Annotated in this window: 103 protein-coding genes, 1 tRNA gene and 1 pseudogene (2 of these 105 cut by a window edge); 40 read left to right on the top strand and 65 right to left on the bottom strand. The window is 61.5% G+C overall.

The features are described 5' to 3' along the window. From HS122_02285 to rfaD, 3 genes are all read left to right on the top strand, one after another. On the top strand, positions 1-900 hold the 3' portion of the coding sequence (locus tag HS122_02285; protein ID MBE7537227.1) for a response regulator. It extends 228 nt beyond the left edge of the window; only the last 900 of its 1,128 coding nucleotides appear in the window; the start codon falls outside the window, past its left edge; its stop codon occupies positions 898-900. Positions 901-945: 45 nt separating this feature from the next. Continuing rightward, a complete protein-coding gene (locus tag HS122_02290) occupies positions 946-1,752 on the top strand; it encodes a pyrroline-5-carboxylate reductase (protein ID MBE7537228.1) in 807 nt (268 codons plus the stop codon). A gap of 73 nt (positions 1,753-1,825) precedes the next feature. Further along, complete coding sequence (gene rfaD / locus HS122_02295) at positions 1,826-2,830, top strand: ADP-glyceromanno-heptose 6-epimerase (GenBank protein MBE7537229.1); 1,005 nt, start codon at positions 1,826-1,828, stop codon at positions 2,828-2,830. 74 nt (positions 2,831-2,904) lie between these two features. Here the strand turns inward: rfaD and HS122_02300 are convergent, their stop codons facing one another. The 16 genes from HS122_02300 to HS122_02375 all read right to left on the bottom strand — a co-directional run bounded on the left by HS122_02300 (position 2,905) and on the right by HS122_02375 (position 21,888). After that, complete coding sequence (locus tag HS122_02300) at positions 2,905-3,582, bottom strand: cytochrome c (GenBank protein MBE7537230.1); 678 nt, start codon at positions 3,580-3,582, stop codon at positions 2,905-2,907. Then, a complete protein-coding gene (locus HS122_02305) occupies positions 3,579-4,259 on the bottom strand; it encodes a cbb3-type cytochrome c oxidase subunit II (GenBank protein MBE7537231.1) in 681 nt (226 codons plus the stop codon). Before HS122_02305 ends, HS122_02300 begins: the two co-directional genes overlap by 4 nt. Continuing rightward, positions 4,256-5,734: a cbb3-type cytochrome c oxidase subunit I gene (locus HS122_02310; protein MBE7537232.1), complete on the bottom strand. Its 1,479-nt coding sequence runs from the start codon at positions 5,732-5,734 to the stop codon at positions 4,256-4,258. The genes HS122_02305 and HS122_02310 overlap by 4 nt, the downstream gene beginning before the upstream one ends. A 15-nt stretch (positions 5,735-5,749) precedes the next feature. Then, the gene (locus tag HS122_02315; protein MBE7537233.1) at positions 5,750-6,085 is read right to left on the bottom strand and encodes a hypothetical protein; all 336 of its coding nucleotides are present in this window, start codon (positions 6,083-6,085) and stop codon (positions 5,750-5,752) included. Further along, positions 6,066-7,373: a hypothetical protein gene (locus HS122_02320; protein ID MBE7537234.1), complete on the bottom strand. Its 1,308-nt coding sequence runs from the start codon at positions 7,371-7,373 to the stop codon at positions 6,066-6,068. Before HS122_02320 ends, HS122_02315 begins: the two co-directional genes overlap by 20 nt. Further along, a complete protein-coding gene (locus tag HS122_02325) occupies positions 7,370-7,990 on the bottom strand; it encodes a cytochrome c (protein MBE7537235.1) in 621 nt (206 codons plus the stop codon). The genes HS122_02320 and HS122_02325 overlap by 4 nt, the downstream gene beginning before the upstream one ends. 2 nt (positions 7,991-7,992) lie before the next feature. Then, complete coding sequence (locus tag HS122_02330) at positions 7,993-8,526, bottom strand: DUF3341 domain-containing protein (protein ID MBE7537236.1); 534 nt, start codon at positions 8,524-8,526, stop codon at positions 7,993-7,995. Positions 8,527-8,565: 39 nt separating this feature from the next. Then, complete coding sequence (gene nrfD / locus HS122_02335; GenBank protein ID MBE7537237.1) at positions 8,566-10,023, bottom strand: polysulfide reductase NrfD; 1,458 nt, start codon at positions 10,021-10,023, stop codon at positions 8,566-8,568. After that, positions 10,023-13,412 carry a TAT-variant-translocated molybdopterin oxidoreductase gene (locus tag HS122_02340; protein MBE7537238.1) on the bottom strand — a complete coding sequence of 1,130 codons (3,390 nt, stop codon included), beginning with the start codon at positions 13,410-13,412 and terminating at the stop codon, positions 10,023-10,025. The genes nrfD and HS122_02340 overlap by 1 nt, the downstream gene beginning before the upstream one ends. Beyond that, complete coding sequence (locus HS122_02345; GenBank protein MBE7537239.1) at positions 13,409-14,065, bottom strand: cytochrome c3 family protein; 657 nt, start codon at positions 14,063-14,065, stop codon at positions 13,409-13,411. The genes HS122_02340 and HS122_02345 overlap by 4 nt, the downstream gene beginning before the upstream one ends. Before the next feature lie 415 nt (positions 14,066-14,480). Beyond that, complete coding sequence (locus HS122_02350; GenBank protein ID MBE7537240.1) at positions 14,481-15,176, bottom strand: ABC transporter ATP-binding protein; 696 nt, start codon at positions 15,174-15,176, stop codon at positions 14,481-14,483. Positions 15,177-15,191: 15 nt separating this feature from the next. Further along, positions 15,192-16,442 (bottom strand): ABC transporter permease, encoded by a 1,251-nt coding sequence (locus tag HS122_02355; GenBank protein ID MBE7537241.1) that lies wholly within the window; start codon positions 16,440-16,442, stop codon positions 15,192-15,194. Between the two features lie 46 nt (positions 16,443-16,488). Continuing rightward, positions 16,489-17,631: an efflux RND transporter periplasmic adaptor subunit gene (locus HS122_02360; GenBank protein MBE7537242.1), complete on the bottom strand. Its 1,143-nt coding sequence runs from the start codon at positions 17,629-17,631 to the stop codon at positions 16,489-16,491. Further along, positions 17,628-19,025 (bottom strand): TolC family protein, encoded by a 1,398-nt coding sequence (locus tag HS122_02365; GenBank protein MBE7537243.1) that lies wholly within the window; start codon positions 19,023-19,025, stop codon positions 17,628-17,630. The genes HS122_02360 and HS122_02365 overlap by 4 nt, the downstream gene beginning before the upstream one ends. Positions 19,026-19,182: 157 nt before the next feature. Further along, positions 19,183-19,848: a DUF1080 domain-containing protein gene (locus HS122_02370; protein MBE7537244.1), complete on the bottom strand. Its 666-nt coding sequence runs from the start codon at positions 19,846-19,848 to the stop codon at positions 19,183-19,185. A 63-nt stretch (positions 19,849-19,911) separates the two neighbouring features. Continuing rightward, positions 19,912-21,888, bottom strand: a complete 1,977-nt coding sequence (locus HS122_02375) for a carbon starvation protein A (GenBank protein MBE7537245.1) — start codon at positions 21,886-21,888, stop codon at positions 19,912-19,914. A gap of 338 nt (positions 21,889-22,226) precedes the next feature. Here HS122_02375 and HS122_02380 point away from each other — a divergent pair, with 338 nt between their 5' ends. The 3 genes from HS122_02380 (at position 22,227) to HS122_02390 (ending at position 25,602) form a co-directional block, all read left to right on the top strand. Beyond that, a complete protein-coding gene (locus HS122_02380) occupies positions 22,227-23,882 on the top strand; it encodes a hypothetical protein (protein ID MBE7537246.1) in 1,656 nt (551 codons plus the stop codon). 320 nt (positions 23,883-24,202) lie between these two features. Beyond that, positions 24,203-24,874 carry an energy transducer TonB gene (locus HS122_02385; protein MBE7537247.1) on the top strand — a complete coding sequence of 224 codons (672 nt, stop codon included), beginning with the start codon at positions 24,203-24,205 and terminating at the stop codon, positions 24,872-24,874. Positions 24,875-25,266: 392 nt separating this feature from the next. Beyond that, complete coding sequence (locus HS122_02390) at positions 25,267-25,602, top strand: hypothetical protein (GenBank protein ID MBE7537248.1); 336 nt, start codon at positions 25,267-25,269, stop codon at positions 25,600-25,602. 92 nt (positions 25,603-25,694) lie between these two features. Here the strand turns inward: HS122_02390 and psd are convergent, their stop codons facing one another. The 5 genes from psd to HS122_02415 form a co-directional block, all read right to left on the bottom strand. Then, on the bottom strand, positions 25,695-26,600 hold the full coding sequence (gene psd, locus HS122_02395; GenBank protein MBE7537249.1) for a phosphatidylserine decarboxylase: 906 nt from the start codon (positions 26,598-26,600) through the stop codon (positions 25,695-25,697). Between the two features lie 6 nt (positions 26,601-26,606). Next, positions 26,607-27,746 carry a molecular chaperone DnaJ gene (dnaJ, locus tag HS122_02400; protein ID MBE7537250.1) on the bottom strand — a complete coding sequence of 380 codons (1,140 nt, stop codon included), beginning with the start codon at positions 27,744-27,746 and terminating at the stop codon, positions 26,607-26,609. A gap of 75 nt (positions 27,747-27,821) precedes the next feature. Further along, on the bottom strand, positions 27,822-28,424 hold the full coding sequence (locus HS122_02405) for a nucleotide exchange factor GrpE (protein ID MBE7537251.1): 603 nt from the start codon (positions 28,422-28,424) through the stop codon (positions 27,822-27,824). Positions 28,425-28,442: 18 nt separating this feature from the next. Next, positions 28,443-29,249, bottom strand: a complete 807-nt coding sequence (locus HS122_02410) for a hypothetical protein (protein ID MBE7537252.1) — start codon at positions 29,247-29,249, stop codon at positions 28,443-28,445. Between the two features lie 21 nt (positions 29,250-29,270). Then, positions 29,271-30,218, bottom strand: coding sequence for a class I mannose-6-phosphate isomerase (locus HS122_02415; protein ID MBE7537253.1), 948 nt, complete (start codon positions 30,216-30,218; stop codon positions 29,271-29,273). 113 nt (positions 30,219-30,331) lie between these two features. Here HS122_02415 and HS122_02420 point away from each other — a divergent pair, with 113 nt between their 5' ends. Then, positions 30,332-32,914, top strand: a complete 2,583-nt coding sequence (locus HS122_02420) for a DNA translocase FtsK (GenBank protein MBE7537254.1) — start codon at positions 30,332-30,334, stop codon at positions 32,912-32,914. Positions 32,915-33,029: 115 nt separating this feature from the next. After that, positions 33,030-33,860 carry a helix-turn-helix domain-containing protein gene (locus HS122_02425; GenBank protein ID MBE7537255.1) on the top strand — a complete coding sequence of 277 codons (831 nt, stop codon included), beginning with the start codon at positions 33,030-33,032 and terminating at the stop codon, positions 33,858-33,860. Between the two features lie 166 nt (positions 33,861-34,026). Here the strand turns inward: HS122_02425 and HS122_02430 are convergent, their stop codons facing one another. The 4 genes from HS122_02430 to HS122_02445 are packed head-to-tail and all read right to left on the bottom strand — an operon-like array spanning position 34,027 to position 37,726. Continuing rightward, positions 34,027-34,686, bottom strand: coding sequence for a hypothetical protein (locus tag HS122_02430; protein ID MBE7537256.1), 660 nt, complete (start codon positions 34,684-34,686; stop codon positions 34,027-34,029). Between the two features lie 38 nt (positions 34,687-34,724). Further along, a complete protein-coding gene (gene floA, locus HS122_02435) occupies positions 34,725-35,738 on the bottom strand; it encodes a flotillin-like protein FloA (GenBank protein ID MBE7537257.1) in 1,014 nt (337 codons plus the stop codon). A 9-nt stretch (positions 35,739-35,747) separates the two neighbouring features. Continuing rightward, a complete protein-coding gene (locus HS122_02440) occupies positions 35,748-36,209 on the bottom strand; it encodes a serine protease (protein MBE7537258.1) in 462 nt (153 codons plus the stop codon). Further along, positions 36,206-37,726 carry a hypothetical protein gene (locus HS122_02445; GenBank protein ID MBE7537259.1) on the bottom strand — a complete coding sequence of 507 codons (1,521 nt, stop codon included), beginning with the start codon at positions 37,724-37,726 and terminating at the stop codon, positions 36,206-36,208. The genes HS122_02440 and HS122_02445 overlap by 4 nt, the downstream gene beginning before the upstream one ends. 118 nt (positions 37,727-37,844) lie before the next feature. Here HS122_02445 and HS122_02450 point away from each other — a divergent pair, with 118 nt between their 5' ends. Further along, positions 37,845-38,768, top strand: coding sequence for an aldose epimerase (locus HS122_02450; protein MBE7537260.1), 924 nt, complete (start codon positions 37,845-37,847; stop codon positions 38,766-38,768). 109 nt (positions 38,769-38,877) lie between these two features. Here HS122_02450 and HS122_02455 read toward each other — a convergent pair whose 3' ends face one another. The 6 genes from HS122_02455 to HS122_02480 form a co-directional block, all read right to left on the bottom strand. After that, a complete protein-coding gene (locus HS122_02455) occupies positions 38,878-41,304 on the bottom strand; it encodes an alginate lyase family protein (protein ID MBE7537261.1) in 2,427 nt (808 codons plus the stop codon). Positions 41,305-41,592: 288 nt separating this feature from the next. Next, positions 41,593-42,027: a PIN domain-containing protein gene (locus tag HS122_02460; protein ID MBE7537262.1), complete on the bottom strand. Its 435-nt coding sequence runs from the start codon at positions 42,025-42,027 to the stop codon at positions 41,593-41,595. Further along, positions 42,024-42,269, bottom strand: coding sequence for an AbrB/MazE/SpoVT family DNA-binding domain-containing protein (locus HS122_02465; protein MBE7537263.1), 246 nt, complete (start codon positions 42,267-42,269; stop codon positions 42,024-42,026). Before HS122_02465 ends, HS122_02460 begins: the two co-directional genes overlap by 4 nt. Before the next feature lie 144 nt (positions 42,270-42,413). Further along, the gene (locus HS122_02470) at positions 42,414-42,569 is read right to left on the bottom strand and encodes a hypothetical protein (GenBank protein ID MBE7537264.1); all 156 of its coding nucleotides are present in this window, start codon (positions 42,567-42,569) and stop codon (positions 42,414-42,416) included. A gap of 280 nt (positions 42,570-42,849) precedes the next feature. Next, positions 42,850-42,937 (bottom strand) — tRNA-Ser (locus HS122_02475). 117 nt (positions 42,938-43,054) lie between these two features. After that, positions 43,055-43,882 carry a prohibitin family protein gene (locus HS122_02480; GenBank protein MBE7537265.1) on the bottom strand — a complete coding sequence of 276 codons (828 nt, stop codon included), beginning with the start codon at positions 43,880-43,882 and terminating at the stop codon, positions 43,055-43,057. A gap of 185 nt (positions 43,883-44,067) precedes the next feature. Here HS122_02480 and HS122_02485 point away from each other — a divergent pair, with 185 nt between their 5' ends. The 3 genes from HS122_02485 (at position 44,068) to HS122_02495 (ending at position 47,253) form a co-directional block, all read left to right on the top strand. Next, on the top strand, positions 44,068-45,312 hold the full coding sequence (locus HS122_02485) for a DUF2851 family protein (protein ID MBE7537266.1): 1,245 nt from the start codon (positions 44,068-44,070) through the stop codon (positions 45,310-45,312). Between the two features lie 182 nt (positions 45,313-45,494). Continuing rightward, entirely contained in the window at positions 45,495-46,376 is an 882-nt protein-coding gene (locus tag HS122_02490; protein MBE7537267.1) for an MBL fold metallo-hydrolase, read from the top strand. Then, positions 46,369-47,253: an NAD(P)-dependent oxidoreductase gene (locus HS122_02495; protein ID MBE7537268.1), complete on the top strand. Its 885-nt coding sequence runs from the start codon at positions 46,369-46,371 to the stop codon at positions 47,251-47,253. The genes HS122_02490 and HS122_02495 overlap by 8 nt, the downstream gene beginning before the upstream one ends. A gap of 66 nt (positions 47,254-47,319) precedes the next feature. Here HS122_02495 and HS122_02500 read toward each other — a convergent pair whose 3' ends face one another. The 8 genes from HS122_02500 to leuC form a co-directional block, all read right to left on the bottom strand. After that, positions 47,320-48,171 (bottom strand): RluA family pseudouridine synthase, encoded by an 852-nt coding sequence (locus HS122_02500; protein ID MBE7537269.1) that lies wholly within the window; start codon positions 48,169-48,171, stop codon positions 47,320-47,322. Beyond that, positions 48,102-49,256: a hypothetical protein gene (locus tag HS122_02505; GenBank protein ID MBE7537270.1), complete on the bottom strand. Its 1,155-nt coding sequence runs from the start codon at positions 49,254-49,256 to the stop codon at positions 48,102-48,104. The genes HS122_02500 and HS122_02505 overlap by 70 nt, the downstream gene beginning before the upstream one ends. 15 nt (positions 49,257-49,271) lie before the next feature. Further along, positions 49,272-49,853, bottom strand: a complete 582-nt coding sequence (gene maf / locus HS122_02510) for a septum formation protein Maf (GenBank protein ID MBE7537271.1) — start codon at positions 49,851-49,853, stop codon at positions 49,272-49,274. Between the two features lie 8 nt (positions 49,854-49,861). After that, entirely contained in the window at positions 49,862-50,554 is a 693-nt protein-coding gene (locus HS122_02515; protein MBE7537272.1) for an SDR family oxidoreductase, read from the bottom strand. A gap of 4 nt (positions 50,555-50,558) precedes the next feature. Continuing rightward, complete coding sequence (locus tag HS122_02520; protein ID MBE7537273.1) at positions 50,559-50,960, bottom strand: biopolymer transporter ExbD; 402 nt, start codon at positions 50,958-50,960, stop codon at positions 50,559-50,561. Further along, positions 50,957-51,574, bottom strand: coding sequence for a MotA/TolQ/ExbB proton channel family protein (locus tag HS122_02525; GenBank protein ID MBE7537274.1), 618 nt, complete (start codon positions 51,572-51,574; stop codon positions 50,957-50,959). The genes HS122_02520 and HS122_02525 overlap by 4 nt, the downstream gene beginning before the upstream one ends. A 224-nt stretch (positions 51,575-51,798) precedes the next feature. After that, positions 51,799-52,401, bottom strand: a complete 603-nt coding sequence (gene leuD / locus HS122_02530) for a 3-isopropylmalate dehydratase small subunit (GenBank protein MBE7537275.1) — start codon at positions 52,399-52,401, stop codon at positions 51,799-51,801. A gap of 10 nt (positions 52,402-52,411) precedes the next feature. Continuing rightward, positions 52,412-53,827, bottom strand: a complete 1,416-nt coding sequence (leuC, locus tag HS122_02535) for a 3-isopropylmalate dehydratase large subunit (protein MBE7537276.1) — start codon at positions 53,825-53,827, stop codon at positions 52,412-52,414. Positions 53,828-53,930: 103 nt separating this feature from the next. On the opposite strand from leuC, the gene HS122_02540 reads away from it, so the two are divergent. Beyond that, positions 53,931-54,926, top strand: coding sequence for a LysR family transcriptional regulator (locus HS122_02540; protein ID MBE7537277.1), 996 nt, complete (start codon positions 53,931-53,933; stop codon positions 54,924-54,926). Here HS122_02540 and pcp read toward each other — a convergent pair. The 4 genes from pcp to pxpB all read right to left on the bottom strand — a co-directional run bounded on the left by pcp (position 54,898) and on the right by pxpB (position 57,982). Then, complete coding sequence (gene pcp, locus HS122_02545; protein MBE7537278.1) at positions 54,898-55,560, bottom strand: pyroglutamyl-peptidase I; 663 nt, start codon at positions 55,558-55,560, stop codon at positions 54,898-54,900. The two genes, HS122_02540 and pcp, sit on opposite strands and share 29 nt — an antisense overlap. 67 nt (positions 55,561-55,627) lie before the next feature. Beyond that, complete coding sequence (locus HS122_02550) at positions 55,628-56,398, bottom strand: LamB/YcsF family protein (protein ID MBE7537279.1); 771 nt, start codon at positions 56,396-56,398, stop codon at positions 55,628-55,630. Next, positions 56,385-57,344, bottom strand: coding sequence for a biotin-dependent carboxyltransferase (locus HS122_02555; GenBank protein ID MBE7537280.1), 960 nt, complete (start codon positions 57,342-57,344; stop codon positions 56,385-56,387). The genes HS122_02550 and HS122_02555 overlap by 14 nt, the downstream gene beginning before the upstream one ends. Continuing rightward, positions 57,341-57,982: a 5-oxoprolinase subunit PxpB gene (gene pxpB, locus HS122_02560; GenBank protein ID MBE7537281.1), complete on the bottom strand. Its 642-nt coding sequence runs from the start codon at positions 57,980-57,982 to the stop codon at positions 57,341-57,343. The genes HS122_02555 and pxpB overlap by 4 nt, the downstream gene beginning before the upstream one ends. Positions 57,983-58,219: 237 nt before the next feature. On the opposite strand from pxpB, the gene HS122_02565 reads away from it, so the two are divergent. The 5 genes from HS122_02565 (at position 58,220) to HS122_02585 (ending at position 62,914) form a co-directional block, all read left to right on the top strand. Continuing rightward, positions 58,220-58,861 (top strand): hypothetical protein, encoded by a 642-nt coding sequence (locus HS122_02565; protein ID MBE7537282.1) that lies wholly within the window; start codon positions 58,220-58,222, stop codon positions 58,859-58,861. Continuing rightward, entirely contained in the window at positions 58,858-60,072 is a 1,215-nt protein-coding gene (locus HS122_02570; protein ID MBE7537283.1) for a cytochrome c biogenesis protein ResB, read from the top strand. Before HS122_02565 ends, HS122_02570 begins: the two co-directional genes overlap by 4 nt. Position 60,073: 1 nt before the next feature. After that, positions 60,074-62,080 carry a cytochrome c biogenesis protein CcsA gene (ccsA, locus tag HS122_02575; protein MBE7537284.1) on the top strand — a complete coding sequence of 669 codons (2,007 nt, stop codon included), beginning with the start codon at positions 60,074-60,076 and terminating at the stop codon, positions 62,078-62,080. A gap of 241 nt (positions 62,081-62,321) precedes the next feature. Then, entirely contained in the window at positions 62,322-62,522 is a 201-nt protein-coding gene (locus HS122_02580) for a type II toxin-antitoxin system VapB family antitoxin (protein MBE7537285.1), read from the top strand. 5 nt (positions 62,523-62,527) lie between these two features. After that, positions 62,528-62,914: a type II toxin-antitoxin system VapC family toxin gene (locus tag HS122_02585; protein ID MBE7537286.1), complete on the top strand. Its 387-nt coding sequence runs from the start codon at positions 62,528-62,530 to the stop codon at positions 62,912-62,914. A 78-nt stretch (positions 62,915-62,992) separates the two neighbouring features. Here HS122_02585 and HS122_02590 read toward each other — a convergent pair whose 3' ends face one another. The 3 genes from HS122_02590 to HS122_02600 all read right to left on the bottom strand — a co-directional run bounded on the left by HS122_02590 (position 62,993) and on the right by HS122_02600 (position 69,979). Then, positions 62,993-66,178, bottom strand: a complete 3,186-nt coding sequence (locus HS122_02590) for a UvrD-helicase domain-containing protein (protein MBE7537287.1) — start codon at positions 66,176-66,178, stop codon at positions 62,993-62,995. Then, positions 66,175-69,099, bottom strand: coding sequence for a PD-(D/E)XK nuclease family protein (locus tag HS122_02595; GenBank protein MBE7537288.1), 2,925 nt, complete (start codon positions 69,097-69,099; stop codon positions 66,175-66,177). Before HS122_02595 ends, HS122_02590 begins: the two co-directional genes overlap by 4 nt. Before the next feature lie 67 nt (positions 69,100-69,166). Beyond that, positions 69,167-69,979, bottom strand: a complete 813-nt coding sequence (locus HS122_02600) for a sugar phosphate isomerase/epimerase (GenBank protein ID MBE7537289.1) — start codon at positions 69,977-69,979, stop codon at positions 69,167-69,169. A gap of 158 nt (positions 69,980-70,137) precedes the next feature. On the opposite strand from HS122_02600, the gene HS122_02605 reads away from it, so the two are divergent. The 3 genes from HS122_02605 to HS122_02615 are packed head-to-tail and all read left to right on the top strand — an operon-like array spanning position 70,138 to position 73,470. After that, a complete protein-coding gene (locus tag HS122_02605) occupies positions 70,138-71,181 on the top strand; it encodes a sugar phosphate isomerase/epimerase (GenBank protein ID MBE7537290.1) in 1,044 nt (347 codons plus the stop codon). A 10-nt stretch (positions 71,182-71,191) separates the two neighbouring features. Next, on the top strand, positions 71,192-72,277 hold the full coding sequence (locus tag HS122_02610; protein MBE7537291.1) for a Gfo/Idh/MocA family oxidoreductase: 1,086 nt from the start codon (positions 71,192-71,194) through the stop codon (positions 72,275-72,277). A 26-nt stretch (positions 72,278-72,303) separates the two neighbouring features. Then, the gene (locus HS122_02615) at positions 72,304-73,470 is read left to right on the top strand and encodes a Gfo/Idh/MocA family oxidoreductase (GenBank protein ID MBE7537292.1); all 1,167 of its coding nucleotides are present in this window, start codon (positions 72,304-72,306) and stop codon (positions 73,468-73,470) included. 94 nt (positions 73,471-73,564) lie between these two features. Here HS122_02615 and msrB read toward each other — a convergent pair whose 3' ends face one another. Further along, positions 73,565-74,005 carry a peptide-methionine (R)-S-oxide reductase MsrB gene (gene msrB / locus HS122_02620; protein ID MBE7537293.1) on the bottom strand — a complete coding sequence of 147 codons (441 nt, stop codon included), beginning with the start codon at positions 74,003-74,005 and terminating at the stop codon, positions 73,565-73,567. A 355-nt stretch (positions 74,006-74,360) separates the two neighbouring features. On the opposite strand from msrB, the gene HS122_02625 reads away from it, so the two are divergent. Next, on the top strand, positions 74,361-75,341 hold the full coding sequence (locus tag HS122_02625; GenBank protein ID MBE7537294.1) for a sugar phosphate isomerase/epimerase: 981 nt from the start codon (positions 74,361-74,363) through the stop codon (positions 75,339-75,341). 43 nt (positions 75,342-75,384) lie between these two features. Here HS122_02625 and HS122_02630 read toward each other — a convergent pair whose 3' ends face one another. Together HS122_02630 and HS122_02635 are read right to left on the bottom strand one after the other, a co-directional pair. Then, positions 75,385-78,228 carry a PQQ-dependent sugar dehydrogenase gene (locus tag HS122_02630; GenBank protein MBE7537295.1) on the bottom strand — a complete coding sequence of 948 codons (2,844 nt, stop codon included), beginning with the start codon at positions 78,226-78,228 and terminating at the stop codon, positions 75,385-75,387. A 60-nt stretch (positions 78,229-78,288) separates the two neighbouring features. Further along, a complete protein-coding gene (locus HS122_02635) occupies positions 78,289-78,603 on the bottom strand; it encodes a transposase (GenBank protein ID MBE7537296.1) in 315 nt (104 codons plus the stop codon). Between the two features lie 1,176 nt (positions 78,604-79,779). On the opposite strand from HS122_02635, the gene HS122_02640 reads away from it, so the two are divergent. The 4 genes from HS122_02640 to HS122_02655 are packed head-to-tail and all read left to right on the top strand — an operon-like array spanning position 79,780 to position 81,947. Next, positions 79,780-80,412: an RNA polymerase sigma factor gene (locus tag HS122_02640; GenBank protein ID MBE7537297.1), complete on the top strand. Its 633-nt coding sequence runs from the start codon at positions 79,780-79,782 to the stop codon at positions 80,410-80,412. Next, positions 80,409-80,720 carry a hypothetical protein gene (locus HS122_02645; protein ID MBE7537298.1) on the top strand — a complete coding sequence of 104 codons (312 nt, stop codon included), beginning with the start codon at positions 80,409-80,411 and terminating at the stop codon, positions 80,718-80,720. The genes HS122_02640 and HS122_02645 overlap by 4 nt, the downstream gene beginning before the upstream one ends. Beyond that, a complete protein-coding gene (locus HS122_02650) occupies positions 80,717-81,139 on the top strand; it encodes a hypothetical protein (GenBank protein MBE7537299.1) in 423 nt (140 codons plus the stop codon). The genes HS122_02645 and HS122_02650 overlap by 4 nt, the downstream gene beginning before the upstream one ends. Positions 81,140-81,173: 34 nt before the next feature. Next, positions 81,174-81,947, top strand: a complete 774-nt coding sequence (locus tag HS122_02655; GenBank protein MBE7537300.1) for an SDR family oxidoreductase — start codon at positions 81,174-81,176, stop codon at positions 81,945-81,947. A gap of 40 nt (positions 81,948-81,987) precedes the next feature. On the opposite strand, the gene HS122_02660 is transcribed toward HS122_02655, so the two are convergent. Then, complete coding sequence (locus HS122_02660) at positions 81,988-83,133, bottom strand: LLM class flavin-dependent oxidoreductase (GenBank protein ID MBE7537301.1); 1,146 nt, start codon at positions 83,131-83,133, stop codon at positions 81,988-81,990. Between the two features lie 137 nt (positions 83,134-83,270). Here HS122_02660 and HS122_02665 point away from each other — a divergent pair, with 137 nt between their 5' ends. After that, positions 83,271-83,441, top strand: coding sequence for a PLDc N-terminal domain-containing protein (locus HS122_02665; GenBank protein ID MBE7537302.1), 171 nt, complete (start codon positions 83,271-83,273; stop codon positions 83,439-83,441). Between the two features lie 48 nt (positions 83,442-83,489). On the opposite strand, the gene HS122_02670 is transcribed toward HS122_02665, so the two are convergent. From HS122_02670 to HS122_02700, 7 genes are all read right to left on the bottom strand, one after another. Then, positions 83,490-84,953 carry an efflux transporter outer membrane subunit gene (locus HS122_02670; GenBank protein ID MBE7537303.1) on the bottom strand — a complete coding sequence of 488 codons (1,464 nt, stop codon included), beginning with the start codon at positions 84,951-84,953 and terminating at the stop codon, positions 83,490-83,492. A gap of 84 nt (positions 84,954-85,037) precedes the next feature. Further along, a complete protein-coding gene (locus HS122_02675) occupies positions 85,038-85,613 on the bottom strand; it encodes a cytochrome b (protein MBE7537304.1) in 576 nt (191 codons plus the stop codon). A gap of 66 nt (positions 85,614-85,679) precedes the next feature. Beyond that, positions 85,680-86,390, bottom strand: coding sequence for an ABC transporter ATP-binding protein (locus tag HS122_02680; protein MBE7537305.1), 711 nt, complete (start codon positions 86,388-86,390; stop codon positions 85,680-85,682). Positions 86,391-86,392: 2 nt separating this feature from the next. Continuing rightward, positions 86,393-87,595, bottom strand: coding sequence for an ABC transporter permease (locus HS122_02685; protein MBE7537306.1), 1,203 nt, complete (start codon positions 87,593-87,595; stop codon positions 86,393-86,395). Beyond that, positions 87,592-88,746, bottom strand: coding sequence for an efflux RND transporter periplasmic adaptor subunit (locus tag HS122_02690; protein ID MBE7537307.1), 1,155 nt, complete (start codon positions 88,744-88,746; stop codon positions 87,592-87,594). The genes HS122_02685 and HS122_02690 overlap by 4 nt, the downstream gene beginning before the upstream one ends. Then, the gene (locus HS122_02695) at positions 88,743-89,366 is read right to left on the bottom strand and encodes a TetR/AcrR family transcriptional regulator (protein ID MBE7537308.1); all 624 of its coding nucleotides are present in this window, start codon (positions 89,364-89,366) and stop codon (positions 88,743-88,745) included. Before HS122_02695 ends, HS122_02690 begins: the two co-directional genes overlap by 4 nt. Positions 89,367-89,647: 281 nt before the next feature. Next, positions 89,648-89,758, bottom strand: coding sequence for a VPDSG-CTERM sorting domain-containing protein (locus tag HS122_02700; protein MBE7537309.1), 111 nt, complete (start codon positions 89,756-89,758; stop codon positions 89,648-89,650). Positions 89,759-90,022: 264 nt separating this feature from the next. Here HS122_02700 and HS122_02705 point away from each other — a divergent pair, with 264 nt between their 5' ends. After that, a complete protein-coding gene (locus HS122_02705) occupies positions 90,023-91,213 on the top strand; it encodes a transposase (GenBank protein ID MBE7537310.1) in 1,191 nt (396 codons plus the stop codon). Here HS122_02705 and HS122_02710 read toward each other — a convergent pair. Next, positions 91,210-91,863 carry a hypothetical protein gene (locus tag HS122_02710; protein ID MBE7537311.1) on the bottom strand — a complete coding sequence of 218 codons (654 nt, stop codon included), beginning with the start codon at positions 91,861-91,863 and terminating at the stop codon, positions 91,210-91,212. The two genes, HS122_02705 and HS122_02710, sit on opposite strands and share 4 nt — an antisense overlap. 459 nt (positions 91,864-92,322) lie before the next feature. Next, complete coding sequence (locus HS122_02715) at positions 92,323-94,515, bottom strand: hypothetical protein (GenBank protein MBE7537312.1); 2,193 nt, start codon at positions 94,513-94,515, stop codon at positions 92,323-92,325. A gap of 248 nt (positions 94,516-94,763) precedes the next feature. Between HS122_02715 and HS122_02720 the strand changes: the two genes are divergently transcribed. After that, the gene (locus HS122_02720) at positions 94,764-95,852 is read left to right on the top strand and encodes a hypothetical protein (GenBank protein MBE7537313.1); all 1,089 of its coding nucleotides are present in this window, start codon (positions 94,764-94,766) and stop codon (positions 95,850-95,852) included. A 160-nt stretch (positions 95,853-96,012) separates the two neighbouring features. After that, positions 96,013-97,524, top strand: a complete 1,512-nt coding sequence (locus HS122_02725; GenBank protein MBE7537314.1) for a sulfatase — start codon at positions 96,013-96,015, stop codon at positions 97,522-97,524. Between the two features lie 40 nt (positions 97,525-97,564). Here HS122_02725 and HS122_02730 read toward each other — a convergent pair whose 3' ends face one another. The 5 genes from HS122_02730 to HS122_02750 all read right to left on the bottom strand — a co-directional run bounded on the left by HS122_02730 (position 97,565) and on the right by HS122_02750 (position 104,769). Then, positions 97,565-98,962 (bottom strand): FAD-dependent oxidoreductase, encoded by a 1,398-nt coding sequence (locus HS122_02730; GenBank protein MBE7537315.1) that lies wholly within the window; start codon positions 98,960-98,962, stop codon positions 97,565-97,567. A 24-nt stretch (positions 98,963-98,986) separates the two neighbouring features. Then, positions 98,987-100,315, bottom strand: a complete 1,329-nt coding sequence (locus tag HS122_02735; protein ID MBE7537316.1) for an alkaline phosphatase family protein — start codon at positions 100,313-100,315, stop codon at positions 98,987-98,989. A gap of 32 nt (positions 100,316-100,347) precedes the next feature. After that, positions 100,348-101,595, bottom strand: a complete 1,248-nt coding sequence (locus HS122_02740) for an MFS transporter (protein ID MBE7537317.1) — start codon at positions 101,593-101,595, stop codon at positions 100,348-100,350. A gap of 199 nt (positions 101,596-101,794) precedes the next feature. After that, complete coding sequence (locus HS122_02745; GenBank protein ID MBE7537318.1) at positions 101,795-103,141, bottom strand: MFS transporter; 1,347 nt, start codon at positions 103,139-103,141, stop codon at positions 101,795-101,797. Between the two features lie 152 nt (positions 103,142-103,293). Continuing rightward, on the bottom strand, positions 103,294-104,769 hold the full coding sequence (locus HS122_02750) for a sulfatase (GenBank protein MBE7537319.1): 1,476 nt from the start codon (positions 104,767-104,769) through the stop codon (positions 103,294-103,296). Positions 104,770-105,669: 900 nt separating this feature from the next. Between HS122_02750 and HS122_02755 the strand changes: the two genes are divergently transcribed. Beyond that, positions 105,670-106,005, top strand: a complete 336-nt coding sequence (locus HS122_02755) for a hypothetical protein (GenBank protein MBE7537320.1) — start codon at positions 105,670-105,672, stop codon at positions 106,003-106,005. A gap of 27 nt (positions 106,006-106,032) precedes the next feature. Then, positions 106,033-106,332: a hypothetical protein gene (locus HS122_02760; protein MBE7537321.1), complete on the top strand. Its 300-nt coding sequence runs from the start codon at positions 106,033-106,035 to the stop codon at positions 106,330-106,332. Between the two features lie 286 nt (positions 106,333-106,618). Here HS122_02760 and HS122_02765 read toward each other — a convergent pair whose 3' ends face one another. After that, the gene (locus tag HS122_02765) at positions 106,619-107,446 is read right to left on the bottom strand and encodes a helix-turn-helix domain-containing protein (GenBank protein MBE7537322.1); all 828 of its coding nucleotides are present in this window, start codon (positions 107,444-107,446) and stop codon (positions 106,619-106,621) included. A gap of 75 nt (positions 107,447-107,521) precedes the next feature. Here HS122_02765 and HS122_02770 point away from each other — a divergent pair, with 75 nt between their 5' ends. The 8 genes and pseudogenes from HS122_02770 to HS122_02805 all read left to right on the top strand — a co-directional run. Beyond that, positions 107,522-108,337 carry an SIS domain-containing protein gene (locus HS122_02770; GenBank protein ID MBE7537323.1) on the top strand — a complete coding sequence of 272 codons (816 nt, stop codon included), beginning with the start codon at positions 107,522-107,524 and terminating at the stop codon, positions 108,335-108,337. 14 nt (positions 108,338-108,351) lie between these two features. Continuing rightward, complete coding sequence (locus HS122_02775) at positions 108,352-109,677, top strand: FAD-dependent oxidoreductase (protein MBE7537324.1); 1,326 nt, start codon at positions 108,352-108,354, stop codon at positions 109,675-109,677. Then, positions 109,674-110,639, top strand: a complete 966-nt coding sequence (locus tag HS122_02780) for an ROK family protein (GenBank protein ID MBE7537325.1) — start codon at positions 109,674-109,676, stop codon at positions 110,637-110,639. The genes HS122_02775 and HS122_02780 overlap by 4 nt, the downstream gene beginning before the upstream one ends. Then, entirely contained in the window at positions 110,636-111,598 is a 963-nt protein-coding gene (locus HS122_02785; protein ID MBE7537326.1) for a hypothetical protein, read from the top strand. The genes HS122_02780 and HS122_02785 overlap by 4 nt, the downstream gene beginning before the upstream one ends. 38 nt (positions 111,599-111,636) lie before the next feature. After that, positions 111,637-111,819: pseudogene (locus HS122_02790) on the top strand (Na+/galactose cotransporter). Between the two features lie 73 nt (positions 111,820-111,892). Then, entirely contained in the window at positions 111,893-112,111 is a 219-nt protein-coding gene (locus tag HS122_02795; protein MBE7537327.1) for a hypothetical protein, read from the top strand. A gap of 117 nt (positions 112,112-112,228) precedes the next feature. After that, the gene (locus tag HS122_02800) at positions 112,229-113,818 is read left to right on the top strand and encodes a sulfatase (GenBank protein MBE7537328.1); all 1,590 of its coding nucleotides are present in this window, start codon (positions 112,229-112,231) and stop codon (positions 113,816-113,818) included. A 73-nt stretch (positions 113,819-113,891) separates the two neighbouring features. Further along, positions 113,892-115,343: the 5' portion of an arylsulfatase gene (locus HS122_02805; protein ID MBE7537329.1), read on the top strand. It continues 21 nt past the right edge of the window; the window shows 1,452 of its 1,473 coding nt (coding positions 1-1,452); the start codon lies at positions 113,892-113,894; its stop codon lies off the right edge, out of view.

A 115,343-nucleotide genomic window follows, 5' to 3' on the forward strand; every position in this document is an offset into this window, starting at 1 on the left:
TCGATTCCAGTTATTTTCATCACCGCACGCGCCTCCAAGGAGGCGAAACTTGAGGGTCTCGGGGTTGGGGCGGTCGACTACATCACCAAACCCATCGATCTCGACGAGACGTTCGCACGGATCCAGACGCAGCTTCGATTTGTGGCCGTCAACCGCGAGATGGCGGAACTGCAGCATCGACTTCTGGAGTCGCGCAGGACTGCGACCATTGGAGCGGTCACACAGGGCATTGCGCACAACTTGAACAATCTCCTGGGTATTGTCCTCGGTTATCTGGACCTCATCAAGGCGCATCCCGATCGTCCGGAAAGTGTCAAACGCAATGCGGGCCAGGTGGAGAACGCCGTCCATCGCATAGTCGCCATCATCAAGCAGCTCAGCACACTGATGGTGAAGTCGCGTTTCCCGACCGTGAAGCGCCCGGTCAGTCAACTGATCGCAGGCGCGACCGAGCGGTATCAGATCGAGTACAGGATCACGGAGCGTGTATTCGTCGACAATCCCCTGGGCGACCAGGCCATCGATACGCATGTGGAGGTGTTTGAGGATCTGCTCTCCAAGCTCCTCATCAACGCCTGGGAATCCTACGGATCGGCGGCGCCGTTGGACAACCGCCCGATCTGGCTGCGCACCGAACTGGTGGAGCGCCCTGGCGGGGCCAGTGTGCTTTTCCGGATTGAGGATCAGGGGAACGGAATCGACGACGGAATTCGCGATCACATGTATGAGCCGTTTGTGAGTTCCAAACAAACGGTCGGTGTCGGCATGGGACTGACGATAGCGCGCCATGCCATGCGCAGCCTCGGCGGCGAAGTGATCCTGGTGGATCGACCCGGCGGGGGGACAATCGCACAGATTCAGCATCCCGTGGAGCAAAAGATGCCGCGTTCGGGCACCTGATCGGTTTACATGCGGGCCCGATGTGTCTAGGCATCCGGGGTTCCTATGCCAAAACTCGCTTTCATCGGCGCCGGCCGCATGGCCTCAGCCATGGTCGATGGCCTGCTCTCCCAGGGAGCATACAGGGCGGCCGATATCTCCTGCTTCACTGCTTCGGGGAAATCAGCCGCCACTCTCGCCCAGCGAACGGGCATTCGGCACTGCGAATCGCCCGATGCCTGTCTCGACGGCGCGGACATCGTCGTCATCGCCTTCAAACCCCAGCACCTCGCGTCCGCCGATCCCGGCCTGGCTGCGCTTACTGCCGGCAAGATGGTGCTCTCGGTGCTGGCCGCCAAGCCCCTGGCCCGACTCCGGAGTGTGTTCCCCCACGCACGCGCAATCGTCCGTTCAATGCCCAACACACCCGCCGCGATTGGCGCCGGCATCACCGGCTGGTGCGCCGACTCGACTCTGACGCCCGCTGACCGCACCCGCCTCGTCGGCCTCCTGCGCGCGATCGGCACGGAAATGGAGGTTGCGGAGTCGAAGATCGACGCATTGATGGCGATCAGCGGCTGCGGTCCCGCCTTTGTCTTCGAATTCACCGCTGCACTGCGCGAAGCCGGTGTTGCCGCCGGACTGCCCCGCGAGCAGGCGCAGCGGCTGGCGGTCGAAACGGTGCTTGGCTCAGGCCGGTTGATGGCCCGCACACAGAGCGAACCCGAGGCGCTGCGCAATCAGGTGACCTCCCCCGGCGGAACAACATTTGCCGGACTCCAGGTCATGGCTGCCCGCGACTTTCGAGGCATGATGCTCGAGACCGTCATGGCCGCAAAAGCCCGCTCCGAGGAGTTGAGCCGGGACAATTGAAGCACAGTCGACGCACCGCCAGCAATCGTTTCAACAACCGGATGGCCTCAACAATCAAGTCTGGGAGAACACTGTGAGCACGCTTCAGGGACGCATTCTGGTGACAGGTGGGGCCGGCTTCATCGGCAGCGCACTCGTCTGGGCGCTCAACAAGCGCGGAATCACGAACATAGTCATCTCCGATGTTCTCGGCTCCGACGAGAAGTGGAGGAATCTGGTTGCCCTCCGGTTTGCCGACTATGTCGAAGCGGACGTCTTTCGTCGCAAACTGAACGAAAGCCGCGATGCCTTTGGGCAGTTCAGCACGGTCTTTCATCTTGGAGCGTGTTCAGCCACCACCGAAAGAAATGCGTCCTACCTGGCTGACAATAATTTCGGCTACACGAAGGAGCTCGCAATGTGGTCGATCGACCGCGGCATGCGGTTCATCTACGCATCCTCTGCAGCCACCTACGGCGACGGTTCCCAGGGCATGGACGACAGGGATCTCAATCTCCAGCGCCTTCGCCCGCTCAACATGTACGGGTATTCCAAGCACCTTTTCGACCGCTGGGCACAGTCGCACGGCTGTCTCGACAGGCTGGTCGGACTGAAATATTTCAACGTCTTCGGTCCGAACGAGGACCACAAGGGAGACATGCGCTCACTGGTCAACAAGGCGTTCCAGCAGATTCAGGCCTCGGGAAAGGTGCAGCTTTTCAGGAGCTACAAGCCTGAGTTCAAGGACGGCGAACAGATGCGGGATTTCCTATACGTCAAGGACGCCGTGGAAATGACCCTGCATTTCGCCGAAAAATCCCCGGCCGCGGGCGGGCTCTACAATCTCGGATCGGGTGAATCCAACACCTGGATCACACTCGCAACCGCAATTTTTTCAGCACTGCATCTCAAGCCGGTGATCGAGTTCATCGACATGCCTGAAGCGCTGCGCGGCAAATACCAGTATCATACACGCGCAGACATCAGCAAACTCCGTGGACAAGGCTATGACCGGCCGGTCACGGCGCTGGCTGATTCCGTTCGCGACTACGTCGGAAATTATCTGGTGCCCAATAGGAAACTGGGAGAGCAGGAGTAATTGCGCGGGTGGTCGGCACAGTCGAATAGCGCCGACCTCAACCTTCGCCAGTCAAACATCGATCCGCGCCGACTCTACGGCATCGCTTCGAGTTCGGCAACGGTCCAGGACTTCGAGCCGCGAGCGGCATCCTTTGTGCGAATCTCGGTAACCCTGGCAGGATCAACTGGGGCAGCCTTGTTGCCCCATTCCTGACGAATATAGGTCAGGACGTGGGCGATGCGATCGTCGCTCCAGTTGAAGCCGCCAGCGCCCTGCCCAAAGGCGGGCATGACCCCATTGAAGGTTCCTCCGTGCACCTTGAGCTCACCGGTCAAACCGTGCAAAAGAATGCGGATCACGCGATCCTCGCTGCCATTCACCCATTCCGAGTTGGCCAGCGGGGGAAATGCTCCCGGCACGCCCTGCCCCGTGGCCTGGTGACAGGTCACACACATGCCCGGCGTGTTGTACAAGCGGTTGCCTGCGGCTACCGGATCGACCGCGACGGGGGGTGCCTTGCTGGCCATCGCCAGATCGAAGTGTTCATCCTGAACCAGGGGGCTGAAGCTGCCCCGGTAGTGCACCATGTAAATCGCGCAGACAAAGACCAGCGTGGACAGGAGCGCCAACAGGAACAGCGATGTCACGGACGTGCCATCCTTCGCCTCTGCCTTCTTTCTAATCAAATCAGCGTGGGCCTGCTGAATCGCTTCATCGGAGTTGTCACGCAACTCGACCTTGGGACCGGATGATGACGATTCGGCGCTCATTTGTGGCCTCCCTCCGCTCCAGCTGCTTCCGCCGGCTTGGCGACATACAGGTTTGCTGCCTCAGGATACGCGTGGGTGTCTTTCAAGCTCAGCAAATAGGAAACCAGTGCTTCAGCGCGGTCAGTCGCCACAATTTCATAGCCTGCCGGGGGCTGCGCCTCCGCGGGAAGCAGCTGTTGAATGGATCTGTGGGAGCGCTCCCCCACGATCTTTCGGGTTTCAAAAAGAAAGCGGTAGGACGGCATCATCGAACCGGGTGACGTGAGCTGCGCGTTGTAGAGATGCCGAACATGCCAGTCCCGTCCATCCTGCCCCTCCTTGCGAACGCCGACGTAGCGCAGATCAGGGCCGATTCGCTGACTCCCCAGAAGCACGAACGGATCATTCACGTACTCGCGCGCAACACTCTGCCTGTCGCCCCAGCCCTGCTTGTCATCGATGCCATATCCGGGGCGTCGCGTCTGTTGAGTGTGACAGGCTGCACAGCCAAGATCCCGATACACCAGCCGCCCCTGTTCGGCGATTCCGGATATCGGAACCGGGTAGGAGACGCCGTCATTGGGATCCAAGTGCGGGATCATCCGCCCGTAGGTGATCTGGTTGACCATGACCACACCAACCCACGACAAAGCCAGCGCGGCAAAGAGTCCCAGGTAGAAAAAGAGCGAGCGTTTCATCGAATGACGGCCTCCTTCGTGCCGGTGTAGCCTGAGGAGGTGGAGGAGCGGAACAGCGCGCAGCAGCAGCAGCCCGCCTTGCGGAATGTGCGCATGAGGTTAACAGCGAAAAGCAATTGACCGATGAGGAGAATTGTCGCCGCCAGAGTCTGCGCGGAAAGGTAGGGCTTCAACTGTTGCATCACCGCCAGAAGAGGCGGAGGTGTTTCCTGGCCCGAGGGCAATGCGTTGATCAGAAAACCCTGTTTCAGCCCACCGACAGTGAGGGCGGCGACACCGAGAGTCACGCCGATCACCGACAGCCAGAAATGGGCGGTCACCAATCCACGCGAGCTCCATTCCACACCGAGGATTTTCGGCACCAGGTAGTAGAGTCCGCCAAGGGCCACGAGGCTGAAAACACCCAGGAAGAACAGCTGGGATTGCGCCGGAAGCACCAGCGTGAACTGGGTGATCTCGGCAACTGACCTGAGGCTCAATGCGACGGTGGAAAGCGCCCAGAGGAGCAGTGCAAGGACTGCGAATGAAAAGAAGCGCAGCGTTCCCGAAGTCTCCCCCGTGGCGCGCGGCCCCAGCAGAGTCGGCAGAAAGTTGATGGCAAGGACCGCCCAGGTCACAACAATCATCAGGGTGCCGCTGACCCCTGCCGATACGACCCAGGCTGGAACAGGAGCCCCGGACAAGCGGGCAAGCCCCGCCCAGCCTCCAAAGAGAGCGAGCATCCAAAAGCCATAAATGCTGATTGAGTAGTTGTTGATCGGGCGACTCAGAAGCTTGGGTAGAAAATAGTATAGCGCACCCAGCGCAACGGGGAGGAGGTAAAGATGGATCAGCCCCTGCGCAAACCAAGTGTGGACAATCGCCTGAACCGTGCCGCGAACCGGGTTGATGAACAGCATGATTTCAGTGAGCGAGAAGATCCATGGGAACCAGAAGAGCGCGCCGAGAAGATACCACTGCGATATGTACACGGGCCGGATTTTCCCATACTGATAAACTTGGAAAATCCACATTCCAATGAATGCATACGCAACGAAGAGCAGCGGAGCCGCATAGGCGGGCAGCTCGAGCATTTCGAGTGACGTGCCGTCGCCAAACATCACGCCGCCAGCTCCGATCGCGACACCCAGGTTCCAGAAGGAGATGGCAACAAGAAGCAGCGCAGGCTGAGGCAGCATGCTGCGGGACAGCCTGGCCAGCAACCAGACGGAAAGAGCAAAGGCGGCATTGAATCCCCAGCCGTAAATCAAGGCAATGCTCTCGGCCCCGCGTGTGCGTCCATAGGTCAGGCACTCCAGGTCGCCGAGAAAATTCGGTGCATGGAGCTTGATGGAGGATATCACCGCCAGCACCGCGCCGATGAGCAGCCAGCCCGCCGCAGAGGCCGCAAACAAGGATACGGGGGCCCTCAGCGATGCATCAATTGCCGCATCGTCAGATTGGGATGACCCGCTTGAATTCGATAGTGAAGCCATGCTTTGAAGTGGATGCTATTTCCGCGACGCATTCATTTCAGCGATCGTCAGTTCCATTGCCCGATCGATGGGAAGGCGGACTCTGCCCGCCCCCTGATCCACCCAGCCATAGGTTGTCGCAGCCGCGGCCTCCTTCTCGTGAAGCTCGGCCAGCTTTGCGCTCCGGCCTGCCGGGGTGTTTTTCCACTGCTCGTCCTCCGCGCCTCCGGCGTAGCTGCGTGCAGGAACCGGATCCTGCCGGACCAGCGCGTAGATCACTATGAAGATCGCAAAGGCGACCGCGATCACCAGTGCCGAAAAAAACGACAGGCGCGGGCGGAATGCGTCGGATTTAGTCTGGGGAAGACTCATGATAGGTGAGACATTCTGCGATCCTTGGATCACGGATCGGGATCAGTTTTGTCGTGCCAAAGCTCCGGAGGTACGCCCAGATGCAGATTCCACCGATGCCGACAACGGCGGTGAGTGTCCAGATCTGGTGGACCGCGAGGAAAGGCAGGGGATCGCCGAGCGCGTTCTTCTTGGATGGCCAGATATTGTAGATCATGTCGAGCAGCACGATCGCGGCGATCGTCACCGCCACGCGTGGCATCGCGACCTTGTTCAACTTGCGCTTGTAGCTGAGAAGGAGAAAAAACGGCCAGAAGAAATGTCCAAAAAGCAGGGTCATGCCGACCCATTTCCACTGGTTCGGCTGGCCGTCGCTGTTGTTGATTTCGCGCAGGTTGTACCAGAACGTCTCCTCGGGGACGTTTGCATTCCAGATCAGAAAGTACTGCGAAAACGTCACGTACCCCCAGAACACGGTGAACGTCAGCATGAGCATGCCGATGCAGTAGAGGTGGTTGTCATTCAGGATTCCCTTCAAATCACCCCGGTACCACAGCCAGATCATCATGATGATGCCGGCGGAAAGGGCTGCGCGCACGCAGTTCGCAAAATACCAGACACCGTACATCGTGGAGAACCAGTGGTACTCAAGGGATTTCACCCAAAGTATGATCGCGATGGTCAGAGTTATCGCGGTTACGGGAATCCCAAACGCCGAAGTGATTCGATTCTGCCGTGTCCAGCCGGCGTCACCATCCGAATCCTGCGCGAACGAGGCCCGGCGAAGACGTGCGGAAAGCCAGGTCCAGATCGCAAAGCATGCGACCGTGATGATGACAAACATCGTGGGATTCAGCAATCCCGACTTCTTCACCCAAAGTTCATCCGTTCCGACCGTCCCGTGACCTCCCACCAGCGATAGATCGAAGGCGGGATTCATCCATTTCCAAACCGAGCCCGGATAAATGACGACGGCCAGCAGCAGCGGCACGAAGAGCAGGGCGAGCCACTTGAAGGACGCCAGGCCGTGCTCGAACTGGCGGCGCAGGACGACCGACCATGAGGCATCGAAAACGTGGTGGATCATCACCAGCAGCAGCATGCCCAGGGCCACGCCACCCCAGAAAGTGATTCCCACCAGCCACGAGAAGGCGATCTTGGAGGGATCGGTGAAAAGCAGGCCAAGCGCGGTGAGCAGCACTCCCGCCACCCCGATCGTCAATGCCCTGCCGCCGGCCGGTGCCCGCGCACCCGCCGAGGACGGCGTTGCGGGCACGGCTGAAGAGGATGATGCAGCGTGTGTACTCATTGGATGCCAAGCTCCGCGCGATGCGATGCAGGAACGTCTTCAACCCTGCCGCGCTGCGCGCGCTGCAGGGCGCGAACGTAGGCGACCACAGCCCAGCGTTCCGACGGCTCCAGTTTGTCCGCATAGGACATCATGGTGTTCTTGCCATGGGTGATCGTGTTGAAGATCTCGCCGTCCGCCATCTTGACCAGTCGGTCATCATGATAGGTTGGCGTGGCGCCCATGCCGTAAAGTTTCGTTATTCCATTGCCGTCTCCCAAGGCCCCGTGGCACGGTGCGCAATAGATCTGATAGCGTTCTTTCCCGTGATGAAGGAACTGCGCGTCCACGGTGAGATCCTTGGGAATGCCCATGAGCCAGGCGCCATTCGAAATCTTTCCTTCATACAGCGCCGTGTTCTCCCGGAGGTCTCCCCTCGCGACAACACCCTGTGGCATCGGACGATCAGCCATTCCATCGGCAAAAAAGGCGGAGGAGCCCTGCGCCAGGTAATGGGCCTGCCGATCCATGTCCGGAAAGACTTCCAGCGGCGGACGCAGGGACTTGCTGCCGCGGAACCCAAAGATCCCAACGGTCAGCACCACGACGAAAAACGTGACATAGTAGACGTAGCGCATGGTCAGGCTTCCAGCTCCGATATCTGTTTACCGCCCACCTTCTCCAGCAATGCCCGCGTGGCGCTGAGATTGAACTTCGGATCGCGCGCCTCGATCACAACCAGGTACTTGTCATCGAGCCCCTTCAGGATGTGATCCGACTTGAGCACGGGGTGATAGTGCATCGGAAGGCCGTTGAGAATGAACATGCCGCCAATCGTGGCGAACGCAGTGAAGAGAATCGTCAGCTCGTAGGAAACCGGGAACGCAAACATCGGGCTGAAGAACGGCTTGCCGCCGACGATCAGGGGATAGTCAAACGCATCCGTGTAGTAGATCAGCAGCATGCCCGTCGTGAATCCCAGTATTCCGCCTGCAAGCGAAAAGCGAGGCACCCTTGAGCGACGCACTCCCATGGCGCGATCCATACCGTGCACGGGGCAGGGCGTAATGCAGTCCCAGAACTTGTAACCGGCGTCGCGGACTCCCTCCGCCGCATGATAAATGTCGGGAGCCGTGTCGAACACGGCAACGAGACCATAAGGTTGTGCAGCCATCTCTGGAAAGGGTTGTTGTTGGCGACGCGTTCGACGGGTTTAGTGGGCGCCACGGTCACCATGACCGGAGGCTGCGTCGGGATGTCCATGCGGATCCGCCTGCGGCATCACAGCCTTGAGCTCGGCCATGGGCATGAGCGGCAGGAACCGGATGAAGAGAAGGAACAGGACGCTGAAGACCCCGAAGGTTCCAAAGAACGTGAAGATATCGACCACCGTCGGGCTGAAATAGCCCCAGCTCGAGGGGAGAAAATCCCGGGCGAGCGAAGTCACGATGATCACGAACCGCTCGAACCACATTCCCACGTTCACAAAGATCGACAGCACCCACACGAGAGCGGTGTTCTGGCGGACCGCCTTGAACCAGAAGAGCTGCGGCGTGAGCACATTGCAGGAAATCATGATGAAGTAGGCCCACGCATACTGCCCGAACGCCCGGTTGATGAAGGCAAATCCCTCGTAGGGGTTGGCTCCATACCAGGCGATGAAGAACTCCATGCCATAGGCGTATCCCACCATGGTGCCGGTGGCCAGGGTGATCTTGCACATGCAGTCGATGTGGTACTGCGTGATGAGGTCCTGGAGGCCATAGATCGCGCGGAGCGGGAGCATCAGCGTCAGGACCATGCCGAAACCCGAGAAGATCGCCCCCGCCACGAAGTAGGGCGGAAAGATCGTTGTATGCCAGCCGGGGATCAGCGAGACCGCGAAGTCAAACGACACGATGGTATGCACTGAAAGCACCAGCGGTGTCGCGATGCCCGCAAGGATGAGGTAGGCCATCTCATAGTTGCTCCAGTGGCGGTTGGAACCCCGCCAGCCCATCGCAAAAATGCCATAGAGGATTCCGCGAAGCCGATTGCCGGCTGCGGTGAAGCGATCCCGCAGGATGGCAAGATCGGGAATGAGCCCGACATACCAGAAGAGGACCGACACGGTTCCGTACGTTGAAACGGCAAACACGTCCCACTCGAGCGGGGAACGGAAGTTCTGCCAGATTGAATTGGCCGACGGAATCGGGAAGAGGTACCACGCGAGCCAGACGCGCCCCACGTGAAAGACCGGAAAGATCGCGGCGCAAACAACCGCAAAGATCGTCATGGCCTCGGCTGCACGATTGATCGACGTGCGCCATTTCTGCCGCAGGAGGCAGAGAATGGCCGAGATCAGCGTGCCCGCATGGCCGATGCCGATCCAGAACACGAAGTTGACGATGCCCCACGCCCAATTGACCGGATTGGCAAGGCCCCAGACGCCGACACCCGTCCCGACCAGATAGATCAGGCCCGCGATCGTGAAGGAGGCGATCATGGCGGCCAGAACGAAGCATACCCACCACCAGGTGGGCGTCTTCCCTTCGATGATGCCGCAGATCTTGTCGGTTACCCAGCCAAAGCTGCGGTTGTTTTCGACAAGCGTCGCGCGGGGGAGTATGGCCGGTTTTACCTCCTGAAGGATGGCCGGCGCCGGGTAGCTGGATTCAACAGCGGGTGGCATTAGCTGAGTCCTCCGAAGGATGTATTGGAACCCTTGCCGCCAAGCTTCGGTCCCGTGTTGCTGCCGTCGGGAGGAATGGCACCATGGCCATGGCTCTGTTTCTGTTCACCGTGGCCGTGTTCATCATGAGCGGGGTGATTCTTGGCTTCATATTCCTTGCGGCTGAGCGGAAGGCTGACGTAGTCCGGCATCTCCGGATTTGGATTTCTGAATCTTCCCAGATAGGTCGTGCGAGGACGAATGTTGAGATACCCGAGCACGGCATAGTCCTGCTCGCGAGCCTTGGCCTTCGATACCGCGCTGTTGGGATCCTTGATGTTGCCGAAAACGATGGCGTCGACGGGGCAGACCTGCTGACACGCCGTCTTGACGGTTCCGTCCGGAATCTCCACACGGGAGGACGCCCCCGCCTTCACCTTCTGAAGGATCTTGGCGTGCTCGATGCGCTGAACGCAGTACGTGCACTTCTCCATGACGCCGCGCATGCGCACGGACACCTCGGGATTCTTCACCATCTTGACGAGCTCCGGCATGCCGGAACGGCCGAGCGGCCCCATGTAAAGTTCATCGATCGAGCGCTTGTTCCAATCGAAGAAATTGAAGCGGCGCACCTTGTACGGGCAGTTGTTCGCACAGTAGCGGGTGCCGATGCAGCGATTGTAGGCCATCACGTTCAGCCCCTCGTCATCGTGAACCGTCGCATTCACGGGACACACGGTCTCACAGGGGGCGAGTTCGCAGTGCTGGCAGGCGACCGGTTGCACCACAACCTGGGGATCCTCCGGAATCACCTTGTTGCCCTCGCCTCCGAACGCCGCCGCATCCGCACGACCGTCAGAGTAATAGCGATCCAGCCGGATCCAGTGCATTTCACGCCCTCGCAGAACCTGCTGCTTGCCGACGATCGGAATGTTGTTCTCAGCCTGGCAGGCGATCACGCACGCGTTGCAGCCGGTGCAGGTGTTGAGATCGATCGACATCCCCCACTGGTGCACACCCTTGTAGTCGGGGCTTTCGTAGAGCGAATTTCCACGCGGAGTCCCGGCCGCAATCGCCGCAAGCGGGAGGTTCTTGTCCTTGCCCAGGTTCGCGGGCGCATGGGACTCCATGCCGATCGAATTCACCCAGTCCGGATCGCGCGCGAATTCATCCAGATTTGCCTCTCGTACGATGTCGCGACCTTCCATCGACCAATGCTCCTGGGTGTTTGCCAGCGCGTAACGCCGCGGTGTCACCTCGATTTTTCCGCCTGCGGCAACTGTCGCCGCGCTGGTCGTCCTGAGCGGATAGAAATCCTGACCGGTCTTGCTGCCGATCCGTCCGGAAACCTTCCGGCCATATCCAAGCGGCAGGATGATCGTATAATCCGAAAGGCCCGGCTGGATGTGCATGGGACCCTCCACTGTGCGCTCACCCACCGTCACCTTTCCAACAAAGGCCATCTCCTTGCCTTGCACAAATTCCGCAGCCTGCTTGCGAGCCACCTGAAGCAGCGCGCTGCCCGGCTCGATGCCAAGTTCCTTTCCAAGCCTGGGGCTCACGAGAATGGCATTGTCCCAGGCAATCTTGGAAATCGGGTCCGGACACTCCTGGAGCCAGCCGTTGTTGGCATATCGACCGTCATCGACCTTCGCATCCCCAACGAACCGCACCTCCAGCGAGTCCTTTGAAAACACCGCCGGCGCATAATTGGCGGCATTGATGGTGTTGCGCAGACCCCCGGAGTTCAGGCGGACACTCGCCACGGGATAGGCGGATCCGGCCAAAACACCGTCGTGAAGAAACCTGCGGAAGGCTCCGTCACCAGCGAGTCTCGAGATCGTCGCCTGCACGAGCGCATGGGGATCCGTCGTCGTTTCATTCGCCAGCCGGGCAAACAACTCGATGTCCGTCATCCCGCCAAAAAGCGGAAGAATCTGGGGCTGAATCGGCACGACTGTTCCATCCGCCGTGCGGGCATCGCCCCACGACTCCAGGTAGTGCGCCGCCGCAACATGCGTCGACGAAGCCTGCGATGTCTCATCGGCGTAATATCCATAGCGAATGACATTCGCCACGTTCTTCAGCGCGTCGCCGAAACCGAGGTTGGCAGGCGCATTGTAGACCGGATTGCCATTGACGATGACCAGCGTCCGCACGTTCCCACCCTTCATGGCGGAAACAAGCTCGGCAATGGGCACGATGCCTTCGCCCTGGGAAGGCACCGAAACAAAATCAACCGTGGAACCAATGTTGCCCAACGCCGCATTCAGCGCATGAACGATGCTGTGGACGGCGACGGGCAGGTGCGGTCCCGCCACCACGGCGCACGAGCCGCGATGCTCATTCAGGTCCTTCGCAAGCGCCGTCAGCCACTTGTCCTTTTCCTTGAAATCAATCCCCGCCGCCAGGGGTGCAAACGTGGAGTCACCCGTGACCGCCTGCGCCAGGGCCGCCACGAAACCCAGCATGTGGCTTGTTGCGAGCCGAAGGCGGTGATCGGCGAGCGATCCCGTCACCGTCAGATTGCTCTCCACCGCATACAGGCGGTTCATCCGATCCGTGGGCTTCGTCATCCGACGCCCTCTGGCATAGTCTCGGGCGTAGGCAAGCGAGTGGGACTCGTTGTTGAAAATATCGGAGTCGATCGCAACAATGCGACTGGCCCGTTCAAAGTGATAGATCGGCTTGACGTCGGATCCGAAGACGGCGCGACCCGCCTGAACAGGCACTTCGTTCGAAACCGGCTCATACGTCGACCAGAGCGCACGCGGATACCGCGCACGCAGTTTCGAAACCAGGGCCGACCGGGTGGGTGACGTGGATTCGTCAACGAGGAAGGCAAGTCCACCACCGCCGTTTGTGCCGTAGGACCGTGAGATGCCTGTCAGCACTTCGTTGATGGCCGCCGCATCCACCGCGGATCCCTTCACCGTATGCGTCGTCGAGCGATCCGGGTCGTACAGATCAAGGATCGATGCCTGCGCAAGGATCGTGGTCGCTCCTCCGTACGGAGCGTAGCTGGGATTGCCCTCCAGCTTGGTCGGACGCCCCTGATGCGTTTCAGCAAGGAGAGGAATCGCCCCCCCCTTTGCAGGCATGGCGGTGGCAAAATAGAGCGGAAGACCCGGAATGACGCCTTCGACCGATTTTCCGTACGGGAGAATCTTCTCTTCGGGACGACGGCAACCAGACGCCAGGCCGACACCGCCCAGTGCAAAGGAGGCGGCCATGATCTTGAAGAAATGGCGGCGGTCCACACCGTTCAATTCAGACGCGCCTGCTGGAAATTCACGCGCAACCTGTTCCTGGAAACCGGGCGTGGCCGCGAGTTCGTCGAGGCTGCGCCAGTAGCGCGGCCCGCTGAGTTCACGTTCCGACGGTTCGGGATGCTGAAATTCGCGTTTCATCGATGGCAGCCGGAGCAGCTTTGCGGAGGTTGAACGTTCCAGTCGTGCACAAATTTCTTTCCCTGCTCGATCTGTCCCTGCGCTCCCTGCGGATGCACCCAGTCGAGCTTCGTGACGAGTTCGGGCGAACGAAGGACTTTCTCCGGTGCGCGGTGGCAATCCAGGCAGAATCCCATCGATAGCGGCTTCTCATGGCGAACCACCTCCATCTGGTCGATACGACCATGGCATTCGACGCAGGAAACACCGCGCGTCACGTGCACGGAGTGGTTGAAATAAACGTAATTGGGCATCACGTGCACGTTGACCCACGGCACGGGATCGCCGGAGGCAAAACTCGTGCGCACCGGCTCAAGCTGAGGGCTGCTGGCCTTGATGATGCTGTGGCAGTTCATGCAGGTCTGCGACGTCGGAATATTTGAATGCGCCGACTTATCCACATTGCTGTGACAATAGCGGCAGTCGATCCCCAGATTGCCCGCGTGAAGTGCATGGCTGAATTCAACAGGCTGCACCGGCGTATATCCGACCCGCGTGTACTTCGGCGTCGCGTAATACGTGGTCGCCGCGGTCACAATCCCGCCCAAAACCAGCAGATATATCACGATCTGCAGGGGCAGCCGATTGGCCGATTTCGGAAACAGTTTCGACATGTTCGGTGATTCTCCAGTTTGGCGGCAGCCGCCCTACACTGAGTCCGCCTCGCGCGAAACCGCGCGGCTATCAGGACGGATTGCAAACGGCAGCGCTCCTTCGCGACCGGAGTTCTGCGACGTTGCCGCATGCGAGGGCGGTGACGACCGGGCCAGCAGCGCAGGCGCCGTTCCTACGGCGGCAAAGAGCGCCACCAGCTTTCCAAAAAAGGTTTTGCGCGAGGAGGGATTAGTCACAGGTCGTCAGCGAATTGGTAAAGGGCTGCGAATCGAAGGAAGCGCCGGGTGGAATGTAAACCAAAAATTCCCAAACTCTTCGTGGAAAGAGCAAGCCATAAGCTGAAAAGGAGGTTCAGGCAGTCCGCACTAATCGTCCGCTGATGCGCCGCGCGGGCAATTTCCGAACATCAGCGCATCAGTCGAGGAAACGTCCATCCCGCATCGAAAGAATGTGATCACATCGATTTGCAATTTCAGGATTGTGCGTCACCAGCACAACTGCCTGTCCATTCTCCTTCGCGAGTCGCGTCATCAGATCAAACACGACGGCCGAATTTTTCACGTCCAGATTTCCAGTCGGCTCATCGGCGAGAATTATCTCAGGCTGATTCGCGAGCGCGCGCGCAACCGCCACCCGCTGCTGTTCGCCACCGGAAAGCTGCGTTCCCAGCCGGTGGGTCTTCTCACCAAGCCCCACTGCGTCGAGAAGCGCGCGGGCGCGATCCTCCATCTGCCCAAGTGTCAGCCTGCCAAGCTTCCGCATCGGCATCATGACGTTTTCGAGGGCGGAAAACTCGAGCAGCAGAAAGTGAAACTGGAAAACAAAGCCGATGTGCTCTCCCCGCGCCGCGGTCCTGGCCTCATCCCGCGTATTCGACATCAGCCGCCCATTGATCCAGATCTCCCCCTCATCCGGCCGATCAAGGAGTCCGAGAAGATAAAGCAGCGTGGACTTTCCGCAGCCCGACGGCCCGACCACGGCATAGACCTGCCCGCGCCGCGCCTCGAAGGACACTCCCCGCAGGACATGCACCCTTCCCTCACCCTGCCCAAGGTGGCGATGAAGGCCGGAACAGCGCAGGACCAGATCGTTTGACGCGAATGATGCCATGTGGATTGGAGACAACTACTGCGCGGTGCCGCGTATCACATCCCCGGGTTCAAGACGCGCCGCCCGCCTGGCCGGCACCAGGCTCGCGAGCATCACCATGCCGATCGATATGCCCACCGCGGACACGTAGTGCCAGACCGACCGCGACACGACAAAATGATCCGACGTGAATATGCCGCGGATTCGTATCGGCATTGTCGATACGGCTTCCGTCACGACCCAGCCGAGTCCGCAACCCAGGATCGCACCAATCGTCAGCACAATCGCCGCCTGCCAGAGGAATATGCGAGTGATGTCCTGCCGCGTGTATCCCATGGACCTCAGGATCGCGATGTCCTTAGTCTTTTCCATGACAATCAGCGCAAGCGTGTTGTACATGGCGAGGCCGGCGATGAGGGTGAAAACGGACACCGTGATTCCGGTCGAGATCCGCAGCGCGCGAAAGACATCAAGCCAGGTCTTTTCCCGCTGCTGCCAGGAGGTCACGCTGTGCTCCAGCACCGACTGCATCCGCCCCGCGTCCTCCGGTGCGCGCTCGCGATTGAACAGGTCAACCTGGATGAATGACGCGCCCGTGGCCTTCTTGAGGAGCGACCTTGCCTCCCCCATGTGCATGAAGACCCGCACCTTGTCGATGTCCCCAATCCCCGTTTCATACACGGCGGACACCCTGTAGCGCCGCAGTTCGGTGCCCGCCTTGAGCAGGACCGAATCGCCAACCTGCACCTGGAGCCGGTCCGCCAGCCGGATTCCGAGAAGAAGCCCGGTTGGGTGGTCGCGAAAATCCGCAAGATCCCCGCGCACAATCTGACTCGCGAGGTCCGACACGGAGAGGTGATCGTCAAGATTGATGCCATAAACCCGCGCCTCGTCCGCCTTGAAGCTGGAGCGGATCTCCGATGATCCGTACACGACCTCGGAAATCCCCGCGACATTCGCAAACTGCCGGAGCGCCTTGATCACCAGTTCGGGCTCCTCGATTCCCTCAATGTACCGCACACCGTCCTTCAACTCGATGGAGTATCCCGCATTTTCGCCGCCGCCATTGACCTCGATTGTGCGGATCGTCGGCTGAATTCGATCCTCAACCCGGATTGCGCCATTTGTCCCAAGCACTGTGCGAATGAAAAACTCCTCGAAGCCGGTTGTCGTCGACTGGGTGACGACAAAGAGGCCGACGCCCAGAACGATGCACGCAAGGCTCATGAGCATCGCCCGACGCCGTGCGGTGAGAAACCGCAGCGCTATGCGAAACGTCGTCGACATGCGAATTGTTGGGAATGCGGCGAAACGAGCCTGATCCGGCAGGGCCTCAGGGTTTGTTTCCGCGCCGCGTTTCGACCTGAACACGGACCTTGTCGCCCGCCCGCACGGTGTCGAGCTGCTCGACCAGGACGAGTTCTCCCTCCTTCAATCCCTCCCGAACCTCGACCTGATTCAGATTGGTGAAACCCGGCACAACAGGGCGCAGGTCAACCGTGCCATCATTCACAACGAACACCTTGCCGTCAAAGAGCGCCCGCCGGGGAATGACCAGCGCGTCGGTGTGGGAATCAACCACGATGCTGACGTCTCCGGTCAGTCCAGGCACAAGTTTTTCCGGATCAATATCGACCGCCAGGTGGACAATGTACCGCTGCGTCGCGGGATCCGCCGTGGGAAGCACCTTGGCAACATGGCCGGCGAAGAGCTGGGTTCCATATCCCAGGAATCGGATGGACGCCTTGTCTCCAACCTTGATGCCGGAAAAATTCTCCTCGCTGATCCTGGCTTCAACCTTCCGGGTGTTCGAGATCAGGGTCGCGACAACTGACTCGCCGCTGATGATGTCGCCCGGAAAGGCCGTGACCTCGGATATCTGGCCATCCGTGGGGGATGTCACCGTCATCCGCTCAAGCCGCAGTTTCAACACCTCAAGCCGGTTCTTGAGGGAGGCTATGACTGATTCCGCCTCCACCTTCTCAATGGCCAGCCTGCGCTCAATGCCGCGCACGTTGCCGCCCGCCCGGTCGAGCGCCTGCCTGGAAATCGCCCCGTCCTTGCTCGCGCGCTCCGCATTGGCCAGATCCACCCTGGCATTCTCGAGTTCAAGCTCGATCAGCGACCCCACCGCGCGGCGCTCCATCGCGGTTTTCAACGCGTTTTCGTTCGCCACGATCTCCAGTTCGAGATCACGCGTGTCGAGCTTGATCAGAAAATCACCCTTTTTCAAACGCTGCCCGATCTTCAGATCGCCCTTCTCGACAAGTCCGCCAAAGGCGGAGCGCACCACAACCACCCGCTCCGCATTCACGGTTACGCTTCCCGGCACCGCGCTCGCCGCCAGTTCGCGGATGACAGGGGCCGCGACAACAACCGGGCGGGCGCGCAGCCAAAGCGAATATCCCAGGGCGGCGACAACGACGAGGACGCCAAGAATCTTGAGGAGAGTGAACAGGCCGTTTCGCTTGGTCATGGAGGAGGAGGCATAGTCAGAACCAGTGCGGGATCACGGCCGATCGCCGAAAGCAGTTCGGCCAGCCGCCCCATCAGATCCGCGCGTTGAATCATCGCCTGGATCAGGACTCCATCCCGTGCAATCGTGATGCCGTCGATTTCCGAGGGAGCCGACGAGCCAAACTCAATATCCTCGGCCTTCTTCCTCACGAAGAGATTGTATTGATCCAGCGTCACTTCGCTCAAGGCCGTGCTTCGCGCGGAGAAGTCTACCTGCCGCACCAGGGATTGAACCGATTCGGAAATCTCCCTGCGGCGATCATCCCGCTCCTCCTCCAACTGGCGCTGGCGCAGGCGCGAGGCCCGCCGCTGGGCGGGCGTCGAATAGCCGTCGAAGACGTTCCAAGTGATGTTGATTCCGCCATAGAGGGACTGTGTGCGCGCACGATCAGCCGGACTGCCCGTATAGCTCAATTCATCCTGGTATGCACCCGTGACAAAATTCACCTTTGGACGAAGCGTCTTGTCGATGATCTGGTAGTTGAGCTTCTCCTGCTCGAGACGGAGCTGCACCGCCGCCAGGCGGAAATTGCCCTGCTCGGGATCCGACCGATGGAGCTCAGCCATCGACCTGACAAGCTCGACCGGGTAATCGATGTGCGGGATCAACGACGGAACCGATTCGTTGGGCAGGGAGTCAATGCCCGCGAGACGTTCGATTGATTCCCTTGCATAGCGACAATCCTCCTCCGCCCGATCGAGATCGAGCCGCGCCTGTTTCACTTTGGTCTCCGCATTGAGAATGGATGCCGGTGGAGTCTCCCCGGCCTCGATCTGCGCCTTCACCTGTTTCTCCTCCTCCAGCGCCAGACGATGCGCATAAGCCGCCTTGGCGGCGGAGGCCTTCAGCACGACGAGCCTGAGATAGGCCGCGCGAATCTCCAGGAGCAGCAGCCTGCGGACTTCGGCAACGTTGTTCTCGGTCGCTCGTGCGGCGATCTCGCTCAATTTGGTCCCGGCCTTGAGCGCACCCCAGTGGTAAATGGGCTGTGTCAGGGAAAAATTGTAGGCCAGCTTGTCGGCCATCAGGGGTTCGGACCTGTCGATGCGCTGATCCCTCGCATAGCTGTAGGTGAGATTTCCGCCCGCCTGTGGCAGGCTCCTCGCCCGGGCAACGCGTATGTTCTCCCTTGCGATCAGCACCTCGAGATTCGAGCCAATCGAACGGGGAGACTGCTCCATCGCCTTCTGCAGCAGCGGCGCAAGCTCGGGAAACACAACCTCCGCCACGGGCACTGCCCGGGCGTTGGAAGCCGCCGGTGCCTGGGCCTGCGCATACACTGCGCAAAACGCAAGAATCGCACCCAGCCTGAGCGCGGACGTGGTCAGGGTTCTCAAGAGTGTTTCAGCCATCGGCGGCAGACAGAGCAATCGGGCAGACGGCGGAAGCTTGCAAGCGATTGCAATCTCGAAAATCAATGGCCTGCGGAATCGTCACTGCGCTGGCCCTGTGAAAGCTTTTCCGGACTTCGGTTCCCGCAATATCAGCTCGGAAACCGGCTGAAGCCGGTCAAGGCAGCGGGCGAACCTTGATGTTGCGGTAGAGAACCCGGCTCTCCGGATCGTGACCTTGAATCGCAAATGTTCCGTGATCGATCAGCCGGCCGGCATAACTGGGCTGGCGTTCGGGATGCTCCTCCTCCGTGTAATCCGAAATCGGGCGGTCATTGACAAAGGTTTCAATGCGCTTGCCCTGGACCTTGATCCTCAGCGTGAACCACTCGCCGTCCTTTGCCGGCGCCTCATAGTTGTCCTTGATCGCATAGACTCCCGCCGTGCGTTTCGGGTCCTTGTGTGAATTGTTGACTTGGATCTCATAGCCCTTCAACGGCCAGCCCTTCGCCTGCCACTGGGTGTGAAAATAGACGCCTGAATTCGCCTTCGGAAACGTCTTCACATCCAGCTTGAGCTCAAAATTGCGGAAATCGTGATTCTGCACCGGGCCGTCATAGAAGAGATGCGAGCGCGGACCGAATGCGATCAACTCGCCATGGCTGACCGAGAAGGTCGACGGCCCCTCTTCGGAGACCCTCCAGCCGGACAGGGATGTTCCGTCAAACAACAACCGCCAGCCCGCCTTTTTCTCGGCGGGCGTCAGCTTGTTGTTTTCCGCCGCAGAGCATGTGAGCATCAGTGCGACAAACGTGATTAGAAGGCCGGATGGTCTAGGGGACATGGTGAATAAGATCGGAAAGCGCGGGAAGCAGTTGATGCGGCACCCGCGCAGAAGAGGAAAAGCCTATGCGCGCGCAGGGATCTCCGCAACATAGGGTTCCTCCCGCAGAACAGCGGGGTGCCGGCCGCTCAGCAGGAGCAGCCACTGCCGCGCGCACGTTGCCGTCACGAGCAGAACCAGGACAAGAAACGCGCCCGTCACCGCGACATTGATGTACTGGTTCATCAACTGATTCTTCCAAACAGCGATCATCTCCGGAGCGCCCCCGTGCGCAATCTGCGCGGTCAGCTTGTCCGCAGCGCTCAGGAATCCGAGGCGCGGATCTGCGGCGAAAATCTTCTGCCACCCGGCGGTCATCGTCACGGACAGAAGCCAGGCGAGCGGGAGGAGCGAAACCCAGGCGTACCGCTGCCTGCCCATCTTGATGAGCACCGTTGTGCCGAGTGACAGCGCAATCACAGCCAGGAGCTGGTTGGCGACTCCGAAAATCGGCCAGAGCGAGTTGATGCCTCCCTGGGGGTCAATCGTGCCTTGATAGAGAAACCATCCCCAGCACAGGACAAAGCTCCCGCTTGCGAGCCAGTTTCCCACTGTTGAATCCGTGCGCCCGAGCGGCTTCCAAACGTAGCCAAGCAGATCCTGCACAAGAAACCGGCCCACCCTTGTACCCGCGTCGATCGTTGTCAGGATGAACAGCGCCTCGAACATGATCGCAAAGTGATACCACAGCGCGAGCGCCTCCTTGCTGCCGACAACTCCCGCAAACATGTGGGCCATGCCAACGGCAAACGTCGGGGCCCCACCCGCGCGACCGACCATCGTCTTCTCCCCCACATCCGCGGCCAATGCCTCCATCTGACCGACACTCACCGGGAAACCCAGCTCAGTCACCTTCGCCGTCACCGCCGCCGGCTCACCCACGATGTTTATCGCAAAATACTCGCCCGGCTCCATCACGCACGCGGCGATCAGGGCGATGACACCGACAAGCATCTCGGTCACCATCGCACCGTAGCCGATGACCCGAATGTCACGTTCGCTGGAGATGAGCTTGGGCGTCGTGCCCGAAGCGATGATCGAATGAAATCCCGACACCGCAGCGCAGGCGATGGTGATGAAGCAGAATGGGAAAACCGCTCCTGCAAACACGGGGCCGGTGCCATCGATGAATTTCGTGAACGCCGGCATCTTGAGGGTCGGTGCCACGATGATGATCGCAACGCCGAGCAGAGCCACCGCGCCGATCTTCATGAACGTGCTCAGGTAGTCGCGCGGTGCCAGCAGGAGCCAGACCGGAAGTATGCTCGCGAGAAAGCCATAGGCCATGATCCAGATCGCCAGCTTGTCCTTCTCAACCGTGAGAATGCCTTCCAGCGGAGTCCCGTGAATCCACTGGCCTCCTACCACGGCCATCACGAGCCCGGCGACTCCACCAATGCTCACGAGAGCCACGCTCAGCTTCCCAAAGCGATGCCCAAGGCCCATCGCCAGCGCGATGGGAATCGTCGCAACGATGGTGAACAACCCCCACGGACTTTCCGCCAGCGCCCGCACCACCACGAGCCCGAGAACGGCAAGGATGATGATCATGATCGCCACAATGCTGATCAGGGCCAGAAGCCCCGCAAACGGACCAACTTCATCACGCACCATCTGGCCAAGCGACTTTCCTCCGCGCCGAGTTGAGCAAAACAGTATGATCGAGTCGTGCACCGCCCCGCCAAGCGTGGCGCCAATGAGAATCCAAAGGAGTCCCGGCATGAATCCAAACTGCGCCGCCAGCACCGGCCCGACCAGCGGCCCGGGTCCCGCAATCGCAGCAAAGTGATGCCCGAAGACGACCCATCGGTTCGTACTGACATAGTCCTTTCCATCCTCCTTGACGACCGCCGGTGTCAGGCGCTTGTCATCCAAGGTCAGCACCTTCGCCATCAGCCAGGCGGAGTGAAACCGGTAGGCGATCGCGAAAACGCACACGGAGGCGATCACCATCCAGAGCGCGTTCACCGGTTCATTCCTCGTCCACGCCAGCACCCCCATCGCCAGCGCGCCGCTCAAAGCGACCGCGGTCCAGCCGATTCCTCGAAGGATCCTGCGCAGGGAAGTTTGCGTTCTTGGAGTGGCAGCGCTGTTCACGTGTGGGCTCTCAGGACAGGTCGAAAAGACTCCGCTCACACCAGCAGGAAAGGCGTCGCACTGTCAACCGTCGGTCCACGAAACGCCGGCATCGAGGCGTCACGGAAAATTTCCCCCTGACAAGGGGTGTCCATTTGACGCAATCACTTGCGACAGCACACTCCGGCCTGGCATGCGGGTTTGCCATGACCCGCGGCAGTGACGAACATCAGGCGTCCGGCACCTCCAGAGCAGACAACCAAATGAGAACCCCATTCTCCTCCTCCCCTCAGGATCCAGATCAGCTTGACGCGCATTCGCTGGCGCAACCCGCCATTGTCGCGAAACCACCCGCCACGTCGCAGTACGGGCGGCGGCGGTTCCTCCTCGGGCTTGCGACGGGCGCCACCGCCGGCCTCGCCGCTGTACATCGCTTGAGCGCCACACCTGCGACAGCCCGTGGACCGGTGACCTACGAGGCTTTCGGTGCGGTCGGCGACGGCAGAACGGATGACCTGCCCGCGATCGTCGCCGCCCACGCTTTCGCCAACGACCGCGGTCTCACCGTTCGCTCACGACCCGACGCCACGTACCATCTTGGCCGCCGCGCGCTCACCGCTGTCATCGCAACCGACACCGACTGGAACACATCGCGCTTCATCGTCGACGACACCGACGTCGAGAACCAGCGAACCTCCATTTTTGCAGCGCGCTCGCTGCTTGCGCCGATTTCCCTCCGATTTTCCACGCTCAAGCGCGACCAGCGGCGGCTCGAGATCGCCCCACCCCGGGACTGCTGGGTGCGCGTCGAAAACAGCCGCAAACGCGTCTACATCCGGCGGGGCCTCAACCAGAACAGCGGCACGGCGCAGCGCGACTGCTTTGTCTTGCGCCGTGACGGAAGCATTGAAGGCGACATCGACGGTGATTATGCCGCGATTACCGGAATCGAGGCCCTGCCCATTGACGATCAGCCGCTGGTCCTGCGGGGAGGCGTGTTCACGACCATCGCAAACGGCGCACCAGCAGCCAAGGGATACGGCTACTGGTCCCGCAACATCTTGATCTCGCGCTCACGCACGACGGTTGTCGGTGTGACCCATCACATCACCGGCGAGGGCGAGACCGGGCAGCCCTACCGCGGGTTTCTCGACGCCAGTCGCTGCGCTGATGTCACCTTTCGCAACTGCTTCGTCACCGGACACAAGACCTACTCCACAATCGGCTCCGCCGGCAAACCGGTGAGCATGGGAACGTACGATTTGAACGCCAGCGAGGTCGTGAACTTCACATTGAGCGGCTGCCGCATGGACAATATCTGCGACACCTCGCGCTGGGGTGTCATCGGCACGAATTTCTGCAAGAACCTCCTGCTCGAGGACTGCACGCTCTCTCGCATGGACACTCACCAGGGCGTTTCAGGGACCTACACGATCCGCCGCTGCACACTCGGGCACGCCGGTCTCAACGCCATCGGCCGCGGCGTGCTGACGGTCGAGGACTCCACCATCAAGGGCCGGTCATTCCTGAACCTGCGCATGGACTACGGCAGCACCTGGGAAGGCACGGTTGTGATCCGAAACTGCCACTGGCTGCCGGGCTGCGGCGCGGCCGTTCAACCGTACCTGCTCAACGCGAACAACGATGGCCGGCACGACTTCGGCTATCCCTGCTTCATGCCGCGCGAGATCACCGTCGACGGGCTTGTGATTGATGATCGCCATGCTCCAAACGGCTACAAGGGCCCGTTCCTCTTTTCGGATCCCGACGGCCCGCAATCAGAATCCGAAGCGCGACCGTTTTCGTACAGCCTGACGGAGAAGGTGACGCTAAACGGGGTTGCCGTGGCCAGCGGACTTCCCCTGCGCACGTCGCCCGATGCCGCATTCGCCGCCAGGGTGCGGGTGATATCGCTGTAGCCCGAATCCCTGGATCCCAGGCCATCGCCCCGACGGATTTCAGCAAGGCAATGCCGGCCTTCCGGCGGCATTGAAAACAGGATCGTCGTCTGACATTCCCCGGCAGCCGCATTCTACCTCGGACCTTGGAGCGGCGGTGCCTGGCGACCAAGTGGAATGGACGATCTGCGTGACTCGGCGCGCATCGATTTGTCGTCGGCATGCGAATCATCGATTCCGCCTAAGAAATCTCCCGCATTTCCGTCATCATTCCAGATTCCGCCAATCATGAAACCCAAGCTGCAATTCAACAAGCCCGGCCGCATGCGGGCACTCATCCCATGAACCGCGACCTCATTATCGGACTCTCCGTTTCCGCCGCACTTCACGGCGGGGCATTCTTCACCGGTCTTCTCTTCGAAAAGAATACACCGGTTGCGCCGGGCAGAAAGGAAGCGCCCGTCATCGAACTCATCCAGTTGCCTCCCGCGTCCCCGGAGGACGAACCTGAGATTCCGGATTCGATAGAGGATGAACCTGAAAAACCTTCCGAGCCAGCTCCACCCATGGCTCCTGAGATTGTCTCCTTGGTCAAATTGGATAACTTTGTCCAAAAGCCCCAGACACCTCCGGCTCCCGGCATTGAGCGCCCTACTGGCAGCATAGTGATTCCCACCGGTCGCCCCGGCGTCGGAAATCCCGGGGCCAGGATCAAGGAGCTCTTCAGCCTGGACAACCTGGACCATGCTCCGCAGGCCCGGTTGCAGGCCAAACCCAGCTATCCTTTCGAGATGCGCAAGGCCGGAATCACTGGAGAGGTACTCGTTGGATTCATCGTCAGCTCGAGTGGAGACGTCCTCGATGCCACCGCACTCAAGTCGTCCAGCCGCGAATTCGAATCCGCCGCTGTGCAGGCGGTCTCAAAATGGAAGTTCAAGCCCGGTCGAAAGGCCGGACGGGCGGTCAACACCCGCATGCAGATTCCCATCCTGTTCAACATCGCCGACGAATAAATGGAGGCAAGGGAGACATGAACGCTTGCAATGAGCGTCGGGCGACTACCTCCCCATGAGCGTTTTGCCTCGCATCCCCGAGAATCCTGTTCTGATCTGCCAGGGATTTGACCGAAATCAGATCCCTTGACGGGCCTCTTTTTGAATCTAGGATCTGATCCATGGAAATTTTGAATCTTTCCGAAGCAAAGCCGCGTATGGGCCGGTTGATCGATCGGGCCCTGCGCGGGGAGGCCGTGGTCATTCGGCGGGGAAGCCGATTGATCCAGCTCACGGAATATCTTGTTCCAGAGCCGATCCCCGAACGTCCCGTCGGATACTTCAGGAGACGACGCTCTGCATACGCTGTCGCCAATGGTGCCCCCTTGGATGCATCTTCCGTCCGTTGAGCAATGCATCAGTGGGACATCGTCCGAGTCCGAATCAATCCGAAGGATCGCGACGCGCATCCCGCCATTGTCATTTCGTGTGAGGAAGACTGCCAGGACGCGGAATTCCTCCGCATCAATGTGCTCTATGGCACAAAAAGAGTTCCAGCGGCGCCACTCGATCCCTGGCAGGTCCTGCTAAATGGAGCGGATGGCCTTGAATTCCAGACGGCGGTCGACTGCGGCATTTTCTATCTGGTGCCCAAGGCTTCGTGTTCGCCAGCGATCGGCACCGTCGGTCTCGAGCGGCGCCGGCAGATCGGGCGAAAGATAAACGAAGTCCTGCGGTTGCCGAGATAGGCTGTGAGCGCACAACACATGCGCCGGAGCAACCTTCTTTGATCGGCGGAAAATTGCGCCGGGCTCTCACGAACAGGTTCCGCCGCCCAGCCTCAGACCGCTTCGCCCAGACGCTCCCCCATGCGGGCGTAGGTTTCCCGATGTTCACGACTCTGGCCGAGAATGTCGTCATCGATGCGGATTCGACCTCGTTCAAACAGTGTGATCACGCAGGAGCCTCCGAACTTGAACATGCCCTTGCTTTCACCCTTCGCCACGCGGCTCCCGTCAAGATAGGCCTGCACAATTGAACCGACATTCGTCGCACCCACCTCGATCATTGCGACACTGCCGAAAGCGGTGTCGCGAATCACCGTGACCCGCCGCTTGTTCTGAACCAGGCGCTGGATATTGATTCGAAGCGCAATGGGGCTTACCGAATACAGCCAGCCGTTTATCAGCCGCCCCGCATCCGGCACACCTGCGACCGGGAAATGAAAGCGGTGGTAGTCTATGGGACAGAGCCGCGAAATGACCATCGCGCCCCCGGAAAAGGTTGCCGCCAGCCCGGCGTCCTGGAGGAGGCCATACAGTGAGAAGGTCGCCCCCTTGACGTAGAATCCATCCGCCTCATCGACGTTTGAAAAGGCCAGGTGTCGTCCATCCGCGGGCAACACCGCGATGCGATCGTTGGCCGGCTCGCAAATTGGCCGGGCCTCCGGCTTGAGTGCCCGCGTGAAAAATTCGTTGAAAGTGCGAAACCTGAAGGCCGACTTTGCGAACTCATCGACATCGAGATCATACTTCTCGATGAACGGCAGGACCAGGCGCGCGCTGTGAAGCCGGTTCATGCGCCAGCCGAACCATGCGGACAGCAGCCACCGCCTCGCGATCAGCCAGGTGGCCAGACGACCGACCGGATTCTCATAGGCCCAGCGGAGCCAGCCTTCCCCATAGATGGCCTCCGTCTCGACGCTCCGCGTGCGTCGATTGAAATAGCGGATGGGCTCCGGCTTCATTCGCCCTCAGAAAAACTTCTTCGCCTTCTCGAACCAGCTCCGCGCGGTGGGATTCTCAGCGTCACCACTCACCAGCGCAAACTGCTCCAGAAGCTTGCGCTGCTCGGAATTGAGCGACTGCGGAACCTCGACATGCACGCGCACGAGCTGGTCACCCTGGTCGCCGCGAGTTCTCAGTGAGGGCATGCCCTTGCCTCTCAGACGGAACGTCGTTCCGCTCTGCGTGCCTGCGGGCAGTTTTAGCGAGGCCTTCCCGAAAAGTGTGGGCACCTCGATGCCGCCACCGAGCGTCGCAAGGGTGAACTTGATGGGAATTTCGCAGAACAGGTCGTCGCCCTGCCGCTCAAACAGCTCGTGGTCGCGCACGGAGAGCACGATGTAGAGATCGCCAGCCCCTCCCCCTGCGACGCCGGCCTCGCCATTGCCCATCGAGCGCAGCCTCGAGCCGGTGTCCACGCCCGCGGGAATGCGCACATTGATCTTGGCCGTTTTCGGAACACGCCCCTCCCCGCGGCACTGTCCGCAGGGCTTTTCAATCTTCGTCCCGGCGCCTCCGCAGGTGGGGCAGGTCTGCGTAAATGTAATGATTCCGCCACTGCGACGAATCTGACCGGATCCGCGACAGGTCGGACAGGTGGCGCGTTTCGAACCCGGCTCCGCTCCGCTGCCTTCGCAGCGTTCACAGACCATGTTCTTGCGGAATGCGATTTCCTTTTCCACGCCGCTCGCGGCCTCCTCGAGCGAAATTTCAAGATCGTATCGCAGGTCCGCTCCGTCGCGACTGCCGTCCCGGGAGCCCCGGCCGAACATCTCGTCGAAAACGCCGCCTCCTCCCCCGCCCCCGAACACCTCGCGAAAGATGTCGAAGGGATCATGGAACCCACCGCCCCCGCCTCCCCGTGGCCCGCCCGCGCCAGCACCTTCAAAGGCTGCATGGCCGAAACGATCATACGCGGCTCGCTTTTCAGGATCCTTGAGCACCTCGTAGGCGTGGGATATTTTCTTGAACATCTCCTCCGCCTCCTTGTTGCCGGGGTTCTTGTCGGGGTGATATTGGACAGCTTTCTTCCGATACGCCTTCTTCAGGTCCTCTTCGGACGCACCCTTGGAAACGCCCAGCAACTCGTAGTAATCTTGTTTGGACATGGTCTTGGTCTGCCGTTTCGGGCGGAAGTCCCCTGGCAATGCGACGCCTCGCAGGGCGTGCGCCTTTGACGCCAGTTAGCTTGAGGCCTCCATGGTTTTCCCCGCCGCACCGCTGGAAATCACAACCGTGGCAGGCCGCAAAACCCGCCCGTTGAGACTGTAACCAATCCGCACAACCGAAATTACCGATCCGTCTTTTACTTCCCTGCTGGGTTGAGCGGAGACCGACTCATGCAAATTGGGATCAAATACCTGCCCAACAGGATTGATTTCCTTGAAACCATGCTGCGCCAAGGCGGTTTTCGCCTGCGTCAGCACCATTTCCACGCCACCAACCACCGTCTGGATGTCAGCGTTGGGTGCCTTTGCCGCAGTCAGCCCAAGACCCAGACTGTCAAGCACGGGAATGAGGTCCTCCAATACGCGCGATGCAGCAAACTGCCGAAGATCGTCCTTCTCACGAATCGTCCGTTTGCGAAAATTCTCCAAGTCAGCCATCGATCGCAGGTAACGCTCGTAGTTCTCCGATGCGGATTTCCGGGCTTCCGCCAGCTCGGTTTCGAGTCGTTGGATCTCCGCAGGCGATCCCTCAACAGATGTCGCTGGGGCTCCAGCAGTGTCGGAAATTGGCTTGGACTTCGGCTCGGTCGTTTCTGTCGACGGGTCGTTCTCGTTCATAGGAAAACGACCATTCAACTACTTCTTCGGGCTTTCTTCAAGTTTCTCGATGATACCCTTAAAAATGCCTCCGGCCTTCTTTCCCGTGTTTTTCAACAACTCTGCAGGTTCATGCATGGCTCCACCAATCGCCCTGCCCAGTGAACCTGGAATGATTGCCGACAAGGCGCTGCCTATCGCCCCAATGCCCGGAAGCGCACCCGTGATCAACTGCTTGGGGTCCGTTATGTCGGTGTATTCCTTGTCCAGATTGAGATTCATCTCCCGGATCGAGGGCTTCTCTTTCCCGCCCGAATAATCGACGAACCGGACCTTGGAAAACCGAAGGTGCAGCTTTCGAATCAAAAATTCCGTCTTCGCCGCAGGTTCCGTCTTTTTCTGTCCATCGTTCGTGGAGCCCGCCATGCGCTCCTGAAACAGCTTGAAGTTTGTCATGCTCTGGCTGTCCGTCACAATGGCCACCAGGGCGACATCGACGACCGCGCTGTCAATGATCGCTCGTTTTCCACCAATCAGCGACCAAAGATCCGTATCAGCCTTGAACTCGCGGAGCTGGATGAATTCCGGCGTCGGCCAGCCCTCGGGATTGTTGATGGCCAGGCCGGTGACACTGGCGTCGCCCTTGAACGGATTGACCGCCATCTTCTTGATTTGGACGTCAAAACCCGTGCGCTTGCGCACAACGCTCTGCACCACCGACGGGAGGAAGAGCATCCATGCCACCGCAATGAGCGCAAAGAGAATGACAAACGACAAAAGGAGTTTGAAAAGCGCCCCGCCGCGACACCGGCGCAGGCCTGTAAGGGAAGGGTAAGTCGTCTTCATGGTGAAATCACGGGGCTTCACTCATGCGAAGTTCTCCGTGACAAGAACGAGCGTAGCGCGTTTGGCCGTGAAGTGGAAGGCTGAGTCGTAGGGCAGGATGACATTTGCCCCCATTTCGAGAAATTCGCCCTCATCCGTCGCAACGCTCCCCGTCACAATACTAAGCAGCCGAGGCTGTTCCTTGGCGGAAAAATCGATCGTCTCCCCAACCCGCAGCGGCACCCGCCGAATGCGAAATTCCGCTGCGTCCGCAATCACTGCCTCCACCGGAGACGCACGCACCGGAGCCGGCTCCTTCATCTCCCAGTCAATCGACGCAAGCGACTCCGCAACATGCAGTTGCCGCGGCTTCCCATCGAGTCCCAATCTCCCCCAGTCGTACACGCGATAGGTGGTGTCGGAGTTCTGCTGGATTTCCAGAATCAGATTTCCCCCATCGATTGCATGCACCGTCCCACTGCGGACAAGAATCGAATCACCGGCAGCGACTTCGAACCGGTGCACACATCCCTCAAGTGTCTGATCAACCAACGCCTTGGCAAAATTCGCCCGCGTGGTCGACCGTTTGAGTCCCACAAGCAGTCCCGCGCGCGGCTTTGACGAGGCAATGAACCAGTTCTCCGTCTTCGGTTCACCCCTCAGCGCCGGAGCGATATCGGCGGGCGGATGCACCTGCAGACTTAGCCGCTCCCGGCAGTCGAGCCACTTGACCAGGAGAGGAAAGCGCCGCGCAGGATCATGGTTGGGTCCCATGACAGCGCTGCCATGTCGCTCAAGCACCTGACGCAGCGTAAGTCCCTTCCAATCGCCCTGGGCAACAACAGACTGGGCCTCCGGCCGATCAACAATCTCCCAGCTTTCTCCAATCGGGCGCCCCTCCGGAAGCTCCCGCTGCAGTTCGTTTTCCATGGAGCGTCCGCCCCAAACGCGTTCCTGATAAAGAGGCACAAAGCGCAGAATTTCAGTCATGAGGGATTCAATCGTCTACCGGCACCAAGCGGGTTAATGATGGACAACCCAATCGGCGAAATCCGATGATTCGGAAATTCGCACAGCAGGGTGCCGATGTGCACTCAGATCAGATGGCCAAATCAGCAAGTTCAAACACAAATCCAAGAGGCGCCCTCGCCGGTGTGCGCCACCGCCCCAACTGGCCGGTGGCCATCATCCTCTTCATACTGGGGATCTTGCTGGCAGTGGCGTTCATGGACTATTCTCCCGCCCAGAGCCGCTGGATCACGACCAACCCCACTGAAAAGAACTGGGTGGGGCTGTTTGGCGCCGAGATGTCCTACATGACCCTGCATTGGCTGGGAGTCAGCACCTGGCTGGTGCCCATTTTCCTGATCTGGTTTGGAATCGTTTCCATCCGCAATGCCCGCCGTCTCGCGATCACACGCATGGTGGCGATGCTGCTTTGCATCGGATCCTTCTCGGGTCTGTGGGCAATGTGGGAGGGCTTTGGCGTTTCCCAGTACTTCACCGAGGGCCCCGGCGGACAGCTCGGGCGCCTGGTCTATCAGGACGCCTTCAAGGAAACCCTCGGCGTATTCGGTTCAATCGTGCTGATGGGCTCACTCTACGCACTGAGCCTGCTTTTCATTTTTTCCAAGGACATCACGACCGAGCTCGAAAGAATCGCGGCAGCCGTCAATGCTTGGATCGAGAAGCGTCGCTTGCGCCGCGCCGAAGCGGCTGCGTTGAAACAGGAAGTTGACGAAATGCAGGCGAAGCAACGCGCCGTCGAAAAGACCGCCCTCGAGCAAAAACTGGCGACCGCCGCAGCAGCAACGGCAGCCGCAAAGGCGCTCGCCGCAAAGAAGGCCATGCAGGCTGAGGCCCGCGCCCAGGAAGAGGCCTTGAACCAGCAGAAAAAATCCGCCGCAGGCAGCCCGTCCGAAAACACGATGACGGAGGGTCTCGCCGACGACATCGTCCCTGACGACGCTGCGGAGGCCCCCGGCCCGGATGCCTCGGCGACAGGCGCGGGTTCGCCAGCGTCGCGAAATTCACGTTCGAAAGAGGGCGCCACAGCCACATCAGCCAGCGATCTCGCCGCGCAGGCGGGCGGGCGCTTCGAGCTCAACATCGTCAAGCCCGAGGAAACCAAGAGGGCGAAAGCCGCCACTCCAACTCCAACCGACTCAAATTACCAGTTTCCCCGCCTCAACCTTTTGCGGGAACAGACGCCCATCGCCCCGGAGAACTCCGAGGAGGAACACCGCCGCAATGCCGAGAACCTCCTGCGCATCCTGAGCGAATTCGGCGTCCAGGTCTCCCTCGGCGAGATCCATGTCGGCCCCGTCATCACCCGCTACGAGGTCGTGCCTGCCCCGGGGGTTCGCGTGGAAAAAATTGCGGGACTCGACAAGAACATCGCCCTCGGCATGCGCGCACAGTCCGTGCGCATTCTTGCGCCGATTCCCGGCAAGGCCGCCGTTGGCGTCGAGGTGCCCAACCTGCATCCCACGCCTGTCGGCATGCGCGAGATTCTCGAAAGCGAAGACTGGGGCACCGCGCTGGCCAAGGGAGAGATTCCGGTGGCCCTCGGCAAGGATGTCTCCGGAAAACCCATCGTCTCCGATCTCACCAAGATGCCCCACCTGCTCATCGCGGGTGCAACGGGATCCGGCAAATCGGTGTGCCTCAACTCCATTGTCGCCTCGATTCTCTACTCGAAAAGCCCCAGCGAGCTGCGCCTGATCATGGTCGATCCCAAGATCGTCGAGCTGAAGATTTTCAACACGCTTCCGCACATGCTGATTCCGGTGGTGACCGAGCCGAAAAAGGTTCCCGCCGCCCTGAAATGGCTGCTCGGGGAGATGGACCAGCGTTACCGGATTTTTGCCAAGGTGGGTGTGCGCAACATCGTCGGTTTCAATCACCGCAAACGCGGCTCCGACACCGCCGCCAAGGACCCTTCACTGCCCGAACAGGCCTCGCTGGAGGGCATCGACCCGGGGCTTGACGACGGACTGGAAATACCGGAGCGGCTCCCGTACATCGTCATCATCATCGATGAACTCGCCGACCTGATGATGGTCGCCCCGGCTGAGATAGAAACCAGCATCGCCCGCCTGGCACAACTCGCCCGCGCCGCCGGAATTCACCTCATCATCGCCACCCAGCGGCCGTCCGTGAACGTCATCACCGGTGTGATCAAGGCCAACCTGCCTTCGCGCATCGCCTTCCAGGTCGCTTCCCAGGTCGACTCACGCACCATCCTGGACACGAAGGGAGCCGACACACTCATCGGCCGCGGCGACATGCTCTTTTCCCCTCCCGGAACCTCACGCCTGGTGCGCGCACAGGGCGCGTTTGTCTCCGACGACGAGGTCAACAGCGTCGTGGACTTCCTAAAAAGGAACGGCCCACCGGTCTTCGCCAACGATGTCCAGGCCCAGATCGATCGCGACGCGCGGGAGGATTCCGACGACGAGGATGCGGACGACGGCGACATGGGCGATGACGCTGAGCTCTATCAACAGGCCCTTGACGTCCTGCGTTCAACGCGCCGCGCGTCGACATCCATGATTCAGCGCCGCCTGCGCATCGGCTATAACCGCGCCGCCCGCATCATGGATCTGATGGAGCAGAAGGGCGTGGTGGGGCCGGACAATGGGTCCAGTCCCCGCGAAATCCTCATCGACCTGGACTCGCTTTGAAGCAGCCCATCCACCGCCTTGAACAAAAGCGGAGCGTTGTGTCGGAAAGTCTGGTCACAACGCCCACTTCCGTCTTCCCTCAGGCCGCCAATTCAACTTCATCCTATTGAGCCCCATGCAGACGATCGGAGAACGACTTGAGGAAGCCCGCAAACGGAAAGGGGTCTCCATCCGCGAGGTCGCGGAGGCGACCAAGATCCGGGGTGATTATCTGCACAAGTTTGAGAACAACCAGTTCGATCTCTCCCTGCCTGAAATCTACGTGCGCGGGTTCCTCAGATCCTACGCCACGTTTCTGAAGCTTCCGGGCGACAAGATCGTCAACGATTACAAGGGACTGGGTCTCGGAGAGGCCAAGGGGCGCGGCCTGAACCGCGAAAGTTTCGGGCGGATGGATCTTTCCGTATCATCAGCGAAGGGTGCAGCCAGAGAGGTGCTGCCGTCGACACCTCCCGGCACTGAAGCCGCACCGGAAGCTTCGACCGCTGAAAACAATCCCGCAACCTTTCGTCCGCGCGCATCAGGTCCGCAGATCGATCAGACCCTTGTCATCAAGGGGGTGCTCGCGCTCGCAGGAATCGGCGTGTTGATCCTGCTCATCGTCCTGCTCGTTAAATTGTTCAGCAGCGATCCCACGAAGCCGAACGCGGCTGCGAACGGAGCGGCGAGCGCGGTTGCACCGCGACCGGGTGAGACCGTTGTCACCGTATTTGCGATGGACAACGCCTTTCTCACCGTCCGCCAGCTCAACGACAATCTCGTCCTTTTCAGTGGAGCGATGTCACGGGGTGACTCCCGGGCGTTGCCGTATCGGACTGCGCTTCGCATCGAGGCCGAGCCCTTCCGTGCCGTCGAACTCGAGATAAACGGCATCCGCTACCCGATGCCGGATCGCCTCGCTGATCTGAAGGCGCCCGCCTCCCGGACAACTCCCTCCGGACGTTGACGGCCTGTTTCCGGGAGCGAAAACGCGCCCCTCCAGCCGTTTTCCCCCTCCGTTGGAGATGACATGCTTTGTCATGCCCAGGGGACGTGCGACGCTACAACTCGCCAGAGATTTCGCTATCCACGCACAGCCTATGCCTATGGTCGGAGGCCCAACCACCAACCGCCTATCGGCAACTCAGGCCCACCGGCGGCCCCATGACTTCCTTCAACACGAACGCCCGCCGCAGATTCTCCGCGCCCCTGAGATCCCGCAGCAGGGATTCGCGGGCTGCATCGTCCCTGTGGGATTCGACGGCAGGCGCTTGCGCGCGCGCAATTTCAGCCGCTCGCGCGAGCTCCTGCTGACGTTCTCTCTCAAGCGCGGCGGCCTGATCCCTGAGCTGACGCAGACGCCTGCGCTCCGCCTTCTCAGCCACCGCAGCCTCCGCGCGCACCGCTTCCTCGCGACTGCGCAGCGCCTCCGCCGCGCGGCGAAGCATCTCCTCAATCGGACTCTGTGAAACGGGCCGGGGCGCATCCAAGGGGCCCGCCGCCGGATGGGCTGGCTCCGCAGACGTCGAAGGCAGCGGCGGGGGAGGTCCTTCACCGCGCCGTTCAGCAATCCTGCGGCGCATCTCCTCCCTCACCTGACGCTCACGCTCCGCCTGTTCCGGATCCTGTCCTTTCCTCTCCGCACTCGTTCGCCTTTCTGCGACATCCGGAATCCCGTCACCATCGTAGTCCGCACTCTCACCCTGCTTCGCGCGGCGGCGCTGGTTGACCCAGTACGCGATCACGCCCGCCACGACGGCGATAAACTGAATGTGCTCAAAGATCCAATCCACGGGGAGAATGCGCGCTCGCGGGCGCCAAATATCGAGCGTTACGATTTCTGCTTCGGATCCGCGATGCTCTGCCGCATCGAGGTGTCCGCCTGGATGTTCTCCATGCGATAATAGTCCATCACGCCAAGGCGTCCGTTTCGAAACGCATCAGCCATGGCGAGCGGCACCTGGGCCTGCGCCTCAACAACCTTGGCCTGCATCTCCTGGACCTTCGCCTTCATTTCCTGCTCGAGCGCCACGGCGGCCGCACGCCGGATTTCCGCCTGCGCCTGCGCCATGTTCTTGTTCGCATCGGCCTGCGCGACCTGCAGCTTCGCGCCGATGTTCTCGCCGACGTCCACATCGGCGATGTCGATCGAAAGAATCTCAAACGCCGTGCCGACATCGAGTCCGCGATGCAGCACGGTCTTGGAAATGTTGTCGGGCGATTCAAGCACGGCCTTGTAGCTCTCAGCCGTGCCGATGGTCGTGACAATGCCTTCGCCCACGCGCGCAATGATCGTGTCCTCCTTCGCGCCGCCGACGAATCGGTCGAGATTGGTCCGCACGGTCACGCGGGCCTTCACCTTCACCTGGATTCCATCCTTGGCCACGCCATCGATGGTCATGCGTCCGCCCTCGGGATTCGGGCAGTCGATCACCTTGGGGTCGACTGAAGTGCGAACCGCCTCGACCACGCTCTTGCCGGAGCCCTTTGTGGCAAGGTCGATCGCGCACGCCCGCTGCCAGCTCAGCTCTATGCCCGCCTTCTGCGCCGCGATCAGCGCATGCACGGTCGGCACGACGTTGCCGCCGGCCAGAAAATGCGCCTCGAATTCATCGATGCTGATTTCGATTCCGGCCTTCTTCGCTGTGATGCGCGCATCCACCATCAGACCGTAGGGGACTTGCCGGAGCCGCATGGCCACCAGATCGGAAAACCCGACATAGGCGCCCGCGAGCCAGGCCCGCAGCCATACGCTGAAGAAGGAAAGAACGATGAAGAGAACAATGAGGACGACGATGCCAACCGGCACCGCGATCCAGAGAACGGAGGGACGAAGGATTTCCATGATGGGAGACTAGGGTTTGGTGACGACAACTCTGAAACTGTCAACGGAGACAACACGCAGCGTCTCGCCGGTCGAAACGGGCCCGGACTGGCAGAACGCATCGTATCGCTTCCCGCCAATCAAGACATATCCGGACGGCGTCAGGGGCGTCTCGGCTGTCGCCTCAGAACCGACAAGCGTGCCCTCGGGCGCGGCGTGACTGCTGGCGACGATCGAAGTGCGCAGGAACATCCTCCGTCCAATCTTCGTTTTGGGAAGGATGTAGAACTCAACGAACAACATGATCGCAACCAGCAGGAGCGCAATGCCCAGCGCAGACATTCCACCCGCCGCGCCGTAGGTCGAAAAGGAGAGGATCACGCCGGCAAACAAAGCGAGACAGCCTATGATGCCCAGTATTGCGCCGGGCACGATCACCTCAAAGGCGAGCAACGCGATGCCGCAAAGAAACAGGAGTCCAATGGCGTTCATGAATCGATGCGCTCCACAGTCCATCCGAATTCCGATCGCGAAGTCACGACTATCCGGGAACCGCGTTCGATCGAACCCACGGCAACCCGCGCCTCATACCGCCGCCCATCCACCTCGATCTGGCCGCTGGGAAACAGCCCGGTCACCGCAATGCCCTTCGATCCAATCAGGGAATCGTTTCCTGCGAGCCGATCCGGATCGCCGCCAGAAACCTGCGCCGCACTGCCCACACTGGCCGTGAGCACCATGCGATCCCAAAACCAGCTTCGGGGAAGAAAACGCGCGAGCACCAGGGCGAGTCCGATCGCGATGCCGACTCCCACGCCGAGATTCACGAGCGGTTGGAGAAAAATGTCGGGTGAAAAGGTGACGGGCTCGTTTGGCCAGAGGTCCGCCATCGACCACAGCAGCGAGCCCAGCATCAGCACGATGCCCAGGAGCGCCACAACCACGACGCCCGGAAAGAAGAAGAGTTCGATCAGGAAAGCCGCGAGTCCAAGGATGAAAAACAGGATCGGCTCATGCCCGGAAAATCCGGCGATGTAGTGGCCGAAAAACACAGCCGTGAGGAGAACCCCCGCGGTCACCCCAAAGATGCCAAAGCCCGGTGTCTTGAACTCGATGAATGCGCACAGCAGACCCAGCCCGAGCAGGATCGGCGAGAGATTGTTGAGCAGCACCGCAAACTGCTCGGCCCAGTTCACCTCAAGCTGGCGCGTCGTGCCCGGAGTGGCGCCAAGGTCGTGCAGGAGCGTCCCGAGATCCTTCGCAATCCCGGCCGCAAGGAGCGGCTGCGGCGGATCGCCATAGGCTTTGATGGCTTCCGTGGCGGTGAGCGAAAGGAGCTCACCCTTCGGCTTCAGCAGGACGTCGCCGATCTTGAGTTCATAGTCGGAATCGATCATCGCGGAAATCACCTGGCCCCGATAGCCCTTGCCCTCGGAAATCGCACGAACCCTCGCCCGCAGGTAGCTGACGATCTTCTGCTTCATCGAGGCGTCGATCTCTCCGCCCGTCGCCAGGACCGGTGCCGCCGCGCCGATCACCCCGACCGGTGAAAACCAGATTTCGTCCGTCATCGCGGAGATGAAGGCGCCGGCCGAGAGCGCCTCGGAATTCACGTAGGTCACGGTTTTCCCCGGAAAGCGTTCGAGCGCCTCCATGATGTCAAAGGTCACATCAAGCGCCCCGCCCGGAGTCTTCATGTCGAGCACGACAATGTCCGCGTTTTCCTCAATCGCCTCCTTCAACCCGCGACGAATCACATAGAGGATGGGTTTGGCGATCGCCTCCCGAACAGGAATGACCACAACACGCTTGGGCCCCGCCGCGGACGTTTCCGCATCGCCCGCGACCACTTCGGCTCCAGCCAGGGTGGTCGCAACAGACTGCCCATCCGCCTCCTTCCCGGCCGGCGGTGCGGTCGACGCCGCCTCCTGCGCCGCAGCGTGGACGAGCCAGGACAGCGTGCCCGCCAGGGCGATCAGCCAGAAAAATCTGCGGAGTATTCGCGGCATTGTGCCCAGCATGCTCATCGACGCCCGTGTGTGCAAGTGCCACAGTGCACGAAAATTGCCTCGAATTTCCACAAATCCGTTGGCCAGCCCGGATTTCTCCACCTTACTCCTTGGAACCATGGAAGCTGTCCCCTACCTCGGAGAGAACCTGACCCGCTGGCGCGTCGGAAACTCCACGTTCCTCGCCATGCCCGAGCGTGGCGCCCGCCTGATGAACTGGAATGTGGCCCTGGCCGACGGCTCCGTCCGCGATGTCATCTACTGGCCCGAACTCTCATCCCTGGATGAATTCCCCAAGGTCCGCGGCGGCAATCCCATACTTTTCCCATTCAACGGACGGACATTTGACCACGGCGACATCCACTTCTGGCGCGCCCCCGACCAGATTCGCCGCCCCATGCCGATGCACGGAATCGCCCGCCAGGCGAAATTCACCCTCAGGCATGCGAGCGAACGCAGTTTCACCGCAGTGCTGCAGCCGGATGAAGAGTCCAAACTGGCGTACCCTTACGACTACGAATTCGCCGTCGTCTATCGTTTCGCGCCCCTGGGGCTGACCTGTGAATTCATCCTCACGAACCGCGACACACGCCCGATCCCCTGGAGCGCGGGGCACCACTTCTATTTCACGCTCCCCTGGACCGAGGGCCACACACGCAGCGACTATGCGATCCGCATTCCTGCGGCGAAACGGATGAAGCAGGACATGACGACCGGCAAACTTCTGCCCGGCCCCACGCTGCACCGCGAGGAGCGGCTGAACCAGCCCTTGCTCGTCGACACGCTGCACCTCGCACTGAAGACCAACGAGGTTGTCTTCGGCCCCGCCGGCGCTCACGACGACGTGACGATCCGAATCGGACAGGAAAAGAAGCCCGGCCCCGACGCCACATTCGTCACCTGGACGCCGGACGACACAGCCCCCTATTACTGCGTGGAACCGTGGATGGGCCCACCCAATGCCATCGAGAACAAGGTCGGCCTCCACTGGGTCCAGCCCGGCCAAAGCCAGAGCTTCGCGGTCGAGATCGTCATTCGCTGAAGGAAATCGCTGCCGCGGGAAAGCTGGCGGGACGCCCGCAATGGTCGACAGGATTGGGTCGACGGAATCGACACCGGGCGCCCGGGCGTTTGCCGCCCTGCAGTACCAATCAAGGATTGGTCGACTCCTCGTGGTCTCGTCGATTGGGAAACTGGCGCGATGCCAGTCCGGGCACGCGAAATTGGCTTACATTCGTGAATGCAGCGTAGCTGGTCTTTCCACCGCTCGAACGAATTCGTGCAAATGTGAAATCGCCTTCAATTCCCTTTCCAAACTTTCGCTGGGTGCCGTCCGAAATGATCACGAGATCCTCCGCGCCATGGGCGGTGGTCACACGGTAGGCCAGTGCGGCGGGATCCTCGAGTTTGACCTCTTCGACAAAGACTTGGGATTCGTCAAAGCGCGAGCGATCGGCATACGGCTGGATCAGGGTCGCCATGCGATCGAGCGCAGGATTGCCGGTCAGTTTTCTGCTGAACACCAGCCAGTCGATGGCGCGGTAACCGGGCTCGCCCGCAAGGCCTCCCAGGTTTGCATCGCCCATGGACTTGGTGCGCGAGGTTGCCGCCGCTGCCAATCGATCCTGCGCGATGAGGAAACCGACCTTGCCGGTGGAGACGAAACCCGCCGCGCTCTCGACCATGGTGGAGGGCGTGTGGAGGTTGAACTCCATTTCCTGATTGCTCCCCACCGTGCTCACTTCGTCGATGATCAGCCAGTATTGAGCCTTGGCGAAAACCAGGTGACGCCGGTGCCGGGCTTTCTGGTAGGGAACATAACCGTCATGGCTGGCAGCGAAGTATTCAGTGCGCGACTGCGGCGACCAGATCTTGTCATAGCCGGGCAGGTTCCGCTTTTCCGGGACCGCCTGATTGATCGTGAGCATGTTGTGCGCGCGCGGGTGCTTGTACCAGGTGATCTGGGAGGGCTCCAGATAATTGAGTTTCCCGAGGCCGGCATCCACCGCGATGGGAATGCCATTGGCATAGATCTCGAATGAAAGCTGGTCGGAGTGACTGTGATTCTGGTGATCGCCGTAGTTGAAAATGAGAAAGTAAGAGGCGGGGTCCCAGGAGTCGCGCATCACCATGAAACGCGACTGAGGAAAATCGATGGAACGCGCCTTCGGCTCAATGGGTGCGACCGGCAGGGTGGCAAGATCGTCGGGTTTGAATTCCTCCCGGACAGCACCGACAAAATCCCCGCGGTGGAAGAACACCGACATTTCCCGAAGGAGCGGCACGAGGTCGCGTCCGCGGGCCGCGTCATTGAAAGGAGCGTTGACGCCGACCGGGGTTGTGGTGAGCGCGTAAAATTCGATGAACTTTTCCAACCGCCCCAGGAAGTGGTCCAGCAGGCTGGAGTCTCCGGCAAAATGGCGGAGCATCAGCATGTATCGGTGAAAGACCGAGAACATGTAGGATGCGTAGCTGGTCGTGCGCTCCACGTAGCCGCCGTCCTCAAGGATGTCGTTTTCCAGGTGCAGGACCATGTTCTGCCGGCCCCTTTCAAGCCAGGACTTCGACTCATTGAACTCAGGCAGGGCGAGAGCGGCGTAGGAGAGCGTGTGCGCCGTATGCGTCTGCCAGTTGTAGGGGTGGAACGGCGTCCTGATCAGGCACTGGTCGAGCCAGCGCGAGGAACCGAGGATGATCTTGAGCAGCCGTTTGGTTGTGTCAGGGGATATCTGCCCAACAAAAACGCGCAGGGCGTTGATCAGGCGCTCGGTCCGGTTGGAGAGCCCCAGTTCGTACCAAACGAAATCGTACGAGGTCGTCACGTGGATGACCTCCTCATGCTTCACCCGGTCGAGCTGATCATACCACTGGTTGAACACACTTTCGAATGCGGCCGCGGTCTCCCTGCTCCCATCCACAAGGAAGCCGGCGATGAGCGCATCGATGAATCCCAGATAGTGCACCCCCCACTTGCTTGCGTTGGGGTAGGTGTGATTGAAGTCGACGTTCTCGCCCCAGACGACCCCGTGGAGCGTGAATCCCTTCGACGGAGAGTAAACCTGATCACGGGCCTCAAGGATCTCCCGCTTCCGCACCGGATCCGCAGCGACGTCCTGAAGGAACTCCCCGACAGTGATGAACGAGCGCTTGTTTCCGGCATCATAGTTCGACAGCCGCCGATTGTCGGGCCGTCGAACAAAATACTCGTGCAGCAGGCGCGAGACACGCTCCGAGTCACCCGCAGCCGCGGCTGCCCGCAGCTCCGACCCGATTCCCGGGATTTCCAACGAAGCTACGAGCTCTGCATCGCTGATGTAACGGATCTTGTCCCTGAAGTAGTCCGCATCGAGATAGACGTCGTGCCACTCCGACAACTGAAGCCGCAGATCGAGCTTGCTGCGGTCGCCTTTGGGCACCGGCTGTCGGCAAAGGGCGCAGTACCAGACGCCATCCACCTGATAGGCGGTGTTCTGCAGGGAAATGACCGGTCCCGACCGATCGAGTTCGGCGGCAGCTCCGGATGCAATCAAGCAGATCAACACCAGCAGAAACCGGATTGGGGAATGGAAGAACATCATGGGAAACGGCAGGACTTCGCATTCCGCCGAAGGTCGCCGCGGAATGCAATCGCCGGGTTGAGGTTCGTTCAAACAGCCTGTCCCTGAATCCTACGCCAACTCCACCCTCAGCGGCCTCGCAACCCCGCGTAAAACCTCTCCGGCGCAATTGCGCAAAACGGGTCCCCGGCGCACGACGGAACGTGCGCGTCCATACGAAAAGGCATCAGGGATCGGATGTCTGCGGTCACTGTCACATCCGATCATCCGGTTCCCATCCGGCCAGATCTGTGGTCAGGATGGCGCAGACTATTTGGTGAATTCCCGGACGATTTCCTCGGGTCGGCGTGCCGTCACGTCGGCAAACTTTCGGAAATCGCGATCATCGGTGATGACGACGCTGCCGTGCGCCTTTGCCAGCGCCGCCATGTAGCAGTCGATGAAATCGACCTTCACCTTTGCGAAGCGATCAAACGCATCGAGGATCACGTCGCCATCCTCCACCTCCACGCCTTCGTGCAGGACCAGCTCGCGCAACGTCCGGGCTACCTTGCTGCGTTCAAAATCGTAATACGACACCAGGACCCAGCACACTTCCGCGAGCGTCACATGCGAAATGGCGAGCATGACCTGACTTGTTTGCGCAAGCTCGAACAATGCCCTGGCCTTGGGTGAATGCGCCGGATCATCGGCCAGCAGAAAACGGAGAATCACGTTGGCGTCGAGCTGGTGCCCGGCGCTCATCGGGCATACCTGCGTTTCGCCTGCTCGTGCCGGGCAGCCCTAAGTTGCGCAGCAGTGGGCGGCATTTTGTCCGTTTTCAGGCTTCCATACAGGGAACCGGTCGAAGCCCGCACCGGTTCCAGAATGACATGCTCGCCCTCGAAGCGGTAAAGGATCTTGTGATTCGACTCCAAGTGCAGGAACTGCCGCACCTTGGCCGGGATGGTCGTCTGGCCGTTTCGCGAAAGAGTCGAAGTTGTCATGGTAATTCCTTAGAATTGGACAATCTCCTTAGATATTGCCTGAAATCAAGAATGGAGTTTGTGTCAACCGCCGCATGGGACGGGCCAAATTCAAACAAGCCCGTTCAAGCAGCCTGTCCCTGAATCCTCCGCTCCGGACTTCCATCATTCCACGAGCATCTTGAAGACCGCGTCCACGGCGTCCTTGTAGAACTCGATCGTGAGTTTTGTCCAATACTCGTCAGGCAGGTCGTTGAGCTGGCGGCGGGCAGCGACGGGCAGGAGGAGGACTTGGGCACGCTTGTCGATGGCCAGCTCCACCACCTTCGCGGCGTTGGGTCCCTCAGAAGCAACCTGTCCCTACCTCGCCCCCTGAGAAGCGCTCTGCCCAACGGACCGCCAGCGAGACACTCTGCGATGGAACGCCGCAAATGGACTGCCCAAGCACCGTAAGAACGGCGACCTTGTATATCTTGGGAGTCGTCGCCGCCCAGAATAGTTGACAAAATAGAGCGCCCTTTGACGTGTTAGCCGTCTTATGTGAGTCGACACGCAGCAACAGTCTGACAATATCTAACTAATCATATACCAGTAAGTTATGTGGCGGAGAGGGAGGGATTCGAACCCCCGGGAGCTTTCGCCCCAACGGTTTTCAAGACCGTCGCGATAGACCACTCTGCCACCTCTCCGGATGAGCTACGCAAGGCCCAACCTCAATGAGCCCTGCCGGCATTTTCAACTCCCAAAAATTTCAGCCCCGCTCGACTGCGCAAACGGCACGGGCCACCGTCATGCCACGACAAGGGCTAATTTCCGGAACCTCCGGACTTTGCATTTCCAATATTGGTGAGGGGCAGGATGAGATTCGTGCCGCCATTGCCTCCTCCGGTGCCGCCAATGACCAGCGGCGAACGGCCATCCCACTTCTCCACGATCTGAAGCTCAATCAGCCCGGGCGTCTCCTTCAGCGCAAGTCCACGGATGCGAATCGCATCAGCCTCGCCCTGCGCCTTGATCTTCGCGGTCTCCGCCTCGATCTGCGCCTTCTGCTGCGTATAGCGCGACTTCGCCGCCTCCTGCTCCTGCACCATCTTCGCTTCAATCGCCTGCTCAAGCTCCTTGGACAACGTGATGTTTTCAATCACCAGGTCCTCGATGAACAGCAGGCTTCCAACCTTCTCACGTGCCGCCGCCAGCGACTTCGTCTTCACATCCTCGCGCTGCCGCACAATCTGCTCGGCGCTCTGAAGCGCGGTGACTTCCTTCAGGGCCTCCTGAACACGCGGCGCCACCAGGCTTTCAAACGGGTCGCCCGCATAGTCCTTGTAAATCTTGACCACCATCGCCTCCGGAATGCGGTAAAGCACCCGCAGCGTCACGTTCACCTGCTGCAGATCCGAGGAATAGCACTCGGACTCCAGCGACTGCGTCTGCTGCTTGACCATCACCCGCACCAGACGCGAAACCATCGGCACCTTTGTCCCAAAGCCCTCGGGGCGCGGTTGTTCATCGACCTTGCCCAGCGTGACAAGCACACCGCGTTCGCCGGGTTCGACGACATAGGTGCACTGCGACAATGCGATGACGGCCACTACAATGAGTATGCCAACGCCAACCAGTTTTCCGGGGTTCATATCGCCCGAAAAAACGACCGGACAGCCACGGGATCAAGCTTCTCCGATGGAGAATTGCCGTGGATTTTTCCATGGAGCCGTGATTCGAATCCGACCCAGCCCCGGACAAGCTGCAAAACACAGCCCTGAATACGGCACTCCGCGGACTTGCCGCGACCATCGAAAGTCGGTGAGGAACTGGATGCATGGGAGCACCTGTCACAGTCTCATCGGATGAACTTGCCGAAGTGCAGGGGCTCTACGGTCCGTTTCAGTTTCCGGAGAGTCTGCTTCAGAAAATCTGGCTGCGCCGGGAAATCGACATCGCAAGCGCGCACACCCAGTGCGGCCGGCGCGTGGAGGTGATCCACCCCGGGCGATGGAACCGCCTCGGCGGACCCGATTTCAAGCACGCGCGTCTTCGCCTCAACGGCGTGGAAACAACGGGCGACATCGAGCTTCATCTTCGCGCCGAGGACTGGAGGCATCATGGCCACCATCGGGACCCCGCCTATGACCAGGTTGTGCTTCATGTTGTGCTCTGGAGCGGACCGGACCCGCGCACCGAACAATCCGCGGGGCGGTCAATTCCCACCCTGGCCCTGCTGCCGCTGCTTCTGTATCCATTGGAAGAATACGCAGCCGACGCGGTGGTCGAGCGCCTTGCCGACCGGGCCTGCACGCGGGCCACCGAGGAGCTGCTCACCCTGCCAGATCAAGAGCGCCGCAAGACACTCCGCCTTCACGCGGCGGCCCGCTGGAAACAAAAGGTCAGCTACCTCAAGCGGCGGATTGACCGGCTCGGATGGACAGACGCCTGCCACCACACCGCGCTGGAGATTCTCGGCTATCGGCACAATCGCGCGCCCATGTTCCGGATCGCACAGCGATGGCCGCTCAATGCATGGCAAGCCGATCCCTCTCCCGTCGCCGAGGCATGCGCAGGCGAGACGGGCCGCTGGAGCATGCAGGGCGTGCGCCCGGCCAATCACCCGGCAACGCGGCTGCGGCAATACGCTCAATGGACACGCGCAGTGCCCGACTGGCCCGCGCTTTTTCTGGATGCCGCCGCCGTGCGCGCTCTGTCGGGCATTTTTCCCGCTGATGCACCTGTCAATCCGGAGACCGGCTCACGGGCATTCCGCTCATCCACAGGAATCACGCGTACCCGTGCGCACATTTTCCAGCATTGGTGCGGCGCGGCATTCGGCGGTCCGCGCCTCGACACCCTGATCTGCAATCTACTTCTGCCAGCACTCTCGTTTCAATCCAACGCAGACGGCGCACAGGCGCTCTGGCTTCATTGGTACGCAGGGGATCTTCCTCCACACATTGCGCAATCGCTTCGTGACCTCGACCTCCTCTCGTACGAGCAGCCGATCTGCCATGGGCTCGTGCAGGGGCTTCTCGGCTGGTGGATCGATCATGAAAGCTCGTCGATGAAACGGTAGTCGCTGTCGCTTTCACGCAGTGTGCGGCAGACGCCGGCATGCGCCCATCGCGCGCACCAATCCGGAGGGAATGACGCAACGTCCCGCCTTCGAGAGCCGACGCTTGCACTCCTCGCCTCATCAACTATTCCTGACTGTTCCTCCCGTCGACGCGCGGGATCAACCCTCCAGCTTGTCAAACCATGGCCAGGATTCCACTCGAAGACAGTTTTGCCGACGTCATCAACAAGGCCCAGCGCGGGCTCAAGATTTCCGACGACGATCTCGCCGCGCGCGCTGATGTCTCGAAGGCCGATCTGGCCGCGGTCAAGGCCGGCAAGCCCATCATCCCGGTCATTCGCCGCGTCGCCCGACATCTCCGCCTCGCCCCCAACCCGCTGGAATCCCTGGCCCGCAAGGAATGGTACCCCGAACAGCCCGTTTTTCCGCGGGGCTTCGCCATGTTCAACACGACCTACGAGGACATGACGGTCAACAGCTACCTCGTGTGGGATCCAAAATCCAAGGTGGCCTCGGTTTTCGACACCGGTGCCTCCGCGCATGACCTCCTCGACCTGGTCGAAACGAGCAAACTCAAGGTCCACTACATCTTCATCACTCACGCGCACGAGGATCACATCGCGGACCTCGACACCCTTGTGGCAAGGACCGGCGCGGAAATCTGGTCGCACGAGCTCGAGCCCCTCTCGCGCCCGGATGCGCGAACCTTCAAGGAGGGCGCCTATTTTCACGTCGGTGACATCGCGATCAAGACGCTGCTCACCAGCGGTCACTCCCCGGGCATGACCACCTTCTACATCACGGGCCTGAGCTGGCCGCTGGCCATCGTGGGCGACGCCGTTTTCTCAAGCTCCATGGGCGGCAGCCAGACCGCGTTCGAGGAGCAGTACCGCATGAACGTGGAGAAGATCTTCACCCTGCCCCGCGACACCGTGATCGCGCCCGGGCACGGACCGTTGACGACCGTAGCCCAGGAAAAGCACCACAATCCCTTTTATGCGTCGCGAACGGAGAAATCCAACCTCGCGGACATCAAACAAAAAACCGATTCCACTCATGTCTGATAAAATCGCATTCGTCGGTGTGGGCCGCATGGGCGCCAACATGGCGCGCCGCCTGCACGAAACAGGATTCGCCGTCACCGCCGTGCACGACGCGCATGCGCCCGCCGCTGCGGCGCTCGCCAGCGAGCTCAAGACACTGCACGCGCCAAACCTCGCCGCGGTGACCGCCGCCGCGGATGTCATCATCACGGTTGTCACGGACGATGCCGCCCAACTGGGCATCTATGCCGAAAAGGGGGACTCCCTGCTCGTCGGCGCGAAGGGAAAAACCTTCATCAACTGCGCCACGCTTTCTCCGAAAACTCATCTGGAAACGGAGCGTCGCGCGAAGTCCGCAGGCGCCTCGACCCTCGAGGGCTGCATGGCTTCCTCGATACCGCAGGCGCGCGCCGGTACGCTCTACCTGATGTGCGGGGGCGACCGCGCCGTGTTCGACCGGGTGAAACCGATCCTTGAAAAGCTCAGCCAGTCGCCACGCTACATCGGCCGGACCGGTCAGGCCGCCCAGGTGAAGGCCCTGGTCAACATGGTCATGAACATCAACACGGCCGGCCTGGCCGAGGGACTCGGACTCGGCGCCGCGCTCGGTCTCGACCTCGACATGCTGCGCGAGGTTTTTGCTCAGACCGGCGCCAATTCACAGGTGCTCAAGACCGACGGCGAAGACATGCAGAACCGTTCCCACGACTGCTACTTCTCCGCAGCACACGCGGCAAAGGATTCCACCATTGCCTGGAAAATGGGTGTGGAGGCGGGCATCAACATGCCGCTGGCCGCCGCAACCAAGCTCCAGTTCGATCGCATGGTGACTCTTGGAATCGGTGACCTCGACAAGAGCGGAATCGCCGAACTGACGTTCAAGGGCCGCAATGCCTGAACGCCTCGTCATCCTATCTCACGACCTTCGCGGACCGTCGCCCTTTGCGTCGGTCCGTTTTCATTTTCAGCGTCCCTTTCCAACCCCACGCAACGCTTCATCGAACGCCTCCGGCAGTTCCGCGCGCGCCGTAAACCGCCAGGTTTTTCCCGACCACTCGTAGTCGAAGGCCGTCTCGGAGGAGTGAAGGAAAAGCCGCTTGAGCCCGGTCCTCCGGATGAAGTCCCGGTTCAACCGAAAATCGCCATAGGTCGCGTCGCCCACAATCGGCAGGTGACGGTGTGCGCATTGCACGCGCAACTGGTGGCTGCGTCCGGTTCTGGGCTCCAACTGAAGCAGCGCAAGCGGAGGATTCCCGGGATTGGCGCGGATGACGCGAACCTTCGCCTCGGATGGAATGTTTCCCGACGCCTCGGTTCGGATGACACCCCCCTGTTTCCTCACCGACAACCGATCGCGCCAGACCTGCACCGCCGGCGCTGTCGAACCGAAAACCAACGCGTGATACTGCTTGTGTATTCGCCGGCGCTTGAACTGTTCGCGTATGTCGCGTGCCAGCGCCTCGCCCGAGGCCGCCAGAATCACGCCCGAAGTCCCTGAATCCAGCCGGTTGAGGAGGTACAGTTTGTGCCCGCCCTGACCATCCGCCATGCCCGAGTAATACTCGCCGTCCAGCGAATAGCCCGCTGTCAGCAGCGAGCGCGACCGATCGGCCGCCGCGTTTGGATGCGACAGCACGCCCTCGGGCTTGGAAAGCGCGACGATGCCGTTCGGATCATGACCTATGAGCTCCACCCCTGGACCGAGCGGAAGATTTGACAACCAGGCTGGGGTCCGCCCGCTCACGGTCAGTTGTAGTAGAACGTAAAGGTGAGCTCCTGCTCGTGGCCCAGCACAGCGACCATCTCGTCGCTCCATTTGCCATAGGGCGACCGCGCCGTGATCGCGCTCACGCAAAGGCGCTTGGGATGCTGCGGACCGGGACTGTCGTCGGCGGTGATGTCGGTCACCGCGCCTTCATCATTCAGGCGAAAAGTCACGACCACGACGGTGCCGGGTGAGGGCATGGAGCCCGTCTCGCTCAGCAGGCGTTCCCACTGGATCTGCACCGTTTCAATGAGGCGCTGAAGATAGGCGCCATATTCGCTCCACTTCGCGTTGTAGGCGACCGGACCAATGTTCTTCGTGCCGATGGGATTGTTGGCGAGAAACGCCGGACGCACCTGTTTCTCGGGAATGCGCTCCCGCTGCATCGGACGCCTCGGATCAATGCGCACCACCTGGCCGCTGGCTGTCACAACCTCGCGCACCTCCGGTGAATCTCCTTCCGAGGAATCATCCGCACGCTTTGCGTTGGGCGGGGGAAGTTTTGCGATGTTGCTGCCGATGCTGTCAGGCGCCTCGCCATCCACCTTCTCAAAACCCGGCAGCGGCGCGCGCGCCTGTTTCGCCGCCTCCTGGGCGACGGCCTCGGCGGCGGCCTGCTCGGCGCGCTCCTGATCCGGACTCGGCGGGGTTGGCGGCGAAGGCAGCTCGATCGGCTCCGGCTGCGCAAGGCGCCCGGTCACGATCGCCGTTGAATCCGTCACCTTCTTGTCCTCGCTCTTCGGCGCCTCGCTCTTGTCGTCATTCTCCGACGGCTTTTCCTGCGCAACCTGCTGGTTCTGCGCCCCAAAGTTTGCGGTTTGATCCGGGGGGTTGTCGGGCGCGTCAGGATTGGTCTCAACAAACTTGAACGGCTTGGGCGGCGGCTTGGGAGCCTCCTCCTCGGGAGCCAGATCGATGTTGAAGTTCTTCTCCTGTGGCACCCTTTCCAGAAGCCGCGCATTGGGATCCGGCTTGAATACCCGCGGAACCGCAACAAAGAGGAGCAGGTGCACAATCAGCGTCGCCAGCACGCTGATTTGAACCGTCTTCCGCGAACTGTCCGTCTTCCAGATCGCAGGCTGGCCGACGCGCCGCCTCGGACGTTTGACGGGAGCGGGTTCGGCAAGGAAGTTCATGGCGACGTCGGGACGCTACCCCAGAAGACCGGCACGGGTCAAAAATTGTTTCGTGAGTGACATCGGCAGGCCCACAATCGTGCTCAGTTCCCCGGTGTGGCGCGCCACCAGCATGTCCCCATACTCCTGAATCCCATAGGCTCCCGCCTTGTCGAGCACATGCACGCGACCCAGGTAGGCCTCGATGTCCGCGTCGGAAAGCGGCCTGAAGGTCACCTCGGCCACCGCCACGTCATCGAGCCGCAATCCCCGTTCGCGGTGGCGCAGGGCGACGCCGGTGAACACGCGATGAGTCCTGCCGGAAAGGCGCCGCAACATGTGCGCGGCAGCCGCATGATCGGCGGGCTTGTTGAGCGCCTCGTCATCAAGCGCAACGGTGGTGTCGGCGCCCAGCACCACCGCCGCGGGATGGCGCTCCGCCACCCAGTCAGCCTTGAGCGCGGCGTTGCCGCTCACCATCTCGCGTGGAAGGGTCCCGGGAGCCTCGTCCTCCTTCACCGCGGCGGTCACAACTTCAAATGCCAGCCCCAGCGTGCGCAGGAGCTCGCGGCGGCGCGGGGACGCGGATGCGAGCAGCAATGACGGTCGGGCTGCCACGGTATCCGCTATTCCGATACGCCACCGATCGACAGGGAGCGCCCGCTGTCCTTCGGACCGAGCGCCAGCAGGAACGGCACCGCCTTCTTCGCCCACGCATCGGGCTTGGGATGCGCGGCCGCGCCGCCGCCCCACGCCACGCGAAGCATGTCGGTGTCGATCACGCCCGGGCTCAGGGGAACCGCAGCCATGCCCGCAGGCAGGTCCTCGGCGAGCGCCTTGGTCAGCCCCTCAACGCCCCATTTGCTCATGCAGTAGGGGGCGACGCCCGCCGACACGCTCCGCCCCCAGCCTGATGAGAAATTCACGATGACACCCCTGCCCGCCTTCACCATCGCGGGCACAAAATGCCTGATCACATTCGCAACGCCCCGCAGATTCACATCGACGAGCTGCGTGAAGGTCCGGTCCTCCTCCTCCCAGAGGGGCTTCGGCTGGTTCATCAGCGCCGCATTGTTGATCAGCAGATCGGGCGCGCCATGCCCGCCAAGAACGTCCGCGGCCCAGATGCCCACCTTGACGTCGTTCGCGACGTCGACCACCTGGAAACTGTGCGGCGCCGCGTGCGCAAGGCGAAGATCGAAGATGCCCTCGCCTCCCCTGCCGCATCCAAAGACGGTGTGGCCGCGTGCAATGAACTCCTCGGCGAGCGCGCGTCCAAGCCCGCGGGTGACTCCGGTGATGACAATTTTTCTTCCCATGGCGCTATTGCCTCACCTGCATCACGACCTTGTTCAAGCCGAGCTTGCGGCACGCATCCCAGACCTCGGTCACCTTCTTGAACTGCGTCACCTCGTCCGCCCGGACCAGGACCGACGTGTCCTTGTTGATCCGCTTCACCTCCTCAAGGAGCCCGTGCAGATCCTGGAACGAAACAAGCTTTCCGTTGAAGCTGATGCGTCCGTCCTTGTCGACGCCGATGGTGACCTTGCCGGCAAACTCGTTTTTTCCCGCAGTGTCGACCTTGGGCACGTTGATGTTCAACTGCGCGCCGGACCGAGCCTGCATGGTGACGTAGGCAAAAAGCACGAGCATCACGAGCACGTCGATCAGCGGCACGAGCGGCAGTTCGGGGCGCCGTCGCGGGCGTCGGCTGACTATGCTCATCGCGTGGACGCTTCCGCCCTGACCTCGCCGTCCTGAGCCTGCTGCGCAAGGAGGCGCTCGAGCAGCACGTCCAACTGCGCGCCGCGCTTGTCCACGATGCGCTGGAGAAACGTGCTTCCGAGGAGAGCTGGAAGCGCGATGGTGAGGCCAAGGATTGTGGCGGAAAGGGCATAGCCGACGCTCTCGGTGAATTTCACCGGGTCCGGCATCTTTGTGTCGGGATCCACCACGGAAAACGCGCCAAGCAGGCCGGTCACCGTTCCAATGAGGCCGATGAGCGGCGCGGCCGCATAAATGGTATCCAGATAGCTGATGCCCCTCTCCAACTTGATCACCTCAAGCCTGGCGTAGGCTTTTGTGGCCTCAACATCACCCGTGTGACGACCGGCAAACGTGAGGATGCGTCCAAGAGTCGATCGCTTCTCCACCGGGGGAACCTGCCCCTCAATGACAGCCTCCGCCAGCTCGTCGGGGATGACCACCGCGCGCCGGAGGGAGATCATGCGCTCAATGATGATGTAGACCGCGGCGGCGGAACAGAGCCCGAGCGGATAGATGAGCAGACCCGCCTCGCGAAGGACGCGTCCCAAGTCAATGGTTGTGGCAAGAAACATGATTGGCAGTTCCTGAATGACGCCGCCCGGCATGAAAAGGTTCATCAAATTTTGGAAAGACGTGGCGATTCTCGCAGTTCCCTGCACCAAGGCCAACTGCTTCCATTATCACCAGAATCCAGCCGGCTGCAAACACTTCCAACGGCGAACCAGCCCGGCACGGGCGATGAAACGTCTTCATCAGGCGTTTTCAAACCATCCGGAGCCGCGGGCGATCCGCCAATTCAGGCGGCCAGGTAGGGCAGCGATTTCGCCTTTTCAGCCACTGCAGCTCGGCCCTCCAGTAGTTCGCCAATGGCATCCCATCGCCCGTTCACAAGTGCATCATGCGCGCTTTCACGCATCGTCGCCTTGATCGTGCGGCCGCCGAACCGAATCTCCTGTTTGACCAGATCGAGCGTGACTTCGACAGCCGGATTTGACTCCACGGCCGCCGAAAGGACGGCGATGTCGTCGCGTGACGCCGACAGGCATGGAATCCCGAGCGTTGTGCAGTTGCCAAAGAAGATCTCGGCGAAATTTTCGGCCACGATCGCCTTGAAGCCGTACTTCTGAATGGCCTGGGGAGCGTGTTCCCGGGAGGAGCCGCAGCCGAAATTGGCGCCGGAAATCAGAATGGTCGCTCCTTTGAAGCGCGGGTCGTTCAGCGGATGGCTGCGATCCGAACCGTCGGCGTTTTTGCGCACGTCGTAAAAGAGGAACTCGCCGAGTCCGTCAAAGGTGACGCACTTCATGAAGCGCGCGGGAATGATGCGATCCGTATCGATGTCGTTTCCATGAACGGTGACAGCGCGACCGGCGACGAGGGATATTTTTGCAAGTGACATGGCGGAGAGCTCAGTTGTTGAGGGCGAAGACTTCACGGGCATCGGCCACGTGACCGGTCACGGCGGCTGCCGCAACCATGAGCGGGCTCATCAGGATCGTGCGCCCCGTGACGGAGCCCTGCCGGCCCTTGAAGTTGCGGTTCGAGGAACTCGCGCAGACCTGGTCGCCGATCAGCTTGTCGGGATTCATCGCCAGGCACATGGAGCAGCCCGCAGCACGCCATTCGAAGCCCGCATCGGACAGCACTTTGTCGATGCCCTCCTTTTCGCACTGGATCGCGACGATCTGGGAGCCCGGCACCGCGATGGCCTTCACGCCCGCGGCGACCTTTTTCCCCTTCACAAATCGGGCGACCTCGCGAAAGTCGGAAAGCCGTCCATTCGTACACGAGCCGAGAAACGCGACATCGATGTGCGTCCCCTTGATCGGCGCGCCCGGGCGAAGCTTCATGTAGGCGAGCGCCTCCTCGATCGAGGCCTTCTCATCCGCCCCGGCGGCGAGCTTTGGATCCGGAATCGATTCATTGATGGATATGCCCTGGCCCGGATTGATGCCCCAGGTGACGGTCGGGGCTATCTCAGCCGCGTCGATCCTGAAAACATCGTCGTACCTGCACCCGGGATCCGAGGCGTAGGATTTCCACAGCGCCACCGCCGCGTCCCACGCCGCACCCTTGGGGGAGTACGGCCGCCCCTTCAGATAGGCAAAGGTGGTTTCATCGGGATTCACATATCCCGCGCGCGCGCCGCCCTCGATCGACATGTTGCACACGGTCATGCGCTCCTCCATCGTGAAACCGTCGAACACGTTGCCCGCGTACTCATACGCGTAGCCGGTGCCGCCATTCACTCCGAGCACGCGGATGATGTGAAGAATGACATCCTTGGCATAAACGCCCGGTCGCAGTTTGCCGTTCACCTCGATCCTCCGGACCTTCAGCGGCGCCAGGGCCATCGTCTGCGTGGCGAGCACGTCGCGCACCTGGCTGGTGCCGATGCCGAACGCTATTGCGCCGAAAGCCCCGTGGGTCGAAGTGTGGGAGTCGCCGCAGGCGATCGTCGTTCCCGGCTGGGTGATCCCCTGCTCGGGACCCACGATGTGCACGATGCCCTGCTTGCCGGTGGATCGGTCGAAAAACGTGATGCCGAACTGCGCGCAGTTGCGGCGAAGCTCATCCATCATCGCCTGCGCGAGCGGATCGCGATACGGCTCGGCAAACTGGTCCGTGGGAACGATGTGGTCCACCGTCGCAAACGTGCGGTGCGGCATCATGACCTTCAGCCCGAGGTCGCGCAGCATGCCGAACGCCTGCGGGCTGGTCACCTCATGAATGAGATGCGTGCCGATCAACAACTGGGTCTGGCCGTTTGCCAGCGTTCGCACCGCGTGTGCGTTCCAGACTTTTTGAAAAAGCGATTGAGCCATGGTAAGGGACAAGAATTGGAAGTGAAACGCGGAGCGTCAACCCCGCGCAGGCGACAATACCAGAGCATTGCGTTGCCAGGAAATGCTCATTTAGTCACCTGTGATGCCGGACAAGTATCAGTTTGATTTTGAGCTTCGACACCTGGTCTGCTTCCGCGAGGTCGCAAGGCGGCTTCATTTTCGCCGGGCCGCCGAGGCGCTGGCCGTGGCCCAGCCCGCGCTCAGCCGGTCCGTGATGCACCTGGAACAGGTCCTCGGGGCAAGGCTGTTCGAGCGCACGCGCCGCGGAGTCAGCCTGACCCCGGCCGGCCAGGCCCTGCTCGATCGCGTCGAGCCGATCCTGCGCTCGGCATCCCAGCTGCCCGAACAGATGCAGGCCGTGACCCTCGGGCAGACGGGCTGTGTTCAGGTCGCCTTCAATGGACTCGCGATGGCGACGGTCCTCCCCGGGATCCTGCGCGAGTTCCATCGCCGCCATCCGGGCGTCCGGCTCGAGCTGAATGAGTCACCGACCTCCTCCCAGCTCACCGCCCTCGCCGCCGGCGAGCTGGGCTGCGGGTTCTTCCATCCCGATTCGGCGACGCCCGGCCTGGCGACCCACCTGCTGCTGCGTGAACGCAACGGCGTGCTGCTGCCCGCCGATCATCCACTTGCAGGGACGCCCATCCTGCGCCTGCGCGACCTCCGAGACACGCCTTTCGTGCTCTTCCCCCGCATGCACAATCCAGGTTTCTATGACCGCATGCTCGTTGCCTTCTCCCGGGCCGGCATCACCCCGCGCATTCTCGAGGAAGTCTGGCCCCGGGCCAACGGCATTGGATTCGTGCGCGCGGGCATGGGTGCGACGTTCATGTGTCCATCCGAGGTCCGCCAACTGCCGCCGGACGGTGTGCGCTTTCGAACGCTTGAGGGTCCCGCCCCCGAAAGCAGGCTCGTCGTGGGATGGAATGCCGCCACCCCGGTTGCCCCCGCCCTTCAAGCCCTGATTGGCATCGCAAAGTCCTTCGCCACGGGCGCACCGGTGTCCGCATCAGAAAGGACGACGCCCCAGCCGCCGGGTGGTGAGTCGCCTAGTGCTCGGCGCCGCCGGAAACCCTGAGCTCCGGCTGGGTGAGGGTCGTGGCAATGATGCTGCGCACCGCGGCGATCTGCGCCGCAAGCGCCATGCTGGGCTGCCCATCCTGGGCGGCCGGCTGCTCGGGCGTCCAGGGCACGTGCACAAATCCCGCGCGCACCCCGCGCCGGGCCGGTCCTGTTGCCAGGGTGTGCATGAGCAGGTAGAAGACGTGGTTGCAGACAAACGTCCCGGCGGTCTGCGACACCGCGGCGGTCACGCCGGCCTGACGCAGCGCCGCCACGATCGCCTTCAGCGGCAGCGTGCTCCAGTACGCCACCGGCCCGCCTGCAACCACCGGTGTATCTATCGGCTGGATACCGGCATTGTCGGGGATGCGCGCATCGTCGACATTGATCGCGACCCGCTCGACATGAATGCCCGCACGCCCCCCTGCCAGCCCAAGGCACACGACCGCGGCCGGACGATGGCGCTTGAGCAGAGCGGGCAGCAGCCGATCGCACTTGTGAAACTCACAGGGCAGCACACGGCCCACAACCCGCGCCGACCCGATGCTTTTTCCATCGAAAGCAAGGGCGATCTCCCCGGAGGGATTGATGGCGTTTCCGCCAAAGGGCTCGAACCCCGTCACGAGAACCTTTTGAGGCACCACAGGCATGACAGGATCCGCTAGCCCGAAAACGCCCGCTCAGCGAGGCGGAACACGTTTGCTCCGGGATCGACTTTCATCGCGTCTCCCGGGTGTCCTGCAACGAATCGCCCGCGCTGGAAAACACAGGTGCCGGACGGACGCCCGCCGCGGCAAGCGCCTGTCGGATTCTTCGCGCAAAGGCCGGCGCATTGCGGCCGTCACCGTGCAGGCAGAGGGTGTCGGCGCGCACGCTCACAATCTTTCCTTCGACCGAACGTACGGTGCCCGTCCTTGCGAAAGCCAGAGCCTGCGCGACTGCCTCGTTCTCGCCTTCAATCACTGCTCCGGGTTTGGACCGCTGAGTCAGCGAGCCGTCGGCCTGGTACGTGCGATCGGCAAACACCTCCTGCGCAACCCTGAGGCCGACGGCCTCGCCCTCCTCCACCTGAACGCTTCCCGACAGCGCAAACAGGATCAGATGCGAACCGCAGTCCCTGACGACCCCGGCCACCGCCCGCGCAACTTCACGATCGCGCGCCGCACGGGAGTACAGGCTTCCATGCAGCTTCACGTGGCGGACCGCCGCGATCCGCTGAAGATCCTTGATCTGAGTTCTCACCAAAGCCGCCACCTCATCGACACCGAGCCCCAGTTCTCGACGCCCGAACCCCTCGCGGTCCGGATACCCGGGATGCGCGCCCACGGCCACGCTATGGCTTTCAGCCAGGGCGGCAATTCGCCGCATCGTGGCGGCGTCCCCCGCATGGGCGCCGCAGGCGATGTTCGCCGACGTTATGAACGGCATGATCTCCTCATCATGCCCCGCCCCTTCACCGAGGTCGCAGTTCAGATCAAGGCTCGCCATGGTGCATCGTCTTCTCAGCCAGCCCCGCCCGAAGCGCCGCATAGGCGGTGTCCATCGCTCTGCGATGATACTGCGCCTCCACAAGGGAGACCTGCTCAAACCGCACCCACTGGCCCGGACGCAGTCGCGCGAGTCGCGGGATGTCCGCTGAAATCACCACGGCAATCTGCGCGTACCCGCCCAGTGTCTGGCAGTCCGCGAGCAGCACGATCGGCTGGCCGTCGGGCGGCACCTGCACCGAACCCAGTGCGATCGGAGCCGAAATCATCTCCCGCGATTCGCTGCGGGGAACCGCCTGGCCGCTGAGACGCAATCCCATGCGATCCGACATCGCCGTCACCGCAAACGGCCCCTCCCAGAAGGTCCGCCTTGCGGCATCATCGAACCAGTCATGCTGCGGCCCCGCGAGCACGCGAAAGACCTGCGTGTCATCGTTCACGTCGGGCACCATTTCGGGAGACACCGACCATCGCTCATGCGTGCGCGATGCCGGGCTTCCACCGCGTCCGATCGCAAGCCTGTCGCCCGCCCTCAACGCACGGCCCTCATGCCCGCCGAATCCACCTGCCAGGTGGGTGGACCGGCTTCCCATCACAAGCGGCACGTCGATGCCTCCGGCAACCGCCAGGCAAACGCGTCCGCCACGCACGATGCCTTCCAACGACACCTCCGCTCCTGCCTCAATGTCCAGGACACGGCGTCCCGCCACCCCCTCGACCCCGGCACCGGCCACGGCGATGCGCGCCGGTGACAGGAATCGCAGAACCGGACCCCGCACCGTGCACTCGAGTCCCGCGGCGGAATCCTCGTTGCCGACGACCGCATTCGCCACACGCAGCGCCATTGAATCCAGCGCCCCGCCAAGAGGGACGCCCGATGCGCGCCAGCCCGGCCTTCCCAGGTCCTGGACGGTTGTCAGGATGCCAGCTCGCACGACCTCGATCATGCCGGCACCGCCGTTTCCTCCAGCGTTGCAGCCGGGACAAACCGCACATGATCGCCTGCCCGCAGGAGGCACGGCTCCGCGCGGCGGGGATCGAACAGCACGCAGGCGGTGCGCCCGATCAGGTTCCATCCACCGGGTGTATCCGAAGGATAGATACCCGAAAAAATTCCGCCAAGGGCGACGCTCCCCGCCGGAACACGCGTGCGCGGAGTCTCCCGGCGCGGCACCTGCATGTCCGAAGGCAGGCCAAGCAGATAGGGAAACCCCGGCGAAAATCCGATCGCTCCCACCCGGAAGTCGATTTCGCCGTGGCGCGCGATCAGGGTGTCCGGCCGCATCCCGAGTCTTTGCGCAACCTCCCTCAGGTCGGGAGCGCAGGCTTCATCGTAACACACCGGGATCGCAAACATGCGTCCACGCTGGACATCGGGCGGCACGCTGACGGCCGCCGCGGTCGCAATCCACTCAGTCACCCGCACGAAGGGATCAGCCCCGCCCACGCCGTTTGGATCAAAATGCACGGCAAGCGTTGAAAACGCCGGCACGATGTCCAGCACTCCCGGCAGATAGAGCGTTTTCAGCGCCGCCACCAGCCGCAGGACCTTCAACGCCGCGGCATCGTCAGCGACTTCATCCATCGCCACCAGGACACAGCAATCACCAAGCTGCCGGCACTCCATCCCGAGACATTGACTGAAACATCAGCACTTCTCAAGAGCGTCACGGTTCCATCCCCCGTGGACGCAATCATCCGGCGAACTTCAAAACGCGACCTGTTGTCGATTGCGTTCGATCAAATGGAGGGCAAGCGTTCAACTGATAGTTGGGCGGTTAGAGTTGAACTTTCCCCAAGGAATCATGACGTGTGTGAGGTCATGTTCCGTTTTTCAGCCGCCTCAGTCGCCATGGCGTCAATGCTTGTTGCCGCCCTTCCGGGGTGCAAGGATCGCGAAATCGCCTCCTATCGCGTCAGGAAGGAGGCTCCCGGCGCACCCGTCACATCAACACCGTCCGGGCCGGTCGGCGCCGCAGCGTCCTCAACCGGCACCGCGTCCTCGATGGCGTCGACTCCCGTTCCAACCGCTGAAGGCCTGGGACTCGAATGGTCCGCGCCCTCGCAATGGACGGCAAAGCCCGCCTCCGCCATGCGTCGCGCAACCTACATGATCTCCGGACGAGGCTCGGCCATCGGTGAACTCGCGGTCACGGCTTTTCCTGGAAACGTTGGGGGGAACCTCGCAAACGTGAATCGCTGGCGCGGCCAGATCCAGCTCGAGCCGGTCACCGAGGCCGATCTCGGAGGAATCCTCGAGCATCACGATGCCGGCGACCTTCACATCGATGTTGTCGACATCAAGGCCGACACCGGTTCCGACCCGCAGCGGATCATCGGCGCCATCGTGCCGCTCGCGGACAGCACATGGTTCTTCAAGTTCAGCGGTCCCGACTCCCTCCTGACCGCTGAAAGACCGGTGATCATCGAATTTCTAAAGACGATCCGGGCCAAAAAATCATGAGCGAAACACGCCGCGCGTTTGTCACGTTCTTAACTTCGCTCAAGCTGACGGTGGTCCTGCTCGCGCTCTCGATCATCCTGGTTTTCTGGGCCACGCTCGCGCAGGTGAAGCTGGGCATCTGGGGAGTGCAGCAGGAGTTTTTCCGGACATTCTTTGTCCTCGGGAAAATCCCCGGGACCGAAATCCCGATTCCTCTTTTTCCCGGCGGCTACACCCTCGGCGGATTCCTGCTTGTGAATCTGATCGCCGCCCACGTCCACCGGTTCAAGTTCACCTGGAGAAAGTCCGGTATCATTCTCACCCATCTCGGTCTGATCCTTCTCCTCATCGGCGAACTGGCCACGAGCCTCTGGCAGAAGGAGTTCATGCTGCGTCTCGACGAGGGACAGACCCGCAGCTACGCGGAGTCCATTCGCGAGACCGAACTGGCGATCGTCGATGCAACGGACCCCCAGTGGGACGATGTCGTCGCCATTCCCACGGATCGCCTGCAGTCACCCGGTGGGATCCAGCACCCGAAACTGCCGTTCAAGGTGGTGACCCGCGCCTACTATCCGAACGCCTTCGTCGACATCCCCTCCGGGGCTGGCGCCCCAGCCCGGCCATCCACCGTGCCCAATCAGGCCACACGCGACATCGGCACCCGCTCGATTGTCCGCCCGCAGCCCGTCACCTATCGTGAGGACCAGCGGAACTGGCCCACCGCCTACGTCGAGCTGATCGGATCCGAGGGATCGCTCGGGACATGGCTGCTCTCGGCCATCCTGATCAATGCCCAGACCTTCGACTACGCCGGACGCACCTGGACAATGCAGATCCGCCCCGAGCGGAAGTACTTTCCGTTTTCGCTCAAGCTGCTCGATTTCAGCCACGACCGCTACGCCGGCACCGAAATCGCCAGAAATTTCTCCAGCCGCGTGCACCTGCACACCGACGACGGCCGCGAGGACCGCGATGTGCTGATCTACATGAACAATCCGCTGCGCTTCGCGGGCATGACATTCTATCAGGCCAGCTTCGAAAACGACGACAAGACCACGATCCTCCAGGTCGTGCGCAATCCCGGCTGGCTCGTTCCGTACATTGCCTGCGTCGCCATGGCCCTCGGCATGGTGATTCAGTTCACCTTCCATCTCGTCGCCTTCGCGCGCAAACGCTCCACCGCACCCTCTCCCTCCGGCACCCGCGCGGCGCCCTCGGCCATCCGCTGACATGAGCAGTCCATCCACCATCGCATCCACGACAGCACGCGATTCCAAGGCACCCAGCCCGGCGCCGCCCGCCCCGCCGAACCCATCGAAACGAGGGCGATGGGCCGCTGGTGTCGCGCTCGTCCTTGGACTGGCCTATCTGGTCGGCCCGCTGTTCAAGGTCGAAACACCCAGGGGCTTCGACTTTGACGGATTCGGTCGTCTGCCGATTCTCGTGAACGGTCGCCTGAAGCCCATGGACACCGTCGCACGGACTTCCCTGCTGATGCTCCAGGACCGCCAGCGCGTCAGCTCGCCGACAACCGGCAATCTTGTCGAATCACCCACCGAGTGGCTGCTCGACGTGCTTTTCCGCCCCGAGATCGCGGACACCTATCCGGTGTTTGCCATCGACAACCCCGATCTGCTGTCGCTGCTCGGATTCACCGAGGAGTCGCTGAAGATCAACTACACGAAAACGTCCCAGCGCGTGCTCGCGGCGGTCGGCTTCATGCCGGGAACGTATCGACGTTTCTCCTACAGGCAGCTCGATCCCAAACTCGCCGAGATCGACAAGCAGTCGCAGCTCGCGCAGCCAACGGAGGAGGCGCTGCGCACGCCGTTTCAGAAGGCCGTCATCGAGCTCCGCGACCGGCTCGTGCTGTACAACCGCCTCAAGCATTCGCTCATCCCGCCGGGCAGCACCAATCCGCTGGCCGAGTTCGACGCCTTCATCAAGGGCATTCCCGCTGGGACGGCCGCGATCCGCGCCCGACAGCAGGGCCAGCCCCATGACGAGGCTGCAGCCAAGGCTACACTCGAATCCGCGCAGCGCTACGAGTTCATGGGTCGCATGGGATACCTCCTGGCCATTCCACCCCTGGACGGTTCCACTGATCCGAATGGCTGGAAGACTGCGGGCAACGCCCTGCTTGAATCCTTTCAAACCGGCGACCTGAATCCGACCGTTCTCGCCTACGCCGGCATGGCGACGGCCTGGCGGGCGCGTCAGGTCGAGCAGTTCAACACCATCGTGAAGCTGTTCCGGGACATCCTGGTGAAGCGGTTTCCCGACCGCCTCTCGAAAACCAACGCCGAGGTTCGCTTCAACGCCGCGGAGCCGTTTCTCCGCTCCTTGACGCTCTATGTCGTTGTGTTCTTTCTCGGCATCTTTTCGTGGATGCGCGCACCGGAGATGCTCGGGCGCTCCGCCAGCGCCCTGCTGATCCTCGCGTGGATCGCCACAACAGTCGGAATCGGAACCCGCATGTGGCTGGAGGGTCGCCCCCCGGTGACCAACCTCTATTCTTCAGCCCTCTTTGTCGGCTGGGCGGCGGTCGGCCTGTGCGTGCTGCTCGAGCGACTGTACCGCAATGGCATCGGCCTGGTCGCCGGCGGGATGATCGGATTCGCCACGCTGCTGATCGCGCACCACCTTTCACTCTCGGGCGACACGCTTGAGATGATGCGCGCCGTGCTGGACTCGAATTTCTGGCTGGCGACCCATGTGGTCACCATCACCGTCGGATACTCCGCGACCTATCTGGCCGGGTTCCTCGCCTTCATCTACGTCATCCGCGGTGTGTTCACGAGCGGGCTCGACGCGCGCACCGCCGCCTCCATCAAGAGCATGGTGTACGGCATCATCTGCTTCGCGGCGCTTTTCAGCCTGGTCGGCACGATCCTCGGCGGGATCTGGGCTGACCAATCCTGGGGCCGCTTCTGGGGCTGGGATCCCAAGGAGAACGGCGCGCTCATCATCGTCATCTGGAACGCCCTGATCCTGCACGCCCGCTGGGGCGGATGGATCCGGACGCGCGGACTCATGGCTCTCGCCATCTTTGGAAACATTGTCACAAGCTGGAGCTGGTTCGGCACCAACATGCTGGGTGTGGGACTGCACAGCTACGGATTCATGGAGGCCGCGTTCTACTGGCTGCTCGCCTTCTGCATCGGACAGGTCGCACTGATCGCCATCGCGAACATCCCCCTCAGGCACTGGCGCAGCGGCAGGCACCTGAACTCCTGAAGAACGAGGTGCCCGCCGGCCGGTTCGATCGACCTCAACTGGAGGGGCATGCATTGTCATCCAATCCGGTCACGACGAAGCGTGCCCCTGCTTTTATTTCGTTGGAAGGGCATGCTTTGTCATGCCCAGGGGACGCACGCTGCAAAACGGTGCCTGGAATTATGCCTCACACCGAGGCTTGCCCATCGCGGCCAGCCTGGGCAGGCTTGACGATGCAGATCAATCATGCACATTCATCTGCATGCGGACGACGCTCAATCTGGATGACTCCCTCATGGAGGAGGCCGGCAGGTACGCAGGCCTGAAGGAGAAGACCGCGCTCCTGCACGAAGGCCTGCGGGCGCTCATCCAGCGGGAGGCGGCGGCACGATTGTCGGCTCTCGGAGGCAAGGACACCAGTGCCAGGGCGGCTCCGCGCCGGAAGCCCGCCGGACGCACGTGAGGGCGTTGGTGGACACTTCGGTCTGGATCGATCATTTCCACAGGGCCGATGTCAATCTTCAGGTGTGTTTGCGGGCGGGAGCGGTCTGGACCCACACCGTGGTCATCGGTGAGCTGGCGGCCGGGCGCCTCAAGCAACGCGCCGAGGTGCTGAATCACCTGCGCAAGCTTCCACAAGCCGCAGAAATCAGCCTGGCCGAAGGGCTGCATCTCCTCGAGGAGCATGCTCTCATGGGCCGTGGTTTGTCCTGGTCGGATGTGCAGTTGCTGGCCGCGGCGCGCATTGACGGGCTGAAACTCTGGACACGGGACAAAGCGCTGGCCCGGGCAGCTCGGGACCTTGGGCTGGCGCTTGCCGTCGCCGGGCCGCGACCGCACCTTCCAGCGCAATGACCGGGCGAAGCCAGGGCATGACGGAGCATGCCCCTCCAGTGGGACTCAAACATTTCCAATCGAGCGCGCGCCGCCAGGTCACGACGGAGCGTTCCCCTCGACAAATTCCCTGATTCGGGTGAACACCAGCGCCGCCGTGACCGCGCTGAGCTCCAGTCCCGTCAGCCTCGCCGCGGCCTTCCGGTAGATTTCAATCTGCCCCGCATACCGACGCGCGGCCTCCAGCGCTTCATCACGGCTTGAAACGCGGTCGGTCTTGAAATCCCAAACTCTCACCCGCAACGGCGCGCCTTGTTCGTCGCGCTCAATCACCACGCGGTCAAACACCCCGGTCACCCACACGCCGTCCAGAATCACCTCGAACGCCCGCTCGCGCCAGAGGTCCGCGCGAGCAGCGCCGGGCGGCCGGCGAAAGACTTTGCCCAGTTCACCGGCCTCCATGCAGGCAATCATTTCCGCGCAGGCCATTGTTCCGATTTCTCCGGGAGGCGTCTTCGCCATGACCCTTTCCCTCCAGGCATCGCCGCTCCACTCCACTACCGCGAACAAGGCATGCACCGCGGTGCCAAATTCCGCGGCAACCCGCGGCTCCAGATCGAAGAGCGCCGGCACGGCCACAAGCGCGCGCTCCGTTCCCGAGGGCGTGAGCGTGGCAAGGCGCGTGCGACGCAGTGCAGGCCGGCCATCGGCATCCGCCGGCAGCCAGGATTCAATGACACCGGGTCGCGCCTGCACCGGCTCCACCCGCTGGATGGACTCATACCAAAGCGGGTTTCCGTCCACATGGCTTTCCCCAACGGCTTCGCGAAGCAGCCTGGGAAACGACAGCGCCTTGGAGTTTCCAACGGGTTCAACAATGACGTACATCGCGCGTTTCGCCCGCGTCATGGCGACATAGAGGACGCAGAGCGATTCATACGCCGCATCCTCCTCCGCCGAGTCCTTGTACGCGCCAAGCACAGCGTCGTGCTCGACAAACGCATTGGGTGGAAGGTCAAGCACCCACTCCACCGATCGATCGGCCGCCTTCCTGACTGCCAGGCCGCGGCGCCGCTGCCCGAGGCCGCCGCCCTCAAGGTCGGGAAGGACAACCAGATCGAATCCGAGCCCCTTCGCCTTGTGAACCGTCATCACCCTGACAACCACAGGCGAATCACCATCGCGCTTCACATGCCTCTCCGCAAATTCCAGGAACTCCGCAAAATCGCGACTCCCCGTCTCATCAAATGCATGCGCGGCCTCAAACCAGTCCCGCGCACGACTCCGGCTGAACTCATCCGCAGGATCGAGCCGCCCCTCCAGATCGCCAATCCAGAATTCAAGCCCTCCGGCAAAGCCGGCCTCGTGCACCGCCGCAATCAGCGCGAGCGTCAGCTCCTCCTGCGTGCGAATCCCGCGGGCCGCCATCACCGCCGCCAATGGCGTCATCTGAACATGCTCCCATGCCAGCGAGTCTCCCGGGAACGCGGCCGCGCGCACGAGCGCAAGCAGCGCCGCTCCCAACGGATTGTCGGTGCACACGGGAATGTCGCTCTCGGCCACGGCCCGCAGGCCGCCCTGCGTGCGGAGGTAGTTGGCCAGTTCAGCCGCCGTGTCGTTCTTCTGCACCAGCAGCGCCACCGTCAATCCCCGGGCGAGCGGATCGATTTCCCGAAGCAGGCGCAGCGTCTCCGAAAACCGCGCATCCTTGTCCGCCGCACAAAGCACCTCCACATGGCCGCCCCTGCCCGGATGCGCGGACGTGTGTTCGCGCCATTCCCTGCTCCACGCCGCCGCTGTTCCCGCGGGCACGACTGTCGCCAGCGCCTGCCTGTCGCCAAAGACGCGGTTAACCAGGCGGATCACCTCGGGACCCGAGCGCCAGGATTGGTTGAGCTGCAGCTCCTCGATCGCGCCCGTCTTCGCGGCGTTGTAGTGATTGAATATCTCGCGGAACAGGCGGGGATCCCCCTCGCGCCAGGAGTAGATCGCCTGTTTCACGTCACCGACATAGAAGAACGAGCGCCGCCCCTCCGGATCCTGCACCGCCTCGTCGATCAGATTCCTGAGGATGCTCCACTGCCCGAAACTCGTGTCCTGAAACTCGTCAAGCAGCCAGTGGTCGTACTCCGCATCGAGGCGCCAGTCGATCGCCAGGCGCAGCTCCTCCCGCGACTCGCCGGGACCTGACAAATGCAGCGTCGGGCCGCCCGCGCCTGGCAGGAGCAGACGCTGGACATCGGCAAAGGTCAGCCTTCCGCCCCGGCGCACGCTGTCGTGATAGACCTGCTCGTATCCGCGCAGCACCGCATGGAGTCCGCGGGTCATCTCAATGCGCCGCTCGATCTCCTCGCGGCCGATCGACAGGATGATGTCACGCAGGACCCTGCCCGCGTCCGGCGAAAGCGAAACTTTCCTTCGTTCAACCGTGAGACTTGCGCGTCCGGACGACAGGTCCCCCCAGACCTTGAAGGCATTGTCCACGATGTACGAGAGCGGCTTGCTCATCGGCGCACCCGCGCGCCATGTTTTCCACTCGGAGAAGAAATCCACGAACCGCTGCCGCTGCTCCACCGACATGCCATCCCACGGGAGCGCGGCTCGCAGTTCATCCCAGGCGTCTTCGCGCACCAGGGGTTGCGCACTCAGCCAGGCGCAACCGTCGGGCCAGATCCTCCCGGGCCGCCCCCAGGCTTCGGGATCCGGAGCCGCCAGGTAGGTCTCCGCATGCTCGTCGAGAAAGCTGTCGAGTCGGCGGCTCAGCTGCTTTTCCTCCGCTCCAAAGGTCGCCCGTTTGAAGGCCTCAATGAAGACCGACTGACGCTTGTCGCTTTCGTCCGATGCCGCGAAGAGCGATCGCAGCACGCGGCGCCGGGCCCGCATGGCCGCGTGCTCCTGCAGAATGTCGAACTCCCCGCTCAGTCCGAGTTCGAGCGGAAAGCTGCGCACAATCCGCGCAAAGAACCCGTCGAGCGTGCCAAGCCTCAGCACCGGCATCGCATCCACGACTGTGCGCAGCATCGCGAGGAAGTCCGCGCATGAGTGTCCCTCCCAGCCAATGGCGCGCGCCAGGCGCCGCGCCTCGTCCTCGCCGGCCGCCGCCCTGGCCAGCTTGTTCAGGATCTCATCGAAGAACTCGCCCGCCGCCTTCCGCGTGAATGTCAGCGCGACGATCCGCTCCGGAGAGACGCCGCGCGCCAGCAGCGCAACGTACCGGTTGGTCAGTGCATGGGTCTTGCCCGAACCCGCCGAGGCGAGGATCATCGTGTGGCGCAGCGGAGTCATGAACCGCCTCCCTTCGGAGCGTCCGTTCCCTTGAGTTTCCCGGCAACTTCAGGATCGATGCTCTCAACCGCCCCACGGTGAAACAGTTCGGCCCAGTCGTCATCCTCCGGTCGCGGAATCTCCACCGGCGGCCAGAACCTGCCTGCGGCGATCGCCGCCGAAACTCCCTCAAGGCAGGCGTTCGCCGATCGCTGAAGACCGGCATCAAGATCCTCCCACAGCGCCACCTTCGAGTCGGCGATCGCCTTCGGAAGATTGAAATAGCCGCATTCGACTCCGCTTCCGAACTCCTTCTCAAGCACGAGGCGGTAAACGGGCAGTTGAAGGTCAGTCCACACATGCTCCTTCCCTCCGACCAGCACACGCTGCCAGGCGTCCCGCGCATCATCACCCCTCCGGCTGGTCCTGAGATGCGCAACCTGCGGCGGCACCGCCCTGTCCGATGTCTTGTAGTCGACGACGCGAACCCGCCCGGGAGTCTTTTCATTGAGGTCGACCCGGTCGATGACGCCGCGAATCCGGATGCCCCGGACATCGATGTCAAACTTCCATTCAACGCGCTCGGTGCGCCAGCCGAGGTCGCGTTCGTCCGCCTCGATCGCCGCCGCCTTGAGGATGCGCTGGCGGGCCGACTGGAACTGCGCAAGAAGCGGCAGGGTCCGCAGATCACCGTAGCGCCGGCTGGCCTCCCGCTCAAAATGGTCCAGGAGAAAGCCGGGCAGATCCTTCCTGGGATCAAGCCTCCGCGCCTCAGGATCGGCCAGATGTTGAAGGGTCGCGTGAATCAGATTGCCGAAATCGCGCGCGTCCAGCTCCGCCTTGTCCAGCTCCACTCTCCTCAGCCCAAGTGCATGCCTGAGATGGAATCGAAACGGACACGCCAGCCAGTCGCGTAGTGCGGTGACGGATACGCGTTCAGGCGGGGCGGCGGGTTTCGGCCGGAGCCGCCACGCCCGCGTCCAGGGAACCGAAGCCTGCCCCGCCTCGACATTGCGGAAGAGCCAGCCCACCCGGTCCGGGAGCTCCCCATCCCTGCATTGCAGGAGCAGGCGCGAGGGTTTCAGCGGATCACCCGTCGCCGCGGTCTTGCCGACGAGCAGATCAAGCCTCCCCGCACCGCCCGCGCGGCTCGCCGCGACCGACTGCAGCATGTACGCGTCGCGCGCAAAGCGCATGGCGTTGTTCGTCAGTCCAATCCTCCGCCTCGCGGCCTCGGGCAGAAACGCGTCGCCCACCACGGACTCCGGCACGCATCCGTCATTCATGCCGGCGATCACAAGATGGGGCGCATCCTCCCAGAGAAGCTCGAGCCAGCCGCTGAGTTCCAGCGCGTCGGCATTCCGCTCCGGGAACCGCACGCGTTCACCGTGCAGAGAGAGGCAGAGCTCCCAGGCCTCATTCAAGCCGATGCGTCCCGACGGCATCGACTCCAGCGCCGCGGCCGCCTCCCGCAGCGTTTCCGTCCAGGCTTCAATCGACTCAAACAGCAGCGATCCCGCCTCGATCCGGCGGCCGGCGAAAATCTGCTGCAGAGCGGTCACGGCATTCCCGGGAAATGAACCGGCGACAAGGACGCTCCGGAGTCCGGCAAGCCGCGCCAGCGCGTCTCGAGCGGTGGAGAATCGTCCGGCGGCGTCCGCTTCCCCCTCGCCGGGGGAGGCATGACGAATCGCCTCCGACAGCGTGGGCGGCAGGTGCGCCTCGCCGATCGCGTCGGTCTCGCTGAGCAGACGCGCGGCGGATCCGCGGGGACCCGCCGCGGTGCGAAGCCACTCCAGCACATCCGGGCATCGAACCAGGCCCCTGACCGCATCCCACGAATCCGAGCGTGCGAAATCCGCCAGCACGGACAGCAGGGCATGAAAGCCCTCGTTGCGCCAGGGATGTCCGGAAGGATTGTACGCAACGAATCCCGCGCGCTTGAGCGACTGCTCGAGCGCGGGCAGCACACTTGTATCCGCAACGCCAATACCGAGGAGCTCCCTCGCATCCGGCGCGCGGCCGGCCAGCCCCGCCACCTGCTCCGCCTGCTCCCTGGGGTCGGCGCACAGATGAACCCGCTCCTTGAAATCCGGCCAGTCGAGCCGTCGGCGGCACCAGGCCTCCGGCAGCGGCCGCCCCCAGGCATCGAAGAGCGCGTCCACCGGTTCGTCCAGGGGCCCGTGAATCAGCACCGACACCGGAATCCGTTCCGCATGACGGGCCAGCACGCTCGCCGCCAGAGGAATCGGATCGGGCGTGGCGATCACTGCAATCCTCTCAATTCCCTCCGGCAACCCGGAGACCTTCGACTGTTCGAGTGTGGCGAGGATGGGGTCCTCCAGCCCGCTCCGTCGAAGAATCCGTTCGACCTCACGCGTGAGCCCGGCGAGTTGCGTCCACCGCTCATCCTCGGAAAATGCGGCGCCTCCCGCGCGCATGGCGGGTGACACCGAGGCAATCGTGAGCCCGCCCTCGAGCAGGAGGCGCTGCAGCTTCATCAACTGCGCACCGAGTTCGCGCGCCCAGGTGAAGGAGCGGGATGCCGGGTCGACCGGGAAAACCGCGCGCACATCCTCCAACTTCACCTTTCGCAGCGCTTCGATCCACGCCAGCAGATGCTGCGCGCGGGATGCCACGCGCTCCCGCCCCTCACCGGTCGACAGGAAGAACTCCGGCAGGACAACCTTGGGAGGAAACGCGGCCTGTCCGGCCTCCGCCGCCAGCATGGCCAGCGCTTCGCGCAGCCGCCGTCCGGACTGCCTCGTGGGGACCACCACAAGCCAGTCGCCCAGGTCGAGCGGGCCCCGCCCTGTCCAGTCGCGTGCAAACCATTCCGCGGCGGATCGAGGCAGCGGCCGCTCCCAGGGCAGGACATGACGCCGCACCCCGGATTCCCCGCCGCCAGGATCGGCCCGCCGCATTTCAGGAGACTTCGCCACGGCCTCCTACGCTTTCGACGCGCTGCCAGGATGCCAGCGAAATTCGTGCCAGCGCCTCATTCCACCTTCACCACCATTTGGAATCCCGCGCGCACTGGAGCACTTCCTCGAGCGGAGCAAGGTTGGGGTGCCACATCCTTTCCCATTCGAGGCTCACAACTCCCCGAAAATGCCGATCCAGCTCCGTTATCAGCGGACGCATGGGGAACTCCCCTCGCCCGGGCAGCGTGTAGGTGTACGGGTGGCGCGCACTTGGTATCGAAATACTGTCCTTCACATGCACGTGCACAACACTTTCGCTTATCCGCGCCCAGGTCTGCAACGGATCCTCTCCCCCTTTCTTCCAGGTGTGATGCGCGTCCCAAAGGACCGCCGCACCCGGAGCAGCATCAACGAAACGGCGCACGGCTGCCGCGTTTACGAGTGCATCGTGCGTTTCGACCATGATCTCCGGAGTGGCCTTGCGCCAGGCGCGTTCGGACTGCCACCACCTCACCGTCGCCGCGGCTTCCGCGATCTCCGCCGCATCCGCGAGTTTCCCACCGTCGAAGACGCGCAGCCATCGCACGTCGAGCGCCTCCGCCCAGGGCAGGAAATCCAGGAACGCCGCCCTTTCCTCCGCAGTCGAGCCGATCAATTTGAGCGAGGTTCCAAACGCAACAATTGGCACCCCCTTGCGAAGCTCCGTACCGATTCCGAGCTTTTCGGCGAGTGCCTCGGGCGAGCCGTGGGTCTTCGCCAGGTAGGCTGGCAGATCGATCATGCCTTCAAGGACCCTGACCTCGATGCCATCGAGGTCGAAGTTCTGCGCGACCTCCATGCACTGCTCAAGCGAGGCCTGTGGCATGCCAAGTGTCGAAAATGCGCGGAGGCAGGACATGAGGCCGAAGCTTGGACAGTTTTCCCTGCCGTGCGAATCCTTTCCTCTTGCTGCTCCCCGATTGAATGCAAGACGATCAACTTGTCTCGTCAGCTCCGATTGCGTCGACAGCAACCCCGGGCACTCCAACACCCTAACTCGAAACCCATCCATCCAACATGCCAAGACCCGTCACTCTGTTCACCGGCCAGTGGGCCGATCTTCCCCTCGAAAAGCTCGCGCCGCTCGCCAAAAGCATGGGCTACGACGGACTCGAGCTCGCCTGCTGGGGCGACCACTTCGACGTCGATGCCGCCGTGTCATCGAAGAAGTACGTCCAGGAGAAATGGCAGCTCCTTCAGGACAACGGCCTCACCGCCTTCGCCATTTCAAACCACCTGGTCGGGCAGGCCGTGTGCGACCTGATCGACGAGCGTCACAAGGCAATCCTGTCCCCCGCCATCTGGGGCGATGGCGATCCCGAGGGTGTGCGCAAGCGGGCCGCGCGGCAGATGATACTGACTGCCAGGGCGGCACGCGCATTTCTCGACGCCAAACCGGGCCGGAGGAATGGCGACGACTCCCCGGCGGTCGTCAATGGATTCACCGGCTCGTCGATCTGGCATTCGATCTACGCCTTCCCGCCGACCTCCCAGGCCTACTGGGACAAGGGCTTCGCCGATTTCGGCAAACGCTGGACTCCGATTCTCGACGCCTTCGAAAAGGCCAATGTCAATTTCGGACTCGAGGTCCATCCGACTGAAATCGCCTTCGACATCGCCTCCGCCCGGCGCGCCATCGACGCGGTCAGGGGGCACAAGCGCTTCGGTTTCAACTATGATCCCTCGCACCTCGGCTACCAAGGCGTCGACTACGTGAAGTTCATCCGCAGCTTTGGCAGCCGGATCTTCCATGTGCACATGAAGGACGTCTGGTGGGGGCATGGTGACGGCAGCATCGGCGTGTTCGGCGGTCATTCCAATTTCGGCGATCCTGGACGCTTCTGGGATTTCCGCTCGCTCGGACACGGAGACATCCGCTTCGAGGACGTGATCGTCGCACTGAACGACGTTGGTTACCGCGGTCCGCTCTCCGTTGAGTGGGAGGACATCCGCATGGACCGCGTGCACGGAGCGACCGAGGCAGCGGCCTTCGTTCGCAAGACGGACTTTCCATCCAGCACGCTCGCCTTCGACGCGGCATTCGACAAGAAGAACCAGTAATTTTCATCCCATGAGCATCAAAGTAGGAATCATCGGCGCGGGCGGCATGCTTCGCTATCACGCAGCGGGCTTTCGCGCCGCTGGAGCGGAAGTCGTCGCCGTGGCCGACACAAACGTCGAGGCCGCCAAACGGGTTGCCGAACGCGAGAAGATCGCCGCGCATTTCGCCGATCCGGCGGAAATGTTGAAGGTGCGCGAGATCGACGCCGTCTCGATCATCGTGCCCAACAAGTTTCACGCGCCGCTCTCCATCCAGGCGCTGAAGGCGGGCAAGCATGTGTTCTGCGAGAAGCCTCCGGCAATGAATGCACGGGAGGCGCAAGCCATGGCAGCGGCCGCCAGGGCCGCCAAACGCACCCTGATGTTCAACTTCAACAATCGTGCGCGCCCGGAATCCTACGCCATGCAGGATTACATCGCCCAGGGAGCGGTCGGCCGGATCAATTCCGCGCAGGCAAAATGGATCCGTCGCACCGGAATCCCGGGCTTCGGCGGCTGGTTCACCAACAAGGCGATGTCCGGCGGGGGGCCGTTGATCGATCTGCTTCACATGCTCGATCTGTCGCTCCACTTCATGGGCTACCCGGAGCCGGAATGGGTGCTCGCCCAGACGTTCAACGACTTCATCCAGGACAAGAGCTTCAAAGGCCCATGGGGAATCCCGGATGTCGCCAAGGGCGTGACCGATGTGGAAAACGCCTGCCATGGCATGATTCGCTTCAAGTCCGGCCAGGTCGTGACCCTGCAGATTTCCTGGGCGGAAATGGTCAGGAATGAGGAGGTTTCGGTGACCTTCCAGGGCACCAAGGGCGGCGGTCTGGTGCGGCGTCTCTTCGGTGTCGATGGACTCGACAACACCTCGATCGATGCGTGCGAACTCTACACGCAGGAGAACGGACGCTCGGTCAACCGCTCCATCATCGTTCCGGCGGACGAGACCATGGGACGCAATCGATCCGCGGCCAACTTCATCGCCGCCATCGAGGGCGTCGAGCGCCCGCTCAATACTCCAGAGCAGGCGGTCGCCCTCATGAAGATAATCGACGCAACCTACAAATCCGCCTCCTCCGGCAAACCGGTCAGAATTCCGGTATAACCCAAATCCAAAGGCAATTTTGCATCATGGCTCTCAAACGAAAATTACGCATGGGCATGGTCGGCGGCGGTCGCGGCGCATTCATCGGCGCCGTGCACCGGATGGCCGCCGCGCTCGACGGTCGGATTGAACTCGTCGGCGGCTGCTTCTCCGCCGACCCGGAGAAATCCCGGCTCTCCGGCGCGGACCTCAATCTGAACCCGGCGCGCGTCCACGGCACCTACCAGGAGATGATCAGCGCCGAAGCCGCGCTGCCCCCGACCGAGCGCATCGACTTCGTCTCGATCGTCACGCGCAACAACACGCACGTGCCCATCGCCAGGGCCTTTCTGGAAGCGGGCATCCACGTCATCTGCGACAAACCCGTCGCCTTCTCCCTCGCGGAGGCGCGCAAGCTGCGCGATGTCGTCAGGAAGACCGGACGGGTCTTCGCGCTGACGCACAACTACACAGGTTACCCCATGGTGAAGGAGGCGCGGCACCGCGTGCAGGCCGGCCAGCTCGGCACGATCCTCAAGGTGGTCGTCGAATACCCCCAGGGCTATGCGATCACCGCCATGCAGAACAAGGCCGACGGAAAAATCTCCAACTGGCGCATGGATCCGAACATCTCGGGCGTATCCAACTGCATGGGCGACATCGGGACCCACGCGGAGAACCTCGCGCGTTTCATCACCGGCCTGCAGATCGATGAGATCTGCGCGGACCTTTCGACGTTCATTCCTGGCCGCAAACTCGACGATGACGGCAACTGCCTCGTTCGATTCAAGGGCGGAGCCAAGGGCATCCTCTACGCGTCGCAGATTTCCAACGGTGACGAGAACAACCTCAACATCCGGATCTACGGCACCAAATCCTCGCTCGAGTGGCATCAGGAGCACCCGAATGAGCTGATCGTGAAGGAGGTCAACCAGCCGCGCATCGTCCTTCGCCGCGGCAACAGCTACCTCTCCCCGATCGCACAGAAATACTCACGCACGCCATTCGGCCACCCCGAAGCCTTCATCGAGGCCTTCGCCAATGTCTATCTTGCGGCCGCCGAGGCGATCGAGGACCAGGTCAGCGGACGAAAGCCCAGGAAAAGCTACGACTTCCCGACAATCGACGACGGCGTCGAAGGCATGGCCTTCATCGAGACGGCGGTCAAAAGCGCAAAAAAGGGCGCGCGCTGGGTGAAGTTTCCGAAACTTTGAGGGCGCATTGTTCCCGGTTGGCCCGACTGGAGGGATCAAGGCCGGCACAGGCAGCAATGCCTGTGTCATCCCCCAGCTTCCATCACGGGGGCGGTCAGGGTTTCCTGTCGTTACGCGCGACCCACGCGTCGTACTCGGCGCGCGGCATGAATCGGAGTGACGCGCTGTTGATGCAGTAGCGCAGCCCCGTCGGACGTGGACCGTCGTCGAAGACATGGCCGAGGTGGGCTCCGTCAACCGTGCAGTGCACCTCGATGCGTTCCATGCCAAGAGTGGAGTCGCGGGTTTCACCGACAAAGGAGCGCTCGATGGCCTTCGTGAAGCTGGGCCATCCCGTGCCGCTGTCGAACTTGTCGCGACTGTCAAAAAGCGGCGTGTCGCTGCAGACGGAAAAATAAACACCGTCCGTTTTCTTGTCGAAATAGGCATTCCGGAACGGAGGCTCCGTGCCCTGTTTCCGAGCCACGCGATATTGCTCGGGAGTGAGGAGCTTTCGCCATTCCTCGTCAGTCCGCTGCACCTTCACCTTGCTCATGTCGATCACGACATTTGAAGGAAGCCCGCAGGCGGAAACTTCACCAACTTTGCATTCAAGTGCGTCTTTGGCCATGGGTTTCTGTTTTAGACTCTTGTCGCCGGCAGCCCAAAGAGCACCAGCGCCCGCAATCGCGATTGCGAAGATCGGAGGGGTAACAAGGCGGAAATTCATGATGCGAGCAGTATAACCATGCGTCCGCAAATTTCCAGTGCGGGAAACTTGCAGCCTGCGGGGCCACATCCTTGCCTTGCGTCGCAGAACACTCAGAGTGCTGTTTCCTCCTCCATGAGGGATACACCGCCCGCGCACCGGTCGGCGTCCCACGATTTCCTCCTCCTCCATATCCCTGCTCATGCAAACCTATACCCGCCGTGACTTTGCCAAACTCGCCTTGTCGGCTGTTCCCGCCGCCGGGCTGCTTTCTTCGGCAAACCCCCTGCTGGGGGTCGCGCCTCCGCGCAAGGCCAGGGTTCATCCAAACTCCCTGGTGAAAGGCGTGCAGATCGGGATAAATGTGCCCTACAGCTTCGGCAATCCGGCAATGTCCGGAGCCGATGTTCTTTCGAACTGCGCGTCCCTGGACTTGAGCGCGGTCGAACTCCGCGCACAACCCGTCGAAACCTACATGGGTGCCGCGCCTGAGCTGATCTACCAGCCGGCCAAGGGAATCAAGGTCTCGCATGCCGAACTCGAAGCCAGAAAAGCGACGCTGAAGTCATGGCGGAGTTCGGCCCCGCTCGCCCGGGCGAAGGAATTTCGAAAGATGTACGAAGACGGCGGCGTGAAGATCGAGATCGTGAAGGTCGACAACATCTTCAAGCTTTCGGATGACGAACTGGACTATCATTTTGCTCTGGCAAAAACCCTCGGCGCCCGCGCCATTTCGAGCGAAATCTCCTTTGTCGACGATGAACTGAAGCGCGTCGGCCGGTTTGCCGACAAGCACGAGTTCTGGGTCGCCTACCACGGGCACACGTCGACAACGGCCAGCATCTGGGAGCATGCGTTCACCCTGGCAAGATACCACGCGGCCAATGTCGACCTCGGGCACTTCGTCGCCGGCAGCAACATGTCGCCGGTTCCGTTCATCAAGCGCCACCACGAACGCATCACCCACGTGCATCTCAAGGACCGGAAATATCGCGAGGGGCCGAACACGCCTTTCGGCCAGGGGGACACCCCGATAGGCGAAGTCCTCCGCCTGATTCGCGACAACCGCTGGCTGATGCAGGGAACAATCGAGTTCGAATACAAGGTTCCCGAAGGTTCGGACCGCATGCGGGAAATCGCCCGCGCCATCCAGTATTGTCGCGATCAGTTGAACATGGCCTGAGTCTGCCTCCGGAGAACTTGCAGGCGCCGCTCCGAGGCTGCAGTTATTTCAGGCTGGATAGGTAGGCAAGGAGATCGGCAGCCTCACCGGCGGTCAGACCCGCGATCTGCCCTTCGGGCATGAGCGAAATGGGCAGCGGCTTTTCCGCGGCCACCTCCGACAACTGGAGTGTGAGCGTTTCCCCGCTCACGACGCGAAAAACAAGCGAGGTCGGGCTCCGCCTGAGCGCGAAGCCCACCTGCGTGGTTCCATCCTTCATCTGCACCTGAAGCGGACGGAACTCCTGCGCCATCTGTTTCGAGGGATTCAGAATGCTGTCCAGAATCTGCGCGGACGTCTGCGTCGAACCGATCCTCGACAAATCCGGCCCGATATGCCGGCCCTCGCCCTTGATGAAATGACAGGCGCGGCAGCCGCTCAACTTTCCGAGATCCGAAAGCAGCTTTTGCCCGCGCGCGGCGTCTCCCTTCATGGCCAGCAGGGCCGCGACATCCACCTGGGTGCCAAGGGTCCGCTCACGCAGCGCGTCCGGCTTGAAGCGCTCGTAGATGTCGCGCACCGTCGGATCCGGTGACGCCCAGGCGGTTGTGAAGGCATGCTGACGCAGCGATTCCGACAGCCTGCCATCGTCAATGGCGCGGCGGAGCCGCATGGCACCGCCCACGGTCTTCAGCGACTCGGCGATCAGCTCCGTGGACCACGCAGTCTCCGTCCAGGGTTTCGCGTCTCCGGCTCCACCGCCGCTCATGCGGGCGATCCAGTCCTCCACCGCGCGCAGTCCGTCGACATCCGTGTTCCTTGCCCCGACCACCGGCATGTGACCCGCACCCGCTTTCGCCATGCGCACACAGATGACCGAGTTCCAGGGATCGCCCGGATTGATCAGTTTGGCGTCCTTTAGACCCAGGCCTCCCTGGGTCGGGGCGACGCCGACGGCGTTCATCTGCACCGTCAGGAGCTCGGTGTTCATGAACACAAACGCGGCGCCTCCGGCGTCATTGCGATGGCAGTGCGCACAGTTTGTGTGGAGCACCGACCGCGCCGCACTACTGATCGCCGAATTCCGCGGCTCAAGCTTCGCCCGCGTCGATTCAAGATAGTCGGAGTCGATCAATCCGAGGGAAACTAGTTCGCCCGACTGCGGTCCTGGCACGCCTTCAAGCTGGGGCGGCGTGAAGGCCAGCGCGCCGTTGTTCCATGTATTGTGGCAGCGCAGGCAGTCGGAACGGCTGAAATATCGCCAGCGGTATTCGCGCGGCTCGCGGGAGACAGCCTGTTTGTCCGGCCTTGTCTTGAAGACCCGTTCTGCACCTTCCGCCGGGACCAGATCGGCATCCGTTCCCGCCTCGTTCCATCGATAGGAATAGCCGTTCCATGCCTCTCCGTCGAAATGCAGGACCTGCGTTTCAACGGGACGCGTGCGCTCCTCGTCCGTCAACGCCATGTCGCCCAGCGCGATCGTGCGCGCGAGCACCGATCCCGCAGGCCACTTTGTCTGGTAGTCCATGGTCTTTCCACCCGTGCGGAAATCAAATTTCAGGTACGTCGTTGTCGTCAGCTTCGTGCGGTCGCGCAGGCCGATCAGACGGCTCAGCACCTCCGCGCCATCCTCCCACATCGGTTGCGCAATGGAAAAAGGATACACGCCGGGCGATGGCTTCAGCGTCCTCAGATCGGCAAAGATGCCGGTCTCACTGAGCTTTCTGGGAAAGGCCGAGGGCGACGCGCTGCGCGGATTGCGGCGAAGGCGGTGGATCGTCGTCTGCGAGGACCAGTCGAGATAGTACAGCTCCCCGTCATCCGCCTGGCCAAACGTGATGATCATCTGCGGCGTGTCGGCGATCTCCTCGTGCCGCGTGATCTTCGTTCCATCATACCACAGGGCCCATATCTTGCCCGTCGCCCAGTCTCCGTAGATGTAGGCTCCCTGCAGCTCCGGAAACTCACTTCCGTGATAGACATACCCGCCTGTTATCGAAGCCGCCTCCGAATGCGGATGCGCCACGATCGGCGGCGTTATGGGCGCCAGAGGGCTCGCGCGCTCCACAGCAATGGGCTGGCTCGCCTCGTACGCGCTCCACCCATAGTTGCCGCCCTTCTTGATGAGATGAATCATCTCCCAGATCTCCCATCCGACGTCGCCGCACCAGAGGTTGCCGGTCGCCGGGTCGAAGCTCATCTTGAAGGGATTGCGAAGGCCGAACGCCCAGATTTCCGGCCGCGTGCCAGGAGCCGCCGCAGGAGGCACGACCCAGGGGTTGTCCGGCGGAATGCGGTAGGCCAGCGGAGGATCCCGATGGTCGACATCGATGCGCAGAATGGAGGACAGGAAGTCGCGGGTGTCCTGACCGGTGAGCAGGATGTCCGGCGGCGCTGGAGGGCCGCCATCCCCGGCCGACACATAGAGATAGCCGTCAGGGCCAAACTGTATGTTCGCGCCATTGTGTTCGCCTGACAGCCACGTGAGCACCACCTCTTCGCTCGTTGGATCCGCCTTCAGGGGATCCAGCGAACTAAGCTTGAAACGCGACAGCTTGGTGCCGTCCTTCCGCCCAGGCTTCAACGCATAGCAGACAAAAATTTCCCGGTTCTCGCGGTACTTCGGATGCAGCGCGATTCCAAAGGCATTGTCGAAGTCCGGCTTTCCCTTTCGGAGATCGAGAACCTCATTCGCTGGCTCGGTATCCGACCTCGGATTGAACGAATAGATGTGCCCGGTGCGTTCGAGAAGCAGCAGATGGCCGGTGCCGTGAACCGTCGACAGTTCCAGCGCCTCCGAAAACTTGAGATGCCGGAGAATCTGCTCCTGCACAAAAGGCTTCGGCCTCTCCGGCGTGCCATCGACCTTGGACGTCGTCCAGGGAACCCGCGTTTGTCCCGATGCCATGCTCGCCGCACAAAACGCAGCGATCGCTAGTGTTCTGTCGCGGAAATGACTATACATATATCATGCGGCCTTCTTGCGCGGCTTTCGCCGGGTGCAACCGGGCTGGATGGCCTCGAGCCGGCGACGACAGCGTTCGATCCTGGCAAGGATGTCCTCCGCCTTGGCGGTCCAAACAAATGGCGTGGGCTCCTGGTTCCATTGCTCGATGAAGCGGGTGATCGAGTTGATCAGATCGGGAACACTGGAGAAGCTGCCGCGACGCACCGCCTTGCCGGTGAGTTCGGCAAACCAGCGCTCCACCAGATTGAGCCAGCTCGAACTGGTGGGAATGAAGTGCAGTTTGAAGCGTGGACGCCGGGCGAGCCAGCGCTGCACCCGCTCGTGGTTCGTAGGTGCCGTAATTGTCGACGATAAGATGGAGCTCGTCCGTCTCGGCATATTCCCGCGTCGATTTGTCGCGAACCGAGAACTCGATGTGCCGGTGGCGCGGGAAGCAGTGGCCGCTGGATTCTTGCTGGCGGCCACGTTCTAATGAAGCAACAGCGTGGTCGTGCCATGGCGCACGTAGTCGTGCGTCCGGTGCCGCAGCGACCGCGCTTCAGCGGCAGGCCTGGTTGTGTGCGATCCAGCGCCTGAATCTGGCTTTCTTCGTCCACGCAGAGCACCACCGCGTTTTGCGGTGGGTTGAGGTAAACGCCCACTCACATCGAGCAGTTTGGGCACAAACTGTGGATCGCGGAGTTTGAACGTCTCCTGTCGGTGCGGCTTCACAACCGTGCTCCGCCAGATACGCGCGACTGTGCTCGCATGCACGCCCTGCGCCTTCGCCGAGGGTTCGCGCGCTCAGTGCGTCCGCCCCGGCGCGCTTTCATTGAGCAGCGTCGCTTCGACGATCGCGACCGCCAGCGCCTCGGCGCGGCTTGCGCCCGCGGCCATCTCCGCCACGTCCCACAATCCTTGCGGACCTGCGGACAAAGCGCTGGCGCCACGGCAGGTGCTGGTTCACCTCCAGCCCTCCACCAATCGGTGGCATCGTCCAGCCCTTCGGCCTTGCGCAAATGATCCGCAGCGCCACCACCTGCTGGGGCGTACCGTGCGCGCCCACCCAGCGCTCAAAACGCTACGTTGGTCTGCCGTGACCGTCAGAATCGTCGGTTTCCGCTCATGCTTGCAGGTTGAACGATAACGACTTTAAGTCTAGTCATTTCCAGCAACAGAACACTAGATGAAAATATCTCATGAAAGGTGCCCGCACGGGTGCACCCGCTGGAGGCAGTCGGTCGAAAGAGCGCGACACGACGCCGCGAGTCAAGTGAGCGTCACACCCATGCAATATTTCCCGTCATTGGCGCTGGATGCGCACAGCCCCCATCGCTCGCACCGAAAATGTAGCACACCGACAATTTCAGAAACCAAAACCACGGCCATGCGTTGTACCGGATGAACACTCCACGCGCCATGCACCATCACAGACACCCTCATCCTCAGAATCGCCAAAGCCTTGATTCAGGTGCTGCCATTTCCTGAAAACGTGCGCACGTTCGTCTCCACTTGAGCGCGGGACACAAGGACGCGGACCATGAACTCGAAGGTGCTTCAAACCGGGAAGCCGAGGAATCGGACGTCTCCATCGCCAGGCGCGCCCGGTCTGGAGATCGCTCCGCAATGGACCTTCTCGTTCGTCGACACTCTCCCGCCGTCACCCGTCTCCTGTGGAAGTTCGTGCGCACGCCTTCGGATCTCGAGGACCTGGTTCAGGACACCTTCCTCCGCATGGTCAGGGGACTCCCCCGCTGGCGCTCGGAACAGCCAATCTCGCACTGGATCCTGCGCATCGCGGCAAATACCGGACGCGACTACTGCCGGCGCCATGCCGTCCGGCGTCGCTGGATGGTTGAACCGAACCATGACACCGCCGCCGATGGCGGTGGCCGCCCTCCAGCCCCCGAGGCGCCGGATCCCGGCTCCGATCCCGCTGCAAGAGCGGCGGCGAATGAAGTCAAGCAACTCCTTGAACGCCTGCCAGCGGACGACCGCGCCGTCCTCATCCTGCATCATCTCCAGGGATGGGATCTCAACGAAATCGCGCGCCAGTTCGGCTGGACACATACTGCAACAAAGCTCCGCGCGTGGCGGGCGCGCCGCCGGCTTCGCGATCTCCTCCTCTTCAACAACAAATCATGAAATCCGAACCCAATTCATCCCACGGACAGCACTGGGATGATCTCATCGCCAACGCGCGCAATGATCAGCCTCCGTCTCTGAACCTGGATCCCGTGCTGCGGGCGGTCCGTTCCGCCCTCATCAAAAGCCCGGCGTCAACTTCCTGGGCCGGCGACTTCGCCGCCCTCTTTGGCGCACGGAGCACCGTCGCGTTCTGCCTCTGCACGGCGATCGGGCTGACGCTCTTCACAACCTGGCAGTTGGCCGACGCTCTGCCAACTCTCTCATGGGCGGAATTGCTCACCGTCGATGTGGAGGCCGCATCATGAATGCGAGCCGCGGACGGGCCTGGGTTGTTGCCATCGCCATCTTTATTCTCGGCGTCGCAGTCGGCGGCCTGCTGACAACCTGGCTCGGACTTCAACGCATCAGGCACAACCTGCGGAATCCGGGTTCAGCGGCCGGTCTTTTCGAGCGGGCCGGCAATCGCATTGGCGATGATCTTGTGCATGCGCTCAACCTGACTCCTGAAGAGGATGCGGAGGTTCGCCATGAGCTCGAGAGAATGGGGGTGCAACTCAAGGACATTCGTCGGCGCTCGGGCATCGACGCCGCCGCCGAAGTGCGCTCAACGGTTCGAAGAATCGGTGCGAGCCTGCCCGCCGAGAAGAGGGAGAAGCTGCGTGAAATCCTTCGGCACCGCTTCCGAAGGCTCGGTTTGACTCCACCTGACACCGGGGAAAAGTGAAGGGCAAAGGGGGCGATGTGCGCCCCTTTGCTCCATGAACAAACTGCACAAGAAACGGGCCCTGGTCACCGCAGGTGCGCAGGGCATCGGCCTGGCCATCAGTCAGCATCTCTCGCGCGCGGGCTGTGACGTATTCGTCCACTATCACCGCAGCGCCTGCGAGGCTGAACATTTCGTCAATGAAGCGCGCACGCTCGGCCGGAGTGCGGGAGCGGCTGCCGCAGACCTGACAACTGCGACCGGCTGCGAGGCGATTGTCGCTGCGGCGGTCTCCTTTCTCGGCGGGCTCGACATCCTCATCAACAACGCGGGATCCCTCATCGCGCGGCGGTCGCTCGCCGATGGCACGGACGAGTTCTGGGATGAAGTCATGGAACTCAATCTCGGCAGCCTGCGACGCGTCACGCGCGCAGCAGCGCCGCATCTCATCGCCGCCGCAAAAACGAACCCTGGCGCCGCCATCGTCAACCTCGCCTCGCTCGCCGGCCGCAAGGGCGGACATTCCGGTTCGCTCGCCTACTCGACCTCAAAGGGAGCGATCCTCACCTTCACCCGCGCCCTCGCGAACGAACTCGGACCCGACGGCGTCAGGGTGAATGCCCTCGCGCCGGGACTCATCCTTGGAACCACCTTTCACGCGACACACACCTCGCAGGATTCCGCCAACGCAACCATCGCCTCGATCCCGCTCGCGAGAGCCGGAAATCCCGACGACGTCGCCCGCGCCGCGCTCTTTCTCGCGGGCGAGTACGACGGCTTCATCACCGGCGCAACCATCGACATCAACGGCGGCGTGTACTCCGCCTGAGCACGCGGTGACTGCGGTGCGCCATTGACGACGGTCCCGTCTATGCCGGAGCGGGTGTCTTTCGTGAGGCACCAATCGCCTCACGCACGACAGGAGCTACCTTGGTGCCGAACAGCTCAATCGCCCGCATCACGTCACGATGGGGAATTGGTCCGCCGCTCAGCAGGAGGGTGAAACGATTGATGCCGCCCAGCACCTCGTTTTCGCGGATTATTTTTTCGGCCACCCATCCGGGGTCACCGACGACCAGCGCTCCGTCGCGCGAACGCAGCGCATCGTACTGCGCGCGCGTCACGGGTCCCCAGCCCCGCTCGATGCCGATGGCGGAGAATGCATCGGAATACGCCGGATAAAGTGTCTCCGCGGCGCCTGCCGTGGTGTCGCCGATGAACCCCGGGGAGTGTATGCCAATCGAAATCTTGTCAGGCGAATGTCCCGCGCGAATCCAGTGCTCACGATAAAGGTCGAGCAACGGTCGGAAGCGATGAGGTTCGCCGCCTATGATGGCCAGAACCAGCGGCAGACCCAGCTTCGCCGCGCGCACAACCGACTGCGGTGTGCCGCCGACCGCGATTCGAACAGGGATCGGATTCTGCATTGGCCGCGGGTACACACCCTGCCCGTTCAAACTTGCCCGATGCCTTCCTTTCCACGTGATTTCGGTCTCCGCGCGGAGCCTGAGGAGCAGATCCAGTTTCTCGCTGAACAATGTGTCATAGTTCTCGAGGTCGTAACCGAACAGGGGAAACGACTCGATGAATGACCCGCGCCCGACAATCATTTCCGCCCGCCCATGCGAGATCAGGTCGAGGGTGGCAAAGTCCTGAAACACCCGCACGGGATCGTCGGAACTCAGAACCGTGACCGCGCTGGCGAGCCGGATCATCCGGGTTCGCGCCGCCGCCGCCGCAAGAATCACCGCAGGAGCCGACGACAAGTATTCCTTCCGGTGATGCTCCCCCAGCCCGAAAATATCGAGCCCCACCTGATCGGCCAGCGCTATCTCCTCGAGCAGATCGCTCAGGCGCTCAGCCTCGCTCATGCGCGCACGTTTGGCCGGGTCAAAACTCGTTTCGACAAAACTGTCGAAGCCCAGTTCAAAGCCCTCCCTTCGAGGGACGGGCCTGAGTGCAGTGGTATCCCCGTTCGTCGTCGGCAGGGACGTCAATTCAGACTTGGATGGCATGGAAGTCATTCGCGAAACGCAGCCATATTTCATTAAATGTCAAAATCAGCCTGCACCCCTCCGCATTGCTCGAATCGTGATTGCATTCGCCAATTCTTTGATCGCAACCGCCTCGGCCTCGGCCCAGTCTGGCGACGATGAATATCAGCTACCTCATCAGTGTTCTCTGCCTCATCCTCTGGATCGTTGCGCTCGTCGACTGCATCCGAAGCAGCAACCCAAACAAGATCATCTGGATCATCGTGATCATCCTGGTCCCGTTCCTTGGCTCCATCCTCTACTTCCTGTTGGGGCGAAAAAAGGCATAGAGGCTCGGCACTTCCGCCTTCGCGGGGTGTGGCCCGGCCTGTTTGGCATCAAATCTCACGCGAATCGCCGTATCCCCCCCCCAGCACCTGAAAAAGCACGACCGTGTCAGCAAGACGCTGTGCCCGCGCGGCGGTCACCAGGCCTTCCTGCTGCAGGGCGTGCTCCTTCGCCGCAAGCACACGCGGATGGCTGGCTGTCCCTATCGCATGCTGCCGTTCAACCAGTTCAAGGGCCCTGGATGCGGCACCACTCGCTTCTTCAAACGATGTCAGAATCTCCGCATCATGATGTGCGGCGCGCATGGCATCTGCCACCTCGCGAAGTGCGTCGAGAACAACCGCCTGGTAGTTCATTGAAGCCGCCTCAAGCGCCGCCAGCGATGCACGCCTCTCTGCCGGAAGGCCGGGATTGAGCAATGGCTGAGTCAGTTGTCCTATCACGCTCCAGATCGCAGCGCCTCCCCCAAAAAGGGAGTCCATATTCATCCCCTGTGAACCGAGCGTCGCACTGAGGTTGACCTGCGGATAGAGCTTCGAGATGGCCACCCCATACTCGGCATTGGCTGCATGAAGAAGCGCTTCCGCCGCCTGTATGTCAGGCCGATGGCGGGCCAGCGCGGAAGGCAACACCACGGGCAGATCGCCCGGCAGCAAAAACTCGCCCAGATTGAAAGCCGGAACCGCCGCGCTCCCCGGCGCTCGTCCCGCCAGCATCGCAAGGGTGTGATCCTCCTGTTCGATCTGACGTTGAAGCTGGTGCAGTGTGGCCCGCGTCTGCTCCGTCCGCACCCGGAGGGCCAGCATCTCCTCCTCCGATGCCAGTCCAATGAGGACTTGCCCTCCGACAAGTTTCTCCTGCTCGATCTGCACGTCCAGTATCGCCAGGGTCGCCCTGCTCTGATCCGCCAAACTCGCCCGCCTGATCGCAGTCAGTGTGATGCCGGCCGCCAGCCGCAGACGCGCGTTTTCCATTTCATGGTATCGATGGTCCACACGAGCGGTCAACGCCTCAAGTGTTCTCCGGGTTCCGCCGGAAAGATCCAGGCGATGGCGTATTTCCAAGCCCGCCGTATACAGACTGAATTCACGCGGGTTTCCTGCAATTCCCAGCATGCCCGGATTCATGCGCTGCCGCTGCGCCGACACACCCGCATGGATGCCCGGATAGGTCCTCACCGCTGCTTGCGCCATCCGGATTTCTTCCGCCTGCCGTAGGGTCGCTGCGGCTGCCGCAAGCGTCGGACTGGCAAGAAACGCACCCTCAATATAGGCATCAAGTCTCGAAGATCCCAGCCTCCGCCACCAACGTGCGTCGACCACCTCTCCAAGATGGAATTGCTGGACTCCTCCCTTCCCGATCGCATCCGTCCCAACCTGCCCGGACATCGGCACCGCCGTGTAGGTCACCTCGCTGATCGGAGCCGGTCTTACAAAGTCCGGTCCGCTCGCACAACCTGCGAGGAGCGAGACGCTCGCGCTCAGAATCACCAATGAAACCACGCCCGCATTCATGGCGCGTGTCTCGCTGCAAGGTGACGGCGCGCACCCATCCGCACGATCGAGGACTTCACCAAACTCATGATCGATCCCCGGACATTAGCACGACGATTCACGGCGCCTCCATGGCAGCATGCGACGAAGCGCGTTGTCGCGCAGCAGGTAGTGATGAAAAAGCGCCGCTGCGGCGTGCAGCCCAATGAGATAGTAGCCGACAATGCCGATGATTTCGTGAATATCCTCATACCGATCGGCAAGCGCCTTGTTGGGCCCGATGAGAGTCGGCAAATGGATGCCGAAGAACGGAACACTCCTGCCTTTGGCATTCAGTGCGAGCCATCCGAGCACAGGCATGGCGACAAGAAACGCGTACAGAGCAAGATGCATCGCCCTGGCAAGGAACCCCTGCCAAGCCGGCGGTGCCGGATCAATGGGAGGCGCGCGAAAAATCCAGTGAAGGAGCAGTCGCGCAAAAACGAGCGCAAACACCAACATCCCCAGCATGAAATGCCAGTCCTTCATGGCCTCCCGCGCGCTGCTGCCCTTCGGATAGATTCCACGCATCTCAATCAGCGCATATACGGCGACCATGAGGATCAGCATCCCCCAGTGCATCCAGATCGACAAGGGGTGGAAACGGTCATGTGACCTTTCGGTGGTATTCTTTGTATGCATGAGCTTGCTCCTTCTTGATTTTGGGATTCTCCAACGGTTTCCTTTCATGACGACTGACCACCGTGGTCAGTCAAAGCTGCGACCCTCCCCCGCCTCCTCGTGCGTCACGCCATCACGGATATGGTAGATCCGCTTGAATGTAGGGATGATCTTTTCGTCGTGTGTGACGACAATCACGGCGGTCTCAAAGCGCCTGGCCAGGTCATTGAGGATTCGAATGACCGCCAATGCCCGAACGGAATCAAGCGGCGCCGTCGGCTCGTCCGCCAGAATCACAGGAGGGCGATTGACGAGCCCCCGGGCAATCGCAACCCTTTGCTGTTCGCCTCCCGATAGCTGTGATGGCATGGCCCGACCACGATGCCCGATATCCAGCGCTGAGAACAATGCATGGGCCCTCCCCCGCGCCTCCCCATTGGACACGCCTGCGAGCATCGGCAGCAACGCCACATTGTCCGTGGCATCAAGAAACGGAATGAGATAGGGAGCCTGGAAAACAAACCCGATGTGATCACGCCTCAGCGCGCGGAGATCACGCACTTTCCATCCATTGTTGTAGATTTCCCTCCCGCCCAACATCATTTGTCCGCCGGTCGGATCAATCACCGCTCCCAGGCATTTCAGCAGGGTGCTCTTCCCAGAGCCTGATGGCCCGATGAGACCCACAACCTCCCCGGGACGGACCTGCATGTTGGCATCCTTCAGCGCCAGCACGGCTGTCCCGCCTTTGCCGTAGCGCTTGCTCAAACCACTGATTCTCACTCCTCGGTCACTCATTCTCAACCTCCTATCGCCACGGCGGGATCGACCTCGAGCGCCTTGCGAATCGCGACCAGCGATGCCACCGTGCAGATGGCCAGCACCGCAAGGAATCCAACAATCGCATCGGCTGGAACCAGCAGAATGTATTTTGGAAAATAGGGCGCGGAGAACGTGGCGGTGATCTTTCCAACCACGAATCCAATCACTCCCAGCACCAGGGACTGCTGCATGATCATGCCCGCGATTGTGCGATTGCGCGTGCCTATGAGCTTCAGCACCGCAATCTCGCGGATCTTGTCCATGGTCAGCGAATGAATGATGAAGGCGACAATGGCCGCGCTCACCATCGCAAGTATCACCAGAAACATGCCGATCTGTTTGGCGGACGTGGCGATGAGCTTTCCAACAAGAATGCCCTCCATCTGCGTACGATCATAAACAGTGAGCCGCTTCCAGCGCCGGATGTTTTCAGCAACCTCTCCGGGGGTGAACCCGGCCTGAATGCGCACCAAAACCGCATTTACCGAGCCGCTGCCGGTTTGTGATGCTAGAACAGCCTCCAGCAAACCCGGAGCACCCTCTCGATTGAAGGCAGGATTCGCCGCAGTCCGCCGCCGTTGCATCAGGATCGCATCGTTGTCCTTGAGGAACTGCGCTGTCTGCGCGTCCTTGAGCGGAATGAAGATCATCGGATCGCCATTGGACGATACAACCCGCCGGGTTAGACCAACGACAACGTAATGATCGCGCCGGATTTTCAGGGTGTCGCCGATTTTGAATCCGGCTGCGAGGTCGGCAACGGCCTCGAAATGTCCCCGGGTCAGGTGGCGGCCTGCAACGAGATAAGGAGGCCATCCAGGAAGCCCGGGCTCTCCTGCGGCGATACCCGCCACCATCGCCCGGACATCCCGATCACCTTTGCCAACCTGCATCGTCTGAAAGGTGACGTTGGCAGCCTGGGCAACCCCAGGCAGCACCCGAATGCTCCGCCAACTGTCATCAGGAATGCTGGACGCCTCCGCATAGGGTCCAAGGGTTTCCTTCTGCACAACCCATAGATCAGCACCACTGTTCTCCAAGAGTCCCTTGGCATCATCGACCATCCCCCGATACACGCCCGCCATGATCAGAGTCACGCCAATCAAGAGCCCAAGGCCAATCCCTGTGAAGATGAACTTCTCCCACGAGTGAAGAATATCGCGTCCCGCGAGACTGATCATGGCGTCATCTCCACCAGCCGTTTGACAACGCGACTCCTGCTTCGGGGTGTCAACACCTTCTCTCCGTACACAACAACCTGATCCCCTATGGTCAGTCCTTGCATCACCTGTACGCGGCCATCCAAGTCCGCACGGCCGGTAATTACCGGTCTGAATTCGATGCCTTTCTCGGTAAGAACCCAGACACCGCGTCTCCCATGGAATGTCCGGATTGCAGCATTCGGAATTACCGGGGACTCCGGCAACGCCGGAAGCATCAGTGTTGCCTCCACCAATTCACCCACGGGAGGTATTGGCGAAACTTCTGATTCAAACACGATCTTCGCCAGCGTTTCTTCCGTCACAACATCAGCCTGGGGCTCAACCCAAAGCACGCGTCCACGAATGCGGGCATCCCTTCTCGAGCGCAGGACAATGGTGGCGGGCAGCCCGGCCGCCAGACCTTCCGCACTGATCTGGTCAAAACGGGCATCCACCCAAAGGCTCCGTGGGTCGATCAATTCGATGACCACCTGTCCTCCAACCACCGTGGATCCCGGTTCGGCGTGACGGGCAACGACCAGCCCGCCATCACCGGGGGCCACCAATCTTAGATTGTTGCGCTGCGCATGCAGTGCCTTGAGTTCCGCTCGCAGGCGATCGATCGCGTCATGGGCCGCCTGCAAGGCGGCGCCGGCCACATCCTCTTCCTGCTGTTTCGACGAAACGGACTCCTCGCTCGTGCCGCGAATCACCAACGACTGCTCGTATCGCCTCGCCTGAGCATGCGCAAAGGCCAGTCGAGCCTCCGCCTGCCGGAGAACCGCCTCGCCACCTCGAATTGCAGCCTCCTGCCCCAGAATTCGAGCATCCAAATCCACAGGGTCCATCTCACCCAGCACCTGCCCTCCACTTACGCTGTCACCAACATTGACAGTGACCCTTAGGATCCGTCCCGCCTGCACCGGCCCGATCTTGTATCGATGCCGGGCCTGCACGGTGCCCATGCCATAAATGGCGGGAACGACTGCCCTGGACTCCACCTTGGAAACCGTCACAGCCACTCGCGCCAACGGTCCGGAACGAATGACCACAAAGGCAAAGAGCACGGCAAGCGATGCAAGGACAACAAGCAGCACGACCGTGCGACGTTGCAAGCGGGGCCATTTCATGACGCGCTTTCTATGCCACGACGATAAATCGCAAATGCCTTTGCTGACTCGCGCCGGATTTGCGCAACGTCTCCTGCCAACAGTGACTGCATCACTAAACCCTGGATCATGCCGATGAACTGACCCGCGGCAGCATTCACATCCAGACCAGCATCCAATTCACCCATTGCCTTGCCAGCCTCAAGAAGGCGCTGCAGGCGCTTGAAGTAATTTCCGACGAGCTGCCTCACCGCGCGCTTGGGCAAGGTGTCCTCCGGGCGCTGAAGTTCTCCGAAGAGCATCCTGGGAACCCCGGGATGTCTGGACACGAAATCAATGTGTGCCTTGAAGATGGCTTCAAGTGAAGCGACCGGGGAGGCTTCATCCTTTGTCGCCCGATCGACCCATGCCAGCATGCGCTCGCCCACCCAGATCATCACGGACTTCAGGATGTCATCCTTGGTGGGGAAATGACGGAAAAGCGCACCCTGCGTGAGCCCCATGCGCTCCGCAATCGCGGCTGTCGTGATGTCGCTCGGGTTCTGCCGCGCCGCCAGATCCACCACGGCCGCCACCGTAACTGCGCGCCGCTCCTCCGCGGAAAGGCGCGGACGGGATTTAATTGCCTCTCCTTTCTCCATTTTCAAATAGTAAGTAAGTACTTACTATCTTTCGTCAATGGTAATCCTCTGCATGCCTATCATCAAAACCCATTCAAACGGCCGTCGTACCACCCCGGGCTTGCAGTGCTTTCAGTCCGTCCGGCACTTCGACTGCCTCAGGCACCGCATCAACGGCATGCTGAGTGTGCCTCAGACACCAACGAGGCGGAAGTGAATGCGACTTCGCCTCCGCCGCCCAGGCTGGTGTCAAGCGCTGGGCAACGCGATGCCATTGGACGAATCAAACTCAGACAATCTTGTCAGACTCTGCGGCGAAGGATTGCCATGCCAAGCAGGCCGACTCCAAGCAGCACAATTGTCGCTCCCGCATCCGGCACCGATGTCGTCGGGTTGCCCACGACGACATTCATGCTCACATAATTGCAAGGGCGTCCAAACCACTTTATAAAACGATTGCGGAATAACGAAACTTCGGAGCGACAATGCGCGATTGGAAAGGGCTTCAGAGTGGCCTGTATCGGGGATTGAGTAGTGGTGGGTAATCTTGTTGTAGGGTCAGGAAGACGCCCGGAAAATTGTTTAAACTTATGCTTGAAGATGCATTGAGGGTCAGGTTGGGGCCCCATATGGAGCACATTTCTGATCCTGTATTGAGGAAGACGTTTTTCGCGCCCTTGAGCAATGCCCTGGCTGCGTCGCTGCATCAGCGGGACTGCCGGGCGTTCACGGACGCCGAGTTTCTTGAACTCGGCGCGACCCGGGTGATTTGCGATCCACGCAGTGGTCGAGGATTCCTTCAGCAGATTGGCGTGCACATTGAATCGTGCCCGCAGCGGAGCAGCTTTTTCGAGCAACTCAAGAGCATGCGGCGCCTGCAGATGCTCTCCGACGTGACCGAGCGGGTTGCGGCAACGATGGCGCCACGGGCGGAGATGCCGGAAGAGCTCGCCAATCACGAACTGTACGCCGGCGATGGTCATTGGCACGGTGCCGCCACGCATGATGCGAAGATCGATGATCGGCGCTGGGCGGTCGGCCATGTTTACGCTCTGAACCTGCGCACCCGCGCCCTGCATCACCTTGATCTGACTCAGGGCAAAAAGGAGCACGACATGTCTGTGCTCAAACGGCTCGGCGCGGACATGCTTCGAATGGGTGCGAAGAAGCGTCAGCGCGTCATCTGGGTGTGGGACCGTGCTGGCATAGACTTCGAGCTCTGGCAAAACTGGAAAGCCACCCGCGGCATCTACTTCATCTCGAGAACCAAGGACAACATGACTTTCACCACGGTGTCTCAAGTAGCTCCTGATCCGGACCGCCCGATCGACCCGAATATCCTCTCGGACGAGCGCTGCTTGAGCGGCCAAGGCACCGAGGTCCGCCTGATTCGATATCGCGATCCGGTGGGCGCAACGGTGTACGAGTTCGTCACCACCGCATTCCACCTGCCCGCCGACATCATTGCCTGGCTGTATAAAGCGCGATGGAACATCGAGAAGGTCTTCGATCAGCTCAAAAACAAGTTCGACGAGTCCAAGGCTTGGGCAACCAGCGATACGGCGAAATCCATCCAAGCGAAGTTCCTTTGCCTGGCTCACAACTTGCTCGAGCTGTTTGAGGTGCACTTGGAAAACGACTATCGGATTCGCAACGAAGCCGGCCTGCAACGTCGTGAAAAAAGGCTCGCCGAACACACTGCCGTTGCCCGGAAAAAAGGGTACGCCGTCTCAGCCCTGCTAACCAAGCTATTCCAGCCTCTACAATGCAGTATAAAACTCATCCGATGGCTTCGCTCCTACTGGTTCTCCAGCGCCCCTCTATCGCAGATCCTGCCTGTCCTGGCCCGCTCCTACGCACATTCCTAGCCTCCCACATTGGACACCCTTGCATAATTGTTTAGCTGGGAATTTGGCGAAAGTGCGGAGGGTGAAACCCGGAGACGGAAACTATACTCACCCAACGCATTGGGATTAAACACATCCGCGGGAGCGGAAACAAGGGAGGGGATATTCATGCCGAGATATCCAAATGTCGGATTTTCCGAGCCTTGGACAATAGTGCCAAGTCCGCCGATTGTATTCAGGTTCAGCGTTCCAAAGCCACTTGCCGAACCGGACGCTGGATTGAATTCGTAATCAAGTCTGAAGTCATAGCTGGCCAAAGTCACAATGCTGCCCACAGGTCCGGAAACGCTGACATAGTACGCAAAGTTCCATGTGGCGGTCGTGCCAATCTGATTTGGCGTTCCATTGTTGGTGCCAGGCGTGGCAAAAAAGGTGCCCGCCCCGTCGTTCGTCAGCGCCGGGTTGCTGTAACGCTGGTGGGCGGTCAAGCCAATAGTCACTGTTCTCCCTTGGTCACTGAACACGCTGAAAGCCGTCGGATCAGTCGGAATGCCCGAACCGCCGAAGGTGGCACCAGAAAGATCGCCAAACGTCTGGTAGTTGGGCGTCAGCGCAAACGCCGCGGAAGCGGAAAAGAGAGAGCATGCAAGCAAATGCGGAATGAATTTCATGATGACTGAATTGAAGGGTTGAAGTGGATGCTCGGAGCCTAGCAATACGCATACCGTTCTCACAGAAGTCGACGCCCTAGCCTATTAATATAGTTTAAAACTGTCATGATCAATTGTTTAGCCGATTTATGATTTGCTGGCTCTTTGGGAAATAATCTCTCGCGGTATCGAAAATACGTAAGTTTCCCAACAGTATTTGAGCAGGTTTAAGTACAAACTCATCCTAAAATACTATTAATAAATAACTTAGGACATTATTACTTCTTGTAATTTATTCCGACGCTACTGTCCAACAACGACTTGCATCCATAATTATATTCTATTGAAAAACTATTTGTCGATCTGAGTAGCATCCCTTCACTCAGGATCCACAACATTCCTCGTACGGAACTCCCGATCAATTGGCCGCATCAATTGCCCCGTCAGCCAATGGACTTGGGGCCCTTGATTGGGGGAAGCTCAACGCAATGCGCCGCTCCCTGAAGTGATGGCCTCCATCCTTACTTCGTGTGTCTTCATCCAATCAACAGCGGGCACCGGCTCGTACCCCGGGGCCTCGATCGTGAAGGGAAACCAGTTCGTACCCGACAGGCGCTTGAGGATGATTTCATTTCGATCGATCGAAAGTGACAGGATCAAACCCTTGATGTGGATCCGATCGATGGTGAGCGACGGAAACGCAGCCGGAAGTTTCGGCTCGATGCGGCATCCTTCCGCTGTCGGCGAGAAACCCGCGAACCCCGTGAGCATCATCTGCGGAACCAGCATCGACTCGAAAAACTCCCGGTCCATCCCGAGCCCCCCGGCGGTTCCATCACCCTGAAGCCCCACTCCCTGCCTGCGATAGTACTCGCGGTATCCACCGGCAGCCTGCACCTCCTCGAACCAGCGCAGGATGTCCTGCAGGCGTGACCAGGCGTTGTCCGGACCGCGAACGCGGATGCGTGATGTCAGGTCCATCAGCGACCACCCCAGCACCGCGCCGCCATCCTGAACCTGTCCGCCAAACGGAATCGTGTCCGCCTTGTTCCAGCGCCAGAAGTAATAGTCGATGTTGCGACGGGTCGTGCTCCGCGGTCCAAATCGGAAATGATAGATGCCGGTCCCGACCGACGTATCTCCCGGGACAATCCTTTTTCCTTCGATCCAGTCCATGATCTCCGCCGCATGGGCGTCGGTCGCGAAACCATAGTGGATCGCATCCGTGTTGAGAAACGTGAAGCCGTAGTCCGCGCGCACGCCATGAATGTCCGGCCCGGCGACAAACCGGCCGGTTTCCCTGTTCCAGAAAACGCGATTGCCCTCCGCCTTCACGTCCGCCGCGTGGCGTTCAAGCTGCACGGGATCAAATCGTCCGCCACCCGCTGCGAGCCCCCACTCGGGATGGCGATCCAGCGCCCTCTCCAGCATGGCGAATTTCCGCAGTGTATCATAATATCGGATACTGGCGTACGCGTCCTTGTGGCCGAAAGGCAGTAGATCCCAGTAGTTGTTCCCTATTCCCCTGCCCGGGATCATTCGCGCCGAGCCATCGGCATTGCGCTCGATCCCGGATCGTCCGTCGTGCCCCACCCAGGGGGTGAGCACGCAGTTGTTCTCATGCGTCCTGAACTCGCTCTGTGCAAATCGGAGCGCCTGACGAAGCCGCGAAAGGCTTCCACCGAGAAAGTCCACATCGCCCGTCCAGAGAAAGTAGTCGATCGCACCGCGGATAAAATCGAAGTTGTTGATGTTGTGACGCGTGTCGTACTGGGAAAAGACCGCCTGGAGCAGCAACTGGCCGTGCGGCGATTCATTTGCCAGGCGCAGGCGAAGACGGGCGATCTTTCCGGTCCACTCCGGATGCCGGTAAACCGGCACCATCGCACAATCCGCCTCGCCCTCCTTCACATCGGCTGGCGGCACCAGCATGCGACGCGATGTCGAGAACCCGTCATCGCCTTCGCGCTGCCATTCCAGAAAGGCCTGCGCGGCGCCAAGCCCCTCCGCATGCCACCGCAACTGGACAAAAGGCGACTGGAACGCATCGAAGTTCATCGCTGGCGTAGCGAGGCTTGCGTCCGCAGCCGTGACCTTCAGTCGGCAGCCCTCGGAATCGAACTTCACGAACTCGACGCCGCGCAGCTCCCATCCCTTCAGGTCCTTGCTCACTGGAGCGCCCTTCTGCAGCACGGCGGATTTCGTTCCCCGGTCGGAAAAATGGATGCCAGCCGCGCCTGCATTGTTCACCCAGTAGGGAAACGGCCACCCCAGCACATGTCCGATGCCCGGGTGTTGGTGCGTGGCAACATAGCCTTCACGATCAATGATCTTGTTGAGAAACGAGCTTCGCAGCCGCTCGGAGATCGTCACCTGGTTGTTGCACACACGCAGCTCCTCGGTATCCGCCCACAGGCAGGGCCCGGTCAGCCATTCATCCCACAACGTGCAGAGCGGAACCTGTGGATCGCCATTCGGGTAGTCCAGCCACACCGGGGGATAGTGCAGCCGGTGCATGGCGTTTAAAGCCTTCATCTCTCGCTCAAGACCCGGCACGAAAAACTGCGGAAACTTTCCCTCCACCGCATCCGCATGCAACGCCCGTCCCGCCCCGCCAGAGAGCACCAGAATACTCGCGATCCGAAGAACGAAAGGTAGCGAACTGCGTTTCATCTCCCCAGCATCTCCAAAGCGGAGGGAAAACCTCAAGCCAGCGTTCCGCAATTCGCACGGCAGTGCGTTCAACCTGGTCAGCAGCGGGATTCTCACCGCCAATAGCCTCATCCTCAAGCCGCCTCGTACCCCGCGTTTGCGTGGATTGTGACACCCCGTTTTTCGGGATACTCTAATTCGCGACAACTTCAAACGCCCCCGGTCAGCCACGCATTCACCGCTTCACCACGCTCATCTTCGATTCGCCCATGAATATCCGCACGCTGCTCTCCACGCTTCTCCTTGTTCCCGCATCCTACGCCGCAAGTCCTGCGGGCGTGAAATGGCATCCCGGCCACTATGTCTTTGTGGGCGGTGACAAGCTGTCTGAGAAAGTGCTGACGCTGCCACACTTCCGCGGCGTTCAGAAGATTTACTCCTGGCGCGAGTTCGAGCCTGAAAAGGGACGCTACGACTTCTCCGAACTCCGGGCGGACCTCGCGCTCGCCAGGAAGTATAACCGGCAAATCGTGATGCAGTTCACGCACAAATCGTTTTCACGGGGGCAGCGCAGCGTGCCCGATTACATCACGGGACCTGAATATGGCGGCGGTGTCTACGCCACTGTGCAGGGTGCTCTGAATCCTGTCCTTTGGAACCGAAACGTCGCTGATCGTCTCGACGCCGTGATCATCGCGCTGGGACGCGAATTCGACCGCAATTCGAACCTCGAGGCGGTCAACCTTCCCGAGAGCGCTCCCAATGCCTACCTCGACAAGTCCCCTCAGGCCGGCGTCGAGACCTACACCGATCAGGTCTATCTCGAAGCACTCAAGCGGACCATGACCACCCTGCGGCACGCGTTTCCCGACACAGTCGTGATTCAATACACCAATTTTCCCCCATCGCTGCTGGATGAGCTGACCGACTACGAAAAGGAGATAGGCGTGGGCATGGGTGGACCGGATGTTTATCCCGGCGTATCGCCCTCCCTCAAGGATCCCAAGAAAGGAGTCTACCGCCTGTATGCAAAGTTGGGAGGCACCGTGCCCATGGGGGCCGCCGTTCAGTCGACCAACTACCGCGAAGCGGACAAGAAGCGCTGGCACCTGCAGCGCGGCGACAAGACGCTCAACGGCAGTCCGATTGTGATAACTCCGGAGGACGAAAAGCTTTTTCCGATCAGCGCACATCTCAAACTCGCGCGCGACACACTCAAACTCAACTACCTGTTCTGGGCGACCAGTCCCTCCGACGGCTTCGAGGCCGTGAAGAAATTCCTAGCCCGGCCGGAACTGGCCAACGACCCCGCTGGCGGACTCAATGCCACGCTCCCACCGAAAGCCTTTCTCCGCTGATTCGGCGGCAAATCCGCGGTTTCATTGAAAACATCCGTCGATTTGCGCGCACCCGCCACCGTTCCGAGTTTGTCCAGAACGCCGTGAGACTTGTGCCCTCCGCTCCAAGAATACGAGAGATGATTCGCAACAACGCCGGCATGCGCGTATTCGTCCTGACATGACAATCTCCTCAAACGAGGTCTGCCGCAGCCTTCGCCGCGCGGGATCAATCCTCTCATCGCTGATCGTATCGGGCTTGCTCCTGGCGGCACCGTTGCGCGGTGCGGAATCTGATGCTGCATCTGCGCGCCCCAACGTCGTGCTGATCGTCGCGGACGATCACGGGACCGAAGCGCTTGGCTGCTATGGCAATCCGGTGATCAAAACGCCCGCTCTCGACGCGCTGGCAAGCGAGGGCATCCGTTTCACCGAGGCTTTCTGCACAACGTCAAGCTGCAGCCCATCGCGCGCCGTCATCCTGAGCGGGCTTCAGGACCATCACAACGGCATGTACGGGCTCCAGCATCAGGTTCATCATTTCCAGTCCTTCGATTCAGTGAAGAGCCTGCCCGTGCTTCTCTCACACGCGGGATATCGCACCGCCCGCATAGGCAAATACCACCTGGCGCCGGAGGCCGTGTACAAATTCGACACCGTGCTGTCGGGCGGCGCAGCCAATGATCCTGAATCAATCGGCCGAAGCCCCGTTGAAATGGCGGATGCTGCCAACAATTTCCTGAACGCGGACGACAGGCGTCCTTTCTTCCTCTATTACGCGACGGATGATCCGCATCGGGCGAATGCGGTCCTTCCCAACGGACGCCCCACCTTCGAGACGTACCCGCTTCCCAACAGCTTTGGCAACCGTCCTCAAGGCTATCCGGGAATTACGCCTGTAGTCTACTCTCCGGACAAGGTCATCGTGCCACATTTTCTTCCAGACACGCCGGAATGCCGGAGCGAACTTGCGCAATATTACCAGGCCGTCTCGCGCCTCGACCAGGGAGTCGGCCATCTGATCAATCTCCTCAAGGCTGCCGGAAAATACGACAACACGCTCATCATCTACATCTCTGACAACGGGGTGGCCTTCCCCGGTGCAAAAACCACGCTCTACGATCCGGGCATCAGGCTTCCCTGCATCATACGCAGCCCCCGCCAGCCCAGGCGCGGCATTGTGGAGGACGCCATGATTTCATGGGTCGATCTCGCTCCGACGATTCTCGATTTTGTCGGAGCACCCGCCTCGCCGGACGGTTTTGACGGCCGTTCATTCCGCGCCGCACTCGATGGAGGCAGGCTGACAGGCTGGGACGAGATTTATGGGTCCCACAGTTTTCACGAAATCACCATGTACTACCCGATGCGCATGCTGCGCACCCGGCGCTACAAGCTGATCTGGAACATCGCAAGCGGCCTCACGTACCCCTCGGCGCTCGACCTGATCGAATCACCGACATGGATAAGCGCCGAGAAATCCGGCACCGGCACCTTTGGCCGCCGTCGCATTTACGACTACCTGCATCGTCCGCGTTTCGAACTCTACGATTTGCAGCGGGATCCGGATGAGGTGGTCAACCTGGCAGATGATCCCGCGAGCGATTCCCTGAAGAACGAGCTCATTTCAAAACTCAAGGCGTTCCAGTCCAAAACCCGGGACCCTTGGTTCCACAAGTGGACGTATGAATAAAGTCGCTCTGATCCCGGACTTTCCCGCCAGGTGCGTCGACTCACACTTGCGCCGGACGCAGATACGCGCCACTCGCGAGCAACTCGGCCTGAAGTTTCCTCACGTCGATTTGATCGGGTGAAACGCCCGAGCGGATAGCCTGCCTGGCCGCGCGCCCCGCTGCCTCGCCCATCGCCATGCAGGTCGCCATCACACGAATGGCGCCCATCGCCTCGTGCGTGGTCGAAATGCAACGTCCCGCAACAAGCAGATTCCTCACCTTCTGCGGCACCAGGGAGCGGTAGGGAATGTCATAGCAGTCACCGCACCAGATGAGCGTGCAGCCTTCGTCGCCCGGTCGATGGATGTCGATGGGATAACTGGCGACCGCGATGCTGTCGTCAAAATGCCTGCACCCCAGCACATCCTCCTGCGTCATCGTGTATTGTCCGACGATTCTCCGCGTCTCCCTGATTCCCAGAAACGGCGCGGTCTTTGCGAAATAGCAGTCTTCAAAACCCGGAACATAATTCTTCAGATAGACGTGGATGTCATCGATCTGGCGCCGCGCCTCGATCTCCCCCGCTGTCAGGCTGCGTGCGTCGGTTCCGTCCGTGCCGGCAACCCGCGTCATGTTGATCCAAACCTCACCCTCGCGAAGTCCGGTGATGATGATGGTGCGTTCGTTCGGGATGTTGAGTTTCCGTTCGGAGCGCGCACGGGCAATCAGCTCGCGCAGGCCCACAACGATGAACTGGTTGTTCTGGCCGAAATACTCGGCGGGAATGAAGTCGGTCAGATACGTCCGCGTGTGGTGCGCGATGCTCATGCGAAGCTTCTCGGTGTCGACGCCCGCAAGGCAGAACATCAGCGTCGGCGGCTGCATGCCGCCCGTTTCCCTGCTGCCTTTCTCGCAGGGCACACCCGCCCGGTACGCCACATCGGCGTCGCCCGTGCAGTCCACCACGATCCGGGCGAGCACGGCCTCGCGCCCGCTCTTGCTCTCGGTGATGATGCCGCGGATCACATCGCCGTCCATGATGACGCCGGCGCAGAAGGTGTAGAAGTTCACGTCGACCTTCGCCTCGGTCAGCATCTGCAGCGCGACCGTCTTCACAGCCTCGGGCTCGACCAGCGTGATGCCCATGTGAAGAGGACACCAGCGGTGCTCGCTCGCCCCTTTGACGAGGCGCAGGCGGTCAATGAATTTCTGGGGCAGCCCCTGGATGATCTGGTTCTTCTTCTGCCCCAGAAAGCCCAGCACTGGCAGACCGATCGTCATGTTGCCGCCGACAAAACTGCGGCTTTCGATCAACCCCACCTTCAGCCCATCCTCGGCCGCGGCAAGCGCCGTCGTGAGGCCTGACGGGCCACCCCCAACGACGAGAACGTCGTACTCTTCTCGAACCGGAACCGAGCGTGCGGGTTCACGAATGGATGATTGCAATGCTGGCTTCATGCGGAAAACTTCGGCCTTGGTTGATCAATGGGAGGCTGCCGAAAACAGGTCCAGGGGCGGCAATGCCGCCGATGGGAAAGCCGCCCGCAGCCAGGCGGCCAGCGTCGGTGCAATGCTGCGCATGTCGATGACGCCAATGTCTCCGGTCCGGATGCCTGGGCCGGCCAGCAGAAAGGTTGAATTCATCTCCGGGTGCGTGGGCACGTGCCCGTGGGTGCCCGCGTCGCGCAGCTCAACCAGGCCCGATCCAACAAGACGTGAGCTCGATGTGAAGCTGGGCTTCAAATCCAGCCAGAACTCGGCCTGCGCCGTGCCGCCGAGGCGGGCGATGGCGTCCCGGTCAAGGATCGCATGAATGCCATTGGCCGGATCGGCGGCCAGGCGATCGAGAAACACCTTCACGCGCTTCCTGGCTTCGGCATCCCTGGGATCCTTCATCACAATCGCCACCGAGCCACTCGAAAGCCAGGGCATCGCGACCCAGTCCTTTACGCCGGCGGCTTCGATCGTGGCGCCGCCGCCCTTGAGTTTGACGAGCCCTTCCCGGACAAAGGCCGCATCGATGGCAAGGGCATGATCAACGGCGGAGAAGCCGTGGTCCGACACCACGCAGACCGCGGCATCCGGGTGCGCACCACGCATGGCATCAACCGCCTCACCAACCATCGCGTCGATCTCCTCCAGCGCGTGCTTCGCCTCACGGGAGAAGGGCCGATGAGCGTGCTGCTCGTGATCCAGCGCAACCAGATGCACAAGCAGCACCCGTGGACCATGCTGGCGGATGATTTCAAGAAGGTACCGGGTGCGCGACCAATCCCGGCGCGTGCCATCCTTGGCATCATTGATGTACACACCCGCCTTTTTCGCCAGCGCGTCCATGAATGCCCCTCCGGCAAATCCGCGGATGATCTTGACGTCCTCGCCGGTTTTTGTGCCGGCAAACTCAGGAATGTTGTACTTGATGCCGGGTGCCCCCACCGTTACCGGCCAGCTCACGCTTCCCACTTCATAACCGGCGGCGGTCGCCGCGTCCCAGATCGCCGGCACCTTTATCTCGTCGTTGTACCAGTACCACCGGTTGACCGCCTTGTCGTTCGGATTGAAGGGCCTGTTGGCCGCAACGCCATGCACCGCCGGCCAGTTGCCGGTGACAACACTGGTGTGGCTCGCATATGTGACCGATGGCAGCACGCCGCGCACGCCCGAGGCATGCGCGCCTTCCTTCCAAAGTTCGCGCAAACGGGGGATCTTCATCCCGTTCTTGTCGGCCTCACTGATGTAGTCGGGACGCAAACCATCGATCGATATCAGAAGCAGGCTTCGATCCGGAGCCGCGGTTAACGCGGATGCCATTCCTGCGACGCAGACCAGTATGTGAATCATCTTCATGGGAGTGCTGCGCGAGGCCGCTCGGGACGCACCAGGGTCCAAAGGATAACCGTCGCAATCGGGTGAAGCAAGGCCATGACCGCAAATACGCGGGCCGGTCCAAGCGTTGCCATCATTTCACCCACAAAACTGTTGAAGACAACGGCTCCCGCCGCGCCGCATCCTCCGGCGATGCCGAGCACGCTCGCGACGTTTGCCGTGGGAAACGATTCCGCGATGACAACACTGAGGCTGAACAACCAGCTCAGGCACGCGGCGGCCACCAGGCTGAAGATCAGGAGTGTCGCAGCGGGATGCGGAAAATGGGGCGTCAGGGCACACAGCGGCGCCAGGCAGGCCATCGCCGTGAGCATGCGTTTGCGGGCATCAAGGGGCGCACGGCCCCTTCTAACCATCCAGTCCGACCAAGCGGCGCTGCCAATCCCTCCGAGATCCGCCGCAAGAAAGGGAATCCATCCAATCATGCCCACCTGCGCCAGCGACAATCCCGACTGTTCCTGAAGGTAACCCGGCAGCCAGAAGAGACAAAAATACCAGACCGGATCACTGATGAAACGAATCAACAGGATACCCCACAGTGTCCGCGTCCGCCACAGATCGAGCCACCGGAATCCGACCGCCGCGCCGCCGCCCACTCCCCCAGTCGTCGATTGCTCCAGAATCGCGGTCGGAGGATCTCGATAGATGACAAACCAGAGCAAAGCGATCAGAAGGCCCAGCGCGCCCGGCACAAGAAAGGCGCTGTGCCAGTTGAACGAAAGCGCGAGCCACGCGACCAGCGGCGGCGCAATAATCGCCCCAAAGGTCCCCCCGGCCACACACACGCTGTTCGCCGTCGCACGGAGTGAACCGGGAAACCAGAGGGTCACCGCCCTCAATTGCGACGGAAACGCCGTGGGTTCGCTCAGCCCGAGTAGTCCGCGAAAGACGGCGAAGGAACCGAAACCACGGGTCAACCCTGCTCCCAGGCAGGCCATCGACCAGGTGACAATGCCCGTGAGCATCACGATGCGCGCGCCAAATCGGTCCACCAGCCATCCGGCGACAGGGTACATCAGCGCGTAGCAGACCGTGAACACATTCACCAGCACCGCATATCCGCGATCGTCGAATCCAAACTCCGTCTTCAACGTCGGCTTGAGAATCGAGAGGATCTGCCGGTCGACATAATTGAGCACGATGGCCCCAAAAATGACCGCCAGAATGAACCAGCGCCGCCGGAGGGGCGATTCAAGAGCCTTCATGGCTCGACGGGTGGCCTCGCTGGGCCGTGTGGCGGGATGGATGCCATCCTGGAATCTGGGGCTAGAACAACAAATCCGTATAATTATTCAGCATTGTCATGCCAATTTCACGCCAGCTGCGCGGACTGAGTCAAGGACCTTTCCGAAATTGGCGGATCTGCGCTCCGGGCGCCTTCGTTGCGATGAGGACGCAGGCCCCCTACCAGGACCCGTGGTGCTCCGGTATCCTTGAAATGAGCGGAAGCGCGGCAACGAGGACGAGGGCCATCGTGGCATAGACCCAGGCCTGCGCCATGCCGGGAGCGTTCGCACCTGTGAGGATCGCCGTCGTCGTCGACACCGTGATGATCGAACCGATCTGAAGGCCCAGCGAACGGAGAGCCGCCAGCGTCGACGACCGGCGGGGCGCCAGTTGCAGCCCCGCATTGCGGCTCGCCGGATTTATGGCTCCGATGCCGACGCCGATGACGCCCGCCGCCGCGGCCAGCCAGGCGTGCGGCGACAGGCCCGCCGGTGGTGGCACTGCCAGCAGCGCCATTCCCGACGCAAGGATGACACTGCCGGCATAGAGTGGCAGCCGGTGACCCGTCCGGCGAAGCGCCATCGCAGCCACAAAAGAGACCACCACCGATGCGATGCCCTGGGCAAGCAGGAGCGTTCCCGAATCAAAGGCATTCAAGTGATACCGGTTGGTTCCGTAGAGCGGAATCAGCGCAACCGCACCCAGCATCATGCCATTGTGAATGACATTGATCAGATTCACCGCCCCAAAATTCGGCCCGCGAATCAGCTCCGGCGCAATCAGCGGATCCACCGCGCGATTGATGTGGCGAAAAAACAGCCTCAGGGAGGCGACAGCGGCAGCCGCGGGAACGAGGAAGGAAAGCGATAGCACATGAATTTCGGCACCACCCAGGTGACTCACCGCCAGCATCCCCGTGATCAGTCCGACGCCGAGCAGCGCAATGCCCGGGAAGTCCAGGGTGAAGTCCCTGGCCCGACGCCTGCGCGGGTCGCGAGGGATGTAGTGCAGCGCCGCGACCACTACAGCGATGCCGATCGGCACATTGACGTAGAACACCGCGCGCCAGCTCCAGTAGGTCACGAACAAGCCGCCGAATATCGGTCCAATCATAGAGCCGATCGGAAGGATGCTTCCAAAAAGACTCACAGCCCGATCGCGGGAATCCCCGAAATAGTCGACGATGATCGCCGTTGCCGACGGCATGAACCCCGCCCCTCCACCCGCCTGAATCGCACGCAGAGCAACGAGCACCGCGATGTTGTCCGCAAGTCCGCAGAGAAGCGACGCGGCGGTGAACGTGATCACCGATGCCAGAAACACGCGCCGGCGCCCAAAGCGCTCGCTGAGCGCCCCGCTGATCGGCAGCATCAACGCATAACCGAAGGAATAGGACGTGAGCGTCCACCCCGCCCAGTTCACCGTCGTGTCCATCGCCTGCTGCAGGGCATGCAGCGCCGTCGCCACGATCGTCGCATCGATCGAAACCATCAGCAGCGTCAGGGCGACGATCGTGAAAATCATGCCCCGTCGGACGGGGCGAGCGCCGACGTCTGTAATCTCGCTCACTCCGTCACAGCCCGCGTCATCCATGGGATTCGTTCCTTAAGTGTCAGTCGCCCCCACGCGATGCGTTTCATCGCGCTGGCCTGAGACGTCGCAGCGCAGATCCAGGCTCACTGGCTCGCCTGAACCGAAGCCCGCGCGCCCTGCCAGCCTTCACGCCACTGGCTCATCAATCTCGCCAGCACGCCGGCCTGCGCCGGATCATGGGCGATGTTGATGTTCTCCTGAGGGTCGGCGTCGGAATCGTACAGCTCCACCGCATCAATGATCGAATGATCGTCCCGATGGGTCCACACCGTCAGGCGATGATGATCCGTGCGCATGGAGTAGCCCATGAGCCGCAGGTTCCTTCCGGATCCGTCGCGTTTGACGCTGCGCGGATACTGGCTGAATGCCGCAGGTGCGAACGAATGGCTGGGATGCTCGAGAACGGGCTTCAAGCTGTTTCCCTCAAGATGCGAAGGCTCCGGCAGGCCTGCCAGATCGCACAGCGTCGGGTAGATGTCGACAAGCTCCGCAAGCGCGCGGGTGCGAGATCCCGCCGACGGGAGCCCCGGAGCGGAAATGACCAACGGCACCCGCGTGTCGTTCTCGACATTCGAGTGTTTTCCCCAGGCATCGTGCTCGCCGAGTTTCCAGCCATGATCGCCCCAGAAAACCACGATTGTATTCTCCCGGAGCCCCGTGCGCTCCAGTTCATCCAGAACGAGTCCCACCTGTGCATCGACATAACTGGTCGCCGCATAATACGCATGCTTCAGGCGGCGTGCGAGGTCGGGCGGAATGTCGCCCGCTGGAACGCCGCGGTAGGTGCGAATCTCACCACCACGCTGGATCGCATAGTCGGGCGCGCCTTTGGGATAGAAGGGATTGGGCGCAAGCTGGATCTTCGCGGGATCGTAGAGGTCCCAATACCGCTTCGGGGAAACGAATGACAGATGAGGTTTCAGGAACCCAACGGCGAGGAAGAACGGCTTCTTCCTGTCGGCCAGTTCCCTGAGTGTGTCCACCGCAAGCCGGGCAGTTTTCCCATCGGTGAAATAGTCGTCCGGCACATCCGCCCCTTCATAGACCGCGCCGCGCACCTTCCTGCCGCCGCTTTGCTCCCCCGGTTGAACCATGTCCGCGGGATTGGCGTACCATGGCGCCTTCGGCATGATGGAGGGCACGCTCCAGGTCGGCGGATCATCATAACCGCCATGATAGATCTTGCCGATGCTTTGAGTGAAATAGCCGTTGTTCTTGAAATGCTGGCCGAGCGTGACCACGTCGGGCATCGCCGTGCGGAAATGAGTCTCGAGATCCCAGACCTTCGTGGTGTCCGGACGCGCACCGGTCATGACACTGGAGCGCGACGGCGAACACACGGCCTGCTGCGCATACGCCCGCTCGAAGAGCACGCCCTGCGACGCCAGGCGGTCGAGATTCGGACTCACAACCTGCCCCCCATAGCAGGCCAGGTCGGGACGCATGTCGTCGGATACCAGGAACAGGACATTGGGACGTGATTTCGTGCCCGCCGCCGAAAGCGAAACATCAAGCGCGAACAGTCCCAAAACAAGCCAGACCGGTGTCAGGAATTTCATGGTGGTTATTTCTCAGCCTCGGATCCCGCCGACTGGGTTCAAGCCAACCGGTCGACAATCCTGACCGTACCCTATTCCACTGCCCGAATCCCGCAAGGAATCATTCCATCAGCCGCCTGCACGCCTTGCGCACGGATTCAATCGCCTGAAGCGCCCGGCGCTCCTCGAACCGAAACTCGGGCCCGAGGCCGCCACGCAACCCCACGCCACCGTGCGTGCCAGCCTCTCGAAGCGACTTTACAAACACGCGCCATCGACGCACCTGGCGCCGCGAGCGCCAAATGCACGACCTCCGCAAGCCAGGCGGTATGATCCGGAGTGATAGGTGACAGATTGTCCATGGTGATGGGTTACATTCTTGCCATCAAGAATGCATGTTTTCGGACATGCTCTAGACGGACAGCATGGCGAGACTGACAATCGGAGGCTTTCAAAAAGGGCGTATCGGGTTTTCATGGGTAAAACGTCCACAGCCGACCTTTCTTCGCATCGCCTCCGATGCTGGCCGGCTGTGGTGTTGCGCGCTACACAAAGGTCCAATTTTAGGCATCATAAAAGTGTAACCCATCACCCTGGACTGTTTGTCACCTATCACCGGATCAAACCCATTAAAATCCAATCCCCAAGCCAAAGGGGTCAAACCTCACTTTTCGCACTCCTCATCGTCCGGCGACTGCCGGCGATCTCATCGGCATGGAGATATTTCGAGGATCGATTCGCCGGCGTAATAGCACCTGCAGAGGGGCGCATCGGGGAAGTGGATTCGAGGCAAGCAGAACCCGCCCGGGGCATGACTGGCCGTGGTCGTTGACACCTCAACCGATTCCCACGATTCAATTCAATCGTCGGTCAGACCCTGACCGGAGCCATGCTGAACACCCCTTCAAGCCATCTGGCGGAGTGCCAGGACGGTCGGTGGCGCAGCGACAGGCCGAGCGGGAGGGACGGCTCTATGCCTTCTTTTGGCTGCTGCTTCCCGCGCTCCTGGCGGCTGAAGCGAAAGTCGGGCTGCCGCTGTCCCAGTATTCGGTCGCGACCGAATGCAGCATCGCAGCCCCGCCGGATGTGGTGTGGCGGCACGTGATTGAATTCGGAGAGCTGCCTCCGCCACGCGAACTGATCTTTGCATCAGGCATCGCGTATCCGCTCCGCGCGCGCCTCGAGGGCCGCGGTGAGGGCGCACTGCGCCACTGCGAATTCTCCACCGGGGCGTTTGTCGAGCCCATCACTGCATGAGAGGAGAACGAGCGACTGGCATTCGACGTGATCAGCCAGCCCGCGCCGATGGAGGAACTGTCGTTCTATTCCCGCGTGCATCCCCCCCATATCGACGGTTTCTTCCGATCGCAGCGGGGTGAATTCAGACTGATCGCCCAGGAAAACGGCCATACGCTTCTGCGTGGCACGACCTGGTACGAGCAGGATTTCTGGCCTCAGCCCTACTGGCGCCTTTGGTCGGATTATTTGGTTCACGTGATCCATGGACGTGTGCTCGCCCCGATAAAGTCAGAGGCCGAAGCGGCCTGGAGCACAGTTTCCCCGCAATCGCAGGCCTCCCGGTAGTCCGCTGTCTTTGCAGCTATCCCTTCACCGGATCGCATCTTCTCCGCGAATCCTGTTTCCTCGGCGTGAGTGAGAACCATCCGGCGCTGTTTTGCCATGCGCGTCCCCAGGTCACGACGGAGCGTGCCCCTCCATTGGGAATCGGTCACTTGCATTCGATGGTTCAGTCCCATTGGGCAATGGAGATTCTGTGTCGCTATTCGAGCCGGGCACGAGGGAGCTTGCCCATTGGGTGCTGAAAATCCACTTCGCGGGCCACCGGTGTTTGCGCGGATCGCAATTTCCCTCACTCGCGCATGCGGCGGCGAAAGGCCTGGGGCGACTCGCGGACGCAGCGGCCGAACACTTCATAAAACGCGCTGAGTGACCCGAATCCGCACGCCAGCGCCACGTCCACAACCTTGTCGTCATTGAGCAGCAGCAGGCGCTGCGCATTCGTCACGCGGCACTGGCGCAGATAGTCGCCTATCGTGATGCCGGACAGGCGCTGGAACAACGGCATCGCATAGTTGGGATGGAGTCCCGCCGACGCCGCGATCTCCGCAACCGTCAGTTTCTCGTGATAACGCTCAGCCATGCATCGAGCCATCGCCTCGACGTGCCTGAGGTTGTTGGGCACGGATTTCACCCGGGCATTCCCAAGCGTGTTCCTCTCAACATCCGCCCGCTCGGCCATCCAGAGCAGGCAGGCCTGAAATTCGTACAACAACCGCCGCTGCTGCTGGTGATCCGCATTGGCAAGTTCCTTCACCCAGTCGAGCACTGCGAAACGTCCGGCATTGTCCGCAGGCGCAACCCACCAGTTGCCTTCCATCAGCCCCCTGACAAAACGCTGCGGCAGATTCCAACTCCACACCCACGCCAGCGGCACCGTTATCCACGCCATCCGGCTGCGGCGGTCGGCCGCGACTAGCGTGTGCGGCGTCGACCCCCAGAACATTGTCAACCGCCCGGGAACCAGCCGCCTCATCACCCCGCGATGCAGGTACGTGACCTCCCCCTTCAGCAGATAGTTGATCTCAATCTCGCTGTGATGATGGATCCGCTCCATCGCACGCGGGGGCGAAAGCAGCTTCGCCGCCAGGCCAAAGGTTTCAAATCGAACGTCCGGCATGAGTCCTATTTATCCGGAAAGAATGGCGGTCCTTTCTGGATGCTTCCAGCCGTAAAACCGGTTACACTCCCGGTCATGCCCTCTTCCGCAGTCCTGCCGGAGCTCACATTTCCCGATCAACTTCAGCGCGTCCGGCTCTCCCTTCGCGCCCAGCATGCCGCCCTCGCAGATGTCGCGAGGCTCTTCGCCGACGCCCTTGGCGCCGGCGGCGTTGTCCATGTCTACGCCAACGGACACTCCCGCCTCGCCGTCGAGGAGCTGTGCATCCGCATCGGCGCCCTCACCGGGTTTCACCCGCTGCTTCAGACGGGCCTAGTCTCCTTTGTCGATGTCGTCGGCCCCAATGGCATCCGGCTCAACCAGACGCTTGAAAAGGTCGAGGGGCTCGGCCGGCAGCTGCTGGCCGAGGTGGACGTCGCCCCTGGTGAGCCGCTGCTCGCCATCTCCGCCACGGGCCAGACATCCGCCGCCGTCGACATGGCCCTCGCCTGGCGCCAGATCCACCCGGCCAACCCACTTGTCCTCCTCTGCTGCCGCGAGCAGGCCCGTCAGGGCGCTCCAAAGCACAGTTCGGGGAAAACCTTCTGGCATGTCGCCGAGGAGGCGCCCGCCATCGTCCATCTGCTCGACAATGCCATGCCCATGGGCGACACCACCGTTCTGGTCTCCGGCAAGACGGGAAACTATCCGCTCTGCCCGCTTTCATCCGTCGGTGCGCTGAGCGTCATCCAGTGCCTGAATGAACTGACGCTGCGCGAACTCGATTCCCGCGGCATCCGTCATCCGGTCCTTCGCAACATGCATGTCGCCGACACGCGCGACACCTACGATGCCTGGATCCGCGACCAGCGCCGGCGCTATGCGCGCGCGCTAAACTCCGCTGCATCGTGACGCCCGTTCCCGAGATGTTCACGTTCTCAAAGTCCATTCCGACCTACGGTGAATTCGACCTTGTGGTTGTGGGGTCCGGTTCCTCCGGAGCCACCGCAACCATCGCGGCCGCACGCGCAGGCGTTCGCACGCTCCTGATCGAGAAACTTCCATTCCTCGGGGGAACATCCACCGCCGTGCTCGACACCTTCTACGGATTTTACACTCCGGGAAAAACCAACCGCAGGGTTGTCGGCGGAATCCCCGACGATCTGGTCGCCGAAATGCGCGCAATCGGCCTGGTGATCGAACGGCCCAACACTTTCGGCGCCGGCACGGGCATCACCTATCACCCGGATGAACTCAAGATCGCCTGGGAGCGCCTGGTCCGCCGAGCCGGGGCCCATGTCCTGCTGCACGCCACCGTGCAGGATGTCGTCCGCAGCGGGAATCGCTTCGAGGCTCTCGTCGTTGCAACGAAATCCGGCCTTCAGCTCGTTCGGGCGGGCACATTCATCGATGCATCGGGCGACGCCGATCTCTGCGCATTCGGAGGCGTGCCCTTCGAACTCGCCGGCGCGGAGGCCCCCGCGCAAACGCTCACCACCTCCTTCCGTGTCGCCAATGTCGATATGGCGCAGCGGCGCACCATCAACAAGGACCGCCTGCACGCCCTCATGGCCGAAGCCGCATCAGCACTCGGTTACAAGCTCCCGCGCCGGGAGGGCTCCGACCACATCACGCCCGTCGAAGGCATGACTGCCACGATCATGACGCGCCTCAATTCGGTCGAGCGCCGCGCCGACGGCTCGGTGATCAATGCCACCGATCCGGATCTCCTCACGCGCGCCGAGATGGACGGACGCGAGCAGGCTCTCGAATACATCCGATTCCTGCACGACCGCGTGCCCGGCTACGAACACGCCCGCCTCGCCACTTTCGGTCCGCAGATCGGCGTGCGCGAAACCCGCCGCGTTCAGGGTCTCTATCGCCTCACCCGCGAGGATGTGCTCGGCGCACGCCAGTTCGACGACCAGATCGGGCTTTGCGGCGCGCCCATCGAGGATCACCACGACGGCGACGGCACGCGATGGTCCTACCTTCCGGACGGCCAGTGCGTTGGCATCCCGTATCGCACGCTCGTGCCAAAGGGCGTCGACAATCTCGCGGTGGCCGGCCGCTGCTTCTCCGCGACCCACGACGCCCATGCCAGCGTGCGCTCAATGGGACAATGCATGGTGATGGGGCAGGCCGCCGGAGCGGCCGCATCCCTGATCGCAGGCTCGCGCGGAGCCTTCGCGGATCTCGATCCGGCGCACCTCCGCTCCACCCTCCGTTCGCAAGGCGCCATTCTCGAATGAACTGGATCGGCTTCGACATAGGCGGGACTCGCATCAAGGGCGGCATCCTTGACGATGCCGGCCGGATTCTTGCGCGTTCTGTGGAGGACACGCAGGCCAGGCAGTCGCTGCGGGCTCTTGAGCGCCAGCTCGACAAACTCGTTTCCCGGCTGCTCCAGGAGGCACCAGGGGACATCGGCGGCATTGGCGCTGCGATCACCGGTCCGGTCAATCCCGCGGTCGGATGCGTCTATCTTCCGGGAAAGATCCGCGGGCTCGACCGCCACCGCACCGTCCCGTTTCTCCGCCAGCGATGGAAAGTGCCCGTGACCGCCGACAATGACGGACGTCTTGCCTGCCTCGCCGAATGGCGCGCGGGCGCGGGGCGCGGATGCGCCAATCTCGTGGTCTTCACACTCGGCACGGGCATCGGATCGGGAGTGGTGCTCGATGGCCGCCTCCTGACCGACCGGCATTTTCAGCGAGGCACGCAGTGCGGTCACATGATCATCGACATCAACGGACCGCGCTGCCTCACCGGCCCTCGCGGCACCGGCGAAAGCCTCGCCTCCGTCACGGCGCTTGTGCAGTCCGTGCGCGACCACCTCGCCCGTGGCCTGCCCTCCTCGCTTGGGAAAAAGCCGCCGCACGAAATCGTGTTCATCGACATCGCCCGCGCCGTGCGGCGCAAGGATCCGGTCATCACCGACATCTTTGATCGCTGGCTCGATCGTTTCGCAGCGGTTGTGCTCAACGCCTACTATGCCTACACGCCGGACCTGATCGTGCTCGCCGGCGGTCCCATGCACGCGGCCGGCGTCATCCTGCCGCGACTCGAGGCCACCCTGAACGCCGCGGCTTTCCGCGTGCCTCCCGACCACCCGATTCCAATTCGCGCTGCGCGATTCATCGACGACGCCGGCTGGATAGGGGCGGCTCTCAGAGGCCGCGACTTCGCCATCGAATCAAAGACTCCCGCATGAGCCTCACCATCGAAACCACGCTCGGACCGCTTCCGAAGGAGCGCCTCGGTCGCATCAACGCTCACGAACACCTCTTCATCGACTCCGGGCAGATCGTCGTCAAGGAGCCGGATTTCCGCCTCGACAGCGTCGACTGCGCGATCAAGGACGTCGTCGACTGGCGCGAGGCCGGAGGCGGCGCCATAGTCGACACCATGCCGGTTTCCAGCGGTCGAAATGTCGGCAAACTCATCAAGGTTTCCGAGGCGACCGGCATCCCGGTCATCGTAGCGTCCGGCTTTCACAAGGGTGCGTTCTACTGGCCGGATCACTGGCGCGGCCACTACTCCGAGGATGAACTCACCGAGCTCATCGCCGCCGAAGTCGAGCAGGGCTGCGATCTCAACGAATACCAAGGTCCGATTGTCAAGCGCTGCCGGGTCAAGGCCGGCGCAATGAAGGTCGCCGGCAACTGCAACCACCTCGACGACATCACCCGGCGTCTCATTCGCGTCATCGGGCGCGTGCATCAGCGCACCGGGTGTCCGGTTTTCGCCCACACGGAGAGCGGACTCGAGTGCTTCGAGATCGTGCAACGCCTCAACGACGCGGGCGTGCCCTCCGCCCGGATCCTCATCTGCCACATGGACCGCAACGCGGATTACTGGCTGCATCGCAAGCTCGCCCGTACCGGCGTCCTACTCGAATACGACACCCCGAGCCGCTTCAAGTACCAGCCCGAGTGCGTCGTCATCCGGCTGATGCGGGAAATGATTGACGGCGGATTTCTCGACCGGCTCACGCTTGGCGGGGATCTCGCCCGCCGATCCTATCTGAAATCCTACGGCGGCGGCCCCGGGTACGCCTACCTGCTCACCCATTTCACGGCGCGGCTCCGTGAGGAGGGATTCAGCGAGCACGAACTCAACGCCATTTGGATAGACAACCCCTTCCGCTGGCTCGCGGGCACCCCTTCATGAACTCCCCTGCAAACTCCGTGCTCCTCGATCTCGTCTGGGTCGACTACCTCATCCTCGCCCTCTACTTTGCCTTCGTCCTGGGCATCGGCTGGACATTGAGGAAGCATCTGCGCACGAGCTCCGACTTCTTCGAATCGGGGCGGTCCCTGCCAGCCTGGATCTGCGCCCTCGGTTTCGTCGGCGCCAATCTCGGCGCGCAGGAGGTGATCGGCATGGCGGCCAGGTCTCAGTGCATCTCACTTTTGCCAGCTCCATGGCGCAAAACTCTTGGATGACGATCGTTCCCTTCACTGGATGCTTTCTCGGCTGCATTGTGGTTCCAATGGCCAGGCCCCCCATCGCCGGGAGAAGGAACTCAAGGGCCTCGTTTCCTCGCTGACTCAGAAACTGCCCGCCAACACTTCAATCGCCTGGTATGCGCGCCCTGTCTCCCCGAGAATCGCCGCACACGCGCGCCTCCGGGGGGAACGAGGAGATACAGCCATGTATCCGAAAATCCGCCAGGACAGGTAGTCCGACAATTTCCCAGAGCGTCGCGCTTGCAGATGTCGGAATCGTGGGGAAGACTGCACGTCCTCACGTTCTCGATCACGCTTCCTGATCGCATCCGATCGCCCTGATTTCCCGCCCATGAAATACCGACTGTCCCTGCTCGCCTGCCTCCTTGGCGCGACGGCCTTCGCCGCCGAACGTCCCAACATCCTGTTCATTTTCTCCGACGACCACGCCCACCACGCGATTTCCGCGTATGGATCGAAGGTGAACCAGACGCCGAACATCGACCGGCTCGCGAAGGAGGGGGCGCGCTTCACAAACTCGTTTGTCACCAATTCGATCTGCACACCCAGCCGGGCCACGCTGCTGACGGGCCAGTACTCCCATCTCAACGGTGTGCCTGTTTTCAATCGCTTCGACGGCTCGCGCGACACATTCGCCAAGCATCTCCAGGCCGCCGGTTATCACACGGGAATTATCGGCAAATGGCATCTCGGCTCCGATCCCACGGGCTTCGACCGCTGGATCGTGCTCGTCGGTCAGGGCAAATATCACGATCCCACATTCGTGATTCCCGGGGGGGAGGTCACCATCAAGGGCCACTGCACGGATGTCACCACCGACCTCGGGCTTGAATGGCTTCGCACGCGTCCAAAGGACAAGCCCTTCCTCCTCATGTTGCACCAGAAGGCACCCCACCGCCCGTGGGAACCTGACGAGCGCAACAAGGCGCTCTTCAAGAACCGCGTCATTCCCGAGCCGGAGACATTGTGGGACGACTACGCCACGCGGCCCACCGCGCTTCCCGAGAACGAGCAGACGGTTGCCCGCGATCTGACCCGCCTCGACCTGAAAATGGAGCCACCCGCCGACCTCAAGGGCGCGGAACGCAACGCCTGGCTGCACACCAAACCGATTGAGGTCACCGTGAACGGAAAAGTACTCACGGGCCGCGAGCTGGTGCGCTGGAAATACCAGCGTTACATGCAGGACTACCTCGCCTGCGTGCAGGGCGTGGACGACGGGGTCGGCCGCGTGCTCGACTACCTGGACAAGACCGGGCTCTCAAAAAACACCATTGTCATCTATTCCGCCGACAATGGCTGGTACCTCGGCGATCTTGGTCTCTACGACAAGCGCTTCATGTACGAGCCAGGTCTTCGTGTTCCCCTCCTGGTGCGCGGACCCGGCATCAAGGCTGGAAGCCTGCCCTCGCAATTTGTCGCCAACATAGATCTTGCGCCAACGTTCATGGAACTCGCCGGTCTTCCGATTCCCGCATCGATGCAGGGGCATTCCCTTGTGCCGCTGCTGCACGGAGAAAAGCCCGCTGCCTGGCGCACCTCCGTCTACTACCGCTACTATCACGATCCCGGCCACCACAACACACGCGCCCACCTCGGCGTGCGCACGGCCACGCACAAGCTGGTCTATTACTGGAAACAGAACGCCTACGAAATGTTTGACCTCACAAGGGATCCGAACGAGCAGCACAATCTGCTGTTCAATCCTGAAGAGGCCAGGCAGCCGGCGATCGCCGCCAAGTTTGCGGAACTCAAGGGAGAGATCGCGCGCCTTCAAAAGGAATTCAAGGACGACGGCCAGTACGCCGACAGCGCCGACTGGCCCAAGGGCGGCGTCGACGGCCCGCCGAATCCCAAGGACCATCCATCGATCGGTGTGAAGAGCGTCGGGGAAGCCATTGCCGCAACGAGCTCCAGATAGGCCCGCGCCCATTGAACACCCGAAGCACAAGTCCACCCACCCATCAGCACCACTCAACGCAATCCCACATGCCATGCGCCTGCGACATCTGACTTCAACCCTCACACTTCTACTCGCAAGCGCAGCCATCGCCGCGGACCGTCCCAATATCGTCCTGATCCTCTCCGATGACGTCGGCTACGGCGACCTCGGCTGCTACGGCGCCACCCACGTTCGCACGCCCAACCTCGACCGGCTCGCCCGCGATGGCGCACGATTCACCGACGCGCATGCGACGGCCTCCGTCTGCACACCAACACGCTTCGCGCTGCTCACAGGGAAATATGCCTGGCGCGTGCCCGGCACGGGCATCGCTCCCGGCGACTCTCCGCTGCTCATTTCTCCGGAGACTCCAACGATCGCCTCCGCACTGAAGTCCGCAGGATACTCAACCGGCATCATCGGAAAATGGCATCTGGGGCTCGGCGCCACCACCCCGGACTTCAACACCGATCTGAAGCCGGGCCCGGTCGAGCTCGGGTTCGACTACGCGTTCTTCATTCCCGCCACCGGTGACCGCGTGCCCTGCGTTTTCGTGCAGAATCATCGCGTCATCGACCTCGAGCCCACCGACCCCATCACCGTCAGCTACAAGGGCCGCATCGGCAACGAGCCCATCGGCAGCGAGCATCAGGACTGGCTCAAGATCAAGGGCGACGCCTCGCATTCCGACGCCATTGTCAACGGCATCAGCCGCATCGGATTCATGACGGGCGGCCACCGCGCCCAATGGGTCGATGAAACGATCGCCGACACCCTCGCCCGACAGGCTGTCACCTTCCTCGAACGCCAAAAAGCGGACAAGCCCTTCTTTCTTCTGCTCACGCCACATGACATCCATGAACCCATGGTGCCAAACCCTCGCTTTCGAGGCACAAGCGACTGCGGCTGGCGGGGCGATGTCATCCATCAGCTCGACTGGACCGTCGGAGAGGTGCTTGGAACTCTCGACCGCCTCGGACTGGCGAAGAACACGCTCGTGATTTTCTCCTCGGACAACGGCGGTGCCGTCAAAAACACCTATGACGACGGGACAAATGCACTGCACGACAGACAGAAGCCCAATGGCATCCTGCGCGGACAAAAGGGTCAGCTCTACGAGGGAGGCCATCGCGTGCCCTTCCTCGCGCGCTGGCCCGGCCACATTCGCGCCGGACGCGAATCCTCCGCGCTCCTCGCCCTGGTCGACTTGTTCCCCACGTTTGTAGATCTGGTGGGCGGCAGGCTCTCAACCGGCGCTGCGCCTGATGGAATCAATCTCAAATCCACTCTCCTGCTGGAAGCAGGAGCCACGCCCAGGCCGCCGCTTGTTCTCCAGGGCAATCGCACGGTGTACTTTGCGCTCCGCGACGGCAACTGGAAGCTGGTTCAAACCGCAAAGGGACCTGAACTCTACGACCTCGCAAACGATCTCGAGGAAACGCACAATCTCGCCGCCGCGGAACCGGAGCGCGTCAAGTCGCTGACCGCAAAGCTGGTCGCCGAA

The organism is Opitutaceae bacterium, assembly GCA_015075305.1.
Lineage (GTDB): Bacteria > Verrucomicrobiota > Verrucomicrobiia > Opitutales > Opitutaceae > UBA6669.

What these genes read in the sequence shown, in the direction of transcription:
- HS122_02290 (MBE7537228.1), top strand. Translation starts at nt 946, where the DNA reads ATGCCAAAACTCGCTTTCATCGGCGCCGGCCGCATGGCCTCAGCCATG.
- HS122_02300 (MBE7537230.1), bottom strand. Translation starts at nt 3,582, where the DNA reads ATGAGCGCCGAATCGTCATCATCCGGTCCCAAGGTCGAGTTGCGTGAC.
- HS122_02305 (MBE7537231.1), bottom strand. Translation starts at nt 4,259, where the DNA reads ATGAAACGCTCGCTCTTTTTCTACCTGGGACTCTTTGCCGCGCTGGCT.
- HS122_02310 (MBE7537232.1), bottom strand. Translation starts at nt 5,734, where the DNA reads ATGGCTTCACTATCGAATTCAAGCGGGTCATCCCAATCTGACGATGCG.
- HS122_02315 (MBE7537233.1), bottom strand. Translation starts at nt 6,085, where the DNA reads ATGAGTCTTCCCCAGACTAAATCCGACGCATTCCGCCCGCGCCTGTCG.
- HS122_02320 (MBE7537234.1), bottom strand. Translation starts at nt 7,373, where the DNA reads ATGAGTACACACGCTGCATCATCCTCTTCAGCCGTGCCCGCAACGCCG.
- HS122_02325 (MBE7537235.1), bottom strand. Translation starts at nt 7,990, where the DNA reads ATGCGCTACGTCTACTATGTCACGTTTTTCGTCGTGGTGCTGACCGTT.
- HS122_02330 (MBE7537236.1), bottom strand. Translation starts at nt 8,526, where the DNA reads ATGGCTGCACAACCTTATGGTCTCGTTGCCGTGTTCGACACGGCTCCC.
- nrfD (MBE7537237.1), bottom strand. Translation starts at nt 10,023, where the DNA reads ATGCCACCCGCTGTTGAATCCAGCTACCCGGCGCCGGCCATCCTTCAG.
- HS122_02340 (MBE7537238.1), bottom strand. Translation starts at nt 13,412, where the DNA reads ATGAAACGCGAATTTCAGCATCCCGAACCGTCGGAACGTGAACTCAGC.
- HS122_02345 (MBE7537239.1), bottom strand. Translation starts at nt 14,065, where the DNA reads ATGTCGAAACTGTTTCCGAAATCGGCCAATCGGCTGCCCCTGCAGATC.
- HS122_02350 (MBE7537240.1), bottom strand. Translation starts at nt 15,176, where the DNA reads ATGGCATCATTCGCGTCAAACGATCTGGTCCTGCGCTGTTCCGGCCTT.
- HS122_02355 (MBE7537241.1), bottom strand. Translation starts at nt 16,442, where the DNA reads ATGTCGACGACGTTTCGCATAGCGCTGCGGTTTCTCACCGCACGGCGT.
- HS122_02360 (MBE7537242.1), bottom strand. Translation starts at nt 17,631, where the DNA reads ATGACCAAGCGAAACGGCCTGTTCACTCTCCTCAAGATTCTTGGCGTC.
- HS122_02365 (MBE7537243.1), bottom strand. Translation starts at nt 19,025, where the DNA reads ATGGCTGAAACACTCTTGAGAACCCTGACCACGTCCGCGCTCAGGCTG.
- HS122_02370 (MBE7537244.1), bottom strand. Translation starts at nt 19,848, where the DNA reads ATGTCCCCTAGACCATCCGGCCTTCTAATCACGTTTGTCGCACTGATG.
- HS122_02375 (MBE7537245.1), bottom strand. Translation starts at nt 21,888, where the DNA reads ATGGGGGTGCTGGCGTGGACGAGGAATGAACCGGTGAACGCGCTCTGG.
- HS122_02380 (MBE7537246.1), top strand. Translation starts at nt 22,227, where the DNA reads ATGAGAACCCCATTCTCCTCCTCCCCTCAGGATCCAGATCAGCTTGAC.
- HS122_02385 (MBE7537247.1), top strand. Translation starts at nt 24,203, where the DNA reads ATGAACCGCGACCTCATTATCGGACTCTCCGTTTCCGCCGCACTTCAC.
- HS122_02390 (MBE7537248.1), top strand. Translation starts at nt 25,267, where the DNA reads ATGCATCAGTGGGACATCGTCCGAGTCCGAATCAATCCGAAGGATCGC.
- psd (MBE7537249.1), bottom strand. Translation starts at nt 26,600, where the DNA reads ATGAAGCCGGAGCCCATCCGCTATTTCAATCGACGCACGCGGAGCGTC.
- dnaJ (MBE7537250.1), bottom strand. Translation starts at nt 27,746, where the DNA reads ATGTCCAAACAAGATTACTACGAGTTGCTGGGCGTTTCCAAGGGTGCG.
- HS122_02405 (MBE7537251.1), bottom strand. Translation starts at nt 28,424, where the DNA reads ATGAACGAGAACGACCCGTCGACAGAAACGACCGAGCCGAAGTCCAAG.
- HS122_02410 (MBE7537252.1), bottom strand. Translation starts at nt 29,249, where the DNA reads ATGAAGACGACTTACCCTTCCCTTACAGGCCTGCGCCGGTGTCGCGGC.
- HS122_02415 (MBE7537253.1), bottom strand. Translation starts at nt 30,218, where the DNA reads ATGACTGAAATTCTGCGCTTTGTGCCTCTTTATCAGGAACGCGTTTGG.
- HS122_02420 (MBE7537254.1), top strand. Translation starts at nt 30,332, where the DNA reads ATGGCCAAATCAGCAAGTTCAAACACAAATCCAAGAGGCGCCCTCGCC.
- HS122_02425 (MBE7537255.1), top strand. Translation starts at nt 33,030, where the DNA reads ATGCAGACGATCGGAGAACGACTTGAGGAAGCCCGCAAACGGAAAGGG.
- floA (MBE7537257.1), bottom strand. Translation starts at nt 35,738, where the DNA reads ATGGAAATCCTTCGTCCCTCCGTTCTCTGGATCGCGGTGCCGGTTGGC.
- HS122_02440 (MBE7537258.1), bottom strand. Translation starts at nt 36,209, where the DNA reads ATGAACGCCATTGGACTCCTGTTTCTTTGCGGCATCGCGTTGCTCGCC.
- HS122_02445 (MBE7537259.1), bottom strand. Translation starts at nt 37,726, where the DNA reads ATGCCGCGAATACTCCGCAGATTTTTCTGGCTGATCGCCCTGGCGGGC.
- HS122_02450 (MBE7537260.1), top strand. Translation starts at nt 37,845, where the DNA reads ATGGAAGCTGTCCCCTACCTCGGAGAGAACCTGACCCGCTGGCGCGTC.
- HS122_02455 (MBE7537261.1), bottom strand. Translation starts at nt 41,304, where the DNA reads ATGATGTTCTTCCATTCCCCAATCCGGTTTCTGCTGGTGTTGATCTGC.
- HS122_02460 (MBE7537262.1), bottom strand. Translation starts at nt 42,027, where the DNA reads ATGAGCGCCGGGCACCAGCTCGACGCCAACGTGATTCTCCGTTTTCTG.
- HS122_02465 (MBE7537263.1), bottom strand. Translation starts at nt 42,269, where the DNA reads ATGACAACTTCGACTCTTTCGCGAAACGGCCAGACGACCATCCCGGCC.
- HS122_02480 (MBE7537265.1), bottom strand. Translation starts at nt 43,882, where the DNA reads ATGAACCCCGGAAAACTGGTTGGCGTTGGCATACTCATTGTAGTGGCC.
- HS122_02485 (MBE7537266.1), top strand. Translation starts at nt 44,068, where the DNA reads ATGGGAGCACCTGTCACAGTCTCATCGGATGAACTTGCCGAAGTGCAG.
- HS122_02490 (MBE7537267.1), top strand. Translation starts at nt 45,495, where the DNA reads ATGGCCAGGATTCCACTCGAAGACAGTTTTGCCGACGTCATCAACAAG.
- HS122_02495 (MBE7537268.1), top strand. Translation starts at nt 46,369, where the DNA reads ATGTCTGATAAAATCGCATTCGTCGGTGTGGGCCGCATGGGCGCCAAC.
- HS122_02500 (MBE7537269.1), bottom strand. Translation starts at nt 48,171, where the DNA reads ATGGAGCGACGAGATGGTCGCTGTGCTGGGCCACGAGCAGGAGCTCAC.
- HS122_02505 (MBE7537270.1), bottom strand. Translation starts at nt 49,256, where the DNA reads ATGAACTTCCTTGCCGAACCCGCTCCCGTCAAACGTCCGAGGCGGCGC.
- HS122_02515 (MBE7537272.1), bottom strand. Translation starts at nt 50,554, where the DNA reads ATGGGAAGAAAAATTGTCATCACCGGAGTCACCCGCGGGCTTGGACGC.
- HS122_02520 (MBE7537273.1), bottom strand. Translation starts at nt 50,960, where the DNA reads ATGAGCATAGTCAGCCGACGCCCGCGACGGCGCCCCGAACTGCCGCTC.
- HS122_02525 (MBE7537274.1), bottom strand. Translation starts at nt 51,574, where the DNA reads ATGTTTCTTGCCACAACCATTGACTTGGGACGCGTCCTTCGCGAGGCG.
- leuD (MBE7537275.1), bottom strand. Translation starts at nt 52,401, where the DNA reads ATGTCACTTGCAAAAATATCCCTCGTCGCCGGTCGCGCTGTCACCGTT.
- leuC (MBE7537276.1), bottom strand. Translation starts at nt 53,827, where the DNA reads ATGGCTCAATCGCTTTTTCAAAAAGTCTGGAACGCACACGCGGTGCGA.
- HS122_02540 (MBE7537277.1), top strand. Translation starts at nt 53,931, where the DNA reads ATGCCGGACAAGTATCAGTTTGATTTTGAGCTTCGACACCTGGTCTGC.
- pcp (MBE7537278.1), bottom strand. Translation starts at nt 55,560, where the DNA reads ATGCCTGTGGTGCCTCAAAAGGTTCTCGTGACGGGGTTCGAGCCCTTT.
- HS122_02550 (MBE7537279.1), bottom strand. Translation starts at nt 56,398, where the DNA reads ATGGCGAGCCTTGATCTGAACTGCGACCTCGGTGAAGGGGCGGGGCAT.
- HS122_02555 (MBE7537280.1), bottom strand. Translation starts at nt 57,344, where the DNA reads ATGATCGAGGTCGTGCGAGCTGGCATCCTGACAACCGTCCAGGACCTG.
- pxpB (MBE7537281.1), bottom strand. Translation starts at nt 57,982, where the DNA reads ATGGATGAAGTCGCTGACGATGCCGCGGCGTTGAAGGTCCTGCGGCTG.
- HS122_02565 (MBE7537282.1), top strand. Translation starts at nt 58,220, where the DNA reads ATGTTCCGTTTTTCAGCCGCCTCAGTCGCCATGGCGTCAATGCTTGTT.
- HS122_02570 (MBE7537283.1), top strand. Translation starts at nt 58,858, where the DNA reads ATGAGCGAAACACGCCGCGCGTTTGTCACGTTCTTAACTTCGCTCAAG.
- ccsA (MBE7537284.1), top strand. Translation starts at nt 60,074, where the DNA reads ATGAGCAGTCCATCCACCATCGCATCCACGACAGCACGCGATTCCAAG.
- HS122_02580 (MBE7537285.1), top strand. Translation starts at nt 62,322, where the DNA reads ATGCGGACGACGCTCAATCTGGATGACTCCCTCATGGAGGAGGCCGGC.
- HS122_02590 (MBE7537287.1), bottom strand. Translation starts at nt 66,178, where the DNA reads ATGACTCCGCTGCGCCACACGATGATCCTCGCCTCGGCGGGTTCGGGC.
- HS122_02600 (MBE7537289.1), bottom strand. Translation starts at nt 69,979, where the DNA reads ATGTCCTGCCTCCGCGCATTTTCGACACTTGGCATGCCACAGGCCTCG.
- HS122_02605 (MBE7537290.1), top strand. Translation starts at nt 70,138, where the DNA reads ATGCCAAGACCCGTCACTCTGTTCACCGGCCAGTGGGCCGATCTTCCC.
- HS122_02610 (MBE7537291.1), top strand. Translation starts at nt 71,192, where the DNA reads ATGAGCATCAAAGTAGGAATCATCGGCGCGGGCGGCATGCTTCGCTAT.
- HS122_02615 (MBE7537292.1), top strand. Translation starts at nt 72,304, where the DNA reads ATGGCTCTCAAACGAAAATTACGCATGGGCATGGTCGGCGGCGGTCGC.
- msrB (MBE7537293.1), bottom strand. Translation starts at nt 74,005, where the DNA reads ATGAGCAAGGTGAAGGTGCAGCGGACTGACGAGGAATGGCGAAAGCTC.
- HS122_02625 (MBE7537294.1), top strand. Translation starts at nt 74,361, where the DNA reads ATGCAAACCTATACCCGCCGTGACTTTGCCAAACTCGCCTTGTCGGCT.
- HS122_02630 (MBE7537295.1), bottom strand. Translation starts at nt 78,228, where the DNA reads ATGGCATCGGGACAAACGCGGGTTCCCTGGACGACGTCCAAGGTCGAT.
- HS122_02645 (MBE7537298.1), top strand. Translation starts at nt 80,409, where the DNA reads ATGAAATCCGAACCCAATTCATCCCACGGACAGCACTGGGATGATCTC.
- HS122_02650 (MBE7537299.1), top strand. Translation starts at nt 80,717, where the DNA reads ATGAATGCGAGCCGCGGACGGGCCTGGGTTGTTGCCATCGCCATCTTT.
- HS122_02655 (MBE7537300.1), top strand. Translation starts at nt 81,174, where the DNA reads ATGAACAAACTGCACAAGAAACGGGCCCTGGTCACCGCAGGTGCGCAG.
- HS122_02660 (MBE7537301.1), bottom strand. Translation starts at nt 83,133, where the DNA reads ATGCCATCCAAGTCTGAATTGACGTCCCTGCCGACGACGAACGGGGAT.
- HS122_02665 (MBE7537302.1), top strand. Translation starts at nt 83,271, where the DNA reads ATGAATATCAGCTACCTCATCAGTGTTCTCTGCCTCATCCTCTGGATC.
- HS122_02670 (MBE7537303.1), bottom strand. Translation starts at nt 84,953, where the DNA reads ATGAATGCGGGCGTGGTTTCATTGGTGATTCTGAGCGCGAGCGTCTCG.
- HS122_02675 (MBE7537304.1), bottom strand. Translation starts at nt 85,613, where the DNA reads ATGCATACAAAGAATACCACCGAAAGGTCACATGACCGTTTCCACCCC.
- HS122_02680 (MBE7537305.1), bottom strand. Translation starts at nt 86,390, where the DNA reads ATGAGTGACCGAGGAGTGAGAATCAGTGGTTTGAGCAAGCGCTACGGC.
- HS122_02685 (MBE7537306.1), bottom strand. Translation starts at nt 87,595, where the DNA reads ATGATCAGTCTCGCGGGACGCGATATTCTTCACTCGTGGGAGAAGTTC.
- HS122_02690 (MBE7537307.1), bottom strand. Translation starts at nt 88,746, where the DNA reads ATGAAATGGCCCCGCTTGCAACGTCGCACGGTCGTGCTGCTTGTTGTC.
- HS122_02695 (MBE7537308.1), bottom strand. Translation starts at nt 89,366, where the DNA reads ATGGAGAAAGGAGAGGCAATTAAATCCCGTCCGCGCCTTTCCGCGGAG.
- HS122_02700 (MBE7537309.1), bottom strand. Translation starts at nt 89,758, where the DNA reads ATGAATGTCGTCGTGGGCAACCCGACGACATCGGTGCCGGATGCGGGA.
- HS122_02710 (MBE7537311.1), bottom strand. Translation starts at nt 91,863, where the DNA reads ATGAAATTCATTCCGCATTTGCTTGCATGCTCTCTCTTTTCCGCTTCC.
- HS122_02715 (MBE7537312.1), bottom strand. Translation starts at nt 94,515, where the DNA reads ATGAAACGCAGTTCGCTACCTTTCGTTCTTCGGATCGCGAGTATTCTG.
- HS122_02720 (MBE7537313.1), top strand. Translation starts at nt 94,764, where the DNA reads ATGAATATCCGCACGCTGCTCTCCACGCTTCTCCTTGTTCCCGCATCC.
- HS122_02725 (MBE7537314.1), top strand. Translation starts at nt 96,013, where the DNA reads ATGACAATCTCCTCAAACGAGGTCTGCCGCAGCCTTCGCCGCGCGGGA.
- HS122_02730 (MBE7537315.1), bottom strand. Translation starts at nt 98,962, where the DNA reads ATGAAGCCAGCATTGCAATCATCCATTCGTGAACCCGCACGCTCGGTT.
- HS122_02735 (MBE7537316.1), bottom strand. Translation starts at nt 100,315, where the DNA reads ATGGCATCCGCGTTAACCGCGGCTCCGGATCGAAGCCTGCTTCTGATA.
- HS122_02740 (MBE7537317.1), bottom strand. Translation starts at nt 101,595, where the DNA reads ATGAAGGCTCTTGAATCGCCCCTCCGGCGGCGCTGGTTCATTCTGGCG.
- HS122_02745 (MBE7537318.1), bottom strand. Translation starts at nt 103,141, where the DNA reads ATGATTTTCACGATCGTCGCCCTGACGCTGCTGATGGTTTCGATCGAT.
- HS122_02750 (MBE7537319.1), bottom strand. Translation starts at nt 104,769, where the DNA reads ATGAAATTCCTGACACCGGTCTGGCTTGTTTTGGGACTGTTCGCGCTT.
- HS122_02765 (MBE7537322.1), bottom strand. Translation starts at nt 107,446, where the DNA reads ATGCCGGACGTTCGATTTGAAACCTTTGGCCTGGCGGCGAAGCTGCTT.
- HS122_02770 (MBE7537323.1), top strand. Translation starts at nt 107,522, where the DNA reads ATGCCCTCTTCCGCAGTCCTGCCGGAGCTCACATTTCCCGATCAACTT.
- HS122_02775 (MBE7537324.1), top strand. Translation starts at nt 108,352, where the DNA reads ATGTTCACGTTCTCAAAGTCCATTCCGACCTACGGTGAATTCGACCTT.
- HS122_02780 (MBE7537325.1), top strand. Translation starts at nt 109,674, where the DNA reads ATGAACTGGATCGGCTTCGACATAGGCGGGACTCGCATCAAGGGCGGC.
- HS122_02785 (MBE7537326.1), top strand. Translation starts at nt 110,636, where the DNA reads ATGAGCCTCACCATCGAAACCACGCTCGGACCGCTTCCGAAGGAGCGC.
- HS122_02795 (MBE7537327.1), top strand. Translation starts at nt 111,893, where the DNA reads ATGCTTTCTCGGCTGCATTGTGGTTCCAATGGCCAGGCCCCCCATCGC.
- HS122_02800 (MBE7537328.1), top strand. Translation starts at nt 112,229, where the DNA reads ATGAAATACCGACTGTCCCTGCTCGCCTGCCTCCTTGGCGCGACGGCC.